General features: G+C 60.7%; 110 protein-coding genes (1 of these 110 running past the window's edge). 61 read left to right on the top strand and 49 right to left on the bottom strand.

Going from position 1 to position 113,735, the window contains the following annotated elements:
• The 7 genes from D8U71_RS23905 to D8U71_RS23875 form a co-directional block, all read left to right on the top strand.
• On the top strand, positions 1–76 hold the end of the coding sequence (locus D8U71_RS23905) for an NAD(P)(+) transhydrogenase (Re/Si-specific) subunit beta (protein WP_110644713.1). The gene continues 1,358 nt to the left of window position 1, outside the view; the window shows 76 of its 1,434 coding nt (coding positions 1,359–1,434); its start codon lies beyond the left edge, outside the window; the stop codon is at positions 74–76.
• 214 nt (positions 77–290) lie between these two features.
• Positions 291–1,784 carry an acetyl-CoA hydrolase/transferase family protein gene (locus D8U71_RS23900; RefSeq protein ID WP_130888823.1) on the top strand — a complete coding sequence of 498 codons (1,494 nt, stop codon included), beginning with the start codon at positions 291–293 and terminating at the stop codon, positions 1,782–1,784.
• Between the two features lie 322 nt (positions 1,785–2,106).
• Entirely contained in the window at positions 2,107–2,322 is a 216-nt protein-coding gene (locus tag D8U71_RS23895; protein ID WP_007911656.1) for a DUF1127 domain-containing protein, read from the top strand.
• Between the two features lie 331 nt (positions 2,323–2,653).
• Positions 2,654–2,971: a DUF2388 domain-containing protein gene (locus tag D8U71_RS23890; RefSeq protein ID WP_016772298.1), complete on the top strand. Its 318-nt coding sequence runs from the start codon at positions 2,654–2,656 to the stop codon at positions 2,969–2,971.
• Between the two features lie 108 nt (positions 2,972–3,079).
• A complete protein-coding gene (locus D8U71_RS23885; protein ID WP_122612906.1) occupies positions 3,080–3,397 on the top strand; it encodes a DUF2388 domain-containing protein in 318 nt (105 codons plus the stop codon).
• Positions 3,398–3,424: 27 nt separating this feature from the next.
• On the top strand, positions 3,425–3,745 hold the full coding sequence (locus tag D8U71_RS23880; RefSeq protein ID WP_071173984.1) for a DUF2388 domain-containing protein: 321 nt from the start codon (positions 3,425–3,427) through the stop codon (positions 3,743–3,745).
• On the top strand, positions 3,742–5,703 hold the full coding sequence (locus tag D8U71_RS23875; protein WP_130888822.1) for a DUF4105 domain-containing protein: 1,962 nt from the start codon (positions 3,742–3,744) through the stop codon (positions 5,701–5,703). Before D8U71_RS23880 ends, D8U71_RS23875 begins: the two co-directional genes overlap by 4 nt.
• A 58-nt stretch (positions 5,704–5,761) precedes the next feature.
• Here the strand turns inward: D8U71_RS23875 and trpA are convergent, their stop codons facing one another.
• Together trpA and trpB are read right to left on the bottom strand one after the other, a co-directional pair.
• The gene (gene trpA, locus D8U71_RS23870) at positions 5,762–6,571 is read right to left on the bottom strand and encodes a tryptophan synthase subunit alpha (protein WP_130888821.1); all 810 of its coding nucleotides are present in this window, start codon (positions 6,569–6,571) and stop codon (positions 5,762–5,764) included.
• A complete protein-coding gene (trpB, locus tag D8U71_RS23865) occupies positions 6,571–7,803 on the bottom strand; it encodes a tryptophan synthase subunit beta (protein ID WP_016772302.1) in 1,233 nt (410 codons plus the stop codon). The genes trpA and trpB overlap by 1 nt, the downstream gene beginning before the upstream one ends.
• Positions 7,804–7,916: 113 nt before the next feature.
• On the opposite strand from trpB, the gene D8U71_RS23860 reads away from it, so the two are divergent.
• Positions 7,917–8,834, top strand: a complete 918-nt coding sequence (locus tag D8U71_RS23860; RefSeq protein ID WP_123441955.1) for a LysR family transcriptional regulator — start codon at positions 7,917–7,919, stop codon at positions 8,832–8,834.
• On the opposite strand, the gene D8U71_RS23855 is transcribed toward D8U71_RS23860, so the two are convergent.
• Entirely contained in the window at positions 8,807–9,133 is a 327-nt protein-coding gene (locus tag D8U71_RS23855) for a DUF883 family protein (RefSeq protein WP_039757078.1), read from the bottom strand. The genes D8U71_RS23860 and D8U71_RS23855 overlap by 28 nt on opposite strands.
• Positions 9,134–9,299: 166 nt before the next feature.
• Between D8U71_RS23855 and D8U71_RS23850 the strand changes: the two genes are divergently transcribed.
• Complete coding sequence (locus D8U71_RS23850; RefSeq protein WP_016772305.1) at positions 9,300–9,515, top strand: dodecin; 216 nt, start codon at positions 9,300–9,302, stop codon at positions 9,513–9,515.
• A gap of 129 nt (positions 9,516–9,644) precedes the next feature.
• A complete protein-coding gene (locus D8U71_RS23845; RefSeq protein ID WP_024015026.1) occupies positions 9,645–9,869 on the top strand; it encodes a DUF1161 domain-containing protein in 225 nt (74 codons plus the stop codon).
• Positions 9,870–10,041: 172 nt separating this feature from the next.
• Here D8U71_RS23845 and D8U71_RS23835 read toward each other — a convergent pair whose 3' ends face one another.
• Positions 10,042–11,043, bottom strand: coding sequence for an LLM class flavin-dependent oxidoreductase (locus tag D8U71_RS23835; RefSeq protein ID WP_016772307.1), 1,002 nt, complete (start codon positions 11,041–11,043; stop codon positions 10,042–10,044).
• Positions 11,044–11,283: 240 nt separating this feature from the next.
• On the opposite strand from D8U71_RS23835, the gene D8U71_RS23830 reads away from it, so the two are divergent.
• Positions 11,284–11,715 (top strand): OsmC family protein, encoded by a 432-nt coding sequence (locus tag D8U71_RS23830; RefSeq protein ID WP_016772308.1) that lies wholly within the window; start codon positions 11,284–11,286, stop codon positions 11,713–11,715.
• A 241-nt stretch (positions 11,716–11,956) separates the two neighbouring features.
• Positions 11,957–12,196 (top strand): DUF1161 domain-containing protein, encoded by a 240-nt coding sequence (locus D8U71_RS23825; protein ID WP_071173978.1) that lies wholly within the window; start codon positions 11,957–11,959, stop codon positions 12,194–12,196.
• A gap of 7 nt (positions 12,197–12,203) precedes the next feature.
• On the opposite strand, the gene D8U71_RS23820 is transcribed toward D8U71_RS23825, so the two are convergent.
• Both D8U71_RS23820 and D8U71_RS23815 read right to left on the bottom strand, forming a co-directional pair.
• A complete protein-coding gene (locus tag D8U71_RS23820; RefSeq protein WP_016772310.1) occupies positions 12,204–12,623 on the bottom strand; it encodes a hypothetical protein in 420 nt (139 codons plus the stop codon).
• A 39-nt stretch (positions 12,624–12,662) separates the two neighbouring features.
• Positions 12,663–13,085, bottom strand: coding sequence for a hypothetical protein (locus D8U71_RS23815; protein ID WP_110599609.1), 423 nt, complete (start codon positions 13,083–13,085; stop codon positions 12,663–12,665).
• A gap of 58 nt (positions 13,086–13,143) precedes the next feature.
• Between D8U71_RS23815 and D8U71_RS23810 the strand changes: the two genes are divergently transcribed.
• Positions 13,144–14,235, top strand: a complete 1,092-nt coding sequence (locus D8U71_RS23810) for an aminopeptidase (protein WP_130888820.1) — start codon at positions 13,144–13,146, stop codon at positions 14,233–14,235.
• A gap of 99 nt (positions 14,236–14,334) precedes the next feature.
• Here the strand turns inward: D8U71_RS23810 and D8U71_RS23805 are convergent, their stop codons facing one another.
• Together D8U71_RS23805 and D8U71_RS23800 are read right to left on the bottom strand one after the other, a co-directional pair.
• On the bottom strand, positions 14,335–14,985 hold the full coding sequence (locus D8U71_RS23805; RefSeq protein WP_016772313.1) for an HAD family hydrolase: 651 nt from the start codon (positions 14,983–14,985) through the stop codon (positions 14,335–14,337).
• Positions 14,986–15,013: 28 nt separating this feature from the next.
• Positions 15,014–15,559 carry a gamma carbonic anhydrase family protein gene (locus tag D8U71_RS23800; RefSeq protein ID WP_016772314.1) on the bottom strand — a complete coding sequence of 182 codons (546 nt, stop codon included), beginning with the start codon at positions 15,557–15,559 and terminating at the stop codon, positions 15,014–15,016.
• Between the two features lie 89 nt (positions 15,560–15,648).
• On the opposite strand from D8U71_RS23800, the gene prlC reads away from it, so the two are divergent.
• The 3 genes from prlC to D8U71_RS23785 all read left to right on the top strand — a co-directional run bounded on the left by prlC (position 15,649) and on the right by D8U71_RS23785 (position 20,125).
• A complete protein-coding gene (gene prlC / locus D8U71_RS23795) occupies positions 15,649–17,700 on the top strand; it encodes an oligopeptidase A (protein ID WP_130888819.1) in 2,052 nt (683 codons plus the stop codon).
• Positions 17,697–17,987, top strand: a complete 291-nt coding sequence (locus D8U71_RS23790; RefSeq protein ID WP_016772316.1) for a YheV family putative zinc ribbon protein — start codon at positions 17,697–17,699, stop codon at positions 17,985–17,987. The genes prlC and D8U71_RS23790 overlap by 4 nt, the downstream gene beginning before the upstream one ends.
• 113 nt (positions 17,988–18,100) lie before the next feature.
• On the top strand, positions 18,101–20,125 hold the full coding sequence (locus D8U71_RS23785; RefSeq protein ID WP_130888818.1) for a M3 family metallopeptidase: 2,025 nt from the start codon (positions 18,101–18,103) through the stop codon (positions 20,123–20,125).
• 5 nt (positions 20,126–20,130) lie between these two features.
• On the opposite strand, the gene D8U71_RS23780 is transcribed toward D8U71_RS23785, so the two are convergent.
• The gene (locus D8U71_RS23780; RefSeq protein ID WP_073470771.1) at positions 20,131–20,778 is read right to left on the bottom strand and encodes a tyrosine-protein phosphatase; all 648 of its coding nucleotides are present in this window, start codon (positions 20,776–20,778) and stop codon (positions 20,131–20,133) included.
• Positions 20,779–21,058: 280 nt separating this feature from the next.
• Here D8U71_RS23780 and D8U71_RS23775 point away from each other — a divergent pair, with 280 nt between their 5' ends.
• From D8U71_RS23775 to D8U71_RS23750, 6 genes are all read left to right on the top strand, one after another.
• Complete coding sequence (locus D8U71_RS23775; RefSeq protein ID WP_130888817.1) at positions 21,059–21,805, top strand: gluconate 2-dehydrogenase subunit 3 family protein; 747 nt, start codon at positions 21,059–21,061, stop codon at positions 21,803–21,805.
• A gap of 2 nt (positions 21,806–21,807) precedes the next feature.
• Positions 21,808–23,592: a GMC family oxidoreductase gene (locus D8U71_RS23770; RefSeq protein ID WP_130888816.1), complete on the top strand. Its 1,785-nt coding sequence runs from the start codon at positions 21,808–21,810 to the stop codon at positions 23,590–23,592.
• Between the two features lie 12 nt (positions 23,593–23,604).
• Positions 23,605–24,906, top strand: a complete 1,302-nt coding sequence (locus tag D8U71_RS23765) for a cytochrome c (protein ID WP_130888815.1) — start codon at positions 23,605–23,607, stop codon at positions 24,904–24,906.
• 74 nt (positions 24,907–24,980) lie between these two features.
• On the top strand, positions 24,981–26,039 hold the full coding sequence (locus tag D8U71_RS23760) for a PA0069 family radical SAM protein (RefSeq protein ID WP_130888814.1): 1,059 nt from the start codon (positions 24,981–24,983) through the stop codon (positions 26,037–26,039).
• Between the two features lie 237 nt (positions 26,040–26,276).
• Positions 26,277–27,005, top strand: a complete 729-nt coding sequence (locus D8U71_RS23755) for a carbonic anhydrase (RefSeq protein WP_016772323.1) — start codon at positions 26,277–26,279, stop codon at positions 27,003–27,005.
• A gap of 90 nt (positions 27,006–27,095) precedes the next feature.
• The gene (locus D8U71_RS23750) at positions 27,096–28,622 is read left to right on the top strand and encodes a SulP family inorganic anion transporter (RefSeq protein WP_016772324.1); all 1,527 of its coding nucleotides are present in this window, start codon (positions 27,096–27,098) and stop codon (positions 28,620–28,622) included.
• 136 nt (positions 28,623–28,758) lie between these two features.
• On the opposite strand, the gene D8U71_RS23745 is transcribed toward D8U71_RS23750, so the two are convergent.
• Positions 28,759–29,409: a hypothetical protein gene (locus D8U71_RS23745; RefSeq protein WP_016772325.1), complete on the bottom strand. Its 651-nt coding sequence runs from the start codon at positions 29,407–29,409 to the stop codon at positions 28,759–28,761.
• A 370-nt stretch (positions 29,410–29,779) separates the two neighbouring features.
• Here D8U71_RS23745 and coxB point away from each other — a divergent pair, with 370 nt between their 5' ends.
• From coxB to D8U71_RS23725, 4 genes are all read left to right on the top strand, one after another.
• Positions 29,780–30,907 (top strand): cytochrome c oxidase subunit II, encoded by a 1,128-nt coding sequence (coxB, locus tag D8U71_RS23740; protein WP_016772326.1) that lies wholly within the window; start codon positions 29,780–29,782, stop codon positions 30,905–30,907.
• A gap of 82 nt (positions 30,908–30,989) precedes the next feature.
• A complete protein-coding gene (gene ctaD, locus D8U71_RS23735; RefSeq protein ID WP_016772327.1) occupies positions 30,990–32,576 on the top strand; it encodes a cytochrome c oxidase subunit I in 1,587 nt (528 codons plus the stop codon).
• Positions 32,577–32,837: 261 nt separating this feature from the next.
• Positions 32,838–33,389, top strand: coding sequence for a cytochrome c oxidase assembly protein (locus D8U71_RS23730; protein WP_071173968.1), 552 nt, complete (start codon positions 32,838–32,840; stop codon positions 33,387–33,389).
• A 25-nt stretch (positions 33,390–33,414) separates the two neighbouring features.
• A complete protein-coding gene (locus tag D8U71_RS23725; RefSeq protein ID WP_016772329.1) occupies positions 33,415–34,302 on the top strand; it encodes a cytochrome c oxidase subunit 3 in 888 nt (295 codons plus the stop codon).
• Between the two features lie 9 nt (positions 34,303–34,311).
• On the opposite strand, the gene D8U71_RS23720 is transcribed toward D8U71_RS23725, so the two are convergent.
• On the bottom strand, positions 34,312–34,515 hold the full coding sequence (locus tag D8U71_RS23720) for a twin transmembrane helix small protein (RefSeq protein WP_016772330.1): 204 nt from the start codon (positions 34,513–34,515) through the stop codon (positions 34,312–34,314).
• Positions 34,516–34,585: 70 nt separating this feature from the next.
• Between D8U71_RS23720 and D8U71_RS23715 the strand changes: the two genes are divergently transcribed.
• Genes D8U71_RS23715 through D8U71_RS23695 form a run of 5 tightly spaced genes read left to right on the top strand, consistent with a single transcriptional unit; the run spans position 34,586 to position 38,494 of the window.
• On the top strand, positions 34,586–35,326 hold the full coding sequence (locus D8U71_RS23715; protein WP_130888813.1) for an SURF1 family protein: 741 nt from the start codon (positions 34,586–34,588) through the stop codon (positions 35,324–35,326).
• Complete coding sequence (locus D8U71_RS23710; protein ID WP_056791251.1) at positions 35,292–35,885, top strand: hypothetical protein; 594 nt, start codon at positions 35,292–35,294, stop codon at positions 35,883–35,885. The genes D8U71_RS23715 and D8U71_RS23710 overlap by 35 nt, the downstream gene beginning before the upstream one ends.
• A 10-nt stretch (positions 35,886–35,895) precedes the next feature.
• A complete protein-coding gene (locus D8U71_RS23705) occupies positions 35,896–36,975 on the top strand; it encodes a COX15/CtaA family protein (protein WP_125927302.1) in 1,080 nt (359 codons plus the stop codon).
• A complete protein-coding gene (gene cyoE / locus D8U71_RS23700; protein ID WP_125927303.1) occupies positions 36,963–37,862 on the top strand; it encodes a heme o synthase in 900 nt (299 codons plus the stop codon). Before D8U71_RS23705 ends, cyoE begins: the two co-directional genes overlap by 13 nt.
• A complete protein-coding gene (locus D8U71_RS23695; protein ID WP_076564836.1) occupies positions 37,859–38,494 on the top strand; it encodes an SCO family protein in 636 nt (211 codons plus the stop codon). The genes cyoE and D8U71_RS23695 overlap by 4 nt, the downstream gene beginning before the upstream one ends.
• A gap of 253 nt (positions 38,495–38,747) precedes the next feature.
• On the opposite strand, the gene D8U71_RS23690 is transcribed toward D8U71_RS23695, so the two are convergent.
• From D8U71_RS23690 to D8U71_RS23680, 3 genes are all read right to left on the bottom strand, one after another.
• The gene (locus D8U71_RS23690) at positions 38,748–39,518 is read right to left on the bottom strand and encodes a MetQ/NlpA family ABC transporter substrate-binding protein (RefSeq protein WP_130888812.1); all 771 of its coding nucleotides are present in this window, start codon (positions 39,516–39,518) and stop codon (positions 38,748–38,750) included.
• A 64-nt stretch (positions 39,519–39,582) separates the two neighbouring features.
• Positions 39,583–40,293 carry a methionine ABC transporter permease gene (locus D8U71_RS23685; RefSeq protein WP_172834041.1) on the bottom strand — a complete coding sequence of 237 codons (711 nt, stop codon included), beginning with the start codon at positions 40,291–40,293 and terminating at the stop codon, positions 39,583–39,585.
• A 5-nt stretch (positions 40,294–40,298) separates the two neighbouring features.
• Positions 40,299–41,306: a methionine ABC transporter ATP-binding protein gene (locus tag D8U71_RS23680; protein WP_073470783.1), complete on the bottom strand. Its 1,008-nt coding sequence runs from the start codon at positions 41,304–41,306 to the stop codon at positions 40,299–40,301.
• Positions 41,307–41,568: 262 nt separating this feature from the next.
• Here D8U71_RS23680 and katE point away from each other — a divergent pair, with 262 nt between their 5' ends.
• Positions 41,569–43,710 (top strand): catalase HPII, encoded by a 2,142-nt coding sequence (katE, locus tag D8U71_RS23675; protein WP_130888811.1) that lies wholly within the window; start codon positions 41,569–41,571, stop codon positions 43,708–43,710.
• Positions 43,711–43,804: 94 nt separating this feature from the next.
• On the opposite strand, the gene D8U71_RS23670 is transcribed toward katE, so the two are convergent.
• The 4 genes from D8U71_RS23670 to D8U71_RS23655 are packed head-to-tail and all read right to left on the bottom strand — an operon-like array spanning position 43,805 to position 46,604.
• Positions 43,805–44,518 (bottom strand): PA5502 family lipoprotein, encoded by a 714-nt coding sequence (locus tag D8U71_RS23670; protein ID WP_024014992.1) that lies wholly within the window; start codon positions 44,516–44,518, stop codon positions 43,805–43,807.
• 37 nt (positions 44,519–44,555) lie between these two features.
• Positions 44,556–45,344, bottom strand: a complete 789-nt coding sequence (gene znuB / locus D8U71_RS23665; RefSeq protein WP_016772340.1) for a zinc ABC transporter permease subunit ZnuB — start codon at positions 45,342–45,344, stop codon at positions 44,556–44,558.
• The gene (znuC, locus tag D8U71_RS23660) at positions 45,337–46,122 is read right to left on the bottom strand and encodes a zinc ABC transporter ATP-binding protein ZnuC (RefSeq protein WP_016772341.1); all 786 of its coding nucleotides are present in this window, start codon (positions 46,120–46,122) and stop codon (positions 45,337–45,339) included. Before znuC ends, znuB begins: the two co-directional genes overlap by 8 nt.
• Entirely contained in the window at positions 46,122–46,604 is a 483-nt protein-coding gene (locus tag D8U71_RS23655) for a Fur family transcriptional regulator (protein ID WP_016772342.1), read from the bottom strand. The genes znuC and D8U71_RS23655 overlap by 1 nt, the downstream gene beginning before the upstream one ends.
• A gap of 66 nt (positions 46,605–46,670) precedes the next feature.
• Here D8U71_RS23655 and D8U71_RS23650 point away from each other — a divergent pair, with 66 nt between their 5' ends.
• Complete coding sequence (locus D8U71_RS23650; RefSeq protein WP_130888810.1) at positions 46,671–47,591, top strand: zinc ABC transporter substrate-binding protein; 921 nt, start codon at positions 46,671–46,673, stop codon at positions 47,589–47,591.
• 128 nt (positions 47,592–47,719) lie between these two features.
• On the opposite strand, the gene D8U71_RS23640 is transcribed toward D8U71_RS23650, so the two are convergent.
• Positions 47,720–48,673, bottom strand: coding sequence for a homoserine kinase (locus tag D8U71_RS23640; protein ID WP_130888809.1), 954 nt, complete (start codon positions 48,671–48,673; stop codon positions 47,720–47,722).
• 53 nt (positions 48,674–48,726) lie between these two features.
• Complete coding sequence (locus D8U71_RS23635) at positions 48,727–49,017, bottom strand: DUF2782 domain-containing protein (RefSeq protein ID WP_071173956.1); 291 nt, start codon at positions 49,015–49,017, stop codon at positions 48,727–48,729.
• 74 nt (positions 49,018–49,091) lie between these two features.
• Between D8U71_RS23635 and polA the strand changes: the two genes are divergently transcribed.
• Positions 49,092–51,896 carry a DNA polymerase I gene (gene polA / locus D8U71_RS23630; protein WP_130888808.1) on the top strand — a complete coding sequence of 935 codons (2,805 nt, stop codon included), beginning with the start codon at positions 49,092–49,094 and terminating at the stop codon, positions 51,894–51,896.
• Between the two features lie 403 nt (positions 51,897–52,299).
• Here polA and yihA read toward each other — a convergent pair whose 3' ends face one another.
• Positions 52,300–52,944 (bottom strand): ribosome biogenesis GTP-binding protein YihA/YsxC, encoded by a 645-nt coding sequence (yihA, locus tag D8U71_RS23625; RefSeq protein ID WP_110599637.1) that lies wholly within the window; start codon positions 52,942–52,944, stop codon positions 52,300–52,302.
• 191 nt (positions 52,945–53,135) lie between these two features.
• On the opposite strand from yihA, the gene D8U71_RS23620 reads away from it, so the two are divergent.
• The 7 genes from D8U71_RS23620 (at position 53,136) to D8U71_RS23585 (ending at position 60,402) form a co-directional block, all read left to right on the top strand.
• Complete coding sequence (locus tag D8U71_RS23620) at positions 53,136–53,441, top strand: c-type cytochrome (protein WP_016772347.1); 306 nt, start codon at positions 53,136–53,138, stop codon at positions 53,439–53,441.
• Between the two features lie 30 nt (positions 53,442–53,471).
• Positions 53,472–54,083 carry a c-type cytochrome gene (locus D8U71_RS23615; RefSeq protein WP_122506337.1) on the top strand — a complete coding sequence of 204 codons (612 nt, stop codon included), beginning with the start codon at positions 53,472–53,474 and terminating at the stop codon, positions 54,081–54,083.
• A gap of 199 nt (positions 54,084–54,282) precedes the next feature.
• Positions 54,283–54,924: a thiol:disulfide interchange protein DsbA/DsbL gene (locus tag D8U71_RS23605; protein WP_016772349.1), complete on the top strand. Its 642-nt coding sequence runs from the start codon at positions 54,283–54,285 to the stop codon at positions 54,922–54,924.
• A 14-nt stretch (positions 54,925–54,938) separates the two neighbouring features.
• The gene (locus tag D8U71_RS23600; protein WP_130888807.1) at positions 54,939–55,817 is read left to right on the top strand and encodes an endonuclease/exonuclease/phosphatase family protein; all 879 of its coding nucleotides are present in this window, start codon (positions 54,939–54,941) and stop codon (positions 55,815–55,817) included.
• Complete coding sequence (locus D8U71_RS23595; RefSeq protein WP_076564820.1) at positions 55,814–57,829, top strand: GGDEF domain-containing protein; 2,016 nt, start codon at positions 55,814–55,816, stop codon at positions 57,827–57,829. The genes D8U71_RS23600 and D8U71_RS23595 overlap by 4 nt, the downstream gene beginning before the upstream one ends.
• Positions 57,830–57,930: 101 nt before the next feature.
• Complete coding sequence (locus D8U71_RS23590) at positions 57,931–58,713, top strand: N-acetylmuramoyl-L-alanine amidase (RefSeq protein WP_130888806.1); 783 nt, start codon at positions 57,931–57,933, stop codon at positions 58,711–58,713.
• A gap of 75 nt (positions 58,714–58,788) precedes the next feature.
• Positions 58,789–60,402 (top strand): EAL domain-containing protein, encoded by a 1,614-nt coding sequence (locus D8U71_RS23585; RefSeq protein WP_130903177.1) that lies wholly within the window; start codon positions 58,789–58,791, stop codon positions 60,400–60,402.
• Here D8U71_RS23585 and D8U71_RS23580 read toward each other — a convergent pair.
• Together D8U71_RS23580 and algB are read right to left on the bottom strand one after the other, a co-directional pair.
• Positions 60,399–62,189, bottom strand: a complete 1,791-nt coding sequence (locus tag D8U71_RS23580; protein ID WP_130888804.1) for an ATP-binding protein — start codon at positions 62,187–62,189, stop codon at positions 60,399–60,401. The two genes, D8U71_RS23585 and D8U71_RS23580, sit on opposite strands and share 4 nt — an antisense overlap.
• A 10-nt stretch (positions 62,190–62,199) precedes the next feature.
• Positions 62,200–63,546: a sigma-54-dependent response regulator transcription factor AlgB gene (algB, locus tag D8U71_RS23575; RefSeq protein WP_024014980.1), complete on the bottom strand. Its 1,347-nt coding sequence runs from the start codon at positions 63,544–63,546 to the stop codon at positions 62,200–62,202.
• A 428-nt stretch (positions 63,547–63,974) separates the two neighbouring features.
• Between algB and D8U71_RS23570 the strand changes: the two genes are divergently transcribed.
• The 5 genes from D8U71_RS23570 to D8U71_RS23545 all read left to right on the top strand — a co-directional run bounded on the left by D8U71_RS23570 (position 63,975) and on the right by D8U71_RS23545 (position 68,443).
• Entirely contained in the window at positions 63,975–64,259 is a 285-nt protein-coding gene (locus tag D8U71_RS23570) for a hypothetical protein (RefSeq protein WP_024014979.1), read from the top strand.
• Positions 64,260–64,333: 74 nt separating this feature from the next.
• Positions 64,334–64,498: a DUF1328 domain-containing protein gene (locus D8U71_RS23565; protein ID WP_003177151.1), complete on the top strand. Its 165-nt coding sequence runs from the start codon at positions 64,334–64,336 to the stop codon at positions 64,496–64,498.
• A gap of 2 nt (positions 64,499–64,500) precedes the next feature.
• Entirely contained in the window at positions 64,501–64,965 is a 465-nt protein-coding gene (locus tag D8U71_RS23560) for an inhibitor of vertebrate lysozyme family protein (RefSeq protein ID WP_016772356.1), read from the top strand.
• Between the two features lie 714 nt (positions 64,966–65,679).
• Positions 65,680–67,011, top strand: coding sequence for a glutamate/aspartate:proton symporter GltP (gene gltP, locus D8U71_RS23555; protein WP_130888803.1), 1,332 nt, complete (start codon positions 65,680–65,682; stop codon positions 67,009–67,011).
• A gap of 202 nt (positions 67,012–67,213) precedes the next feature.
• Positions 67,214–68,443 carry a spore maturation protein gene (locus D8U71_RS23545; protein ID WP_122880234.1) on the top strand — a complete coding sequence of 410 codons (1,230 nt, stop codon included), beginning with the start codon at positions 67,214–67,216 and terminating at the stop codon, positions 68,441–68,443.
• 115 nt (positions 68,444–68,558) lie between these two features.
• On the opposite strand, the gene D8U71_RS23540 is transcribed toward D8U71_RS23545, so the two are convergent.
• The 13 genes from D8U71_RS23540 to D8U71_RS23480 form a co-directional block, all read right to left on the bottom strand.
• Complete coding sequence (locus D8U71_RS23540) at positions 68,559–69,185, bottom strand: ABC-type transport auxiliary lipoprotein family protein (RefSeq protein ID WP_130888802.1); 627 nt, start codon at positions 69,183–69,185, stop codon at positions 68,559–68,561.
• Positions 69,182–70,120 (bottom strand): MlaD family protein, encoded by a 939-nt coding sequence (locus tag D8U71_RS23535; protein ID WP_016772359.1) that lies wholly within the window; start codon positions 70,118–70,120, stop codon positions 69,182–69,184. Before D8U71_RS23535 ends, D8U71_RS23540 begins: the two co-directional genes overlap by 4 nt.
• A 1-nt stretch (position 70,121) precedes the next feature.
• Positions 70,122–70,925 (bottom strand): ABC transporter ATP-binding protein, encoded by an 804-nt coding sequence (locus tag D8U71_RS23530; RefSeq protein ID WP_130888801.1) that lies wholly within the window; start codon positions 70,923–70,925, stop codon positions 70,122–70,124.
• Positions 70,922–72,070 carry an ABC transporter permease gene (locus tag D8U71_RS23525; RefSeq protein ID WP_125927316.1) on the bottom strand — a complete coding sequence of 383 codons (1,149 nt, stop codon included), beginning with the start codon at positions 72,068–72,070 and terminating at the stop codon, positions 70,922–70,924. The genes D8U71_RS23530 and D8U71_RS23525 overlap by 4 nt, the downstream gene beginning before the upstream one ends.
• A 54-nt stretch (positions 72,071–72,124) precedes the next feature.
• Positions 72,125–73,153: a DUF5924 family protein gene (locus D8U71_RS23520; protein WP_122692263.1), complete on the bottom strand. Its 1,029-nt coding sequence runs from the start codon at positions 73,151–73,153 to the stop codon at positions 72,125–72,127.
• 71 nt (positions 73,154–73,224) lie between these two features.
• The gene (locus D8U71_RS23515; protein ID WP_130888800.1) at positions 73,225–74,619 is read right to left on the bottom strand and encodes an insulinase family protein; all 1,395 of its coding nucleotides are present in this window, start codon (positions 74,617–74,619) and stop codon (positions 73,225–73,227) included.
• Positions 74,620–74,794: 175 nt separating this feature from the next.
• On the bottom strand, positions 74,795–76,453 hold the full coding sequence (locus D8U71_RS23510) for a Na/Pi cotransporter family protein (RefSeq protein ID WP_110599651.1): 1,659 nt from the start codon (positions 76,451–76,453) through the stop codon (positions 74,795–74,797).
• 297 nt (positions 76,454–76,750) lie between these two features.
• Positions 76,751–77,389 (bottom strand): hypothetical protein, encoded by a 639-nt coding sequence (locus D8U71_RS23505; RefSeq protein ID WP_241664252.1) that lies wholly within the window; start codon positions 77,387–77,389, stop codon positions 76,751–76,753.
• Positions 77,386–78,543, bottom strand: coding sequence for a hypothetical protein (locus D8U71_RS23500; protein ID WP_130888799.1), 1,158 nt, complete (start codon positions 78,541–78,543; stop codon positions 77,386–77,388). Before D8U71_RS23500 ends, D8U71_RS23505 begins: the two co-directional genes overlap by 4 nt.
• 17 nt (positions 78,544–78,560) lie before the next feature.
• Entirely contained in the window at positions 78,561–79,058 is a 498-nt protein-coding gene (locus D8U71_RS23495) for a PAAR domain-containing protein (protein ID WP_130888798.1), read from the bottom strand.
• Between the two features lie 750 nt (positions 79,059–79,808).
• Positions 79,809–80,576: a TerC family protein gene (locus D8U71_RS23490; RefSeq protein WP_024014971.1), complete on the bottom strand. Its 768-nt coding sequence runs from the start codon at positions 80,574–80,576 to the stop codon at positions 79,809–79,811.
• Positions 80,577–80,661: 85 nt separating this feature from the next.
• Complete coding sequence (locus D8U71_RS23485; RefSeq protein WP_073470799.1) at positions 80,662–81,969, bottom strand: CitMHS family transporter; 1,308 nt, start codon at positions 81,967–81,969, stop codon at positions 80,662–80,664.
• A gap of 403 nt (positions 81,970–82,372) precedes the next feature.
• Positions 82,373–82,699: a DOPA 4,5-dioxygenase family protein gene (locus tag D8U71_RS23480; protein ID WP_130888797.1), complete on the bottom strand. Its 327-nt coding sequence runs from the start codon at positions 82,697–82,699 to the stop codon at positions 82,373–82,375.
• 81 nt (positions 82,700–82,780) lie between these two features.
• Between D8U71_RS23480 and D8U71_RS23475 the strand changes: the two genes are divergently transcribed.
• A complete protein-coding gene (locus D8U71_RS23475) occupies positions 82,781–83,446 on the top strand; it encodes an NAD(P)H-binding protein (protein ID WP_041476500.1) in 666 nt (221 codons plus the stop codon).
• 23 nt (positions 83,447–83,469) lie between these two features.
• On the opposite strand, the gene D8U71_RS23470 is transcribed toward D8U71_RS23475, so the two are convergent.
• A complete protein-coding gene (locus D8U71_RS23470) occupies positions 83,470–84,420 on the bottom strand; it encodes a LysR family transcriptional regulator (RefSeq protein ID WP_122880238.1) in 951 nt (316 codons plus the stop codon).
• A 114-nt stretch (positions 84,421–84,534) separates the two neighbouring features.
• On the opposite strand from D8U71_RS23470, the gene betC reads away from it, so the two are divergent.
• From betC to D8U71_RS23455, 3 genes are all read left to right on the top strand, one after another.
• Positions 84,535–86,049 carry a choline-sulfatase gene (gene betC, locus D8U71_RS23465; protein WP_130888796.1) on the top strand — a complete coding sequence of 505 codons (1,515 nt, stop codon included), beginning with the start codon at positions 84,535–84,537 and terminating at the stop codon, positions 86,047–86,049.
• Between the two features lie 16 nt (positions 86,050–86,065).
• Positions 86,066–86,986, top strand: a complete 921-nt coding sequence (choX, locus tag D8U71_RS23460) for a choline ABC transporter substrate-binding protein (RefSeq protein ID WP_130888795.1) — start codon at positions 86,066–86,068, stop codon at positions 86,984–86,986.
• Between the two features lie 255 nt (positions 86,987–87,241).
• Complete coding sequence (locus D8U71_RS23455) at positions 87,242–88,810, top strand: SulP family inorganic anion transporter (RefSeq protein ID WP_130888794.1); 1,569 nt, start codon at positions 87,242–87,244, stop codon at positions 88,808–88,810.
• Positions 88,811–88,885: 75 nt separating this feature from the next.
• On the opposite strand, the gene aroE is transcribed toward D8U71_RS23455, so the two are convergent.
• Together aroE and hemF are read right to left on the bottom strand one after the other, a co-directional pair.
• Entirely contained in the window at positions 88,886–89,707 is an 822-nt protein-coding gene (gene aroE / locus D8U71_RS23450; protein ID WP_130888793.1) for a shikimate dehydrogenase, read from the bottom strand.
• A 9-nt stretch (positions 89,708–89,716) separates the two neighbouring features.
• Entirely contained in the window at positions 89,717–90,631 is a 915-nt protein-coding gene (hemF, locus tag D8U71_RS23445) for an oxygen-dependent coproporphyrinogen oxidase (protein WP_125927326.1), read from the bottom strand.
• A gap of 150 nt (positions 90,632–90,781) precedes the next feature.
• Between hemF and D8U71_RS23440 the strand changes: the two genes are divergently transcribed.
• A complete protein-coding gene (locus tag D8U71_RS23440) occupies positions 90,782–91,759 on the top strand; it encodes a quinone oxidoreductase (protein ID WP_125927327.1) in 978 nt (325 codons plus the stop codon).
• A 179-nt stretch (positions 91,760–91,938) separates the two neighbouring features.
• Here D8U71_RS23440 and D8U71_RS23435 read toward each other — a convergent pair whose 3' ends face one another.
• The 4 genes from D8U71_RS23435 to D8U71_RS23420 form a co-directional block, all read right to left on the bottom strand.
• Positions 91,939–92,607, bottom strand: a complete 669-nt coding sequence (locus tag D8U71_RS23435; RefSeq protein ID WP_125927328.1) for a hypothetical protein — start codon at positions 92,605–92,607, stop codon at positions 91,939–91,941.
• Between the two features lie 259 nt (positions 92,608–92,866).
• A complete protein-coding gene (locus D8U71_RS23430; protein ID WP_039757175.1) occupies positions 92,867–93,424 on the bottom strand; it encodes an L-threonylcarbamoyladenylate synthase in 558 nt (185 codons plus the stop codon).
• Positions 93,425–93,480: 56 nt separating this feature from the next.
• Positions 93,481–94,578 carry a DNA-processing protein DprA gene (gene dprA / locus D8U71_RS23425; RefSeq protein ID WP_130888792.1) on the bottom strand — a complete coding sequence of 366 codons (1,098 nt, stop codon included), beginning with the start codon at positions 94,576–94,578 and terminating at the stop codon, positions 93,481–93,483.
• Positions 94,579–94,662: 84 nt separating this feature from the next.
• Positions 94,663–95,688 carry a LysM domain-containing protein gene (locus D8U71_RS23420; protein ID WP_130888791.1) on the bottom strand — a complete coding sequence of 342 codons (1,026 nt, stop codon included), beginning with the start codon at positions 95,686–95,688 and terminating at the stop codon, positions 94,663–94,665.
• A gap of 159 nt (positions 95,689–95,847) precedes the next feature.
• On the opposite strand from D8U71_RS23420, the gene def reads away from it, so the two are divergent.
• From def to D8U71_RS23390, 5 genes are all read left to right on the top strand, one after another.
• Complete coding sequence (gene def, locus D8U71_RS23415) at positions 95,848–96,354, top strand: peptide deformylase (RefSeq protein WP_016772378.1); 507 nt, start codon at positions 95,848–95,850, stop codon at positions 96,352–96,354.
• A 57-nt stretch (positions 96,355–96,411) separates the two neighbouring features.
• Positions 96,412–97,371, top strand: a complete 960-nt coding sequence (gene fmt / locus D8U71_RS23410; protein WP_125927330.1) for a methionyl-tRNA formyltransferase — start codon at positions 96,412–96,414, stop codon at positions 97,369–97,371.
• Positions 97,368–98,678: a 16S rRNA (cytosine(967)-C(5))-methyltransferase RsmB gene (rsmB, locus tag D8U71_RS23405; protein WP_125927331.1), complete on the top strand. Its 1,311-nt coding sequence runs from the start codon at positions 97,368–97,370 to the stop codon at positions 98,676–98,678. The genes fmt and rsmB overlap by 4 nt, the downstream gene beginning before the upstream one ends.
• Positions 98,679–98,699: 21 nt before the next feature.
• The gene (gene trkA, locus D8U71_RS23400; protein WP_016772381.1) at positions 98,700–100,076 is read left to right on the top strand and encodes a Trk system potassium transporter TrkA; all 1,377 of its coding nucleotides are present in this window, start codon (positions 98,700–98,702) and stop codon (positions 100,074–100,076) included.
• A 132-nt stretch (positions 100,077–100,208) separates the two neighbouring features.
• The gene (locus D8U71_RS23390) at positions 100,209–100,523 is read left to right on the top strand and encodes a tetratricopeptide repeat protein (RefSeq protein WP_130888790.1); all 315 of its coding nucleotides are present in this window, start codon (positions 100,209–100,211) and stop codon (positions 100,521–100,523) included.
• A gap of 57 nt (positions 100,524–100,580) precedes the next feature.
• On the opposite strand, the gene D8U71_RS23385 is transcribed toward D8U71_RS23390, so the two are convergent.
• Together D8U71_RS23385 and D8U71_RS23380 are read right to left on the bottom strand one after the other, a co-directional pair.
• Positions 100,581–101,468: a lysophospholipid acyltransferase gene (locus tag D8U71_RS23385; RefSeq protein ID WP_024014955.1), complete on the bottom strand. Its 888-nt coding sequence runs from the start codon at positions 101,466–101,468 to the stop codon at positions 100,581–100,583.
• Positions 101,469–101,509: 41 nt separating this feature from the next.
• Positions 101,510–102,067 (bottom strand): DNA-3-methyladenine glycosylase I, encoded by a 558-nt coding sequence (locus D8U71_RS23380; RefSeq protein ID WP_056791133.1) that lies wholly within the window; start codon positions 102,065–102,067, stop codon positions 101,510–101,512.
• A gap of 81 nt (positions 102,068–102,148) precedes the next feature.
• Here D8U71_RS23380 and glyQ point away from each other — a divergent pair, with 81 nt between their 5' ends.
• The 4 genes from glyQ (at position 102,149) to D8U71_RS23360 (ending at position 106,560) form a co-directional block, all read left to right on the top strand.
• On the top strand, positions 102,149–103,102 hold the full coding sequence (gene glyQ, locus D8U71_RS23375) for a glycine--tRNA ligase subunit alpha (protein WP_003187265.1): 954 nt from the start codon (positions 102,149–102,151) through the stop codon (positions 103,100–103,102).
• Positions 103,099–105,153, top strand: coding sequence for a glycine--tRNA ligase subunit beta (glyS, locus tag D8U71_RS23370; RefSeq protein ID WP_024014953.1), 2,055 nt, complete (start codon positions 103,099–103,101; stop codon positions 105,151–105,153). Before glyQ ends, glyS begins: the two co-directional genes overlap by 4 nt.
• Before the next feature lie 4 nt (positions 105,154–105,157).
• A complete protein-coding gene (gene gmhB, locus D8U71_RS23365) occupies positions 105,158–105,697 on the top strand; it encodes a D-glycero-beta-D-manno-heptose 1,7-bisphosphate 7-phosphatase (protein WP_162999871.1) in 540 nt (179 codons plus the stop codon).
• A gap of 83 nt (positions 105,698–105,780) precedes the next feature.
• Positions 105,781–106,560: a lysophospholipid acyltransferase family protein gene (locus tag D8U71_RS23360; protein ID WP_071173920.1), complete on the top strand. Its 780-nt coding sequence runs from the start codon at positions 105,781–105,783 to the stop codon at positions 106,558–106,560.
• A gap of 170 nt (positions 106,561–106,730) precedes the next feature.
• Here the strand turns inward: D8U71_RS23360 and D8U71_RS23355 are convergent, their stop codons facing one another.
• Positions 106,731–108,266, bottom strand: coding sequence for a HAMP domain-containing sensor histidine kinase (locus D8U71_RS23355; RefSeq protein WP_130888789.1), 1,536 nt, complete (start codon positions 108,264–108,266; stop codon positions 106,731–106,733).
• A 164-nt stretch (positions 108,267–108,430) separates the two neighbouring features.
• On the opposite strand from D8U71_RS23355, the gene D8U71_RS23350 reads away from it, so the two are divergent.
• Positions 108,431–109,150 carry a response regulator transcription factor gene (locus D8U71_RS23350; RefSeq protein ID WP_073470814.1) on the top strand — a complete coding sequence of 240 codons (720 nt, stop codon included), beginning with the start codon at positions 108,431–108,433 and terminating at the stop codon, positions 109,148–109,150.
• A 56-nt stretch (positions 109,151–109,206) separates the two neighbouring features.
• On the opposite strand, the gene gyrB is transcribed toward D8U71_RS23350, so the two are convergent.
• The 3 genes from gyrB to dnaN all read right to left on the bottom strand — a co-directional run.
• Positions 109,207–111,624 (bottom strand): DNA topoisomerase (ATP-hydrolyzing) subunit B, encoded by a 2,418-nt coding sequence (gene gyrB / locus D8U71_RS23345; RefSeq protein ID WP_024014948.1) that lies wholly within the window; start codon positions 111,622–111,624, stop codon positions 109,207–109,209.
• A gap of 5 nt (positions 111,625–111,629) precedes the next feature.
• Positions 111,630–112,733, bottom strand: coding sequence for a DNA replication/repair protein RecF (recF, locus tag D8U71_RS23340; protein WP_016772389.1), 1,104 nt, complete (start codon positions 112,731–112,733; stop codon positions 111,630–111,632).
• Between the two features lie 14 nt (positions 112,734–112,747).
• On the bottom strand, positions 112,748–113,735 hold a 988-nt coding region (dnaN, locus tag D8U71_RS23335; protein WP_130888788.1), incomplete at its 5' end, for a DNA polymerase III subunit beta.

The following is a 113,735-nucleotide window of genomic DNA, read 5'->3' as shown; positions in this document are numbered from 1 at the left end:
CTATCTGGACAAGACCATGATGGTCTTCGGCGATGCGAAGAAAGTCATCGAAGACATGGTCAAAGCGGTCGAGTAATTCACCGCTGCAATAGCGAACGCCCCGACTTGTCGGGGCGTTTTTGTTTGCGCCAGACGCTGGACAATTTGCCGCGTTGTTGCAGATCCGGTAACGGTGTTTTACTGCAAACCCGCGAAATAGAGGCCTCGTTTGCGACCTTGGTAGCGGGACAGGCGCCGGCCAAATTAACTAGACTGCGCATCCTGCTACTCGTTGCCCGAGATAATAATCCATGTACCGTGACCGTATTCGCCTGCCTTCGTTGTTGGACAAAGTGATGAGCGCTGCCGACGCCGCTGCTCTGATTGAGGATGGCATGACCGTCGGCATGAGCGGTTTCACCCGCGCCGGCGAAGCCAAGGCCGTTCCCCATGCACTGGCCGAGCGCGCCAAGGTCACGCCGCTGAAGATCAGCCTGATGACCGGCGCCAGTCTGGGTAACGACCTCGACAAGCAACTGACCGAGGCCGGCGTGCTGTCGCGGCGCATGCCGTTTCAGGTCGACAGCACGTTGCGCAAAGCAATCAACGCCGGCGAAGTAATGTTCATTGACCAGCATCTCTCGGAAACCGTAGAGCAACTGCGCAACCAACAGTTGAAGCTGCCGGACATTGCCGTCATCGAGGCAGTCGCCATCACCGAACAAGGCCATATCGTGCCGACCACTTCGGTGGGCAACTCGGCCAGCTTCGCGATTTTCGCCAAACAAGTGATCGTCGAGATCAACCTGGCCCACAACGCCAACCTCGAAGGCCTGCACGACATCTATATCCCGACGTACCGCCCGACGCGGACGCCAATCCCGCTGGTGAAAGTCGACGATCGCATCGGCAGCACGGCAATTCCGATTCCGCCGGAGAAGATCGTTGCGATTGTCGTCACTCAACAATCGGACTCGCCGTCCACGGTGTCGGTACCGGACATCGACACCAACGCTATCGCCGAACACCTGATCACGTTCTTCAAGCAGGAAGTCGCGGCCGGCCGCATGACCAACAAGCTCGGCCCGCTGCAGGCTGGCATTGGCAACATCGCCAACGCGGTGATGTGCGGCTTGATCGACTCGCCGTTCGAAGACCTGACCATGTATTCGGAAGTGCTGCAGGACTCGACTTTCGACCTGATCGATGCCGGCAAGCTGAGCTTCGCCTCGGGCAGCTCGATCACCCTGTCCGAGCGGCGCAACAGCGACGTGTTCGGCAACTTGGAGAAGTACAAGGACAAACTGGTTCTGCGGCCGCAGGAGATCTCCAATCACCCCGAGGTGGTGCGCCGTCTGGGCATCATCGGCATCAACACCGCGCTGGAGTTCGATATCTACGGCAACGTCAACTCCACCCATGTCTGCGGCACGCGGATGATGAACGGCATCGGCGGCTCCGGCGACTTCGCGCGCAATGCGCATCTGGCGGTATTCGTGACCAAGTCGATCGCCAAGGGTGGCGCGATTTCCAGCGTGGTGCCGATGGTCAGCCACGTCGACCATACCGAGCATGACGTCGACATCCTGGTGACCGAAGTCGGCCTCGCCGACCTGCGTGGCCTGGCGCCACGGGAGCGTGCACGAGTGATCATCGACAACTGCGTGCATCCGGACTTTCGCCAGGCACTGAATGACTACTTCAGCGCTGCCTGTGCAATCGGCGGTCATACCCCGCACATTTTGCGCGAAGCCCTGAGCTGGCATATGAACCTGGAAGAAACCGGGCGCATGCTGGCGGTGTGATTCACACAGATAACCACCGAGGCAAACACAGTTTTGCCTCGGTAGATGCGCGCGAGAAGCAGGATTTCAAAAAAACTGTACTGCTGTACCGGTCTTTTCCTACAGCAAAGCCCTACTCAATCCCCTGATACGAGCGGAAATGCACCAATCAAGTGCGGACAGGTACAGTTTGCCCAATTTCGACCCGTACACCATCCATAAACAGTTAACTGCTCACTCACAATACAAATGAACTGTATCTACAGAGACTATCCAAACGAGAGGATCATGGGCACCAGTCAAACCACTACCTGATCCCGCCACAAGCGGAAGGATGTCAACCATGGAACGTACACTCAGTTCCGAACTGTTCTTCGAAGACAAAGCTGTAAACACCCAGGCTTCCCTGCCTCTGCGCGTTATTGCCAACCTGATGTTGTGGCAGCGCCGCATCTCCAGCCGCCACCAACTGGCCCGTCTGGATTCGCGTCTGCTGGCTGACGCCGGTATCAGCGAAGCACAACGCTACGAAGAGCTGAGCAAGCCGTTCTGGCGCTAAGCAGCGTCGCTGGCTCTGGTCGTCAGACCCACCGCCAGCAACCCGAATTGCACAAGCAGAACCCGTCGTGGGAAACCACGACGGGTTTTGTTGTTTCAGGGCCTTGAATGCTCTAAACGCATATATGAACGAGTACAGGTACAATTTACGAAATACTCGAACATACTGGTACAGTTATCCAGAACCTTTGAAGTATCACTGGCCACCACTGGGCGAACCGCATCTGGCAGCCTAATATCCATGCAGAACGTGGCGAACGTTGCGCAACAGGCGTCTGACTCCTCAGATACCGAGCCACCTCTCACTACGGTTTATCCAAAGGAGTTCCATCATGACCCGTCTTCGCCTGCTCAGTGCCGCCGCCCTGCTGGCCGTGGCTGCCAACGCCAGTGCTACCAGTTTCATCGTGACCACCGACTCGATCGTCGGCGCGCTGAAAGCCACTTCCGACGCCACTTCCGATGTGACCTCCTCGTTCCGTGACGACAAGATCGTCCTCGCCGCCCGCGACGATGCCGCCAGCTTCGTGGCCAGCGAAGGCGATATCCGCGGGGTGAAACTGGAAAGTGCGCTCGATCACATCCGCCATCAGGCGCCACAACTCAATGCCACCGATGCCCAATTGGCTCAGGCCATTCTGACCCTCTGATCGTTTGCGGTATTGCGGGACACGCCAGCCGTGTCCCGATGTTTCAACGCTGGCTCTGGCCCGGGCATTTGCGCTAGCCTTCAGGCTCGTTAACAGTTGTCGAGTCCCATGCGCTTTCTTCCAAACCTGCTCATCTCTTCTACTTTATTCACGGCCTGCTGGGCGATGTCCGCCAACGCCTTCGATGCTTTCAATGCGTCGACCCAAGGCACGGTGGTCAGCGGTTACGCGACCAGCATGGTGTCTTCTGCGCCGTTCGACCGTAAACTGCTGCTCGCCGCCCATGATGATGCGGCCGCCTTTGTTGCCAGTAACGGTGAATGGCGAGGCGCACGGCTGGAATCCGCGCTGCATTACCTGCGCAAAACCCGGCCGAAACTTCATGCCAGCGACCTTGAACTGGCAGAGGCAATTCTCGTCCAATAGTTATCCTTTTCCTTCCGGAGTCGTTCCATGCGTAGCCCGCTGATTGCTGCCGCCCTTGGCCTGTTTGTGTTGGCCGATATGGCCCAGGCGCACACCCTGGTAGCCACCAGTAACATCATCGTTCGTGCCTCCCAGCGCAGCATCGATTTCACTTCCGATACCACCACGTCGATTCGCGATTCGAAAATCATCCGCGAAGCCCACGACGACGCCGCCAGTTTCGTCGCCAGCAACGGCGACATCCGTGGCGCGCACCTCGAAGCCGCCCTCAACACCTTGCGCAATCGCGTGCCGGAAGCGCGCGACGCCAGTGATCAGGTACTCGCCGAAGCCATCCTCGCACTGTGAGGTCCATTGGCGCCTGGCTGCTGGCCGGGGTGTTGTTGCTGCTTGGCAACAGCGCCCACGCCGGCCTGCAATTGCGGCTCAAGACCGAGGGTCTGAGCCCGGCTCAACAACAGGCCAGTCAGGCGCTGATCGATGAGGCGATGGCGAAACTGCCGCCGAGCTTCATCGAGCGGCTGGATCGGCGCATCGACGTCGGCTGGACCGACGACATGCCAGCCAACGCTTACGGGCAGGCGACGCTGGTTTCCGAGCTCGATCTGAACCGCAAGCTGCTCGCCAGCCTCACCGATGGCAGCGCGGCGAAAGAGAAAACCAATCGCCCCCACGGCACTGTGCGGCAGGAACTGCTGGCCACGGTGCTGCACGAAATCACGCATATCTACGACCGCGCGCGTTTATGGCCGAGCGCCGAACGCACGTTGATCCAACGCTGCACCCGACGCTTCAACAGCGCCGGGCTGATCGGCATTCCCGATGAGTGTCGCGGGCAGAACGGTCGCCGCTTCACCATCAGCGACGACCCGCGCCTGCTCGATCTGGCCGGGTGGCAACAGTACGTCGGCCGCCGTGGCGAGCGTGAACAACACAACCGCCAGATCGCCCGCAGTCCGGACCTCTACGAGATTTCCAGCCCCAAGGAATTCGTCGCGGTCAACATGGAGTACTTCCTCCTCGACCCGAGCTACGCCTGCCGCCGCCCGGCGCTGTATCGCTACTACAAGGAACATTTCGGCTGGGCGCCGCCAGCGCAGGACACCTGCAGCAAGAGCTTCGCCTTTCTCAATGCGGGCAATGACTTCGCTAAGCAGCCTCTGGGGCAAGTCGATCCGGAACGGGTCTACGCGGTCGATTACCTGCTGGCCGAGGCCAATCAGAACTGGGTCAGCCGCTGGGGCCACAGCATGTTGCGCCTGGTGATCTGCGCCCCCGGTCGCCCGCGTGGCCCGGATTGCCGCCTCGACCTCGATCAACACCTGGTGCTGTCCTATCGCGCCTTCGTTGGCGATGTACAGCTGTCGAGCTGGGACGGACTGGTCGGCAAATACCCGTCGCGGCTGTTCGTGTTGCCGCTGGCGCAAGTGATCGACGAATACACCAAGACCGAGCTGCGCAGTCTCGCTTCGGTGCCGCTGAACCTGTCTCGCGAGGAAATCGAAGGCGTCGTCGAACATGCTGCCGAGATGCACTGGAGCTACGACGGCAACTATTTCTTCCTGTCCAACAACTGCGCGGTAGAGGGTTTGAAACTGTTGCGCAGCGGCAGCAATAACAGCCAACTGGTCGGGCTAGACAGCATCATGCCCAACGGCTTGCTGGAAGTGCTCAAGGGCCGTGGTCTGGCCGATACCAGTGTGCTCGACGATCCGAAAGAAGCGCTGCGTCTGGGTTACCGCTTCGACTCGTTCCGCGATCGCTATCAAGCGATGTTCGATGTATTGAAGAAGCAGCTGCCGATCAAGCAGACCACTGTCGAAGACTGGCTGTCACTCAGCGCTGAACAACGCCGCGAATGGTTCGACCGCGCCGACCTGCGCACCAGCGCGGCGCTGTTGCTGCTCGAGCAAGCCAGTTTCCGCCGGCAGTTGTTGCTGGCTCAGGATGAGGTCAAGCAACGCTACCTTGGCGCCCGCGAGCTGGAAAGCGGCGGCATGGACAAGGCTAACGCGACCTTGCAGCAGATCCTCGCCAACAGTGGTTTCCTCAGCCGCCCGGCGGAACTGCTCGACTCCAAGGGTTACGGACTGCCCCAGCCGAGCGAGTTCGGCCGACTGGAAGCGGAAAGCAGCCAGCGGCAGAAGAAGCTGCTGGCGCTGTCCGGCGATCTCGATACTGAAGTGCGCAAGCTGCTCGAACCCAAGCGCGCCGCCGAGATTGCCGCCAGCGAGGCCAACGTGAAGCAGATTGGCGAGCATTTGCGCAAACTGCACAAGGCTTCGGGCGGACTGCAATTACCCTGAGCACAAAAAAAGGCTTCAGAACGCCTGTTCTGAAGCCTTTTTGTTTTCCCCTGCGGCTTTAGACGCGAGCAGTGCGCACGCCTTGGGACAGCGCCGAACACAGACTCAACACGCCATCGATGGCCTGCTCAGGCGTATCGGCACTGGCGATGTGATCAATCAGCGCCGAGCCCACCACCACACCGTCAGCCAGACGCGCGATGGCTGCAGCCTGCTCCGGTGTACGGATACCGAAGCCAATGCTGATCGGCAGGTCGGTATGCCGACGCAGACGTGCAACCGCCTCTTCCACATGTTCCAGAGTCGCTGCACCTGCGCCGGTGACACCCGCGACCGACACGTAGTAGACAAAACCGGAACTGCCGTTGAGCACACGCGGCAGACGTGCGTCGTCGGTGGTCGGCGTGGTCAGGCGGATGAAGTCCAGGCCAGCAGCCTGCGCCGGGTCGCACAGCTCTTCGTTGTGCTCTGGTGGCATGTCGACCACGATCAGGCCGTCAACGCCAGCCTCTTTGGCTTCGGCGATGAAACGCTCGACGCCGAATTTGTGAATCGGGTTGAAGTAGCCCATCAACACCAGCGGCGTGTCGCTGTTGCCTTCACGGAACTCGCGAACCATTTGCAGGGTTTTCGCCAGATTCTGTTTGGCGCCCAGTGCGCGGATATTGGCCAGCTGGATCGCCGGGCCATCGGCCATCGGATCGGTGAACGGCATGCCCAGCTCGATCACATCGGCACCTGCGGCAGGCAGGCCTTTGAGGATTGCCAGCGAAGTGTCGTAGTCAGGATCACCGGCAGTGACAAAGGTCACCAGCGCGGCGCGGTTCTCTTGCTTGAGGTCGGCAAAGCGGGTTTGCAGGCGGCTCATCAGTGTTTCTCCTGCTGCGACTGTTGCATATGGTGCATCACGGTTTGCATGTCCTTGTCGCCACGGCCCGAGAGGTTGACCACCATCAGGTGATCCTTCGGCAGCTTCGGTGCGCGCTTGAACACTTCGGCCAGGGCGTGGGCGCTTTCCAGGGCAGGGATGATCCCTTCCAGACGGCAGCATTTGTGGAACGCTTCAAGGGCTTCGTCGTCGGTTACCGAGGTGTACTGGACGCGGCCGATGTCGTGCAACCAGGCGTGTTCAGGGCCGATGCCCGGGTAATCGAGGCCGGCGGAAATCGAGTGGGCGTCGATGATCTGGCCATCGTCGTCCTGCAGCAGGAACGTGCGGTTACCGTGCAGCACGCCCGGCACCCCGCCGTTCAGGCTGGCCGCGTGCTTGCCGGTTTCGATGCCGTAACCGGCGGCTTCGACGCCGATGATCTCGACGCTCTTGTCATCGAGGAACGGGTGGAACAGGCCCATGGCGTTGGAACCGCCACCGATGCACGCCACCAGACTGTCCGGCAGACGACCTTCCTGAGCTTGCAGTTGATCGCGGGTTTCCTTGCCGATGACGGCCTGGAAGTCGCGAACCATTGCTGGATAAGGGTGTGGGCCGGCCACGGTGCCGATCAGGTAAAAGGTGTTGTCGACGTTGGTCACCCAGTCACGCAGGGCTTCGTTCATCGCGTCTTTGAGGGTGCCGGTGCCGGCCACGACCGGAATGACTTCAGCGCCGAGCAGCTTCATGCGGAAGACGTTGGCCTGCTGACGTTCGATGTCGGTGGTGCCCATGTAGATCACGCAGTCCAGACCGAACCGCGCAGCGACGGTGGCCGTGGCCACGCCGTGCATGCCGGCGCCGGTTTCGGCAATGATGCGCTTCTTGCCCATGCGCCGCGCCAGCAGAATCTGGCCGATGCAGTTGTTGATCTTGTGCGCGCCGGTGTGGTTCAGCTCTTCGCGCTTGAGGTAGATCTTCGCGCCGCCGCAGAATTCGGTCAGGCGTTCGGCGAAATACAGCGGGCTCGGACGTCCGACATAATCACGCTGGAAGTAGGCCAATTCTTCCTTGAATGCCGGATCTTCCTTGGCCGCTTCGTATTCGCGGGCCAGGTCGAGGATCAATGGCATCAGGGTTTCCGCTACATAACGGCCACCGAACGCACCGAACAGGCCGTTGGCGTCAGGGCCGTTACGCAGATCAGAGGTGTTCGAAGTCTGGGTCATGGGTCGCTCCAGGTGAATTCGGTCAGAAGACAATGACGATCACTCTACCCCTGACTTTCCAGGCTGAAAACCGATAAGATCGCCACAACCTGTCAGGAAAACTCACAGATACCATGAGCCATGACCTTCCCCCGCTGAATGCCTTGCGCGCCTTCGAGGCCACCGCTCGTCTGAACAGTGTGAGTCAGGCTGCCGAACAGCTGCACGTCACCCACGGCGCGGTCAGCCGCCAGCTCAAGGTGCTTGAAGAACATCTAGGGGTGAGCCTGTTCGTCAAGGACGGACGCGGCTTGAAACTCACAGATGCCGGAGCGCGTCTGCGCGATGCCAGCGCTGAGGCGTTCGATCGGTTGCGCAGTGTTTGCGCCGAACTGACGCAAAGCACAGCGGATGCGCCGTTCGTGCTGGGTTGTTCGGGGAGCCTGCTGGCGCGCTGGTTTATTCCGCGCCTGGGGCGGCTGAATGCCGATTTGCCGGATCTGCGTCTGCACCTGTCGGCCGGTGAAGGCGATCTCGATCCCCGGCGCCCGGGCCTCGATGCGCTGTTGCTGTTCGCCGAACCACCGTGGCCCGCCGATATGCAGGTCTATGAACTGGCGGCGGAACGCATCGGCCCCGTAATGAGCCCGTTGTATAGCGGTTATCAGAAGCTGCACACCGCTGTGGCCGCAGATCTTTTTGATGAGCCCTTGCTGCACACCACCTCTCGCCCACAAGCCTGGCCCAGTTGGGCGCAGCAAAACCACCTCAACCCCAAGGCGTTGAAGCTCGGGCAAGGTTTTGAGCATTTGTATTATTTGCTGGAGGCGGCTGTTGCAGGTCTCGGCGTCGCAATCGCGCCGGAGCCGCTGGTAACCGAAGATCTGAAGGCGGGTCGCCTGGTTGCGCCGTGGGGCTTTTGCGAAACCCCGGCGCAACTGGCGTTGTGGCTACCCAAGCGCGCCGCAGACGGACGCGCCCGGCAACTGGCGCAATGGCTCAAGAACGAGCTGCGCCAGACTGATCACTCACCGCGCTTGAACAAAAAGTAGGCGGCGAGCAGACCGATTGCACCGACAGCCACGCCGGCCGTGGTCCATGGGTGTTCCTGCGCGTAGTCACGAGTGGCAATGCCGGTCTCGCGGGTTTTCACTTTGACTTCTTCGTACGCGTCGCTGAGCAGATGACGGGAATGTTTCAGCGCACTTTCGGCGTTGCTTTTCAGCGCCTTGAGGGTCTTGCGCGACTCGTCCGAAGCATCGTCTTTCAAGCTTTCCAACGATTTGAGCAGACTCTCGATCTCGGCTTCCATGCTTTGCAACGAGGCTTTACGTAAAGAGGTGTTGGCCATGGTGGCTCTCCTGCATTGGTGATGAGTGGCGTGTGTTGGTTGGGACTTCAGCATGTCGAGAAAGTGCAGAAATTCTGAACTTCGGCAGCGCAGCGGCGCCGAAATCATCAGTGCAATTGCCTGCTAGGCTCAATTTCACACGCCATTCCAACCCAAGGAGAACGCCATGAGTGACCATCACACCTACAAGAAAGTCGAGCTGGTCGGCTCGTCCACTACCAGCATCGAAGACGCCATCAACAATGCACTGGCCGAGGCCAACAAGACCCTGCGCAATCTGGAATGGTTTGAAGTGACCGAAACCCGTGGCCACATCGAAAATGGCCAGGTAGCGCACTTTCAGGTCACGCTGAAAGTCGGCTTCAAGATTGCCGCCAGCTGAGTTTGAGCTAGTCTTCTGAACTTGCGCGCTGGCCGAGTGCCATAGGGAATGGCAAAGCGCTACAAGGTGAGCGCATCGGGTGGATGACTCGATGCCCGCCTCTTTCAATCCGACCAGGGAGTGCGACCGATGAAGAAGTTCATGTTGGCAGTAGGTTTGTTGAGCCTTGCGGGTGGTGCGTTTGCAGCCGGCAAGCCATGTGACGAGCTGAAAAGCGAAATCGCCGCGAAGCTCGACGCCAAAGGCGTTTCCGGATATTCGCTGGAAGTTGTCGACAAGGGTGCGGCGGCTGATGGTGACGTCGTCGGCAGTTGCGAAGGCGGCAGCAAGGAAATCGTCTACAAGCGCGGTTGATTGCGCCTGAAATACAAAAGCCGACGTGGATGCGTCGGCTTTTTTGTGGGCTCCATGTGCCCGATGTGGGAGCGAGCTTGCTCGCGAAACCGGTGGGTCAGTCGACATATCGAGTGCCTGACACTCCGTCTTCGCGAGCAAGCTCGCTCCCACAAGGTATGTGTGGTGAATCTTAGCCCTTCATCACCTGCGCCAGCAGCTCGTACGAGCGCACGCGATCAGCATGCTCATACAAATCGCTGGTGAAAATCAGCTCGTCCGCCTGGGTCTGCTCGATCAGCACCTCAAGCTTGGCGCGGATCTTCTGCGGGCCGCCGACCATGGCGAGGCCGAGGAAATCGCCCACCGCTTCACGTTCATGGGGCAGCCACAGACCGTCCATGGTTTTCACCGGCGGACGCTGCACCAGGCTCTGGCCACGCATCAACGCAAGAATGCGCTGGTACACCGACGTCGCCAGGTAATCGGCTTGCTCATCGGTATCCGCTGCCACCAGCGGCACGCCGAGCATCACGTACGGCTTGTCGAGCACCGCCGACGGTTTGAAGTGATTGCGGTAGATGCGGATCGCCTCGTGCATGAAGCGCGGCGCGAAGTGCGAGGCGAAGGCGTAAGGCAAGCCGCGCTCACCCGCCAATTGCGCACTGAACAGGCTTGAGCCGAGCAGCCAGATCGGCACGTTGGTGCCGGTGCCGGGCATGGCGATCACCCGTTGCTCCGGGGTGCGCGGGCCGAGGTAGCGCATCAATTCGGCAACGTCTTCAGGGAAGTCGTCAGCGCTGCCCGAGCGCTCACGGCGCAAGGCGCGGGCGGTCATCTGATCAGAGCCGGGCGCGCGGCCCAGACCCAGGTCGATGCGTCCCGGGTACAGGCTCTCGAGGGTGCCGAACTGCTCGGCAATCACCAGCGGCGCATGGTTGGGGAGCATCACCCCGCCAGAACCGACGCGGATCGTCGACGTGCCTCCGGCCAGATAGCCGAGCAACACCGAAGTGGCCGAACTGGCGATGCCGTCCATGTTGTGGTGTTCGGCGACCCAGAAGCGCGTGTAGCCGAATTTCTCGGCATGCTGCGCTAGGTCCAGCGAGTTGCGCAGCGATTGCCCCGCGCTGCCGTTTTCGCGCACCGGCACCAGGTCGAGGGTGGAAAATTTAACGTCGGACAGTTTTTTCATGAACCTGCATCTCCGGGTGGGGAGGCAGGTTTTTCTTGCGAACGAAAACCTGCCAAATCCATAAGCGTGTTTTATGGAATGAGGGCATATACCCGAGATTCAATAGCAGCGACGAAATTTCCTACTAAAAAAGTCAACGATTCAGCCAGGCTGAACTTTGTTCCGCCGTCTATCCTCAGAAGCCTTGCTAGTAAAAACCGCGACGGCGCGGCGTTCCGCGCCATATTTGAGGAGGCAGACATGGCTATCGTGAAAAAGGCATCGGCGCATTGGGAAGGCGATCTGAAAACCGGTCTCGGCTCGATCTCCACCGAAACCGGCGTACTGCGCGAAGCGCCGTACGGCTTCAAGGCGCGCTTTGAAGGCGGCAAAGGCACCAACCCGGAAGAACTGATCGGCGCGGCCCACGCCGGCTGCTTCTCCATGGCGTTTTCGATGATTCTCGGTGATGCCGGCCTGAAGGCGGACAGCATCGACACCAACGCCGAAGTCACCCTCGATCAGGTTGACGGCGGCTTCGCGATCACTGCGGTGAAGCTGATTCTCAAGGCGAAGATCCCGGGCGCGACTCAGCAACAGTTTGAGGAGTTGAGCAACAAGGCCAAGGAAGGGTGCCCGGTTTCCAAGGTGCTGAATGCGAAGATCACGCTTGAGGCTTCGCTGGTCAGCTGATTCGGCGTTTGCCGGGCTGACGCCTTCGCGAGCAGGGCTCGCTCCCACGGGGGATTTGTGCACGTCGCAGATCCAGTGTGTGAGCGAGCTTGCTCGCGAAGGCAGTCTCGAAACCTGCTCAGCGGCCGGCAATTAATACAAGGTGTGAGCAAAGTCAGAACCCGCTCTGCAGAATTGTGGTCGAATAATCGACAGCAGCTTCAGCGCACACCCGTGCGCGCTGCCTCAAGGAGCTTCATCGATGAAACGTATTGGCTTGGCGATCCTTTGCAGTGCACTGGCCACGTCCGCTATCGCAGCCCCCAAAAAATGCGAGGAGCTTAGAAAGGAGATCGAGATCAAGATCCAGGCGAAGGCGATCCCAACGTACACCCTTGAAATCATCACGGCGGAAGAGGCGAAGCAGCACGACTCGGCCATGATCGTCGGTTCTTGCGAGAACGGCACCAAGCGGATCATCTATCAGAGAAACGATAGCTGATTGCCTATCACGGCACGCAATTGATCTGCCGCTCGTTGGCAACGATCTGCCCCTGACGATTGATCAAGCGTGCACTTGGCGTAAAGGCCAGCGATCGGGCTTCAAGGCGGTAACGCTGCCCGGCCTCGAAGTGTTCATAGGGCACGGTCATGTAACACAGCCGCTCTTGCGGATCGGTATCCATGCCCTGACCACCCCCGAAGACTTCGAAGTCAAAGCGCACGGTGAGCTCATGACTACCGGGCGTCACCTGAAAAAAGCGTCCGTCGCGCAAGCGCTGTTTATCCAGGCGCTCGGCCATCAGCACTTTGCCGCCGGGGGTAGGCATGGCGAAGTCGACCCAGGCTTTGTCTGGATCGGCCGCCGGCAACGGGCTCTGACAACCGGCGAGCACACTGGCGGCCAGCAATGTCGTCAACTTGCGCATGATCGATATCCTTTGACGGGATTTGCAGCATAGCGCCGATCAACTGCTCTGACAGCCCGCCGGTGTGCCCTGGCCGACAACCTTGCGCTGTTCGTCATAAAGCTTGGCCCAAGGCCGGAAGCCGATGCTGCCCGCCTGCAGCTGATAGCGCTGGCCGGCGTTGAAATCCTTGAATTTCACGCTCAACTGGCAATCGCGCCACAGCGGTTCGGCAGTCGGGCCGATGTTGGTGGCCTCGACCGGGAATTGATAGCGCACCTTCAGCTCATGGCTGCCGGGCTGCACTTCGAAATAACGTTTGTCGACAGCCTGTGTGGCATCGACTTGTACGGCTTGCAGCGCCGTGTCGTGTTGGCGAGCGTCAAGATCGATCCAGGCTTGCAAAGGGTCGGGGTCGGGCATTCCGAATCCGGCACAACCGGCCAGCGTCAGCAGGCCTCCTGTCAGCATCAACATGCGCATAGCGGTGCTCCTTGAGGCGGGATAGTCTTGGGGCAGACTTTCCGGGGAATTTCTTATTTTGATCAGGCCGTTTTCCAGCCTTGGGTTACTTGATCGCGTTTTTCCGATTTTGTTTCCGGGTGTGTTGTTTTTGTTGCTCAACGGTTGCACCAGCGTCAGCTATTACAGCCAGTTGGCCAGCGGCCAACTGCAATTGCTGCGCGCACGGGAGCCGGTCGAAAAAGTCATTGCCGACCCCAGCCGCGATGCCAAATTGCGCGCGCATCTGGCTCAATCACAAAAGGCCCGCATGTTCGCCAGCGAGCACCTGCATCTGCCGGACAACCAAAGCTATCGTCTCTACGCCGACATCGGCCGGCCGTTCGTGGTGTGGAACGTGTTCGCCACCGCAGAGTTTTCCCTGACGCCGCAGAATCACTGCTTCCCGATTGCCGGCTGCGTGGCCTATCGCGGCTACTACAGCCAGAGCGCCGCCCGTGGCGAAGCGGCGCTTCAGCGCTTGCAGGGCATGGACGTGTCGATCGGCGGGGTCGAGGCGTACTCGACGCTCGGCTGGTTCAATGACCCGATTCTCAATTCGATGATGGGCTGGGGCGACGAACGGCTGGCCACGTTGATCTTTCATGAACTGGCGCACCAGAAGTTCTATGTGAAGGACGACACTGAATTCAACGAGTCTTTCGCCACCTTCGTCGAGCAGGAAGGCACGCGGCAATGGCGCGCGTTCCGCGGGCTGCCGGCGGAGTCGGATGCCAGGCTCAAGCAGCGTGACCAGTTCATCGGTCTGGTACTCGACACGCGCTCACGGCTGGAGACGCTGTATGCGCAGCCGCTCTCGGTTGAGCAGATGCGTGAGCGTAAAGCAGCTGAATTCGAGCGCTTGCGCCGGGAGTATCGGGTCATGCGCGACAGTCAGTGGGCCGGGGACAAACGCTATGACGCCTGGGTCAATGCGCCGCTGAACAACGCGCGGTTGTTGCCGTTCGGGCTGTATGACCAGTGGGTGCCGGCATTTGCGGCGCTGTTCAGGCAAGTAGATGGGGATTGGCTGAGGTTTTATGCCGAGGTTGAGCGGTTGGGACGGTTGCCGGTTGATGAGCGTAAGGCGGCTTTGAGGGCCTTGGCAGTTCCTGAGTCCTCCAGCGGCTGAACGGGCCTCATCGCTGGCAAGCCAGCTCCCACAGGGACAGCGGTGAGCCTGAAGAATCGCTAACCTGTGGGAGCTGGCTTGCCAGCGATAGCCATCTGCTCAGCGCTGCAAAAACGCCTGATGCAACTCGTCCAAAGTTTCAAAGTGATAAGCCGGCGCCTCGGCATTCAGTTCTTCAAAACTGCCGAACCCATAGCCCACCGCCGCTGCATCCAGGCCATTGCTGCGCGCACCGATCAGGTCGTGCTTGCGATCGCCGATCATCAGGGTCTGCGCCGGGTCCAGGCGTTCTTCCTCAAGCAGGTGCGCAATCAGCTCAACCTTGTTGGTCCGCGTGCCGTCCAGTTCGCTGCCGTAGATCACTTTGAAGTGGCGGGCGAAGTCGAAGTGCCGGGCGATCTCGCGGGCGAACACCCACGGTTTGGAGGTGGCGATGTACAACTGCCGCCCCTGCCCGCTCAAGGTTTCCAGCAACGGCGTGACCCCGTCGAACACTCGATTTTCGTAGAGGCCGGTGACCTTGAAGCGCTCGCGATAGAAATTCACCGCTTCCCAGGCCCTGGCCTCGTCGAAGTCGTAGAACTGCATGAACGCTTGCAGCAGCGGCGGGCCGATGAAGTGTTCCAGTTTGCTCAGGTCCGGTTCGTCGATGCCGAGATTGGCCAAGGCAAATTGAATTGAGCGGGTGATGCCCTCACGCGGGTCGGTCAGGGTGCCATCGAGGTCGAACAGTACGGTCTGGTAATGCATGAGAGTTCCTGAGCTGGTGTAGGGCAATTCAGAGCTGGTCGTAGCCTTCGGCCAGATGCAGGTCCTTGAGCTTGACGTAGTTCGCCGCGCTGTACGTAAAGAAGGCGTTTTCCTTATCGGTCAGCGGGCGCACTTGCTTGACCGGGCTGCCGACATACAGGAAGCCGCTCTGCAGGCGCTTGCCCGGCGGCACCAGGCTGCCGGCGCCGATGATCACGTCGTCCTCGACCACGGCGCCGTCCATGACGATGCTGCCCATGCCGATCAATACGCGGCTGCCCACGGTGCAGCCGTGCAGCATGACCTTGTGGGCGATGGTCACGTCATCGCCGATCAGCAAGGGAAAACCGTCCGGGTTGAACGGGCCGGCGTGGGTGATGTGCAGCACGCAGCCATCCTGCACGCTGGTGCGCGCACCGATGCGGATGCGGTGCATGTCGCCACGGATCACCGTCAGCGGCCAGACCGAGCTGTCTGCGCCAATTTCGACGTCGCCGATCACCACCGCCGAACCGTCGACGAATGCGCCGTTGCTCAGGCGGGGGGTGTGATTCTGGTATTTGCGAAGGGACACGATTAGTTCTCTCTCTGTCGCCGATAGCTGCGGTGAGTGTCGATTGTAATTAAGATGGGCGCATGTTTCTTCCAGCCAAGGTGCCAACCGTGAGCGTGAACAACCCTCTTTTGCAGTCCTACGACCTGCCGCCGTTCTCCACGATCCGTGCCGAACACGTCCTGCCCGCCATCGAAACCATCCTCGCGGACAACCGCGCCGCCATCGCCGAAATTCTCAAGACCCAGGGCAAGAATCCGACCTGGGCCGGTCTGGTGCTGGCGATGGACGAACTCAATGATCGTCTCGGTGCGGCCTGGAGCCCGGTCAGCCATCTTAACGCCGTGTGCAACAGCGCCGAATTGCGTGAAGCCTACGAGTCGTGCCTGCCGGCCCTGAGCGCCTACTCCACCGAGATGGGCCAGAACCGCGAACTGTTCCAGGCGTATGAAGCGTTGGCCAACAGTCCGGAAGCTGCCAGTTTCGACGTCGCGCAAAAAACCATTCTGGAACACGCCCTGCGCGATTTCCGTCTGTCGGGTATCGATCTGCCGGAAGCCGAGCAGAAACGTTACGCCGAAGTGCAGAGCAAACTGTCCGAGCTCGGCAGCCGCTTCTCCAACCAGTTGCTCGACGCCACCCAGGCGTGGACCAAGCACATCACCGACGAAGCCGCCCTCGCCGGTCTGACCGATTCGGCCAAGGCGCAGATGGCTGCCGCAGCCCAGGCCAAAGGCCTCGACGGCTGGCTGATCACCCTGGAATTCCCCAGCTACTACGCGGTGATGACCTACGCGCAAGACCGTGCGCTGCGCGAAGAAGTCTACGCCGCCTACTGCACCCGCGCCTCGGACCAAGGCCCGAATGCCGGGCAGAACGACAACGGCCCGGTGATGGAAGAGATCCTCGCCCTGCGTCAGGAACTGGCCCGACTGCTGGGTTTCGCCAGTTTCGCCGAACTGAGTCTGGCGACGAAAATGGCCGAATCCAGCGATCAGGTGCTGAGCTTCCTGCGCGATCTGGCCCAACGCAGCAAGCCGTTCGCCGCGCAGGATCTGCAACAGCTGCGCGCTTACGCTGCCGAACAGGGCTGCGCCGATCTGCAAAGCTGGGACAGCGGTTTCTACGGTGAAAAACTTCGCGAGCAACGCTACAGCGTCGCTCAGGAAACCCTGCGAGCCTACTTCCCGATCGACAAAGTCCTCAGCGGCCTGTTCGCCATCGTCCAGCGTCTGTACGGCATCGAGATCGCCGAGCAGAAAGGCTTCGACACTTGGCACCCGGACGTCCGCCTGTTCGAGATCAAGGAAAACGGCCAGCACGTCGGCCGCTTCTTCTTCGACTTGTATGCCCGCGCCAACAAGCGTGGCGGCGCATGGATGGACGGCGCCCGCGACCGTCGTCGCACCATCGACGGTGTGCTGCAAAGCCCAGTCGCCAATCTGGTGTGCAACTTCACCCCGGCCGACAGCGGCAAGCCTGCGCTGCTGACCCACGATGAAGTGACCACCCTGTTCCACGAGTTCGGCCACGGCCTGCATCACCTGCTGACCCGCGTCGAACACGCTGGCGTATCCGGCATCAATGGCGTGGCCTGGGACGCGGTCGAGCTGCCGAGCCAGTTCATGGAAAACTGGTGCTGGGAGCCGGAAGGCCTGGCGCTGATTTCCGGCCACTACGAGACCGGCGAGCCACTGCCGCAGGACCTGCTGGAAAAAATGCTCGCGGCGAAGAACTTCCAGTCCGGCCTGATGATGGTGCGTCAGTTGGAGTTTTCGCTGTTCGACTTCGAACTGCATGCCACCCATGGCGATGGTCGTAGCGTGGCGCAAGTGCTCGAGGGCGTGCGTGACGAAGTGTCGGTGATGCGTCCACCGGCTTACAACCGCTTCCCCAACAGCTTTGCGCACATTTTCGCCGGCGGTTACGCAGCGGGTTACTACAGCTACAAGTGGGCTGAAGTGCTGTCCGCCGACGCCTTCTCGAAATTCGAGGAAGACGGCGTGCTCAACGCTGAAACCGGTCGGGCGTTCCGCGAAGCGATTCTGGCGCGCGGCGGCTCGCAGGCACCGATGGTGCTGTTCGTCGACTTCCGTGGCCGTGAGCCGTCGATCGATGCGCTGCTTCGCCACAGCGGTCTGAGTGAGGACGCGGCAGCATGAGCGACGGCCCTGTGATCACCAAGAAGCGCTTTATCGCCGGGGCGGTCTGCCCGGCGTGCAGCGAGCCGGACAAGTTGATGATGTGGAACGAAGACGGCGTGCCACACCGCGAATGCGTGGCTTGCGGCTACTCCGACACCCTCAACGAGCAGGGCCTGTCGGTGCCCAAAGAACTGGGCACGCGGGTCAATACCAGTGCGCTGAAGCCTGCCGCCGACAAAAAGGTCCAGGCCGTGCAGTTCTTCCCCAACCCCAAGTTGAAGAAAAAGCCCGACGAGCAACAGTGACAACTACCGCCACCTGCCGATGATCGTCGTCAGGTGGCGGTAACTATCTATCACCTCGCCCCCGCGCTTCGTGATTAGGCTGGTCAATCCAGCCCTCTCTCACGGAAGACGCCATGCCTGACACCAACCCCCTCCTGCAACAATGGCAGTTGCCGCCCTGGTCGGCGATACGCGCCCAACATCTGCTGCCGGCAGTCGAGCGCATCGTTGCCGACAACCTGCTGATCATCGAAAACGTCATCGCCACTCAGGTTGATCATCCCAACTGGGACGACGTGGTCATTGCCATTGATGAAGCCGATGCACGCCTGAATGAAACCATGGCGATTATCGAATTCCTCTCGGTCAGGCATGCCGATGATCCCGAGTGGTTGGCGCAGGAAGCGCTCAGCACCCACGCTGCGCAGCATTACAAAGCTGCGAAGGCCGGCAATCGACAGTTGCTCCAGGTTTATCAACGATTGGCACAGAGCTCCATAGCCGCCAGCTTCAGTGATGCACGCAAAGCCTCGCTGGCGAAAATCCTGCGCAGGTTTCACTTGGCCGGCAGCGAATTGTCGAGTGCGCAGCGCAAGGATCTGACGCGATTGAACGGCGAAATCGATCTGCTGGAAAAGCGCTTCATGAGCAATCTCAGATCGGTCAACGCTGCATGGAGCAAGGACATCGACGATGCAGCGCTGTTGGCAGGACTGCCGGCCGAAACGCAGGCGCATCTGGCCGCCAATGCCAACAAGGCCGGCCTGACCGGGTGGCGGCTGACACTCGATCAGAACACTTACGATCAGGTCATGAAGCGGGCGCGGCACCGCGGTTTACGTGAAGAGTGTTTCAAAGCCTGGTGCACCCGCGCTTCGGATCAGGGGCCATACGCCGGCCGCTTCGACAACGGACCGGTGCTGCACAAGCTGCTGGCGGCGCGTCATGCCAAAGCCCGGCTGTTGGGTTTCGACAACTTCGCTCAGCTGCGACTGCTCGATCGCATGGCCGTGGATACTGACCAGGTCCGCCGTTTTCTGCAGCAGCAGATCGCCCTCAATGCAGCGGCGCTTGCGCGCGAAACCGATGACCTGCAAGCCTCTGCACGCCAGTACGGTATTGATCAGATAGAAGCGTGGGATCACGACTTCCTCGCCGAGCAATTGCGCCTGAAGCAGTTGGGCGGCGAGGTGCAGGACCTGCGCCTGTTTTTTCCGCTGGACGCCATACTGCAGAGCCTGTGCCGCTTCAGTGAGCACATGTTCGGCATCAGGATCAGCGAAAATATTCGCCTGGAGACTTTCAACGAAAACGTGCGCCTGTTCGAAGTCAGCGAGCATGAGCAAGCGGTCGGCTTCATCTACATCGACCCGTTCCACCGCGCCGCTGGCGCCGACTACGCCTGGACAGGTGTACTGCGCAACCGACGGATCAATGCGGAAGGCCGGCCATCACTGCCGATAGCCTCGCTTCAATGCAATTACACGGCCGCCGCCGACGGGCTGAATCTGCTGGCACATCAGGATCTGCGCGTGCTGCTGCACGAATTCGGCCATTGCCTGCATCACGTGCTGACACATTCGCCGCACTACAATCTTTCCGGCATTTCGCAACTGAGCCGCGACGCTGCGGAGTTTGTCGGGCAGCTGTTCGAGAAATGGGCGCTATCCGGGCAATTCCTGCGCTGGCTGGGTACGCATCATCAGAGCGGTGAGCGCCTGTCGCAAACGCAGGCCGACGCCGCGTTTTCCACCACCGACATCCAGCGCAGCCGAGAGACGGCGATGCTGCTGCTGAGCGCGCTGTTCGACTTCGAACTGCATCGCAGTCACGGCGACGGTCGCACTGTTCAACAAGTGATGGCGGATGTGCAAAGCGCATTCCCGGGCCTGCATATTCCAGCCTACTGCCGCTTCGCCAACAGCTGCGATTATCTGGTCACCGGTTACGAGGCTTCGCTTTACGCCTACAAATGGTCGGGTGTGCTGGCGAGCGAGGCATTCAAACGCTTCGAACGTGAAGGTCTGTTCAATGAACAGACGGGCCGGGACCTGCGCAAACACCTGCTGTCGGGAGACAGACAGTCACTCCCCGCCGCGCTGCAAGCGTTCTTGGGTAAACCGATCGACAGCGCGCTGTTTCCTGCGCCAGCCGATTGAGCTGATCAACGCTGGACGTGCGCCGAGTCGAACCAGCTCTTCATCGAACACATGGCGAATGCACTGGTGCTGCATTCGCCATTGATCAGGGCTTCGTGCAACCGATCGACATCAGCCTGCATCACGTAGCGCACGCTGTCGTGGAAATGCTGACTGTCACCAAAACCGCCCTCGGTCATTTCCTTGAGCGCCTGCTCTTTGCTCCAGCCCTGCACCACCACGCGGTACATCGCCGCCATCAGACCGGTGCGGTCAGAACCGTGCTTGCAGTGCATGAGCACCGGGCCGTCGGCTTCGGCGGACTGAATCGCGCGCAGAGCCTTGAGCACATCGCTGTCGTCGACGTGATTGGTGCGATACGGCAGTTGCACTTGCTTGATGCCCGGCGCGGAGAGCCAATCGCTATCAGCATCAGGCAGGAAGTTGATTACGGTGACGACATGCAGATCGTTCAACAGCGGCACCGCGCTGCGGCTGGGCAAGGCGCTGCGATACAGCGTCGGTGACATGCGGAACAGGTTGAACTGCGCCTCAACCGGCTGTGCCCACTCGGCCGGGCGAGATGCCGTGGCGTCGGCCGCCCGGGCTGCAATGCCATGCAACAGGGCAACAAGCGAAAAACATAACGCGGGGAAAAAGCGCACTCGAGACATGCTGGGCTGACCGTTTCGGCAATCTTCATTGAAGGAATTGCAGCTTCGCTTTTGAGCGGTCAACGCGCCGTGAGCCGGTCGTCAAAGAAACGTGAATCGTCGCTTCGCCGGGCTTTTTTCCAGGAAAACGGTTTTTCTTGATGCTTAGCCTGCTACCATTTGTCACATGATGTTGCAGACGTGGCGCCCTTTTTCGGGACAGCCCCTCGTCATCGCGACGCAAAATTCCTCGAGCTGCTCGCAGAAGCGGCTGACTTCTATGCCTGATGAGGTGCCCCCCATGTCTGATCAAGATCGAGACAACCCGCGGCGTGAGTTCTTGCGCAAATCCCTGACCCTGATTCCGGTGGTCACGCTTGCCGGTACCGGCCTGGGCAGCAGCGTGCTGCAAGCCGCACCTGAAAGCACACCGGCGCCGGCCGCAGCAAAACCGGCCGCGGCTGGCGCCGGTGAGTATCAGCCGAGCTTTTTCACCGCCGAAGAATGGGCGTTCATCAACGCCGCCGTCGCCCAGTTGATCCCCAACGATGCGCAAGGCCCGGGCGCGCTTGAAGCCGGCGTGCCGGAATACATCGACCGGCAGATGAACACGCCGTACGCCGCCGGTGCCCTGTGGTACATGCAAGGCCCGTTCAATGCCGACGCTGCGCCGGAGATGGGCTGGCAGAGCAAACTGGTGCCCAAAGACATCTATCGCCTCGGCATCGCCGCCACGGATCAGTGGGTAAAAGGTCTCAGCGGTAAAACATTTGCCGAGCAAGACAGCGCTACCCGAGACGATTTGCTCAAGCAACTCGAAGCCGGCAAGCCGCAGTTCGATGCGGTGCCGGCGAAGATTTTCTTAAATCTGCTGCTGCAAAACACCAAGGAAGGTTTCTTCTGCGACCCGATCCACGGTGGCAATAAAGGCATGGTCGGCTGGACCATGATCGGTTTCCCCGGCGCCCGCGCCGATTTCATGGATTGGGTGGAACGCAACGAGCAATACCCCTTCCCGGCAGTGTCGATTCGCGGCGAGAGGGCGTAAGCATGGCAACGGTATTGAAGAAGGTTGATGCAGTCATCGTCGGTTTCGGCTGGACGGGCGCGATCATGGCCAAGGAACTCACCGAGGCGGGTCTCAACGTGCTGGCGCTGGAGCGCGGGCCGATGCAGGACACCTACCCCGACGGCAACTATCCGCAGGTGATCGACGAACTCACCTACAGCGTGCGGAAAAAGCTCTTTCAGGACATCTCCAAAGAGACGGTGACCATTCGCCACAGCGTCAACGACATCGCCCTGCCCAACCGCCAGTTGGGCGCGTTCCTGCCGGGGAACGGCGTCGGCGGCGCCGGGCTGCATTGGTCGGGCGTGCACTTTCGTGTCGACCCGATCGAGTTGCGCATGCGCAGCCACTACGAAGAACGCTACGGCAAAAGCTTCATCCCCAAAGACATGACCATTCAGGATTTCGGCGTCAGCTATGAAGAGCTGGAACCGTTTTTTGACTTCGCGGAAAAAGTCTTCGGCACCTCCGGCCAGGCCTGGACGGTGAAAGGCCAACTGGTCGGTCAGGGCAAGGGCGGCAACCCATACGCGGCGGATCGCTCCAATCCATTTCCGTTGGAAGCGCAGAAGAACACCGTATCCGCACAGCTGTTCGGCAAAGCGGCTACAGAAGTCGGTTACAAACCCTACAACCTGCCTTCGGCAAATACCTCTGGGCCGTACACCAATCCCTACGGCGCACAGATGGGGCCGTGCAATTTCTGCGGATTCTGCAGCGGCTACGTCTGCTACATGTATTCCAAGGCCTCGCCGAACGTGAACATTCTGCCGGCGCTCAAGCCCCTGCCGAATTTCGAACTGCGGCCCAACTCCCATGTACTGCGGGTCAACCTCGACAGCAGCAAGTCCAAAGCCACCGGTGTCACCTACATCGACGGCCAGGGCCGCGAGATCGAGCAGCCGGCGGACCTGGTGATCCTCGGCGCGTTCCAGCTGCACAACGTGCGTCTGATGCTGCTCTCCGGGATCGGCAAACCCTACGACCCGATCAGCGGCGAAGGCGTGGTCGGGCGTAACTTCGCCTACCAGAACATGGCCACCATCAAGGCCTTCTTCGACAAGGACACCCACACCAACAACTTCATCGGCGCTGGCGGCAACGGCGTGGCGGTGGACGACTTCAACGCCGATAACTTCGATCACGGCCCGCACGGCTTTGTCGGTGGCTCGCCGATGTGGGTCAACCAAGCTGGCAGTCGACCGATTGCCGGCACCTCGAACCCGCCGGGCACGCCGGCCTGGGGCAGTGCGTGGAAACGCGCAACCGCCGATTACTACACCCACCAGGTGTCGATGGACGCCCACGGCGCGCATCAATCCTACCGTGGCAACTACCTCGATCTCGATCCGGTGTACCGCGATGCCTACGGCCTGCCGCTGCTGCGCATGACCTTCGACTGGCAGGAAAACGACATCAAGATGAACCGCTTCATGGTCGAGAAAATGGGCAAGATCGCCCAAGCCATGGGCCCGAAAGCCATTGCGGTGATCGGCAAGCAGGTCGGCGACCACTTCAACACCGCCTCGTACCAGACCACCCACCTCAACGGTGGCGCAATCATGGGTACCGATCCGAAGACCAGCGCGCTGAACCGCTATTTGCAGAGCTGGGACGTGCACAACGTGTTCGTCCCGGGCGCCTCGGCGTTCCCGCAGGGCCTGGGCTACAACCCGACCGGACTGGTGGCGGCGCTGACCTACTGGTCGGCGAAAGCGATCCGCGAGCAATACCTGAAAAACCCCGGCCCGCTGGTGCAGGCTTAAGGAGCGATGACCATGAAAACTTTCGTTATCGCCACCCTCGCCCTGCTCGGCAGCACTGCAATTTATGCGGCCGATGTTGATCAAAATCTGATCAAACAAGGTGAATACCTCGCCCGCGCCGGTGACTGCGTGGCCTGTCACACCGCCAAGGGCGGCAAGCCGTTCGCCGGCGGGCTGCCGATGGAAACACCGATCGGCACGATCTACTCGACCAACATCACCCCGGATAAAACCGGCTTGCGCGATTACAGCTTCGAGGACTTCGACCAGGCCGTGCGCCACGGTGTGGCCAAAAACGGCAGCACGTTGTACCCGGCGATGCCTTACCCGTCCTACGCGCGGGTCAACCAGGCCGACATGCAAGCGCTGTACGCCTACTTCATGCACGGCGTCGAACCGGTGGCGCAGGAGAACAAGGCCAGCGACATTCCGTGGCCGTTGAGCATGCGCTGGCCGCTGATGGGCTGGCGCTGGCTGTTCGCACCGAAGGTCGAGGATTACCAGGCCACATCGGCCGATCCGGTGATCGATCGTGGCGCATACCTGGTCGAAGGCCTCGGCCACTGCGGCGCCTGTCACACCCCGCGCGCCCTGACCATGCAGGAAAAATCCCTGAGCGCGGCGGACGGCAGCGAATTCCTCGCCGGCAGTGCGCCGCTGGAAGGCTGGATCGCCAAGAGCCTGCGCGGCGATCACCAGGATGGCCTCGGCAGCTGGAGCGAAGAACAACTGGTGCAGTTTCTCAAGACCGGGCGCAGTGATCGCAGCGCAGTATTCGGCGGCATGAGTGATGTGGTCACCCACAGCATGCAATACATGAGCGACGCCGACCTCACCGCGATTGCCCGCTATCTCAAATCACTGCCGGCCAATGACCCGGCGGATCAGCCGCATCAGTACGACCAGAAAGTGGCCAAAGCGCTGTGGAACGGTGACGACAGCCAACGCGGCGCGTCGGTGTACATCGACAACTGCGCGGCCTGCCACCGTACCGATGGCCATGGCTACACCCGGGTGTTCCCGGCGCTGGCGGGCAATCCGGTGCTGCAGACGGATGACCCGACATCGCTGATCCACATCGTGCTCAAGGGCGGGACTTTGCCGGCAACGCACACCGCGCCATCGAGCTTCACCATGCCCGGTTTCGCCTGGCGCCTGTCGGATCAGGAAGTCGCGGATGTGGTGAGCTTCATTCGTGGCAGCTGGGGCAACAAGGGTGCGCCGGTGAAAGCTGCCGATGTTGCCGAGTTACGTACGGAGGATATGAAGCAGACCTCCGGTGACGATCTGGGCCAAGTGACGCAACACAACTGACCACTCGCCCGACGGCACTAGCCAGATGAGGATCGCCCCGATACTGTGCGCATATACAGTATCGGGGCGTTTTCATGTCTACTCCATTGCCACCTCGCGGTCGCGGCACCGCAACCAACCCGCACAACCGCTTTGCCCCCAGTCGTTCGGTGGCCGAGGACGATGGCTGGTATCAGGAAGTGCCAGAGACGCAAAACACCGAAGTGATCATCGAGAAGGCCAAATCGATCATCAGCCGCAACACCTCGCCGGATCTGCCCTTCGACCGTTCGCTCAATCCCTATCGCGGCTGCGAACACGGCTGCATCTATTGCTATGCACGGCCCAGCCACGCCTACTGGGACATGTCGCCGGGCCTGGATTTCGAAACCCGGCTGATAGCCAAGACCAATGCCGCCCAGGTTCTCGAGGAACAACTGAGCAAACCCGGCTATCAATGTGCGCCGATCAATCTCGGCTCCAATACCGACCCGTATCAGCCCATCGAGCGCGAATACAAAATCACCCGTCAGACCCTGGAAGTGCTGCTGCGCTATCGCCACCCGGTGACCATCGTCACCAAAGGTTCGCTGATTCTGCGCGATCTCGATTTGCTCACGGAGCTGGCGCAGCAACGGCTGGTAACGGTGATGATCAGCCTGACCACGCTGGATGATGAACTCAAACGCATCCTCGAACCGCGCGCAGCTGCGCCCAAGGCACGCCTGCGCGCGATCCGGGTCATGCGTGAAGCAGGCATTCCAGTGGGCGTGCTGTGTTCGCCGATGATTCCGATGATCAATGACAGCGAAATCGAAAGCCTGCTCACCGAGGCCTACGCCGCCGGTGCACAAAGCGCTGCCTACATGATGCTGCGCCTGCCGCTGGAAGTGGCGCCGCTGTTCGAGGAGTGGTTGCAGGCGCACTATCCGCAACGTGCCGCCCATGTGCTGAGCCTGATCCGCCAGAGTCGCGGCGGTGAACTCTACGACAGTCGATTCGGCGCGCGGATGCGTGGTGAAGGGCCGTTTGCCGACCTGCTCGCACAAAGATTTGCCAAGGCCATCAAAAAGCTTGGCCTGAACAAACGCGAGGGCTATAACCTCGACTGCTCGGCCTTCTGTCCGCCGGGTCGCCAGATGTCGTTGATTTAGCGACAATTGGCTTTGGGTTGACGGGTTGGAATCCTTCCGCCGAAACACGCCAGTCACGTTTTTTGTGACCTGGAACACACGTTCTAGAGCGTTTGATTCAGTTTCAGTTAAGTTTCGGCGGCTACCTTGTTCATCGAGTGACTGACGGGTCGGGATGACCCGGATGGTTTAAACAGCCACTGGCTTCATACCGGAATACCGGGGAAGACTCCCTGAATCCGCACAAGAGGATGAATCATGAGTGACAAGGATAAACAGTCGTTGGCTGCCTCGGCGCAAAGCCCTGAAGCACAATCCGCCGATGCAGCACTGCGACAGATCGTTGATGGCTTTTTACGCTTTCACCATGACGTTTTTCCGCAGCAGGAAGAACTGTTCAAGAAGCTCGCCACCGCTCAGGCGCCCAAGGCGATGTTCATCACCTGCGCCGACTCGCGCATCGTTCCCGAGCTGATCACCCAGAGCTCGCCGGGCGATCTGTTCGTCACCCGTAACGTCGGCAACGTGGTGCCGCCCTACGGTCAGATGAACGGCGGCGTCTCCACCGCGATCGAATACGCGGTACTGGCGCTGGGCGTGCAGCACATCATCATTTGCGGCCACTCCGATTGCGGCGCCATGCGCGCGGTACTCAACCCCGACAGTCTGGAAAAAATGCCGACGGTCAAAGCCTGGCTGCGCCATGCTGAAGTCGCGAAAACCATGGTGCACGACAACTGCAACTGCACCGACGAAAAAGACAGCATGCCGATCCTCACCGAGGAAAACGTCATCGCCCAACTGCAGCACTTGCGTACCCATCCTTCGGTAGCCTCGCGCATGGCGAACGGTCATCTGTTCATCCATGGCTGGGTCTACAACATCGAAACCAGCGAAATCAAAGCTTACGACGCGGACCAGGGTCGTTTCCTGCCTCTCGACGGCAGCCATCCGATTCCTGTGGCGACGCCCAAAGCGCGCTTCTAAATCTTCCCAACAATCTGTGTGGTATGACGCCGGCCGCTGATTCAGCGGCCCGGCCTCGCCACGCCTGAAGAAAACTTCGGGAGAATCGCCATGCGTGCGGCTCAATTGAAAGCTGTGTTGCCACGGGAGCTGCTCGCCTCCGTGGTTGTGTTTCTGGTCGCCCTGCCGCTGTGCATGGGCATCGCGATTGCCTCAGGGCTGCCGCCGGCCAAGGGTCTGATCACCGGCATCATCGGCGGTCTGGTAGTCGGTTGGCTGGCGGGCTCGCCGTTGCAGGTCAGCGGTCCGGCGGCGGGTCTGGCGGTGCTGGTTTTCGAGCTGGTGCGCCAGCATGGCGTCGAGATGCTCGGGCCGATCCTGCTGCTCGCCGGTTTTCTGCAACTGGTCGCCGGGCGGCTGAAGCTCGGCTGCTGGTTTCGCGTCACGGCGCCAGCGGTGGTCTACGGCATGCTCGCGGGCATTGGCGTGTTGATTGTGCTTTCGCAGATCCATGTGATGCTCGATGCCAAGCCGCAGCCTTCCGGGCTCGACAACCTCACGGCGTTTCCGGCGGCCGTAGCGCAAGCCTTGCCGTCGTTCGGCTGGCAGGCGGGTCTGCTCGGCTTGTCGACGATTGCGGTGATGTGGCTGTGGGAAAAATTCCGCCCGCATTCGCTGCGCTTCATTCCCGGCGCATTGCTCGGTGTGGGTCTGGCGACGGTGGCGAGCCTGATGCTGGCGTTGCAGGTCAAGCGCGTCGAGGTACCGGCGAACCTGGCCGAGGCGATCGATTGGCTCAAGCCAGCCGACCTGATGAATCTGGCCGACCCGACGCTGCTGATAGCCGCGTTCGCCGTGGCGTTTATCGCCAGTGCCGAAACCCTGTTGTCGGCGGCAGCGGTGGATCGCATGCACAGCGGCGTGCGTTCGGACTTCGATCGTGAACTGTCGGCGCAAGGTGTCGGCAACATGCTCTGCGGTCTGGTCGGCGCGCTGCCGATGACCGGGGTGATCGTGCGCAGTTCGGCCAACGTTCAGGCTGGTGCGACCACACGCTACTCGACGATTTTCCATGGCCTGTGGCTGCTGGCATTCGTGCTGTTGCTGTCGAGCGTGCTGCAAAGCATTCCGGTGGCGAGTCTGGCGGGGGTGCTGGTGTATACCGGCTTCAAACTGGTCGACCTGAAAGCTTTCCGTGGTCTGGGTCGGTACGGGCGGATGCCAATGTTCACCTACGCCGCTACAGCGTTGGCGATCATCTTTACTGACCTGCTCACCGGTGTGCTGATCGGCTTCGGTCTGACGATGTTGAAGCTGGCATTCAAGGCTTCGCGCCTGAAGATCAGCCTGATCGACTTGCCGCAGGACGGCGAGATGGAACTGCGTCTGGTTGGTGCAGCGACGTTCCTCAAAGTGCCGGCGCTGACTCAAGTGCTGGGCAGCATTCCCCACGGCACGACGGTGCATGTGCCGCTGAACAACCTCAGCTACATCGACCATTCGTGTCTGGAGTTGCTTGAGGAATGGGGCCGGGCGAATGCGGCGAAGGGGTCGAAGCTGTTGATCGAGTCGCGTGGGTTGAAGCGCAGGCTGGAAGGCCGCGTGCGGACCAATACCGGGATTGGTGCGGCGGGTTAGAACTCGACCTCAAAACGCAAACCCTGTGGGAGCGAGCCTGCTCGCGAAAGCGGTGTATCAGCCAACAGAGATGTTGAATGATCGACCGCATTCGCGAGCAGGCTCGCTCCCACATTGCATCTAGGGTGTATGAGGGTTATGCAGCAGGCTGGTCGAGTTCCAGACCCACACCCAACCGGCGGCCCATGCACGGCCAGCGTTTCCACGCCGCGCCAGTGTCCGGACTGCTGAGTTTTTCGCGGTAGGCTTCTACCGACTCCAAAGCAAAACTCTCTTCGTTGAGCATCTCGTCGATCGCGTGATGCACCGCTTCGTCCAGTTGGTTGGCGAATTCCTCACCGATCAATTGGTGAGCAATCAGGTTGGCGACCGTCATGTCCAAGGGGATCAATGGCTGGCCGAAATGCTTGATGTACAGGTCGTTGACCTCTTCGACAAAGCGGTGCGCCAGATAGGCCTCGTCGAGCAGACTGTCCAGGCCGACATGCCCGGCCATTATCGCCGGCGGCTGGAGGAAATACTGCTCGGCGATTTTCAGCACCGGTTTGATCTGCGATTCGATTCCCGCTTCCCTGGCGACTTCATTGGCTGCATCCAGCAGGTCCGGTACTTCATCGATGTAGGCGGCGACAAAACGCGTCAGCACGCCCTGGGCGTCGGCTTCCGGCAACTGGATCGCCGGGTGCAGGTGAGGCAGCTTGCTTTCCAGCTGACGGGTCAGCAGGCCGGTGTCTTTTTCGTGCTGTTGGGCTTTTTGGATCTGCTCGCGCAATGCGGCGGTGTTCATGAAAACTCCAGGAAACAAGGCAATGAAATAGGGAAGACATAACTTAGCTGGCTTACGAAAAACGCTAAGACGCATTTGTCATAATTATTTCATCCTTGATGCAGCTGCGTTATATCCATTCGCCACCACTCGTCTGCATCCTTCTCCATTCGGGCACTTGAACGCAAGCGCCGGGTGTTTCAGCTCATTTACGTGCCCGGGTTGCAATTCCCGGGCGCTGTCTATACTCGCCAATGAATGGAGTTAGCTGATGACGCCCGACTGCACCCGCAGCAAGGCCCGGCGATTCAAGTTCGTAGTCTGATGCAGCCGCTCCCTTGCCGCAGGCGATACGCCGGCGGGATAACAAGAACGATAAGGGGAACCCGCAATGATGCGACATCCACATGTCTGGATGGGCCTCCTGTTGTGGTCGATTTTCAGCCCGGCCAACGCGGCATGGACTGTGAATATGGCGCCTGGAGCGACTGAAATCAGTCACGCAGTATTCGACCTGCACATGACCATTTTCTGGATCTGTGTGGTGATCGGGATCATCGTCTTCGGCGCCATGTTCTGGTCGATGATGGTGCACCGCCGCTCTACCGGCCAGGTCGCGGCCAAATTCCACGAAAGCACCGGCGTCGAGATCATGTGGACCATCGTGCCGCTGCTGATCCTGGTGGCCATGGCCGTCCCCGCCACCGCGACGCTGATCAAGATGTACGACACCAGCGAGCCGGACATCGATATCCAGATCACCGGTTATCAGTGGAAGTGGCACTACAAATACCTGGGCCAAGACGTCGAGTTCTTCAGCAATCTGGCCACCCCCGCCGAACAGATTCACAACAAGGAAGCCAAGGGCGAGCATTACTTGCTCGAAGTCGACAAGCCGCTGGTGCTGCCGATCGGCGCCAAGGTGCGCTTTCTGGTGACCTCGGCTGACGTCATTCACTCCTGGTGGGTGCCGGCGTTTGCGGTCAAGCGCGATGCGATTCCCGGGTTCGTCAACGAAGCCTGGACGCGCATCGACAAACCCGGCCTCTACCGTGGCCAGTGCGCCGAATTGTGCGGCAAGGACCACGGCTTCATGCCGATCGTGGTCGAGGTCAAGGAGCAGGCCGACTACGAAAAATGGCTCGCCGAGCGCAAGGCCGAGGCCGCGCAACTTAAAGAACTGACCAGCAAAGAATGGACCCTCGACGAACTCAAGGAGCGCGGCGACAAGGTTTATCACACCACTTGCGTGGCCTGTCACCAGGCTGAAGGCCAGGGCCTGCCGCCGATGTTCCCGGCGCTCAAGGGCTCGAAAATCGCCACCGGGCCGATCAAGGATCACCTGAGCATCGTCTACCACGGCAAACCCGGCACCGCCATGGCGGCGTTCGGCAAACAGCTGTCAGAAGTCGATATCGCAGCGGTCGTGACTTACGAACGTAACGCCTGGGGCAACAACAAGGGCGACATGGTCACGCCAAAAGAAGTGCTGGAGCTGAAACAGGCGGAAAGCAAATGAGCCGGTCAATTGCGTATTCAGTGAACCGGTCGGGGCAGCGCGCTCCGGCCCGCCCCGTCCACTTTCGTGAAGGAGACCGGCCATGAGCGCTGTCATCGATGACCACGGTCACGCCGACCACGCCCACGGCCCCGCCAAAGGCCTGATGCGCTGGGTGCTGACCACCAACCACAAGGACATCGGCACGCTGTACCTGTGGTTTGCCTTCTGCATGTTCCTGCTCGGCGGCTCGTTCGCCATGGTCATTCGCGCCGAGCTGTTCCAGCCCGGCCTGCAGATCGTGCAGCCGGAATTCTTCAACCAGATGACCACCATGCACGGTCTGGTCATGGTGTTCGGCGCGGTGATGCCGGCATTCGTCGGCCTCGCCAACTGGATGATTCCGCTGATGGTCGGCGCGCCGGACATGGCCCTGCCACGGATGAACAACTTCAGCTTCTGGCTGTTGCCGGCGGCGTTTCTGCTGCTGGTCTCGACGCTGTTCACCCCGGGTGGCGGGCCAAATTTCGGCTGGACCTTTTATGCGCCGCTGTCGACGACCTACGCGCCGGAAAGCGTGACGTTCTTCATCTTCGCCATCCACTTGATGGGCATCAGTTCGATCATGGGCGCGATCAACGTAGTCGCGACCATCCTCAACCTGCGCGCGCCCGGCATGACCCTGATGAAAATGCCACTGTTCGTCTGGACCTGGCTGATCACCGCGTTTCTGCTGATCGCAGTGATGCCGGTGCTGGCCGGCTGCGTGACGATGATGCTCATGGATATTCACTTCGGCACCAGTTTCTTCAGTGCTGCCGGCGGCGGTGACCCGGTGCTGTTCCAGCATGTGTTCTGGTTCTTCGGCCACCCCGAGGTGTACATCATGATCCTGCCGGCGTTCGGCGCGGTCAGCCAGATCATCCCGACCTTCGCGCGCAAGCCGCTGTTCGGCTACACCTCGATGGTCTACGCCACGGCGAGCATCGCGTTCCTGTCGTTCATTGTCTGGGCGCACCACATGTTCGTGGTCGGCATTCCGCTGGTGGGCGAATTGTTCTTCATGTACGCGACCATGCTGATCGCCGTGCCGACGGGTGTGAAAGTGTTCAACTGGGCGAGCACCATGTGGCAAGGCTCGATGACCTTCGAGACGCCGATGCTGTTTGCCGTGGCGTTCGTCATTCTGTTCTCGATCGGTGGTTTTTCCGGGCTGATGCTGGCGATCGCCCCGGCGGACTTCCAGTATCAGGACACCTACTTTGTCGTCGCGCACTTCCACTATGTGCTGGTGCCGGGGGCGATCTTCGGCATCTTCGCCTCGGCCTATTACTGGCTGCCGAAGTGGACCGGGCACATGTACGACGAAACCCTCGGCAAGCTGCACTTCTGGCTGTCGTTCGTCGGCATGAACCTGACCTTCTTCCCGATGCACTTCGTCGGTCTTGCGGGAATGCCGCGACGGATTCCGGACTACAACCTGCAGTTCGCCGATTTCAACATGGTCTCATCGATCGGCGCATTCATGTTCGGCGCCACGCAGATTTTCTTCCTGTTCATCGTCATCAAGACCATCCGTGGCGGCGCACCGGCCCCGGCGAAACCGTGGGACGGTGCCGAAGGGCTGGAGTGGAGCGTGCCGTCGCCGGCGCCGTATCACACCTTCACCACGCCGCCGGAAGTGAAATGAACACCTGCTGTTTTTTGCAATGTGTGCAGAGGCACAGATCCCCAGTGGATGCTCACAGATCTCCTGTGGATGTACACAGATCCCTTGTGGGGAGGGGATTTATCCCCGTTGGGCTGCGCAGCAGCCCCAAAACCTGCAATCGAAATTCAACAGGTAGACCGTGTGCGCTGGATTCAGGGCCGCTTCGCAGCCCAACGGGGATAAATCCCCTCACCACAAAGGTGTTGCCGGGCAAAGGTGATCACCGGGGAGGCATGAATCATGGCTGACTCGATCTCGCTGAAGAAACTCGTCACCCGCCTGCTGCTGGTGGTGGTGGCGATGTTCGTCTTCGGTTTCGCCTTGGTGCCGATCTACGACGTGATGTGCAAAGCCTTCGGCATCAACGGCAAGACCGGCAGCCAGTACTCAGGCGAGCAAGTGGTCGACACCTCCCGCCAGGTGCGCGTGCAGTTTCTCTCGACCAACACCGCCGACATGCCGTGGGACTTTTACCCGAAACACGACGAGCTGACCGCCAACCCCGGCGCGGTCAACGAAATGGTGTTCATCGCGCGCAATCCCACCGACAAACCGATGAGCGCGCAAGCGGTGCCGAGCATCGCGCCGAGCAACGCGGCGGCGTTTTTCCACAAGACCGAATGCTTTTGTTTTACCCAGCAGGTGCTGCAGCCCGGTGAACAGATCGAAATGCCGGTGCGTTTCATCGTTGACCGCGACATGCCCAAGGAAGTGAAGCACCTGACGCTGTCCTACACGCTGTTCGATATCACCGCCCGACATCCGCCGGTGGCTGTTAACACTGGCGGTTGAGCGTGGCCGATAAGGAGAACAATAAATGGCAACTCATGAGCATTATTACGTCCCGGCCCAGAGCAAATGGCCGATCATCGCCACGCTCGGGATGTTCGTCACCGTGTACGGCCTCGCCACCTGGTTCAACGATCTCAAGGCCGCACGCCCGGATTCCCACGGCCCACTGATCTTTTTCGTCGGTGGCCTGCTGCTGGCGTACATGCTGTTCGGCTGGTTCGGTGCGGTGATCAAGGAAAGTCGCGCGGGGCTGTACAGCCCACAGCTGGACCGCTCGTTCCGCTGGGGCATGAGCTGGTTCATCTTTTCCGAGGTGATGTTCTTCGTCGCCTTCTTCGGCGCACTGTTCTATATCCGCGTCGTGTCGGCACCGGGGCTGGCCGGCGAAGGCAGCAAGGGCCTGTCGGAAATGCTCTGGCCGAACTTCGAATACGTCTGGCCGTTGCTGAACAACCCAGACCCGAAACTGTTCCCACCGCCCAAGGATGTCATCAGCCCTTGGGGCCTGCCGCTGCTCAATACGATCCTGCTGGTCAGCTCCAGTGTGACCATCACCATCGCCCACCATGCGCTGAAGAAAGGCCATCGCGGCGCACTGAAACTGTGGCTGGCGATTACCGTACTGCTGGGCATCGCGTTCCTCGGCTTCCAGGCCGAGGAATACATTCACGCCTACCAAGAGCTGGGGCTGACCCTCGGCTCGGGCATCTACGGCGCGACGTTCTTCATGCTTACCGGCTTCCACGGCGCCCACGTGACCATCGGCACGATCATCCTGTTCGTGATGCTGATGCGCATCATGAAAGGCCATTTCGACAACGAGCACCAGTTCGGTTTCGAAGCGGCGAGCTGGTATTGGCACTTCGTCGACGTGGTCTGGATCGGCTTGTTCTTCTTCGTTTACGTCCTCTGACTGCTGGCGCTACCAGGGCGCATGGGACACCAACTGGCCGCTGTAGAAACCCCAGGCCATCAGGCCGACGGTGACCACGGCCAGTGCCACCCGAACACTCAAGGCGATGACCAGCCGATTGGAGCTGCTGTCGTCCTTGACCAGGAAAAACAGGCCGCTGAACAGGCTGACGACCGTGGCAATCAGCATCAGGACGATCGCTGCTTTGAACATGGCAAGACTCCGGGGGACAGGCGATGCACTTGAGTATAGCGATCGCGATGACTGACTTTATGGCGCGCCCATGAAGCGCTTTCGCCCGGGCGTGATTCCTACTGTCGTGGTGGCGCTGTTGCTGCCGCTGATGGTTGCACTGGGCTTCTGGCAACTGGGCCGGGGGGCGGAGAAAACCGCGCTGCTGGCCAGTTATGCCGAACGTCGCGTGGCCGAACCGCTGGCCAGCAGTGAACTGCTCGCCAGCGCCGACCCGGCTTACCGCCGCGTGCGCCTGCACGGCCAGTTCGACCCCGCCCACACCCTGTTGCTGGACAACCGCCAGCGTGGCGGCAAGGTCGGCGTCGAATTGCTGCAACCGTTTCAGGACCAACGCAGCGGCCTCTGGCTGCTGGTCAATCGCGGCTGGCTGCCATGGCCCGATCGGCGCGTGCCGCCGCAATTCACGACACCGGCCGAGGCGCTGACGCTCGACGCCTGGGTCTATGTCGCCCCCGGCGCAACGTTCCAGTTGCACGCCGATCCGGTCAGCCATGTCTGGCCGCAAACCATTACCGCCGTCGAGCCGGGCAAATTGTGGCAAACCCTGGAGCGCGACGGCTTCGCCTACGAATTACGCGCCGAACCCGGCCCGGCCAGCTACCAGACCGATTGGCCGATAGTCGCGATGGGCCCGGAAAAACACCTCGGCTACGCCGTGCAATGGTTCGCCATGGCCACGGCGTTGCTCGGGCTCTACCTCTATTTGGGCTGGCACAACGCAAAGGAGAAACGCCATGGGAAGCGCCATGAATCCACCCAGCATGTCTGAGGCCAAACCCGTTCCGAGCCGCCGGCGCGGGCGCATTCAATTGTTGCTGATCGTGCTTGGCGTGGTCGGGCCGATGCTGCTCGCCACCGGCATGTACAAATTGCAGTTCTGGGTGCCGGAAGGACGCAGCTACCACGGCGAGCTGATCGGCAACGGCCAGACCCGCGCCGACCTCGGCGTGCAGGCCGATGAGCAGCGCTGGCAGATTCTGGTCACGGCGCCGAAGGATTGTGCCGTCGATTGCCAGCAACTGGTTTATCTGGCGCGGCAGATCCAGATCAGCCTCGGCCGCGAAGCCGGGCGCGCCAGCCACGCCCTCGCCGCCGCGCAACCACTGAGCGCTGATTACGCCGCAAAACTCGACCGTGAATATCCGCAGTTGCAGCGCTATCCGCTGGATGCCGGGGTGTTCGCCAGGACCACCGGCGATAAAGCTGTGCCGCAGCTGTGGATCGTCGACCCGCACGGCAATCTGGTGCTGCGTTACGAGCCGAATGTGAAGGGCAAGGATCTGCTTAACGACCTGCGGCATCTGCTGAAACTGTCGAACATCGGATGAGGGCATCGTCATGGCCAAACCTGGATTTCGCCTCGCGCTGTTTGCCACCCTGCTGGCGCTGATTGTCGTGCTGCTCGGCGCCTACACCCGCCTGACCCACGCCGGCCTCGGCTGCCCGGACTGGCCAGGCTGCTACGGCTTTATCAGCGTGCCGAAAAGCGAGGCGCAACTGGCCCATGCCGAACTGCATTTCCCTGACGCGCCAGTGGAGGCGCACAAGGGCTGGAACGAGATGATTCACCGCTACTTCGCCGGCACCCTCGGCTTGCTGATTTCAGTTTTGGCCGGGCGCGCCTGGGTCAACCGGCGCCATCCGGGCCAGCCGGTGAAACTGCCGCTGTTTCTGCTGGCGGTGGTCATCGCCCAAGCGGCGTTCGGTATGTGGACGGTGACGCTCAAGCTTTGGCCGCAAGTGGTCACCGGGCATTTGCTCGGCGGCTTTGCCACGTTGAGTCTGCTGTTCCTGCTGACGCTGAGGTTGTCCGGCGTGCTGCCGGCGCTGACCGTACCCAAGCGCCTGCAATACTGGGCGACGGCGGGGCTGCTGCTGGTGATCGGCCAGATCGCCTTGGGCGGCTGGGTCAGTTCCAACTACGCAGCGGTGGCCTGCATCGACTTCCCCACCTGCCACGGCCAATGGCTGCCGCCGGCGGACTTCGCCAACGGTTTCCACCTGACCCAGCACATCGGCCCGAATTATCTCGGCGGACAACTCGATAGCGATGCGCGCACGGCGATTCATCTGACCCACCGCATCGGCGCTCTGCTGGTGACGGTCGTGCTGCTCGGTCTGGCGTGGCAGTTGAAAGCGGTAGGCATGACCCGATTGGCCGGATTGCTGCTGATCGCCCTTGCCGCGCAGATCACCCTCGGCATCAGCAACGTACTGTTTCATCTACCGCTGCCAGTGGCCGTCGCCCATAACGCTGGCGGTGCGGCGCTGTTGCTGACTCTGGTGCTGGTCAACTATCACGCGCGCACCAGCCTGTTGCGGGTGAACCAACCGGTGCTGGCGCGCTGGCGCTTGAGTGCGCACAAACCTGTCGTCGCGCCCATCGCATTGAAAGGAGAAACGCCATGGCGAGTCTGATCGGCGAGCGTGCAGCGCAAGCGCTGTGGCGCGATTATCTGGAGCTGACCAAACCGAAAGTCGTGGTGCTGATGCTGATCACCTCGCTGGTCGGCATGTTCCTCGCTACCCGCGCCGGCGTGCCGTGGACAGTGCTGGTGTTTGGCAATCTGGGCATTGCCTTGTGCGCCGGCGGTGCGGCGGCGGTCAATCATGTGGTCGATCGGCGCATTGATGCGGTAATGGCGCGCACGCACAAACGGCCGCTGGCCGAAGGCCGGGTTTCACCTGTGGCGGCGCTGACCTTCGCCCTGGTGCTGGCATTGCTCGGCCAGGCGCTGCTGCTGACCTTCACCAATCAGCTGACCGCTTGGCTGACTCTCGCCTCGCTGCTCGGTTACGCGGTGGTCTACACCGGTTTCCTCAAACGCGCGACGCCGCAGAACATCGTCATCGGCGGCCTCGCCGGTGCCGCGCCACCGCTGCTGGGCTGGACTGCCGCCACCGGCCATGTCAGCGCCGAACCGCTGTTGCTGGTGCTGATCATCTTCGCTTGGACCCCGCCGCACTTCTGGGCACTGGCGATTCATCGCAAGGAGGAATACGCCAAGGCCGACATTCCGATGCTGCCGGTGACCCATGGCGAGCACTACACCAAAGTGCACATTCTGCTGTACACCTTTGCGTTGCTGGCAGTGAGCCTCTTGCCCTACGTGATTCACATGAGCGGCGTGCTGTATCTGGTCTGTGCGCTGGCGTTGGGCGCGAGGTTTCTGCAATGGGCCGTGGTGCTGTACCGTGGCACTCGGCCGCACGCGGCGATCAACACCTTCAAGTACTCTATTTATTACTTGTTCCTGTTGTTCATCGCCCTGCTCGTAGACCACTACTTACTGTTGAACCTATGACCCGAACCCAGAAAACCGTCTTCATCCTCGTCGCCGTGATCGCGCTGATCCTCGGGCTTACCGTGAATAAAGTGCTGAACGGCAAAGGCCAGGGCGACCCGACTGCGCTGATCGACGCCGGGATCATCCTGCTGCCGCAGAGCCGCAACCTGCCGGACGTGACCATGACCGATCAGGACGGCAAACCGGTTGCCATCGATGAGCTGAAAGGCAAGTGGAGTCTGTTGTTCTTCGGCTACACCTTCTGCCCGGACATCTGCCCGACCACCCTGGCGCAACTGCGGCAGATCAAGAGTGAATTGCCGAAAGAGGCTGTGGATAAATTGCAGATCGTGCTGGTCAGCGTTGACCCCAACCGCGACACGCCGAAGCAGTTGAAGCAGTACCTGGGCTATTTCGATCCGCAGTTCATAGGCCTGACGCCTTCATCTATCGAGGAACTGCAGAAGGTGGCGAACGCGGTGAGCATTCCGTTCATTCCCGCCGATACCAGCAAGCCGAATTACACCGTGGATCACAGCGGCAATCTCGCCGTGATCGGCCCGGACGGCACGCAGCGCGGGTTTATTCGCGCGCCGTTGAACAATGCCAAGCTGGTGGCGCAGTTGCCGGCGATGCTTGAGCGCAAGTGACAGTTCTAAAGCTAAAAAGCCCCTCACCCTAACCCTCTCCCAGAGGGAGAGGGGACTGACCGAGGTGTTTATTCGAATTGCGCCGACCTGCAATTGTGAGTCGATCTCAGGCTCGAAAAGCTTGAAGGTCGGCCCCCTCTCCCTCGGGAGAGGGCTGGGGTGAGGGGAAGCTTCAAGGCAGGTCGCAAGCCAGGCACCAGACACAAAAAAGGGGACGCCATTGGCGTCCCCTTTTTCATTGCAGCAACCTGAATCAGAACGCCGGCAACACCGCGCCTTTGTACTTCTCGGTAATGAACTGCTTCACTTCCGGGCTGTGCAGCGCAGCAGCCAGTTTCTTCATCGCGTCGCTGTCCTTGTTGTCCGCGCGGGACACGAGGATGTTCACGTACGGCGAGTCGTTGCCTTCGATCACCAGCGCATCCTTGGACGGATCAAGCTTGGCTTCCAGCGCGTAGTTGGTGTTGATCAGCGCCAGATCAACCTGAGTCAGCACGCGCGGGATGGTCGCGGCTTCCAGCTCACGGATCTTCAGGTCTTTCGGATTCTCGGCGATGTCTTTGACGGTCGACAGGATGTTTTTTGAATCCTTGAGCTTGATCACGCCAGCCTTGTCCAGCAGCAACAGCGCACGGCCGCCGTTGGTGGCGTCGTTCGGGATCACCACGTTGGCACCACCCGGCAGGCCTTTCAGATCCTTGAGCTTGCTCGAATAAGCGCCCAGTGGCTCCAGATGCACACCGGTCACGGCTACAAGATCAGTGCCCTTGGCCTTGTTGAATTCATCAAGATACGGCTGGTGCTGGAAGAAATTCGCGTCCAGACGCTTTTCCGCGACCTGTACGTTCGGCTGAATGTAGTCGGTGAAGACCTTGACCTTCAGATCCACGCCTTCCTTGGCCAGGGCCGGTTTGACGAATTCGAGGATTTCCGCGTGCGGCACCGGGGTGGCGGCAACGGTCAGGGTCTCGGCGTGGGCCGAAAACGCCGCAACAGCGGCGAAAGCAGCGATCAGTTTTTTCATTCAGCTAACTCCTTGTGAGGGCGCCCGCCAGCGAATGGCCCGCGCCTCTTGATTAAAAAACCGCTTATTTGCGCGAGAAATGCACGACCAGACGGTCGCCAACCATTTGCAGCACTTGCACCAGAATCAACAGCAGCACCACGGTGACGATCATCACGTCAGTCTGGAAACGCTGGTAGCCGAAACGGATCGCCAGGTCGCCCAGACCACCGGCGCCGACCACACCGGCCATCGCCGTGTAGGACACCAGTGTAATCGCTGTCACCGTAATCGCTGCGAAGATGCCCGGACGGGCTTCCGGCAGCAAGGCGTTCATGATGATCTGCCGCGTGGTCGCGCCCATCGACTGGGTCGCTTCGATGATGCCGCGATCAACTTCGCGCAGCGCGGTTTCCACCAGACGCGCGAAGAACGGCGTGGCGCCCACCACCAGGGGCGGGATCGCCCCGGCCACACCCAGCGAGGTGCCGGTGATCAGCACGGTGAACGGGATCATCACGATCAGCAGAATGATGAACGGCAGCGAACGCAAGATGTTCACCATAACCGACAGGACTGCATAGAGACCCCGGTTCTCCAGCAACTGACGCGGGCTGCAGAGAAACAGCAGCACGCCCAGCGGCAGGCCGAGCAGCACGGTGAACAGCAGCGAACCGCCGAGCATCAGCATGGTGTCGTTGGTGGCGAGGCCGATTTCAAGCCAGTCGATGTTCTGAAAGAACAGTTTGATGGCTTCTATCGCGGCGTCGTATTGCTTGATTGCAGCGTCAAACATTTCCATTAGCGCAACACCTCCATGTGAACGTCAGCGGCGGTGAAGCGGGCAAACGCCGCTTCCATGTCGCCACCGGTGACAGCGAGGGTCAGTTGCCCGTACGGAATGTCTTTGATGCGGTCGATGCGACCGGCGAGGATGCTGTAGTCGACGCCGGTTTCCCGGGCGACGGTGCCGAGCAACGGCGCGTAGGTCGCTTCGCCCTGGAAGGTCAGACGCACGATACGCCCCGGCACGTGGGCGAAATCGTCACGCTGCTCGCTCTCGTCGATCTGCTCGCTTTCCTGGACGAAACGCTTGGTGGTCGGGTGCTGCGGATGCAGGAACACATCGGCCACCGGACCCTGCTCGACGATCACGCCAGCGTCCATCACCGCGACCTGATCGCAGACGCGACGGATCACGTCCATCTCGTGGGTGATCAGGACGATGGTCAGTTTCAGTTCGCGGTTGATTTCGGCCAGCAGTTGCAGGACCGATGCCGTGGTCTGCGGGTCGAGGGCGCTGGTGGCCTCGTCGCACAGCAGAATTTTCGGCTTGGTCGCCAGCGCACGGGCGATGCCGACGCGTTGCTTCTGACCGCCGGACAATTGCGCTGGGTACTTTTTCGCGTGGTCGGACAGACCGACCCGCGCCAGCAACTCGGCCACGCGATGGTTGATTTCGCTGCTCGACAACTCACCGGCCAGGGTCAGCGGCAAGGCGACGTTATCGGCGACAGTCTTGGAGGCGAGCAGGTTGAAGTGCTGGAAGATCATCCCGACCTGCTGGCGGAAACGGCGCAGGCCGTTGGCGTCCAGTGCAGTGACTTCTTCGCCGTCGACGATGATCTTGCCGCCACTGGAATCTTCCAGGCGATTGATCAGCCGCAGCAGGGTACTTTTGCCCGCACCGGAATGGCCAATCAGGCCGAACACCTGGCCGTTCTCGATGGCGAGACTGGTCGGGTGCAGCGCGGGAATATCCTTACCGGCGACGCGGTAAGTCTTGTGGACGTTTTGAAACTCGATCACGTAGCGAACCTTGTGGGGCGCGTTGGAAAAGGATCAGCGGTTAGCCGGGCGCGCATTTTAGCCTGTCCGTATAGAGGTTCTTAGCATTTATTTCGCAATTAACCTTCAATTTGGCAATAACGCGATCAAAGGTCAGATAAACGGAACGGCTGAAACGCTCATCAGTCACTAAGTAAGCGACTTGAAACCCTGGGTGCCGTGCCCGGGAATCACTCAAGGGTCTGCGGAAGGCATCCGGGGCCAAACGAGGAGTTTACGTCTGATGAGCATCAAAAAGCCTGCACCCGATAAAAGCGAGATGGCCGGAACCGACACCCCGGATCGCGCCAACACCAACGCCAAACTCGACAGCCTGGAAGAATTCCGTTCCGACGCCACCGGTCAGGCACTGCGCACCAATCAGGGCGTGAAGATCGCCGACAACCAGAACACCCTCAAAGCCGGGCCGCGCGGGCCTTCGCTGCTGGAAGATTTCATCATGCGTGAAAAGATCACGCACTTTGACCATGAGCGCATTCCGGAGCGCATCGTCCATGCGCGTGGTACCGGCGCCCACGGTTTCTTTCAGACCTACGAGAACCATGCAGCGCTGACCAAGGCCGGCTTCCTGCAGGATCCGGGCAAGAAAACCCCAGTGTTCGTGCGCTTTTCCACGGTGCAGGGGCCACGGGGTTCCGGCGATACCGTGCGTGACGTCCGCGGCTTTGCGGTGAAATTCTTTACCGATGAAGGCAACTTCGACCTGGTCGGCAACAACATGCCGGTGTTCTTCATTCAGGACGCGATCAAGTTCCCGGACTTCGTCCACGCGGTGAAACCCGAGCCGCACAACGAAATTCCCACCGGCGGCTCGGCTCACGATACGTTCTGGGACTTCGTCTCGCTGGTGCCGGAATCGGCGCACATGGTCATCTGGGCGATGTCCGACCGGGCCATCCCGAAAAGCCTGCGCAGCATGCAGGGCTTCGGTGTGCACACCTTCCGCCTGATCAACGCCGAGGGCAAATCACGCTTCGTCAAATTCCACTGGCGCCCTACCGCCGGCACCTGCTCGCTGGTGTGGGACGAGGCGCAGAAGCTCGCCGGTAAAGACACCGACTACCATCGTCGCGACCTGTGGGAAGCGATCGAAATGGGCGACTACCCGGAATGGGAGCTGGGCGTGCAGATCGTCGAAGAAGAGAACGAACACGACTTCGACTTCGACATCCTCGACCCGACCAAGATCATCCCCGAGGAAATCGTTCCGATTACGCCGCTGGGCAAAATGACCCTGAACCGCAACCCGGACAACTTCTTCGCCGAAACCGAGCAGGTCGCCTTCTGCCCTGGCCACATCGTGCCGGGAATCGATTTCTCCAACGACCCGCTGCTGCAAGGTCGACTGTTCTCCTACACCGACACGCAGATCAGCCGACTCGGCGGGCCGAACTTCCATGAGCTGCCGATCAACCGTCCGGTGGCGCCGTTCCACAACGGCCAGCGTGACGCGCAGCACCGCACCACCATCGATAAGGGTCGTGCCTCGTACGAGCCGAACTCGATCGACGGCGGCTGGCCAAAAGAAACCCCGCCAGCGGCACAGGACGGTGGTTTCGAGAGCTACCCGGAGCGCATCGACGCAGCGAAGATCCGTCAACGCAGCGAGTCGTTCAGCGATCACTTCTCTCAGGCCCGCTTGTTCTTCAACAGCATGAGCGACCACGAGAAAGAGCACATCATCGCTGCCTACAGCTTCGAGCTGGGCAAGGTCGAACGTGAGTTCATCCGTGCCCGTGAAGTGAACGAGATCCTTGCCAATATCGACCTGACCCTGGCCAAACGCGTGGCGGAAAACCTCGGCTTGCCGGCGCCAGCCAAAGGCACGGTCGAAGTGCGCAAGACCTCGCTGGAGCAGTCGCCAGCGCTGAGCCAAGCCAACCTGCTACCCGGCAATATCAAGGCGCGCAAGGTGGCAATCCTTGCTGCCAATGGTGTTGACGCTGCGGCCATCGATGCGATGAAGAAAGCGCTGGAAGCCGAAGGCGCCCACGCGAAACTGCTCGGCCCGACCTCGGCGCCAGTGAAGACCGCTGACGGCAAGGCATTGCCGGTGGATGCGTCGATGGAAGGCATGCCTTCAATTGCGTTCGATGCGGTGTTCGTACCGGGTGGCGCGGCGTCGATTACCGCGTTGAGCGGCGACGGCGTGGCGCTGCATTATCTGCTGGAGGCCTACAAGCACCTGAAGGCGATCGCGCTGCACGGCGAGGCCAAGCAATTGCAGGACTTGCTGAAGCTCGACGCGGATGCGGGGCTGTTGCAGGGCGCGGATGTGGGTGCGTTGACCAAACCGTTCTTCGCCGCGATTGGCGAGCATCGGGTCTGGGCGCGGGAGCCTAAGGCCAAGGCGATTCCGGCTTAAGATCTTTATTGGCTGAGCGGACGCTTTCGCGAGCAGGCTCGCTCCCACAGGTACGCTGTTGCACCTGTGGGAGCGAGCCTGCTCGCGAAGCTTTTTATGGCTTGCGCGGGCTTAAAACCATCTGCGCCGGCACTGTGCGCAGGATCTGCTTGTCGATCTGCAAATCAAAATCTGGATCGAGCTTCTTGACTCGCTTGCTCAGCAAGGTCGCCAGCCAGGGATAATCCGCGGTGCGCGGCGCCTGAATGCTGACAGCGCATTCGTAATTCACTACATCGGCGGCGATCGCATCGAGCTGTCGTTGCAGCTTGTGAATATCACCGATGTTCAACGCAACTGTGGTGCTCTCGGCGGTCGGGTCGATGACCTTGGCTTTCGGCCTGGCTTCGGCAGCCAGCAGTGCGGCCTCAGCCTTTTCCAGCTCGGCCTTGCGCGCTTCGGTGATCGCGCCGTTGACGCCGCCGGTCAGCGCCGGCGCCTTGGGCATCAGAGCACGGGCGCGGCTGAGCGCGGTGGCGGCAGCGTTGACATCGCCTTTCTGCAGAACGATCTGGCTGCGGCGCAGGTACGCTTCGGCCAGCTGCCGCTGGTACTGCTCAAGGGACTGATCGTTGGGGGTCGCGGCCTGCAACGCGGCCAACTGGTCTTCGGCGGTGGCCAGTTCGCTGCTGGCCAGGCTTTGCTCCAGCTGTGCGATGGCCGTAGCCCGCGCATCCGGGACTTCAGCCACCGGCGGCGTGCTTTGGCAGGCGCCCAGCAGCACGGAAAATGCGACAAGGAGCAGATAACGGGAGGCGAACGGCTTCATTCCTGCGACTCTCTAATTGCGCAAAAAGCGGCCAAGTCTACACCCCACGACGGGGCAGAACAAAACTCAACAGAAACAGCGCGGCTGCCGTCACCACGATCGACGGCCCCGCCGGGGTGTCCTTGAACCACGACAATGCCAGCCCGCCGCACACCGCGAGCATGCCCAGCAGGCTCGCGCCCAGCGCCATCTGCTCCGGCGAACGGGCGTGACGCTGTGCCGCAGCCGCCGGGATGATCAGCAGCGAAGTGATCAGCAGCACCCCGACGATTTTCATCGCCACCGCTATCACCACCGCGATCAACAGCATCAGCGCCAAGCGCAAACCCGCCACCGGCAGGCCTTCGACCCGCGCCAATTCTTCGTGCACGGTGACCGCCAGCAGCGGCCGCCACAGCGTCACCAGCAACACCAGCACCGCCGCGGTGCCGCCGAGAATCCACGCCAGGTCGCTCGGACTGATTGCCAGCAAGTCGCCAAACAGATAGGCCATCAGGTCGATCCGCACTTCATGCATGAAGCTTAGTACCACCAGGCCGAGAGAGAGCGTGCTTGGCGCAAGAATTCCCAACAGCGTGTCGGACGCCAGTGGCTGGCGCTGTTGCAACGTCACCAAGAGAACCGCCAGCAGCAGGCAGCCGACCGTCACCGCCACCGTCGGGCTGACGTCCAGCAAAAAGCCCAGCGCCACGCCGAGCAGTGCGGCGTGGGACAGCGTATCGCCGAAATAGGCCATGCGCCGCCACACCACAAACGAGCCGAGCGGTCCGGCCACCAGCGCCAGGGCCAGACCTGCAAGCAGGGCATACAAAAGAAAATCAGCCATGCTTGCAGCCGTCTCCATGAACATGAGGTTGCCCGCCGAGCGGGCCTTTGACCACCGAACCGTGCAGGTCGTGGGCGTGGTCGTGATGGTGGTGATAGATCGCCAGACTCGGCGCGTTCTTGCCGAACAGCTCGACGAATGCCGGATCGCCGCTGACCTGCTCGGGGTGCCCGGAGCAGCAGACGTGGCGGTTGAGGCAGACCACCTGATCGGTGGTGCTCATCACCAGATGCAAATCGTGCGACACCATCAGCACGCCGCAACCGTGGCGGTCGCGCAGCCGGGTGATCAGGCTGTACAGCTCGGCCTGCCCGGCCACGTCGACGCCCTGCACCGGCTCATCGAGCACCAGCAGCTCAGGCTCACGCAGCAGTGCCCGAGCCAGCAGCACGCGCTGCATTTCGCCGCCGGAAACGCTCTGCACCGGGCTGTCGATCACGTGTTCGGCGCCGACCTCCTTCAATGCGGCCAGGGCACGCGAACGATCGACGCCAGGCACCAGGCGCAGGAAGCGCAGCACTGACAGCGGCAGGGTCGGGTCGACATGCAGCTTCTGCGGCATGTAGCCGACGCGCAGCTTCGCTTTGCGCCAGACGCTGCCACTGTTCGGCTTCAACAGCCCGAGCACGGCGCGTACCAGCGTGGTCTTGCCGGCACCGTTGGGGCCGATCAGGGTGACGATCTGCCCCGGCTCGACGCTCAGCTCGATGTTGTCCAGCACGGTCTGCCCGGCAAACGTGACGGCGACCTGCTCCAGACGGATCAGCGCGTTGCTCATCAGGCCCCCTGGCAACCGGCGCACAGACCAACCACTTCGACGGTCTGCGCTTCGACGATGAAACCCACGTCTCTGGCGCTGCTGATGATCGCGTCGCTGATTACTTTTTGTTCAAGTTCGATCGCGGCGTGGCACTCGCGGCAGATCAGGAACTGGCCCTGATGCGCGTGTTCAGGATGCACGCAGCCAACGAAGGCGTTGAGCGACGAGATGCGATGGACCAGGCCGTTTTCCAGCAGGAAATCCAGTGCGCGGTACACCGTAGGCGGCGCGGCGCGGCGGCCGTCCTGCTCGCTGAGCACCGCAAGGATGTCGTAGGCACCCAGTGGCTTGTGACTCTGCCAGACCAGTTCCAGCACACGGCGGCGCAGGGCGGTCAGACGCAAACCTTTCTGCGCGCACAAGGTATCGGCCTCGGACAAAGCGCTGTGCACGCAATGGGAGTGGTCGTGGGGACGGCTGGCAATCGGGGTAATAGGCATGAGCGGCGACGAGATTTGCTGGAGACGTTATTATGTTACCCGTTCTCGCTTCCTTGAGTGGTCATCGTGTCCCGACTTTTTTCTGTTTTTGTGGCTTTTGTTGCCAGTTTTCTGCTGATCGGTACGGCTCAGGCCGAGGTCAAAGTGCTCACCAGCATCAAACCGTTGCAGTTGATTGCCGCTGCCGTGCAGGACGGCGTGGCGATTCCCGAGGTGCTGCTGCCACCGGGTGCCTCGCCGCACAATTACGCCCTGCGCCCGTCCGACGTACGGAAGGTGCAGTCGGTCGATCTGCTCTACTGGATCGGCCCGGACATGGAAGGTTTCCTGCCGCGCGTGCTCGGCGGTCGCAGCCTGCCGAGCGTCGCGGTGCAGGATCTGCCAGGCCTCAACCTGAGGCATTTCGGCGCGGACAACCATTCCCATGCCGAAGAAGCCGACGAGCATGATCACGATCATCGCCCCGGCTCGCTGGATGCACATTTGTGGCTGTCACCGGTCAATGCGCGGGTGATCGCCGACAAAATGGCTGCCGACCTCAGCGCCGCCGACCCGGCCAATGCCCAGCGTTATCAGAGCAATGCCAAAGCCTTCGATGCACGTCTGGATGCGCTGGATCAGCGTTTGAAGAAGCGCCTGGCCAATGTCGAAGGCAAGCCGTACTTCGTCTTCCACGAAGCCTTCGATTATTTCGAAGACGCTTATGGGCTGAAGCACGCCGGGGTGTTCGCGGTGGCCGCCGAAGTACAACCCGGCGCCCAGCACGTCGCGGCGATGCGCAAGCGTTTGCAGGAAGTGGGCAAGACCTGTGTGTTCAGCGAACCGCCATTGCGTCCGCGCCTGGCGGAAACACTGGTGGCTGGCCTGCCGGTGAAGCTGGCGGAACTGGATGCGTTGGGCGGGTACACCCCGGCGACGGCTCAGGGCTATGAGCAGGTGTTGGAAAAGTTGGGCAATGATTTGGCGGGATGCCTGGAATCGTTGTAACAACACAAACCCTGTGGGAGCGAGCCTGCTCGCGAAAGCGGTGGGTCAGTCAGCAAGAATGCTGAACGGGCCGCCGCCTTCGCGAGCAGGCTCGCTTCCACAGGTTCATGTTTGCTTGGCGAATCTACTCAGAGGGCGAAAGGCAACGGTGTGCTGACCTTCTGCCGCTGCGCCAGGCGCTGCTCGAATTCCTGCGGATCGTGAATCAACACATCCTGCCCGGCGAACTGCTCGGCGGCGATCAAGCGTGACAGCCAGAACCGCACACAGGCCACACGCAACATCGTTGGCCAGAGCTCAGCCTCCGCCGCCGTGAACGGCCGCAGCGCCGCATAGGCACCGAGAAACGCACGCGCACGCGGGCCATCGATCACGCCCTCGTCGTCCGAACACCAGTCATTCAAGGCAATTGCCACGTCGTACAGCATCGGCCCCGAGCAGGCGTTGTAGAAGTCGATCAGCCCGGTCAGATGGGTGCCTTCGAACATGGCGTTGTCGCGGAACAAATCGGCGTGGATGTTGGCGCGAGGTAGCGCGAGGATCTTGTCTTTGCGCTCGGTGATCTCATCCAGCGCCTTTTGCAGCAAGGCACGCGGCTCATCGCTCAGGTGCGAGAGAAATTCAGTGCCCTCCTCCAGCATCCAGTCCAGACCGCGATCGGTCTTGCGCTTGATCATTCGTTCGCCCTGAGTCGCCAGGTGCAGATGCGCCTGCAACTCGCCGACCTGGGCGCAATGCTGGGCGTTGGCGACTTTGATGTGCTTGCCGGACAGGCGCGGTTGCAGCAGCGCCGGTTTGCCTTTGAGCTCACGCAGGGCCAAGCCGTCGGTGGTGCGCAGGGCGTAAGGCACCGGCAGTTCGGCTTCGTGCAGCACGTCGAGCAGGTCGATGAAGAACGGCATCTCCTGCACCGGGCCGCGCTCGACCAGGGTCAGGACAAACTCGCCCTGCTCCAGACTGATGAAGAAATTGGTGTTTTCGCTGCCGGCGGCGATCCCCTGGAAATCAAGCAGACGGCCGAGCCCGTAAGGGGCGAGAAAGGTTTCCAGCTCGGGCCGAGCCAGGGGAGTGAACACAGACATGTCTTAACTGCCAGTACGGGCGCCGCAACGGCGGCGCCGAGTGAATTAAAAACCTACTTCCATTCGAAGATCTTCCATGACGGGATCAGCATATCCGGCTGATCCGAACGGATGAAATTGGCATCCGTCCCGTCGGCGCGCACCAGAAAGTAAGGCGGCGCGCCCTTTGGCGTGACTTTGATCGCATAGAGGAAACCGTTCTGGCGGTACTCCTCAATGGTCTTGTCGCCCTCCGTGCGTATGGTGACCTCGGGGTCGCCGCCCGGCGCATCATCCGCCGCGATCGCGGCCAGTGGTGAGACAGCGATCAACCCGACCAGCAGCAAGCGATTTAACGTACGCATGATAACCTTGTCCCTTTGTCGTCAACGGTCCCGCTATTCTAGCCCCGGACCCGCCGAAAAGGTTGATCCTGCTCATGAGCCAAGCCCCCCTCGTCCTGGTGGACGGTTCGTCTTACCTGTACCGCGCCTTTCATGCACTGCCACCACTGACCACGTCCAAAGGCCTGCCGACCGGTGCGGTCAAAGGCGTGCTGAACATGCTCAAGAGTCTGCGCAAGCAGTACCCGGACAGCCCCTTCGCCGTAGTGTTCGACGCCAAGGGCGGGACATTTCGCGATGAGATGTACGCCGAATACAAGGCCAACCGGCCAAGCATGCCCGATGACATGCGCGTGCAGATCGAGCCGCTGCACCAGAGCGTGATCGCCCTCGGCTTCCCGCTCCTGTGCGTCGACGGCGTCGAGGCCGACGACGTAATCGGCACCCTCGCCCGCAGTAGCGCAGCGGCGGATCGCCCGGTGATCATTTCCACCGGTGACAAGGACATGGCGCAACTGGTCGATGGCCACATTACCTTGGTCAACACCATGTCCGGTAGCTCGATGGATGTGGAGGGCGTTAAGGAGAAATTTGGCGTCGCACCGGAGCAGATCATCGATTATCTGGCGCTGATGGGCGATTCGTCCGACAACATTCCGGGCGTGCCGGGCATCGGCCCGAAGACGGCGTCCGGCCTGCTGGTCGGCGTCAACGGCGGCCTGACCGAGCTGTACGCCAACCTCGATATCGTGCCGACCCTGCCGATCCGTGGCGCAAAAAACTTGCCGGCCAAGCTCGAAGAGCACCGGGAGATGGCTTTCCTGTCCTATCAACTGGCGACCATCAAGGTCGATGTGCCGCTGGATATCGGCCTCGATGATCTGCAGATGGGCCAGGAGGATCCGGCCAAACTCTACGAGCTGTACACCCTGCTGGAATTCAAGAGCTGGCTCAATGATCTGGATCGCGATGCCAAACGCCTGGAACTGAGCGCGGCGGCCGAACCTGCGCCCGCACATGATCTGTTCAGCGCCCCGCAAGCCGAGGCACCTGCTGCCCCTGCCGAAGCCGCCTACGAAACCATCCTCGATCAGGCTCGCTTCGACGTCTGGCTGGAAAAACTGCGCAACGCCAAGCTGATCGCCTTCGACACTGAGACCACCGGCATCGACGCGCAGCGAGCGCAACTGGTCGGCCTGTCGTTCGCCGTACAGGCCAACGAAGCTGCGTACATCCCGCTGACCCACTCCTACATCGGCGTGCCGGAGCAGCTGGATCGCGACACCGTGCTGCGCGCACTCAAGCCGATTCTGGAAGACCCGAACAAACTCAAGGTCGGCCAGCACGCCAAGTTCGACATGAACATTCTGGCCAACTGCGCCATTGGCGGCGATCAGAGTGAAGGCATCAGCGTGCGCGGCATCGCCTTCGACACGATGCTCGAGTCCTACGTGCTCAACTCCACCGCGACCCGCCACGACATGGACAGCCTCGCGCAAAAGTATCTCGACCACACGACGGTGAGCTTCCAGGACATCGCCGGCAAAGGTGCCAAGCAACTGACCTTCGACCAGATCGCCCTGGAACAGGCCGGGCCGTACGCCGCTGAAGACGCCGACATCACCCTGCGCCTGCATCAGACCCTGTTCGACAAGCTCAGCGCGATTCCGAGTCTGGCCAGCGTGCTGACCGACATCGAAATCCCGCTGGTACCGGTGCTGGCGCGCATCGAACGCCAGGGCGCGTTCGTCGATGCCGAGTTGCTGGGCATTCAGAGCATTGAGCTTGGCAACAAAATGGTCGCGCTGGAGCGTGAAGCCTTCGAAATCGCCGGGGAAGAATTCAACCTCGGCTCGCCGAAGCAGCTGGGCGTGATTCTTTATGAAAAGCTCGGCCTGCCGGTGCTGAAGAAAACCGCCAAAGGCCAGCCGTCCACCGCTGAAGAAGTGTTGGCGAAACTCGCCGAAGACGATCACCGCTTGCCGAAGGTGCTGATGGAGCACCGCTCGATGAGCAAGCTGAAAAGCACCTACACCGATCGCCTGCCGGAGCAGATCAACCCGCGCACCGGTCGCATCCACACCTCGTATCACCAGGCTGTGGCTTCGACCGGGCGCCTGTCCTCCAGTGACCCGAACCTGCAGAACATTCCGGTGCGCACCGCCGAAGGCCGACGCATTCGTCAGGCGTTCGTCGCACCCAAATGCTACAAACTGCTGGCGGCGGACTATTCGCAGATCGAACTGCGGATCATGGCGCACCTGTCCCGTGACGAAGGCCTGATGAACGCCTTCCGCAACAATCTCGACGTGCACACTGCAACCGCTGCCGAAGTATTCAAGGTCGAGCTTGATCAAGTGACCTCGGACCAGCGCCGCAGCGCCAAGGCGATCAACTTCGGTCTGATCTACGGCATGGGCGCGCAGAAGCTCGGCAAGGACATCGGCGTCGACACCAAGACCGCCAAGGCTTACATCGACACCTACTTCGCCCGTTATCCAGGTGTTCGCGAATACATGGAGCGCACCCGCGCGCAGGCGGCCGATCAGGGTTACGTCGAAACTTTCTTCGGGCGTCGCCTCTACCTGCCGGAGATCAACTCGAACAAGCCGCAAGAACGCGCCGCTGCAGAACGCACAGCGATCAACGCGCCGATGCAGGGCACGGCAGCGGACATCATCAAGAAAGCCATGGTGGCTGTGGATAACTGGCTGACCGCGTCGGGTCTGGACGCGCGGGTCATCCTGCAAGTGCACGACGAACTGGTGCTGGAGGTTCGCGAGGATCTGGTCGAGCAGGTCAGCGCCGAGATTCGTACGCACATGAGCGAAGCGGCGAAACTGGATGTGCCGCTGCTGGTGGAAGTTGGCGTGGGCAACAACTGGGATGAGGCGCACTGAATATTGGCAGAGTTGCCGCGACGCGCCGTCGCGGCAAGCCCGGGAACCGGGCTTAGACCGATAAATGCTTGAGGCTATTCCAAAGCTTTTTGAAAAAAATCTGAACTAATCTGTCGATCGAACACTCAGAGGTACTGAATGGCTGGTGAAGCCCTTCGATGCTCCTATGTTGTGTTAAGTGTTGGCAGATATCTGAACCCCGCCCTAGCGGTTCGGAACTTGAACCCCGGAATTTCTCCCTCCCCAATGAAATCCGGGGCTTTTTTTGCCCAAAAATCGGCTGAAGCGCGGCCATGCTGCGTTAAAAGCATCGCTAAAAAAGCTCATTCAGGTCCCCTAAACTCCGCTTTTTAGCGTTACTCTCGCCTTGCCTGACAGCACCACAGTCAGTTTTGAAATTGTCTTACTCGGCTGCCGCCTCGGCGCCTTTGTCTGCCAGTTCCATCCAGTTGGCCAATACAGTGTAGGCCTCTTCCAGGCCCATGCGTTTTGGGGCGGAGAACAACTGGATGGTGATCGAGTCGCCCCAGCCTTTGCGGATTTCCGACTGTACTTTCAACAAGGTGTTCTTGGCTGCGCCGTAGGTGAGCTTGTCGGCCTTGGTCAGCAGGATGTGCATCGGCATGCCGGCGGCGACGGCCCAGTCGAGCATCAGCAGGTCGAAGTCGGTCATCGGATGGCGGATGTCCATCATCAGAATCAGACCTTTCAAACTCTCCCGACCACCGAGGTAAGCCTCGAGGTGGCGCTGCCAGTGTTGCTTGAGCGGGATCGGTACTTTTGCATAACCGTACCCCGGCAGGTCGACCAGACGGCGATCATCGTCTAGCTTGAAGAAGTTCAACAGCTGTGTGCGACCCGGAGTTTTCGAGGTGCGCGCCAGGCTGGCGTGGGTCAGGGTGTTCAGCGCGCTGGATTTGCCAGCGTTGGAACGACCGGCAAACGCCACTTCGAAGCCTTCGTCGTCTGGGCATTGATCGACTTTGGCGGCACTGAGCATGAACGTGGACTGTTGGCACAGGCCGAGGATGGGATTCTTGAGTTGCATGGGATTTCCGATGTGGGCGGCGCCGGGATTGGGCGCGGAACGCGGTGTCGCTTCCGTTTCAGTGACGCCAGTATATAATGCCGCAGATTTTGTGTGTGCTTTGTCCCAGCGAAGGATGAAGTTCACGAGAGCGACAGACTTTGATTGCGCATTAGAACGCAGAACGCTCTCAACCCTGAAAAGGTCGTTTTATGACGAAATGGCTGCTGGCTGCCGGAGTCTTGATGCCGCTTTACAGCGCACAGGCTACACAGGATCCGGAAGCTGTGTACAACCGTGTTTGTGGTGCCTGTCATTCCGGCCAACTACCCATGGCGCCCGCAAGAGGCGATCAGGAAGCTTGGACGCCGAGGTTGGCGAAAGGTATGGGGACGCTGGTGCAACACGTGACCCAGGGTTTCAAGGCGATGCCGCCGCGTGGTTTGTGCATGGACTGCAGTGCCGAGGATTACCAGGCCATCATCCTGTGGATGAGCGAGAGTAAGCCCGGTCCATAACTTAACCCTTAGCCGTAGTTGGATTAGCTGATGAACAAATTGATCGTGAGTCTGCTGTTGACCGTGGGAATTTCAGGTGTCGCCCATGCTGCCGGCGATGCCGCAGCAGGCCAGGCCAAAGCTGCCGTGTGCGGAGCCTGCCATGGCCCGGACGGCAACAGCATGGCGCCAAACTTTCCGAAACTGGCCGGTCAAGGTGAACGCTACCTCGACAAGCAATTGCACGACATCAAGTCGGGCAAGCGCGTGGTGCTGGAAATGACCGGGCTGCTGACCAACCTGAACGATCAGGATCTGGCCGACATCGCCGCGTACTTCGCCAGCCAGAAAGGCAGCGTCGGCGCCGCCGATCCGAAGATCGTCGCTCGCGGTGAAGCGCTGTTCCGTGGCGGCAACCTGGAAAAAGGTCTGCCAGCCTGCACCGGCTGCCACTCGCCGAACGGCGCCGGCAATGCTGCAGCAGGCTTCCCCCATCTGGGTGGCCAGCATGCGCAATACATCGCCAAGCAACTGACCGATTTCCGCAAGGAAGAAGGCGGTCGCGCCAACGACGGCGACGCGATGACCATGCGCACCATCGCGCGCAAGCTGAGCGACGAAGACATCGCTGCGGTTTCCAGCTACATCCAGGGCCTGCACTGAGGCCCTGAATCGAGGGCTGAACGAGGCGCGCAGCGCCGGCCACGTTAACGCTCGATTAATCCTTCGCAGCAAGTATAAAAAGGGTGGCTTTGGCCGCCCTTTTTTGTGGCCGCTGCCGTTACACTACAGCACTCATGCCCGCCAGGATCTGTGTCGAAACAGGTCGAGCGAGGCGACCCAAATTGTTCAGGAGTAAAGCATGCGTAATCTGATCATCAGCGCCGCCCTCGTCGCTGCCAGCCTGTTCGGCGTCACCGCCCAGGCCGCTGAAGCCCCTGCCGCCCCTTACGTCGAACTGGCCAACCCGGTGCCGGTGGCAAAGCCTGGCAAGATCGAAGTGGTCGAGCTGTTCTGGTACGGCTGCCCGCATTGCTACGCTTTTGAGCCAGTGATCAATCCATGGGTTGAAAAACTGCCGTCCGATGTCAACTTCGTGCGCATTCCCGCCATGTTCGGCGGCCCATGGGACGCTCACGGTCAGATGTTCCTGACTCTGGAAGCCATGGGTGTCGAGCATCAGGTGCACAACGCCGTGTTCAACGCGATCCAGAAAGAACACAAGAAGCTCACCGACAAGAACGACATGGCTGACTTCCTCGCCACTCAAGGCGTGGACAAGGACAAGTTCCTCGCCACTTTCGACTCGTTCGCTATCAAAGGCCAGATCGTCAAAGCCCGTGAGCTGGCGAAGAAGTACGAAATCACTGGCGTGCCAACCATGATCGTCAATGGTAAATACCGCTTCGACATCGGCTCTGCCGGTGGTGCCGAGCAAGCATTGAAGCTGGCTGACGATCTGGTCGCCAAAGAGCGAGCGGCGAACAAGGCTGCTGCCAACTAAGCGCGGCATTCGCCATGCGCCGCTGGAAGTCCGAACGCATCGTTGGCCTGCATGATCCGCAGGTCAACGAGCATCATCTGGCGTCTACGGGCCTGCCCGAAGACCAGCGTCTGCGCTTGCTGAGCTTCAACATTCAGGTCGGCATCAGCACCGAACGCTATCGGCATTACCTGACCCGCAGCTGGCAGCATCTGCTGCCGCACACCGGGCGTTCCGGCAATCTGCAAAAGATCGGTGACCTGCTCGGCGACTTCGATCTGGTCGCCCTGCAGGAAGCCGATGGCGGCAGCCTGCGTTCAGGCTACGTCAATCAGGTCGAACATCTGGCCCACCTCGGCGCCTTTCCCTACTGGTATCAACAACTCAATCGCAACCTCGGTCGACTGGCCCAGCACAGCAATGGCGTGCTCAGTCGCCTGAAACCGTGGGCGATCGAGGATCACCCGCTGCCCGGCCCGAAAGGTCGCGGCGCGATCCTGCTGCGCTTCGGCGAAGGTCCGGAGGCACTGGTGGTGGTGATGATGCATTTGGCCCTCGGCGCGCGGACGCGCAGCCTGCAACTGGCCTACATTCGTGATTTGATCAGCGGGTACAAGCATCAGGTGCTGATGGGCGACATGAATACCCATGCCAGCGACCTGCTCGAACACTCGCCGTTACGCGATCTCGGCCTGCTGGCCCCGCAGGTGGAAGCGACCTTCCCCAGCTGGCGCCCACAGCGTTGCCTTGATCATATTCTGCTCAGCCCGACCCTGACCCTGGAAAAGGTCGAGGTGCTGGCCCAGCCCATTTCCGATCACCTGCCGGTCGCGGTGGAAATTCGTCTGCCGGGTTCGCTCACGGCCGACGCATTGCCCGCGTTGAGCCCTGCCCCTCGCGGAACCTGTGAATGAGCGACGACGCCCAGCGCTGGAAAGAGAAGTACCTCAAGAGCATCGAACAGCAGGACAAGCTCGAACGCCGCTGGGCCGCGCGGCTCGACCTGCTGCGGCGCGGTCTGGTGCGCAGCACGCTGGCGGCCGAGGGCACCGACAAGGTCGTCGATCAGTGCATGAAGGAAATGCGCGAAGTCGTGCGTACCGATGACATGGACGCCGGCCTCGCCGCCCTGCTGCCGCGTCTGGAAAAAGCCGTGCTCGACTCCGAGCAGCGCCGTGAAACGCGCATTGATCAGGTCAGCACCGCGCTCACCGCGCTGGTCACCCAGTTGCAGGCCCTGCCACTGCCGCGCGAAGTCGCGCAACCGCTGAAGAAATTTGCCAAACAACTGGACAGCCGCGTCGGTCAGGCACGGGAAATGCCGCTGCTGCTGAGCGAACTCAGTGGTTTGCAGGGCAAGGCCTTGAGTCAGTTGGAGACTCCTGCCGAGCCAGGCCGGCCGGGGCTGTTGCAGCGTTTGTTTGGCAGCCGTGACGGTGAGGAAGCCGCTGCACCGGCGGCCGACATACCAGCAACACCAGTGCCGCAGCCGGTCGAAGCCCGGCAACCTGAACCGGAGCCTGCGCAATCGGCACCGGTGGCCAACGCGGAGCCAGCAATCGCAGCGCCCGAGACCGTCATCGAGGCGCCCGCCCAGACGCCGCCTGATGAGCCGCAAGTCGTTGCGTTCGCTGCGCCTGTGGTCGTCGTTGAAGCCGAGCCAGTGCAGGTTGAACCAGCCCCTGACACCGAGATGACCGTCGCTGCGCCAGCAACCGAGGCGTTCAACCCCGATGAACTGATCCACCCCGGCGATCCGTCGCCGCTGATTCTCGATAGCCTGCCCTTGCCCGAGCCGATCGCTCAGGCCTTGGCCGCCATCGACCCGGAGCAGTCGGAGCACGACATCCTCTTCGCTCTGCCGGATTCCCCGGAGCCGTCCTACAGCTCCGTGGCCAGACATATCGAAGACACGCTGATCGGCCTGCTCGACGACCTGACCCTGCCCGAGCGCCACCGGCCGCAAGCCGAAGCCATGCGCGAGCGGCTCAAACACGGGCTGAACTGGTACGAACTGCTGCCGATCCTCGACGATCTCGCAACCTTGATGCTGGCGATTACCGACAGCGGTCAGCACGAATTCGAAGCCTATCTGCAACAACTCAACGAACGCCTCGAAGCGTTTCAGAGCAACCTGCAAGCGGCCAGCGAAGGGCATGCCGACAACAGCTCGGCGGCGCGGGCCATGGACACGCAGATTCGCGAGCAGGTCGACGGCTTGCAGAGCAGCGTCCAGCAAGCGGCGGACCTCGATGACCTCAAGCATGTGCTGGAGAATCACCTGGAAGGCCTGCTGGGAACGATGGACCAGCACCAGAAACAGCGCGACGCCCGCGAACAGGAAGTCGCTGCCAGATTGAAGAGCCTGTCGGAGCGAGTGGCGCATATGGAGCAGGAAGCCATGGGCTTCCGTGAACACCTTGAAGAGCAGCGGCAGAAAGCCCTGATCGATCCGTTGACCGGCCTGCCCAACCGCGCGGCGTGGAGCGAACGCCTTGAGCATGAAATCCAGCAATGGCAGCAGCACGGCAACACCCTCAGCCTGGCCATGCTCGACCTCGATCACTTCAAGCGGATCAACGACAGCTATGGCCATCTGGCCGGCGACAAAGTGCTGAAGATCATCGCCACGGTATTGCGCAAACGCCTGCGCGGCTCGGATTTCATCGCCCGTTTCGGCGGTGAGGAGTTCGTGCTATTGCTGCCGGCGACGCCACCAGCGGTGGGCGCGAAACTGCTGGAAACCCTGCGCGCGGCGATCGAAGCCTGCCCGTTTCATTTCAAGGGCGAGCGAGTGACTATCACCATTTCCATGGGACTCGCGTCATTTCGGGTCGGAGAACACAGCGATCTGGTGCTGAAAAGAGCCGATCAGGCGCTGTACCGAGCAAAAAACGCCGGGCGCAACCGAGTCGAGCTCGGCTAAGGCAATTGTTCCATTTTGTTTAAATCCGCCCGCTGGCGGACTCTGAGCAAATCCGTACGTTACACTGTTGCATTATCGTTTTCAGCGTATCGTCCTTTGCCATGAAATTCCTCGCCCTTGTTGCCTCGCTGTTCGTCCTCGCCGGTTGCGCCAGCGGCCCGCGCTACGACACCAGCCACCCTTCGGCCAATTACGACAGCCGCATCCAGTTCGTTGTGGTGCATTACACCTCGGCGTCGCTTGAGCGTTCGCTGCAATTGCTGACCCATGGCGACGTCAGTAGCCATTACCTGATCGGCGATGACAAGAACGCCACCGTGTACAAGCTGATGGACGAAAACCAGCGCGCCTGGCACGCCGGCGAAAGTCAGTGGCAGGGCCGTACCTGGCTGAACTCCAGTTCCATCGGCATCGAAATCGTCAATCCCGGCTACAAGGACACCTCGACAGGGCGCCTGTGGTATCCGTACAGCGAAGCGCAGATCGAATCGTTGATCACCCTGCTCAAGGACATCAGCAAACGCAACGGCATCAGCCCGCGGCACATCATCGGTCACAGCGACATCGCGCCGTTGCGCAAGCTTGATCCGGGGCCACTGTTCCCCTGGAAACGTCTCGCCGCCGAAGGCCTTGGCCTGTGGCCGAACGAGCAAGCGGTGGCGCGTCAGCAGGCTATTTTTAACAGCAACCCGTTGCCGGAGATCGGCTGGTTCCAGGCGCAACTCGCGCGTCTGGGTTACGACACACCGCAGACCGGCGAGCTGGACGTCGCCACGCGGCATGTCCTCGCCGCGTTCCAGATGCATTACCGCCCTGCCCGCTTCGACGGCACCCCGGATGCACAAACCGCGGCACTTCTTTTGGTCCTCAATCAGACAAAATAATGACGCCCGCCCGACGGTCAGGGCGAAATCGCAATCAGCAGCTATAACTCATGGTAATTCTTCGGAAAATCCCTGATGGCTGCGACCCGAGAGACGCTGCGTAGCTGGTTTTATCGCCCTGTTTTTTTGGCGATGATCGCGGCTGTCCTCAGCGCCAGCCTGCTGATCGCCGGCGGTATGTTCGCGGCGATGCGCCAGTTGGAAATGCGCGAGAGCCAGGAAATGAACGCCCAAGGCGAGCGTTTCCTCGCGCGCCTCGAACAATTGTTCGGCCAGTTGCGCGAAAGTCTCGACGACCTTGAAGCCCAGCCCTTGCGCGGCTGCGACGAAGAAATGATCGCGACTCTGCAGCAAGTCACCTTCAACTACCGCTTCGTCTACGAAGCCGCGTACATGGACGCCTCGCGGTTCTGCTCCAACCGTCCGCGCCAGGAAGGTCTGTCGTTGGTGCGCGCGCCGGACATTCAGGGCCCGACCTACAGCTATTGGCTGAACACCACCACCGAGCCCGATGAAAACCGCGCGGCGCTGATGCTCGGTCGCGGCAACTTTCGTGTCGCTACCTCGCGCGGGCATTTGACCGACATGGTCGATCTTTCGCCCGGCAGCAGCCTGCTGGTGGTACTCGATCACGGCACTCGCGCGATTCCGGTGCTCGGCACCGCACAGACCTGGCCACCGACCGAACCCTGGCCACCGAAGAGCCCTAATGCGCTGCAAGTCACGCAAACGCGGCTGATCTATCGCATGCCCACCGACAACCCGGAATATCAATTGGTGCTGATTACGCCGCGCACGGGCATGCACGTCCCGGCGGTGTGGTGGTGGCTGTTGCCGGTGTGCCTGATCGCCGGGGCCGTTGTCGGCTTTCTGACCTTACTATTGGTGCGTCAGCGCCAGTCGCTGGATGCCGAGCTGCACGGGGCGATCCGCCGGGGTGAGTTGCAGGTGCTGTATCAGCCGATCTTCGATCTCGACAGCCGCAACTGCGTCGGCGCCGAAGCGCTGCTGCGCTGGCGGCGCCCGGACGGCACGCTGACCAGCCCCGACCTGTTCATTCCCATGGCGGAGAACACCGGGCAGATCCGGCAGATGACCGACTTCGTCTTGCAGCGTCTGCTCGAACAGCTGGGGCAGCTGCTGCGCGCCAATCCGCAGCTGTATATCTCGGTGAACCTCGCGGCCTGCGATGTCATGGTGCCGCGCATCGGCCAGGTCATGGCGCGGCTGCTCGCGCTGCACCGTGTCGCCGCGCGGCAGATAGCCTTCGAAGTCACCGAGCGGGGCCTGATTGATGTGGTGGTGGCGCGGGAAAACCTGCAAGCCTTGCGCGACGTCGGCCATCAGGTGCTGATCGATGATTTCGGCACCGGCTATTGCAGCCTCGCCTATCTGCAGACCTTGCCGGTGGACTGCCTGAAGATCGACAAGGCGTTCATCGATGCGCTCGGCCATGACGCGGCGAGCAGCGGCGTCGCTCCGCACATCATTCACATGGCGCAGGCGCTGGATCTGAAAGTGATTGCCGAAGGCATCGAGCTGGAATCCCAGGCAGCACTGCTCAGCAGTGAGGGGGTCAAGTTCGGTCAGGGCTGGCTGTTCGCTCACGCACTGAGCGCCGTGCAGTTCATTGAACTGATCACCCGTGGACGACGCCTGGCCGGACGGCGTATGGACGATGAAGCCTAAACGGCCAGCGCCATGTAGAACTGGGTGCCCTGCCCCGGCCGCGAATAAACGCCCATGCGCCCGCCGTGCAACTGGACGATTTCCTTGCACAGCGCCAGACCGAGGCCGGCGCCGCCCTTCTTGCGCCCGACCTGCACGAACGGTTCGAAGATCCGCCCCTGCTGGCCGTAGGCAATGCCTTCGCCATTGTCTTCGACGCTGATGATGACCCGCTCGCCATGCCGGCGCGCTTGCAGCCGGATCTGCCCGTCGCGGGCAGTGTGCCGCAGGGCGTTGTCGATCAGGTTGTCGAGGACGCGATCAAGTTGCGCCTGATCAGCCTGCAACCTCGGCAGCGGGCCTTGAATCTCGATGTTCAGCGCAACACCTTTGGCAGCAGCCACGTCGGCAAAGCGCAGCTGCGCCTGCTCCAGCAGGTCCTCAATGGAACATGGCGCCAGAGTGAGTTTCTGTAGGCCGTTCTGGTAGCGCGAGAAATTCAGCAGGTCGTTGATCAACTGCATCAGGCGCTGCATTTCTTCGTTGACCGTATCCAGCAGGTCGGCTTCGCGCGATTCCGCCGGGAACTTGGCCCGCTCGCGAAACAGCCCGAAGGCCATGTGCATGCCTGTGACCGGCGTGCGCAGTTCATGGGAAGCGCGCAAGACGAACTCACTGCGCACGCGCTCGAACGCGCGTTGCTCGGTAACGTCGTGCAGCACCATCACCGCGCCGAGAATATGCCCCTGGGTATGACTGACCGGCGTCAGACTGTAGGTCAGCAGGCGCGATTCGCCATCGACTTCGATGCTCAGATCTTCCGGCGCGCGCTCCAGCGTGCCGCCGCGCAGGACCAATTGCAATTGCGCATCCAGCTCCGGACGGCCGAGTGCAGTACCCAGGCCTTGGCCGAGCCGGTCGTCTTCCCAGCCCAACTGGCGCTGAGCCACGGGGTTGAGGTGTTCGAGCTGGCCCTGGCGGTCGATCATCAGCAAGCCATCGTCGATGCTGTCGAGCACCGCTTGCAAACGCTGCTGACCGGCCAACAGTTCGTCGACATTCATCGCTTGGTGTTCGCGCAACGCTTCGGCCATCAGGCCGAAGCGTCGCGACAACAGGTTGACTTCCATGGCCGTGGAAATCGGCAGGGTCACGTCATAGTTGCCCTGGCCGATATTGTCGGCAGCCTTGGCCAGCGCTTCGATCGGTGCGCCGAAACGTCGGGCGATGCCCTGGGCGGTGACGAAACCGATGATCAGCACCGCCAGTCCGACCAGGCCAAGCAGCCCGGCAATCAGCAACGCGCGTTCACGGGCAGCGTGTTGGACCGCGTTGATGGTTTCCAGCGCATGTTTGTGCTCAGCAATCAGGCCATTACGCAGAATGTTGAAGCGCTCGCGGAAATCCGCAGTGGTACTGGCGTTCTTCGCCGCTTCGGCAGTCACGTCGAATGAGGCGAGGAAGTTCAGGTAGTCGGCCTTGGCCTGGCGGAAACCGTAAGGCTGGTCATCGCCCTCCGGCTGCTGGGCGATGCCTTGGTCGAGCAACTCGAAGTAGTGCTGCTTGGACGCTTCGAACGCAACGGGATCGGGTTTTTCGGCGAGCATGATGATCAATTGATCACCGAGGGTCTGGCGCAGCTTGAGGCCCAGATCCAGGGTGACGAAGTTGCTGCGCACCAGCGCTTCCTGTGACCCGGCCATCTGCATCACGCTGACCAGCCCGAGCAAGAGCCCGAGCAAGGCCACGGTGATCAACGCAGAAATGCTCAGGAACAGGCGCGTGCGCAGCTTGATCGCCAGTTTCATCGCGCAGTGCTCACAGGTTGTACTGCTTGCGTTTGCGATACAGGGTCGAGGCGTCGATGCCGAGGGTTTTCGCCGCTTGGTCCAGGGTACCGGCGGTGGCCAGCACCGCGCCGATGTGCGCTTTCTCCAGCTCGTCCAGGCTCAGCGCCGCGCCGACCCGTGGCGCGTTGTTGGCCGGTTGTTCGGCCATGCCCAGGTGGCTGATTTCCACGCGTTCCTGCGGGCAGATGATGCTGGCCCGCTCGACCACGTTGCGCAGTTCGCGAATATTGCCCGGCCAGCGATAACCGAGCAGCGCTTCGCGCGCCTCATCGCTGAAGCCGCGCGCTGGGCGTGCGTACTCTTTGACGAAGCGTGCGAGGAAGCGATCGGCGAGGGTCAGGATGTCTTCGGCGCGCTCGCGCAATGGCGGCAGATGCAGGGTGATGACGTTGAGACGATAGAGCAGGTCTTCGCGGAAACGTCCGTCGCGGACCATGTCTTCGAGGTTGAGGTTGGTGGCGGCGAGGATGCGCACATCGGCGCGGCGAGTGACCGGGTCGCCGACCCGCTCGTACTCCTTGTCCTGAATGAAGCGCAGCAACTTGGGTTGCAAAGTCAGAGGAAAGTCGCCGATCTCGTCGAGAAACAGCGTGCCGCCATCAGCCTGATTAACACGCCCCAAGGTGCTTTCACTGGCACCGGTAAACGCGCCACGACTATGGCCGAACAGCTCGCTTTCCATCAACTCGGCAGTCAGCGACGGGCAGTTGATGGTGACGCAGGATTTCTTCTCGCGCTTGCTCCAGCCGTGGATCGCACGGGCCAGTTCACCTTTACCCGTACCGGACTCGCCAAGGATAAGAATGTTGGCGTCGGTGCTTGCGACCTGCCGGGCCGTTTCCAGCACGACTTTCATCGCCGGGCTGTGGGAATCCAGACCGTCTTTCGGTTTGCGGATCTCGCCTTCCAGCGCTTCGAGCCGCGCGGAGAGCTGGCGCACTTCCAGCTGCTTGGCAGTGGCCAGGCGCAGTTGATCAGGGCTGCACGGCTTGACCAGATAATCGGCGGCGCCAGCCTGAATGGCATCAACCGCGGTGTCGACCGCCGAGTGGGCGGTGACGATCACTACGCGCATCCACGGCGCCTGAATGCGCATCTGCGCGAGGACGTCGAGACCGTTGTCCTCGCCCAGGCGCAAATCAAGGAAGCACAGATCGAAGACCTGACGTTGCAGCAAAGCATCGGCCTGGGCTGCGCTATTGGCGGTGGCTACCGTATAGCCTTCGTCTTCGAGGCAATAACGAAACGTACGCAGGATGGCGGATTCATCGTCCACCAGCAGAATGCGGCCTTGTTGCTCAGTGGCAGATTCCATTTTTCCTACGCTCCATAGTGATTAGTCTTGGGTTAGTCCCGGAAAAATCGGGCAAGTTGCATGGTTGATTCTGAACGATACCAGCCATAGGAGGGTAGCTCTCTACTGCCATAACGGCCAATTCATTGATTTCGTTGAGTTTTAAAACATTCTGCGTTTTGCAGGGCAGATCCTGCGTCCTCTTCTGACATCTGCGTACCGGTAGCAATTCCATATCATCGAAATTTCCCACGAAATAATCGTGCATTGCGCACGACCGCAGAAGAGCCATCGTGCAGGATGCGTCTCAGGAAATTTCTCAATCACGTATAACTTATTGTTTTTATTGGTTTTTTCACAGATGAAAAAACTGGCATGCAGGCTGCAATACCTCACTCAGCCCGGGCAGAACAGCACTGCCCCAACCGAACAAGCGTGAGGAACACAGGATGACTCGCCCAATCGCCGCCCAAGTACGTATTTCGCCACTGCAGATCCAGCAAGGTCTGTTCGGTGTACTGGCGTTGCTGATCACCCTGATCGTCTGCCAGCAGTACATGAGCTGGGAAAACAGCCGTAAACCCGAGCCACTGATTTCGATGCAGCACAGCACTCAAACGCACTTCAGTGCCGTGAGCAGCAGCCAGGCCGAGAACGCTTCGATGCACATGATCGATGTCGACCAGGCGCAACCGCTGGATCAATTGCCACGGGAAGAGCGCTGGGTTTTCTAAGCCTTTGAACACATTCAGGCGCGTAGCGCCGGAAACCGGAAACACCCCTAAATAGAGAAGTAAGGAGAATCACCATGTTGAGCTGGGCAATTACATTCTTGATCATTGCCATCATCGCCGCCGTCCTGGGCTTCGGTGGTATCGCGGGCACCGCCACGGGTATCGCCAAGATTCTCTTTGTCGTGTTCCTGGTGATGTTCATCGCTTCCTTCTTCTTTGGCCGTCGCGGCCGAGGTTAACGATGATCGGTCTCAAGACATTGGCCGCCGCCCTGCTTCTGGGCGGCAGTGCCATGGCCATGGCGGCCAATGACGGCCAGACCCGGGTCAACGAACTGCTCGCCTCCGACGCGCAGTACCGTGAAACCTGGGAAGGCGTGATCAAAAAGGAAGAGCGCGTACCGGAATGGGTGATCAACCTGTCCGGCACCTCCGAACAACAGATGCATGCCGTTACGGAAGATGGCGATCAGTATCTGGTCGGTCCGCTCTGCGAGAGTCAGGACAAGTGTCTGAATCACCGCTTGATCGTGGCCTTCAGCTTCGACAAGGATGACGCCTACGCCATGCTGGTCGATGTGCCGGAAGGTCTGCCGCAGGACAAGTCGCCGACGCGACACGCGACTTATCGCTTCTTCGGCAAACCTGATCAGGGCATGCAGGATCTGCTGATGGAAACCCTGAAGAAAGATCCGAAGTGGTACTGACGCAGGACGCGCAAAGGTTTCGAACACGAAAGCAGCGCCCCGCTGCTTTCCATTGCACCGCCCGATGAGGGTCGGTGCATGACCAGGGGGCCGGGATGTTCTGACTGATACAGGGTCGGAGTGACCTACGGGTACAGGGAGTACCTGCGCAAGGGCCGGGTCAGGGTAAAAGCTGCGCCGCAGGTTCGTCGACCCGGTGGTCTGACGAATCTGCGCTGGGCTTTGAATTCGCTAAAACATTGATCCAGCACGCCAAATTCCTTTTTCAATCGTCAACACTGCGAGGAAAACATTTCGCGGTGTTTCCTGGCGACCGTATATCGACAAAGATCGCGCTCGTTCCGTGTGACTTCTAGTCTTGCGATTCAGACTTTTTCCGGAAATTTCCGCCGGTTTTCCCTGTGCAAAATTTAACCAGCCTACGCTGTAATGGCCGGTTCACGGCACTTATGCCGGCACAAATGTCACAATCGAACCGCTTGGGACGCCAGTTTCAAATGAAAAAGCTCATGCCGATTAGGCATAGGGTAGGCGTTTACGGCATTAGACGGCGCCACCTTGCATCGGAATAGTTGCGCCTTTTTTCGCCTGCCGAAGAGCCGTAAACACGCACTTCGGGGCACCTTATACGGAGGCAGATGCACAGACTTTTCCGCTGATGAGCGTTCCAGTTCCTGCATGTGCCTGAGTCAAACGCAAGTAAGGGTAAAGATAATGAAGAAGGCAAAAATCAGCCTCGCCTGGCAGATCCTCATCGGTCTGGTTCTAGGGATTGCAATTGGTTCGTTGCTCAACCACTTCAGTGCTGAAAAGGCCTGGTGGATCAGCAACGTCCTGCAACCGGCAGGCGATATCTTTATCCGTCTGATCAAGATGATCGTGATCCCGATCGTCATTTCCTCGCTGATCGTCGGCATCGCTGGCGTCGGCGACGCCAAGAAACTCGGGCGTATCGGCCTGAAGACCATCATCTATTTCGAGATCGTCACCACCATCGCCATCGTTGTCGGTCTGGTGCTGGCCAACGTGTTCCATCCGGGCACCGGCATCGACATGAGCACTCTGGGCACGGTCGACATCTCGAAGTACCAGGCGACCGCCGCCGAAGTGCAGCATGAACATGCATTCATCGAAACCATCCTCAACCTGATCCCGTCGAACATCTTCGCGGCCATGGCCCGCGGCGAAATGCTGCCGATCATCTTCTTCTCCGTACTGTTCGGGCTCGGCCTGTCGAGCCTGCAGTCGGACCTGCGCGAGCCGCTGGTGAAGATGTTCCAGGGCGTTTCGGAAAGCATGTTCAAGGTCACCCACATGATCATGAACTACGCCCCGATCGGCGTGTTCGCACTGATCGCGGTGACCGTGGCCAACTTCGGCTTCGCCTCGCTGCTGCCGCTGGCGAAACTGGTGATCCTGGTTTACGTCGCCATCGCCTTCTTCGCCTTCGTCGTGCTGGGCCTGATCGCCAAGCTGTTCGGCTTCTCGGTGCTCAAGCTGATGCGCATCTTCAAGGATGAGCTGGTACTGGCCTACTCCACCGCCTCCTCGGAAACCGTGCTGCCACGCGTGATCGAGAAGATGGAAGCCTACGGCGCGCCGAAAGCCATCTGCAGCTTCGTGGTACCGACCGGTTACTCGTTCAACCTCGATGGCTCGACCCTGTACCAGTCGATCGCGGCGATCTTCATTGCCCAGCTGTATGGCATCGACTTGTCGATCAGCCAGCAACTGCTGCTGGTGTTGACGCTGATGGTCACCTCCAAAGGTATCGCCGGCGTACCGGGCGTGTCCTTTGTAGTGCTGCTGGCGACTCTGGGCAGCGTCGGCATCCCGCTTGAAGGCCTGGCGTTCATCGCCGGTGTCGACCGCATCATGGACATGGCCCGTACCGCACTGAACGTGATCGGTAACGCCCTGGCGGTGCTGGTGATCGCGCGCTGGGAAGGCATGTACGACGACGCCAAGGGCGAGCGCTACTGGAACTCCCTGCCGCACTGGCGCAGCAAGGAAAAACTGCCGGCTGGCGAAATTTCCAAGAACTGATGCAAAACCCTGTGGGAGCGAGCCTGCTCGCGAAGACGGTGTATCAATCTACAGAGATGTTGAATGTGCCGGCCTCTTCGCGAGCAGGCTCGCTCCCACAGTGATTGATGCACGCCCCACCAACGAACCCCGGAGCAATCCGGGGTTTGTCGTTTCTGGCGACCCCGCTATCATTCGCCGCATTCTTCGGGGGATTTGACTGATGCTTAACGGCCTGTGGCTTGGCTTCTTCATCGTTGCAGCCGTGTCGGCGCTGGCGCAGTGGCTGATCGGCGGCAACGCTGGGATCTTCGCGGCGATGGTGGAAAGCATTTTCGCCATGGCCAAGCTCTCGGTCGAAGTCATGGTGCTGCTATTCGGCACCCTCACCCTGTGGCTGGGCTTTCTGCGCATCGCCGAGAAAGCCGGAATCGTCGAGTGGCTGGCCAAGGTCCTCGGCCCGCTGTTTCTGCGGCTGATGCCGGAAGTCCCGCCCGGCCACCCTGCCCTTGGCCTGATCACGCTGAATTTCGCCGCCAACGGCCTCGGCCTGGACAACGCCGCCACGCCGATTGGCCTGAAAGCCATGAAAGCGTTGCAGGAGCTCAATCCCAGCGCCACCATCGCCAGCAACGCGCAGATCCTCTTTCTGGTGCTCAACGCCTCGTCGCTGACCCTGCTGCCCGTGACCATCTTCATGTACCGCGCCCAGCAAGGCGCGCCGGATCCGACGCTGGTGTTCCTGCCGATTCTGCTGGCGACCAGTTGCTCGACTATCGTCGGTTTTCTCTCCGTAGCTTTCATGCAACGCCTGCGCATCTGGGACCCGGTGGTGCTCGCCTATCTGCTGCCCGGCGCGCTGATCCTTGGCGGCTTCATGGCGCTGCTCGGCACGCTTTCCGCGACAGCGCTGGCGGGATTGTCGTCGATCCTCGGCAATCTCACGCTGTTCGGCCTGATCATGCTGTTTCTGCTGATCGGCGCGCTGCGCAAGGTCAAGGTGTACGAAGCGTTCGTCGAAGGCGCGAAAGAAGGCTTCGATGTGGCGAAGAACCTCTTGCCGTATCTGGTCGCGATGCTCTGTGCGGTTGGCGTGCTGCGCGCCTCTGGTGCGCTGGATTTCGGCCTGGACGGCATTCGCCATCTGGTCGAGTGGGCGGGTTGGGATACGCGCTTCGTCGATGCGCTGCCGACGGCGATGGTCAAACCGTTTTCCGGCAGCGCCGCGCGGGCGATGCTCATCGAGACCATGCAGACTTCCGGCGTCGACAGCTTCCCGGCGCTGGTCGCGGCGACGGTGCAGGGCAGTACCGAAACCACGTTCTATGTGCTGGCGGTGTACTTCGGCGCGGTGGGGATTCAACGCGCACGGCACGCGGTGGGGTGTGCGTTGCTGGCGGAGTTTGCCGGAGTGGTGGGCGCTATCGGGGTCTGCTACTGGTTCTTCGGCTGAGCAAAATCCCCATGTGGGAGCGAGCCTGCTCGCGAAGACGGAGTGTCAGTCAACGCTTAGGTGACTGATACACCGCTTTCGCGAGCAGGCTCGCTCCCACAGGGATTGTGGTGTGTCAGCGCGGTTGCGGGGCCAGTTTCTGCCCTTGCTCTACGGCCCATGCCACAACCTTGGCCGTGAGGCGATCACTGGCCTTACCAAACCCGGCGACCACCGCTGGCACCTGCACATCATTCAGCGACTGGCGCTCTTCAAAACGGCGGCTGGCGAGGATGCGCTGGTCATAGCCGCGCACCAGCAATGCATCGACCCGCACCACGACGCCGGCCTGGGTGCCCTGATATTCCGTCTGAAACGCCTGCAAACTGCCGCCCAGTTCCAGATCCGCCTGGAAGTTGCTGTCGTCGGTGCTCAGCAACGTCACTCTGCCGTCACGCTGGAATCCATCGAGCAGGCGATTGCGCAGCAGCACCGGCGCCGGATCACTCCAGCGCGAGCCCTTGTAGCTGCTGATCACATCGCCCTGCGGGATCACGGCAATGCTCGGCCGGTTCAGTGCTTCGCTGGCCTGCAATTTATTCAAGCGCAGCGACCACGACTGCGTCGCCGCCGGGCTGGCCGAGGCGGGCGCTTGCGCGGCGGGCAGGCGGTAGACGTCCGAAGGTTCCGACTTGGGCAAGATCGAGCACGCGCCGATCAGGGTCAGGCCAGCGCCGAGCAGGGCGATTCGAGTCAGTTTCATGGGGTGAATTCCTTGTTCTTGTCGCTGCCCAACAGATAGCCGCTGGGATTGGCCTCGAGGCGTTGGGAAATGGCGCGCAGCGAGGTCAGCGTCTCGCGCAGTTCGCGAATCGCCGGGGCCAGGCCGTTGAGGCCCTGCATGCCGTTATCCAGCGAATTCTGGTTTTTGCTGAGCAAGCCATTGATGGTCACGCTGCTTTGCTCCAGCGACTTCATCGCCTGTTCGGCACTGCCCAAGGCCTGCTTGCCCTGATCGTTAAGCAGGCCGTTGGCGTTGCGCATCAGCAGTGAGGTCTGCTCGAGCATGCTGCCGGCCTGTTTGCCGACGGTCGCCAGTTGCTGCATGGCTTGTTTGATGTCGCCGCGCTGGTCGTTGATGGTGCCGGTGGTCTGTTCCAGATGGGCGAGGGTCTTGCTCACGCGCTCGACGTTTTCCGCGGAGAACATGTGGTTGGCGTTTTGCAGCAGGGCGCTGATGCCGGTCATCAAGTCGCTGCTGTCGTTGAGCAGGCGGGAAATAGGCGAGGGCGAGGCGACCAGAGTTGGCAGCTTGCCGTCATGCCCGCGCAATTTCGGGCTCTCGGGTGTGCCGCCGCTGAGCTGGATGATCGACGTGCCGGTGATGCCGGTCAGTGCCAGTTTGGCCTGGGTGTCTTCCTTGACCGGCGTGTCGCCCGCCAGACGAATCCGCGCCAGCACCCGGCGCGGATCCTGCGGGTCGAGGCGCAGGCTGACCACGTCACCGACCTTGATCCCGCTGTACTGCACCGAACTGCCCTTGGACAGACCGCTGACCGCCTCGTTGAACACCACTTCGTAATCCTTGAACTCGGTGTCGACGCTGGATTTGGCCAGAAACAGGCCGAAGAGCAGGGCGCCGGCCACGACGATCACCGTGAACAGGCCGATCAACACATGATGGGCTCGGGTTTCCATATCAGACCTCGTTGAGCAGTTTGGCGGCGTCCAGCGCCGAGCGGCCGCGCGGGCCGTGGAAGTATTCGTGAATCCACGCGTCGTCGGTTTCCGAGACGTCGTCGATAGGGCCGGCGACCAGCACTTTCTTCTGCGCCAGCACCGCCACGCGATCGGTGATGGTGTACAGCGTGTCGAGGTCGTGGGTCACCAGAAACACGCTCAGACCCAACGCATCACGCAGGGTCAGGATCAATTGATCGAACTGCGCCGCGCCAATCGGATCAAGGCCGGCGGTGGGTTCGTCGAGAAACAGAATGTCCGGATCCAGCGCCAGGGCGCGCGCCAGCGCCGCGCGCTTGATCATGCCGCCGGACAGCGACGCCGGGTATTTGTCCGCCGCCGACAGCGGCAGCCCGGCCAGCGCCAGTTTCACCGCCGCCAGGTGCTCGGCGTCGTGACGGCTGAGGCCGGCGTGTTCGATAAGGGGCAGGGCGACGTTCTCGGTCACGGTCAACGACGAGAACAGCGCGCCCTTCTGGAACAACACACCAAAGCGCCTTTCGATCAGCGAGCGCTCATGCTCGGGCAGATTCGGCAGGTTCTGGCCGAAGACCTTGACCATGCCTTCGCTGGGCCGATTCAGCCCGACGATGCTGCGCAGCAGCACCGATTTACCGGTACCGGAGCCGCCGACCACGGCGAGGATCTCGCCCTTGTACACGTCCAGATCAAGGTTTTCGTGCACGCTCTGCGGGCCGAAGCGATTGCACAGGCCACGGACTTCGATCACCGCCTCCGAGGGCGCGCGGGGTAGACGACTCACCAGCCCATCTCCATGAAAAACAGCGCGGCCACCGCATCGAGCACGATCACCACGAAAATCGACTGGACCACGCTGGAGGTGGTGTGCGCGCCGACCGATTCGGCGCTGCCGCTGACCTTGAAACCTTCCAGGCAACCGATCGCCGCGATCAGGAAGGCGAAGATCGGCGCCTTCACCAGCCCGACCAGAAAATGCTGAATGCCGATGTCCGATTGCAGCAGCGAGAGGAACATCGCCGGCGAGATGTCCAGCGACACCGCACACACCACACCGCCGCCGACGATCCCCGAGAGCATCGCCAGAAACGTCAGCATCGGCAGCGCCACCAGCAGCGCCAGCACGCGCGGCACCACCAGCAATTCGATCGGGTCGAGGCCGAGAGTACGGATCGCGTCGATTTCTTCGTTGGCCTTCATCGAGCCGATCTGTGCGGTAAAAGCACTGGCGGTGCGCCCGGCCATCAGGATCGCCGTGAGCAGCACGCCGAATTCGCGCAGGAACGAGAAGCCGACCAGGTCCACGGTAAAAATCGTCGCGCCGAAACTGGCCAGCACTGTGGCGCCAAGAAACGCCACCACCGCGCCCACCAGAAACGTCAGCAGGGCCACGATCGGCGCGGCGTCGAGGCCGGTTTGCTCGATGTGCGCGATCATCGGCGTGATGCGCCAGCGCTTGGGCCGCAACAGCCCACGGGCGATGACTTCAAGGATCAGGCCGACGAAGCCGAGCAGTTGCATCGTGTCGGTCCAGACCTTGTCCACCGCGCGGCCAATGCGCGTCAGCAGTTGCACGCTGACGCTGATTTCCGGCTCCTTGATCGGCACGCAGAAATCGCTCAGCGAGCAGTACACGGTTTGCAGCAAGGCGCGGTCGGCAGTTGAAAGGGTGCAATCGGGGTGTTCGGCGGTTTTACCCAAGCGCTCGGAACCGAGCAGCTCGACCAGCAACGAGGCGCCGGCGGTGTCGAGGGCACCGAGGCCGTTCAGATCGATGGAAGTGTTGGCATCGTACTGGCCGCGGAGCTTTTCGCTCAGGTGCTTGAGCGCGGTGTAGTGGGCGAGCGTCCAGTCGCCGCTGACGCGCAGGCGGGCAGGGCTGAACGCGGTGTCCAGGTGGGCACTGCCGGGGGTTGGGCTGCTGGTCATAAGCTCCGTGCTTGTACGGCCGTTACGAGATCCTACGTAATAGCACGAACCGGATTACTTTTCTTTGGCCGGTGTGCTGTCGGTGATTGCGAAACGCAGCACGCCGATCAACTGCCCGTCCTCGGTCAACACCCGCACCTGCCATTTGCCCGCCGGGTTGCCGGGGAAGTTCTGCTTGTGCGTCCACGCCCGGTAGCCTTCCTTGCGCCCGCCATGGATGTCGAGGGCGATGCGGTCGACCTCTTTGCCGTTGAAGGTCCAGACATGATAAATCCGCTCATCGAGGCCGCGCGGCGCGTTGATCGCAGTGTAGGCGTAGAGCCCGCCGCTGCGGATCTGCTCGGCGCTGACGGTATCGAGGCTGGCGCCGGGGGTGCGATCCTGCAGCTGCGTGCTGATCGCCACGTCGGTCATCCACAGCGTTGCCGGCGGCACCCACGAACGCAGCGCCCAACCGACGCCGCCGATGCCGACTGTGATGAACAGAATCGCCAGGGCGTTGCGCAGGGTGCGGATCGGGAAGATCGACGCCAGGCTCGGGAACGACAGCAGCACGGCAATCCCCAGCGCCCATTTGAAACTCTGCGCGGTGGTCAGGTGCATGATCACCGGCAGCGCGGTGAGCAGGGCGGCGAACAGGGTCAGGGTGTGCAGCGCGAGAAACGCCCAGCGCCGTGGCGCCAGCCATTTGTAGTACAGCGGATCGACGATAGAGATCAGTGCAGCAACGCTGAGCAACCCCGTGAAGACAAACTGGCCGCTGTTCCACGTGGTGGTGATAAAGAAGAATGGCAGAACGAAAAACAGGCTTTCCTGATGGATCATCTGCGTCGCATAACGCAGCAGCGGCTGGGGAATCTCGCGCTTGAAGATCCGTGTGAACAGCCCGGTCAGGGTGTTTTCCAGCATCAGCCAGATCCAGCTGAGCAGCATGATCACCGTGATCCAGCTCGCCAGCCCCTGTTGGCGATCGACGAGGATGAAACTGCCGACCCCGGAAATGAAACCACCCGCCGCGATCAACCCGGGGTAGCGCTTCATCAGCTCGAGAAGGCGCTGGATAAGGAGGGTCAGTTTTGGCATTTTGGCGGTTCACGACGATATGGGGAAAATCCCGGAAAGGTTAACGCCACAAGTGCTCACTCACCAGAGGATTAATGGCTTCCAGCAATTTTGTGGCGGCGATACACACGCCAGCCGATCAACATCAGCAGCACCAGACCCACCCCACCTGCAGCCAGCCACAACACCTGATCATCACTGATCAAAGGCTTCTCGATCCGGATATACCCCGGCTGCAACAGCAGCTCGCGCATGGCCTTGTTCGCCGCTTCCAGCGTCACCCCTTGCAACTCCCGCGCGGGATTGGCAAAGCGGCCATCCTGATAGTCGGCCAGCGCGCTCCAGTAATAGTCCGCCAGCGCGCTGTTGCCCTGCACGGCCCAGGCCTGGTGGGCGATGGCGGCTTGTTTGATGCGGGCGAAGGTGCTCGGGTCGAGGCCGTTTTTCAGCAGGTCGGCCTTGAGGTCATCGAGTACCTGGATGGCTTCGTCGACGTCATCGCGATCCAGGTCCGCGTTGAGGCTCATGAAGCCGACACCGCCGAATACTTCACGCTCGGCCCACGGCCCGTACGACAAGCCGTGGTTGAGGCGAATCTGCCGGTACAGCGCCCAGTCGAGATAATCCTTGAGAATGTCGAACGTCTGGTCGTACTGATCGTCGAGCACCGGTTCCGGCACCAGCCAGTGCAGCTTGGCGCTGTCGCCAATGAAGCCACGGGTGAGGGTGCGCTCATGGGCGGCGCTGGTGCGGATGTCCGGCAGCGCCCGGTGTTCGCTCGGCTCGACCGGCTCCAGCTCACCCCAGGTACGCTCGAGATAGGCTGGCAGCAGTTTGTCGAGTTCGCCGACAACGATCAGGGTCATGTTGTTCGGCGCGTACCAAGCCTTGCGCACCGTCTCCAATTGTTCCTGGGTCAGATGGCCGACTTCGGCACGCTGCGGGCATTTCAGTCCCAGCTCGACAGCCAGTTGATTGCTCGCGGTATGACCGAGGTCCTGACGGTCGAGGAAACGTTGCAGCCTGGTGTAATGCCCGCCGTCCTCACGCTCGACCACCCGTTTCGCCGCGTTGATTGCGTTGTCGTCAATGCGTGTCTGGGTCAGCAGCGCGAGCAGCAGGTCAAGCACCTTGCGCTGGTTTTTCGCCGGGGCTTCGATGACGAACGTGGTGTCGGCGTTGCTGGTGAACGCATTCCAGTCCCCGCCCAGCGCCTGCATGCGTTCTTCCAGACCGCCTTCGCCGGTGGCGTCGATACCGCTGAACAGCAGGTGTTCGAGCAAATGCGGCAGCTCTTTTTCGTCGCAATCGAAGTCATCGAGGCCAACGCCGACCACCAGCCGGATCGCCACATGCCCACGCTCGGTGCCGGGCTTGAGCATCAGTTGCAAACCGTTGGGCAGCGCATAGCCTTCGACCTGAAAGCGATCCAGGGCAAAGGCGGGCAGGGAACCGAGCAACAGACAGGCGAACAACAGGCAACGCATAACAGGCTTCCATACGGCTGATTTGGAGATCCGTGTCGTCAGTCAGGCCCCATCGCTGGCAAGCCAGCTCCCACAAGGATCTGCGGCGCTCACGAAACCCTGTGGGAGCTGGCTTGCCAGCGATGACGGTCTCAAGGCTGAACCACTGTAACTGACTGACCCCAGCCTCAGACGTTCAAGGCGAATGCGTAATGTCGGCCATGTCATCCACCGCCAGCGCGCCGGTGTCCGCCGTTTCCAGCACGACATAGGCGCTGCTGCAGAACAGCGAATTGAGCCGTTTCATGTCGGCAATCAACTCCAGATGCAGCGAGCTGGTCTCCAGACTCTGCACGATCTTGCGTTGCAAACGGCTGACGTGCGCATGGGCCAGACGCCGTTCCTGCGCACGAAAGCGGCGTTTCTCGCGCAACAACTGCCGCGCGCTTTCGCGGTCGCCGCTGAGAAACACCGACAGGCCCAGGCGCAGGTTGGCGATCAGTTGCTGTTGCAGCCCGGCAAGATCTTCCAGGCCCTCTTCGGAAAACGAACGGCGCTGCGACGTCTTCTGCTGCTGAATCTTGCGCAGCATGCGCTCGATCAGGTCGGCGGCGAGTTTGAGGTTGATCGCCAGTTCGATGATCTCGGCCCAGCGCCGACTATCGTGCTCGCCGAGATCCTCGCGGGGCATCTGCGCCAGATACAGCTTGATCGCGCTGTACAGGGCCTCGACGTCGTCGGTCAGGCGGCGCATTTCCTGAGTGACGGCGGTCTGCTTGCCGCGCAGCACATCGAGGGAGGCATCGAGCATGTTGTCGAGCAGATCGCCCATGCGCAGGGTTTCCCGCGCGGCGTTGGCCAGCGCCAGGCTCGGCGTGACCAGCGCGGTCGGGTCGAGATGGCGCGGTTTGGCGGCGCCGTTGACCTCCGGCCGCTCCGGCAACAGCCAAGCACAGAGCCGCGCCATCGGCCCGACGCTGGGCAGCAGGATCAGGCAGCGCGCGGTGTTGTAGAGCAGGTGGAAGCCGATGACCATTTCCTGCGGGCTGAAATCAAGGCTGTCGATCCAGTGCACCAGCGGGTCGAGCACCGGGATGATCAGCAGCAAACCGATCAATTTGTACAACAGACTGCCCAGCGCAACCTGGCGGCCGGCGGCGTTCTGCATGCTGGTGCTCATGAAGGCAAGGATGCCGCTGCCGATGTTGGCGCCGATCACCAGACCGATTGCCACCGGCAGGCTGATCACCGCAGCACCGGCCAATGTAGCGGTGAGCAGCACGGCGGCGAGGCTGGAGTAGGAAATCATCGCGAACAGCGCGCCGACCAGGGCGTCGAGAAGAATGTCGCCGGTCAGCGAGGCGAAAATCACTTTCACCCCTTGCGCGTGCGTAATCGGCGCGGCGGCCTCGACGATCAATTGCAGGGCGAGAATGATCAGCCCGAGACCAATCGACACCCGGCCCATCTGCCCGAGCCGCGTCTGTTTGCGCGACAGAAAGAAAATCACCCCGAGGAAAATCAGCAGCGGCGACAGCCACGACAGATCGAGGGTCAGCACCCGCGCCATCAACGCGGTGCCGACGTCTGCGCCAAGCATGGTCGCCAGCGCCGGGGTCAGCGCCATCAGGCCCTGACCGACAAACGAAGTGACCAGCATCGCCGTGGCGTTGCTGCTCTGCACCATGGCAGTGACGAGAATACCGGCGATGAACGCCAGCCATTTCTTCGACATGTTCTGGCCGATGACATGTCGCAGATTGGTGCCGTAAACCCGCAGGATGCCGGTTCGGACGATGTGCGTGCCCCAGATCAACAGGGCGACGGCGGACAACAGATTGAGCAGGGTGAGCATGCAGACCCCCTGTAGTAGCAGCGCCCCAGAGGGGCAAGTGGACGGCACCGCGCGGTTTCTACGTTCTTGATACTTAAGCTGTAGTTGGCGAACGGTCTCGGCGCCAGCATTGCACAGCTAAAGAGTGGATTGAAACAAAAGTGTCATGAAAACAGGTTCACTCACATCGCTGAAACCGACACACATACCTGTAGGAGTGAGCCTGCTCGCGATAGGGCATCAGCTTCAACATCATCGTTGACTGACAGACCGCTATCGCGAGCAGGCTCATTCTTACAGGTTTTTGGCTTTGCAGGATCAATCGCTGAAGTGGTCTCTGCTCAGGCCAACGTCAATTAAATACCTGGCTGTCTTCACATTCCGTTCATCGCATCGCGCATAGCACTTGATGTGCATCAGCAGGCTGTATTTGTGCGGAACCAGAAGAATTACCCCATCCGCCTGATCAAATAGCTTCGCTTGTAGCTGTCGCCTGTCATCATCGCTCTGCACTTTGATCCAATCATTTCCCTCAACGGGTTCAGGAGTCCATTTGGCGTTCCTGAACATAGTTTGCAGCTCGTCCAAGAGCGCAATTGTCTTATCGAAGGGAAGCGATTCAACCATTGGCGACGTCGTTATGCCGTCTACTTTTCCCTTGGTGTAGCCCACCGCCCCGTAGATTGTTTTGGGCAGGGTAAAGCCATGCTCGGGATCATCAAAAGTAATCACGACCGGGCTGCTTATCCAAGTCGAGTCGACCTTGGGAGGGTCACTTGGATATGTAGTTGTTTTTCGTTCAACAGGGAAACTGGAGTCTTTGACGACTTCGGCGTATGGCTTGCCAATATGAGCGTAGATCCTGTCGACATCGAACATCGAGTAGGCGACAACAACCGCCAGAACGAGCGCTATCCCAGTCGCGGCAAATGCCAGTCGACGCGAAATAATCGTCACTTTATTCCGCCCCCGTCAGCAATATCCGTAATTGACTGTTTCAGTTGAGCCCGGGTCGCTGAATTTTTGAGCAAGGCATCAAATTGGGCAGCAGCCCGTAACACGAATTCCATTCGCTGATCCCTGTCCGCGAGATTAGCGATAGGATTCTTGGAAAATGAAACTTGTTTGTTATCGGGAGCCTTGCACTGACTAGCAAGCGTTAGTTGAATTTCCTCTGCTGCACCAGAGAACATCCCAGTCACCACGGATACGTAGTTGCCCGCATGAGTACCGCGCATCAGTGTTGCAAATTGCGTGTCCTCATACATTGCGGGCTGCAAGATATTCAACTGTTCGTGTCGTGCCATCTGCTGAACGCTTTCGGCAATTTCACCGGCATCAATCGCTTCAAAGGTTCGGTAAATCTCACCCGCATCAATCCCAAACTGCACCTTACTCGCTATCGGCCACATTACATCCTTCCCAATGCCACGCCGGCTTCTCAAACACTTTTCCATTTCCTTGTACCCCCGCACCATGAAAAACCGGTGCAACGGATAAACATCGAGAAACAGCGACGTATTACCCAGCGCCAACATCTCATACACATAGTCCAGTTGCTGCTGAACCACTGAGCGTGGGTTGTCGCCGAAGGTGATGTCCTCCGTCGGCATCGGATTGGCTGCCCGAGCCTTGGCCAACTCCTGCTCTGCCTCGGGATTGGTCTTGCTGAACTTGAATCCAAAGCCTTCGAACAGAGTTTCCGATGGTGCGGTTCGCAGCTTTTCCTGTGCCGCCTTCTGTGCAGCGATGGCGGTTTGCAGTTTGGTGGCGTGGATCAGCCCACACCCCACCTGCTTCGAAGCAAACGCCGCCAACCCCGCCCACTGAAAACGGTTATCCGCCAGCCACAATTGCGCGTACGCGGCGTTGATTTTGCGGTTGCGGGCCTGGGGGTCGGCGATGAGGACGCCGCCGGGGGCGACCCAGTCTTCGGCTTCTTTCTGGAAGCGGCGCCACAGGCAGTTGCAGGTCAGCAGCGGGACTTCTACGCGGGTTTTCGGGTTGGGGCCGGCGGTGCTGGTTTCCCGTTTACAAGCGGGCAGCTCACAGGTGCTGTCCCAAAGTTTTTTCATGTCCAGGTCGTCTGGAGCGATGCATTGTCCGGTCATTGTTTCTTCCTTGAAGCTCAGGCGGTCCAGCGAACGACGGCGAGATCGGGCTGCAGGGTCGTGACGCTCTGCGTCATTCCCTGCGCATTGGTCAGGCCTTTGACGATACGGCCTTCGGCGGTTTCGATTTCGTAGCCTTGTTCGGCGATGGGCTCACCGTTACCGGCGCTGACCGCTTTGAATTCGACCAAGGGCTGGCCGATGATTGGTAACGGTGGAACGAACGGAGCAGGGGTGTGCGAGCTGCCGATGATCACATTACCGGAACCGCCGACCACGACGCCGCCGTGGCTGGCCGTGCTGTCGAGGGTCATGGCGTTTTTGCCGTTGATGAACACCGTGGCGGAGAAGGCGCCATTCAGGGCTTGGCCGCAGGTGCAGGTGTCGCCGAGGCGAGCGGCGGCGAGGCCGTTGAAGAAGACATCGCCCGAACCGCTGGCAATCAGGTTGGTACCGTGGCCGGGAATCGGGCAAGTAGTCGGATCCGTGACGCGCGCGGCGGGTTTTCCAGACATGAACGTTCCTTGTTTGTCGGTGAGGCGAGGGGTGGACGCTAACGAGCGAAGGTCGGTGAGTCAACCTTTTCGGCCCGTTCCGAATGGATGCGATATGCCTCTGTGGGAGCGAGCCTGCTCGCGAAAGCGGTGCGTCAGACAGCCTCTTTTTTCGACCGATCTGACGCCTTCGCGAGCAGGCTCGCTCCCACAGGTTGTGTGTCTGATCCAAGAGAGGATAAACATGGATTTCGCAGCGTGTTTACGTACACGCCGCGCTTTGGGGCTGGTCTCTAACGTTTGCTGGCCACTGCTCATCAGTGGTCGGGATTAGTAGCCCGGGTTGCTAGTTATTGTGCGCAAGCATCGATGCGTCAGGTTATGCCTGATCCTGATGGTGGTTGTGCGCAGGGCACCTTCGGGTGCGCCGGAAAAGCTAGCTCCCCGGTCTACTAACCTGCGTTCAGCCGCCTCCCTTCTTTTAGTAGAGAACGGCAGTGGCTTCATTCTATGGAGCAGCTGAACATGAAAAAGATAACGCCAGATCCACTGGTCACCGATCTTCCTCACCCCGACCTCGAAGCGCAAAGACTCAAACAAGCCGCCGACCGCGCCCTCGACAACCTCGTTCCCCCTGCATAAACACAAAAACCTGTGGGAGCCTGGGTTGCCAGCGATGGCGTCAGGTCAGCAAACATTAAAGTCGCTGACCGTACGCTATCGCTGGCAAGCCAGCTCCCACAGGTTTTGTGTTGCCGCTGGACTACCGGATTATTGGCCCGGCACATCCTTGCGCAGTTTCACCGGATCCTGTTGCTGTCTCTTCTTGGCCATCGCGCCGCGCAGTTTGATGTTGATAGCCTCAACCGCCAGCGAGAACGCCATGGCGAAGTAGACGTAGCCTTTTGGCACGTGCACGTCGAACGATTCGGCGATCAGCACGGTACCGACCACCAGCAGGAAGGACAGGGCGAGCATTTTCAGCGACGGGTGCTTGTCGATGAATTCGCTGATCTTGCCCGAGGCCAGCATCATCACCAGCACCGCCACGACGATCGCCGCGACCATGACCGGAACGTGGGAGACCATGCCGACGGCAGTGATCACCGAGTCCAGCGAGAAGACGATATCGATGATCGCGATCTGGATGATGGTGTAGAGGAAGTTGCCGCCCTTGCCCGATGGCGCGTCGTCGCTTTCGTCTTCGCCTTCCAGCGCGTGGTACATCTCCTGCGAGCTTTTCCACAACAGGAACAGGCCACCGAAGAACAGGATCAGGTCGCGACCGGAGATGCCCTGGCCGAACACTTCGAAAAGATCGGCAGTGAGGCGCATGACCCAGGTGATCGAAAGCAGCAACAGGATCCGGGTGACCATGGCCAGGCCAAGACCGAAGATCCGCGTGCGCGCCTGCATGTGCTTGGGCATGCGGCTGACCAGGATCGAAATCATGATGATGTTATCGATACCGAGGACGATTTCCAGGGCGGTCAGGGTAAAGAAGGCAACCCAGATTTCGGGGTTGGTCAGCCAATCCATGTGTATTCCTTTGAGCAAATGTTGAACCGAAAAAGGTCCGGGCTTCAAACCGCGAAGCCAGGACCCGTAACGGTGAGTCTTGGGCTTATAGAGTGCTGAACATCGGGAAAGTCCCCAACAGCAGTGCAGCAATCAGAATGCAGATGCACACCAGGATCGCCCATTTCAGGGTGAAACGCTGGTGATCACCGAAATCGATACCGGCCAGCGCCACCAACAGATAGGTCGACGGCACCAACGGGCTCAGCAAGTGGACGGGCTGGCCGACGATCGAGGCACGGGCCATTTCCACCGCAGTGATCCCATAGTGGCTGGCCGCTTCGGTCAGCACCGGCAATACACCGTAATAGAACGCATCGTTGGACATGAAGAAGGTGAACGGCATGCTCACCAGTGCCGTGATCACCGCCAGGTACGGGCCGAGGAAATCCGGAATCACCGCCAACAGGCTCTTCGACATCGCATCGACCATGCCGGTGCCCGACAGGATACCGGTGAAGATACCCGCCGCAAAGATCAGCCCGACCACTGCCAGCACGCTGCCGGAATGCGCCGCGACACGATCTTTCTGCATTTGCAGGCATGGGTAGTTGACGATCATGGCGATACTGAACGCCACCATGAACAGCACCGGCAGCGGCAACAGACCGCCGATCAGCGTGCACATCAGGCCGAAAGTCAGTGCGGCGTTGAACCAGATCAGCTTCGGACGGCGTGCGTCAGGGAATTGCGAGACGCTGATTTCACTGTGATCGATCTCATCGCCGACCAGGTGCAGTTCACCGAGGCGGGCACGCTCACGCTTGCCGTAGAAGTAGGCAATCACGAGGATCGCCACGACACCAGCGGCCATGGCCGGGATCATCGGTACGAAAATGTCCGACGGGTCGACATGCAGGGCACTCGCCGCGCGGGCGGTCGGGCCGCCCCACGGGGTCATGTTCATCACGCCACCGGCGAGGATGATCAGACCGGCCATGATCCGCGGGCTCATGCCGATGCGGCTGTACAGCGGCAGCATGGCGGCCACACAGATCATGTAAGTGGTCGCGCCGTCACCATCGAGGGAAACGACGAGCGCCAGAACGGCGGTGCCGACCGAAACTTTCAACGGGTCGCCCTTGACCAGTTTGAGAATCTTGCGCACGGCCGGGTCGAACAGGCCGGAGTCGATCATCAAGGCGAAATACAGAATGGCGAACATCAACATCACGCCGGTCGGCGCCAGTTTGGTGATGCCTTCAAGCATCATCGGGCCGATCTTCGGCGCGAAACCACCGAACAGCGCGAACAGGATCGGGATGATGATCAGGGCGATCAGCGCGGACAGGCGCTTGGTCATGATCAGGAACATGAACGTGATGACCATGGCGAAGCCAAGGAAAGTCAGCATGGGAATACTCCAGGCGTAGCGCGGCTAATGGAATGAGCGGATCGGGCGGGATCAGCGCAGAACGGCAGGCGCGAGGCGTACGGGCGGAGTGACCAGCAGGAAGCGGGAGAAACGGCGGGTTGCAGAAGACATCAGAATCACCATTGTTGTTGTTAATTGGGCCGGGCCTGTGGAACAAACACAGGGCTTGGGCCAACCGGTCTGTTGCCGGGAGTGGGGCGATCCTAATCGGGGAAGCTTTCAGCTACCTTTCGCGAGCGAAAGCGATCAATGAATGATCAACCGGCGGTCGGATGCAACGACAGCCAATGAATACGGGGTTGGTAGCGATGCGGATAAACGGACAGTCAGCGCTGGCTGGCAGTCTGGACATATCCGTTATCAGTTCAGCGTCAGCATCTGGTTAAAAAATCGACAGATTCAGCGGCCGCACCGCGCCCATCCAGATCGCGTGTTCGGTGTGGTCGAGCAAGTCATCGCCCGTGTCCGGATGCAGGAACACCACCAGGCCTTTGCGGTTGAGCGCCAGCCATGGCAGCACCTCGCCAATCAGATCGGGACCGAAAGCCAATTGGCAGCTCCAGTCGGGATGGGGACCCACCGGGCGTTCGTGCACGCGGCCCATTTTCAGCGCAAACAACTGCGCGGCCTGTTCGCACAAGGCCCGCGCCTGGTCGATGGTTTGCGCGTCGAAATAGACATGGGCGTGATAGCCCTTGATCCCTTGCATCGTGTCGCCTCTCAATCGATTCGAACCCTTGGCTGTTTCCACCGTCACAGGTCATATAGGACAACTATAAGGAAAACAGCCATGAAAAATGCCGAGACCCCAGTGGTCAAAGTGGTGCTTTATGGTGCCATGGCCAGCTTGGGCGGTGCATTGATGGCTGAATTGCTGCGTCGCCAACACGAAGTCATCGCCATTCTCGACGATCTCACCGCACTCGCGCCGCGTCCGGGGTTGCGCACCAAAACCGGCGATCTGTTCGATGCCGAGCGGGTCAATCAGAGCGTCGCCGGCAGCTCGGCGGTGATCTGCCTGCTGGACGCTCCGGGGTTGCCGTTCAGCAGCGACCACGTTGAGCGCTCGGTGACGCTGGGGCCGGTGGAACAAGTGCTGGCAGTCGACGCGCTGGTCGAAGGTTTGCAACTGGCCAGCGTGCCGCGCCTGTTTCTGGTCGGCAACTTCGGTGTGCTCGACGAGCCTGACAATGACGAGCGTCTGCAACGTCACGCTGCCGAAGAAATCCTCGAGGCGGTACAAAGCAGCTCACTGCGCTGGACCTTGGTCAATGCGCCGCATGGCGTGGCCGGGTTGACCATCGAGCACTTCAGTCAGGTCGGCGGCAATCTCGAACCGGGACTGGCCGAACCGCTGGAGCGATTGAACCGTGTCGCGGTGGGCATCGCCGATGAGCTGCGGTTGAACCTGCATGTGGGGCAGCATGTGAATTTTGTGGCGGCTTCTGATTCGTAAAAGATCGGACGATCTTTTGCTCTTCACACCGCAATTGAGGGCAGGGCCAGACCGTTAAGCGATTCGGCACTGCTGGCCTGTTCCGCCATTAACCAATCAACAAATTCCTGAATCAAGGCACCCCGACGTTTGCGTTGCGGCAGCACAACGTAATAGCCAAGGCGCGACAGCGTGGTTTCCGCCAGCGGCCGGCACAGCAAACCCTGCACCAGCAAGTTATCCACAAGGTGCCGCCAGCCAATCGCCACGCCTTGTCCGCCAATCGCCGCCTGAATCAGCAAGGTGTAATTGTCGAAGCGCAATTGCCCCGGCGCTGGCGGCGTAGTCAGGCCCAATTGACGAAACAAGCCACTCCAGTCGAACCAGTTGCTGCTGTTTTCCCCACGCAGATGCAACAGCGGAAATTCCAGCAGTGCCTGCGCGGGCAGCGGCAATGAACGCCCCTTTAGCAGCAGCGGACTGCACACCGGGAACACCTCTTCGCTGAACAGCCAGTGGCTCTCGCCCTGCTTGAATCGACCATCGCCAAACAGGATCGCCACGTCGATGTCGGTGCGCAGCATGTTGTGGTTGCGCTCGCTGGTGACCAGGCTGACATCGATATGCGGATTGGCCTCATGGAAGCGATGCAGGCGCGGCATCAGCCAATAAGCGGCGAAAGCGAAATCCGTGGCCACTTGCAGCACTTCATGTTGCTGCTGAGTGCTGATTGCGCTCAATCCTGCGTCGATATTCTGCAAACCGAGGGTAACTTGCTCGAACAGCAGGGCGCCAACCTCTGTCAACTCGATACCCCGGTAAATCCGGTCGAACAGGCGCGTACCGAGCTGCTCTTCCAGACGTTTCATTTGCTGGCTGATCGCAGGCTGCGTGGTGCCAAGCTCCACCGCAGCAGCGGTAAAACTGCGATGGCGGGCCGCCGCTTCAAAAGCGCGCAGCAGATCGAGGGAGAGGTCACCGAGGGCGTCATACATAAGCTGTACTTATCCTAGTCATTGTCCAGCGCGGGCTTTACCGGAACAGGCATGGAATCCATGCTCGATCGCAGCACTCTCGCATAAATATTCAACATGGAATGCCGCGATCACATGAAGCGCAAGAACATTCTTTTCATCATGGCCGATCAAATGGCCGCGCCAATGTTGCCGTTCTACGGCCCATCGCCGATCAAACTGCCGAATCTGTCCCGCCTCGCCGCCCAAGGCGTGGTGTTCGATGCTGCCTATTGCAACAGCCCGCTGTGCGCGCCGTCGCGCTTCACCCTGGTCAGTGGCCAGTTGCCGAGCAAGATCGGCGCCTACGACAACGCCGCTGATTTCTCTGCCGACATTCCGACTTACGCGCATTACCTGCGGCGTCTCGGCTACCGCACCGCGCTGTCGGGCAAGATGCATTTCTGCGGGCCGGATCAGTTGCACGGTTATGAAGAACGCTTGACCAGCGACATCTACCCGGCCGATTACGGTTGGGCGGTGAACTGGGACGAGCCGGACGTAAGGCCGAGCTGGTATCACAACATGTCTTCGGTATTGCAGGCCGGGCCGTGCGTGCGCACCAATCAGCTGGATTTCGACGAAGAGGTGGTGTTCAAGGCGCAGCAATACCTGTTCGATCACATCCGCGAGGACGGCGATCAGCCGTTCTGCCTGACCGTGTCGATGACCCACCCGCACGATCCGTACACGATTCCCAAGGCTTTCTGGGATCTGTATGACGATGCTGATATTCCGTTGCCTACAGCCTTGAACCAGGACGAACTCGATCCGCACTCGCAACGTCTGCTCAAGGTTTACGACCTGTGGGACAAGCCGCTGCCTGTGGATAAGATCCGCGATGCCCGTCGCGCCTACTTCGGTGCTTGCAGCTATATCGATGCCAATGTCGGCAAACTGCTGCAAACCCTCGAGGAAACCGGGTTGCTCGATGACACCATCATCGTCTTCTCCGGTGACCACGGCGACATGCTCGGTGAGAAAGGCCTCTGGTACAAAATGCACTGGTTCGAGATGGCCGCGCGGGTGCCGCTGCTGATCAGCGCACCGGGACAATTCGAGGCCGGCCGGGTCAGTGCCGCCGTATCCACCGCCGACCTGCTGCCGACCTTCGTGGATCTGGCCGGTGGCACGCTGGAGCCCGGCTTGCCACTGGACGGTCGTTCGTTGCTGCCGCACCTGCAAGGGCAGGGCGGGCATGACGAGGTGTTCGGCGAATACATGGCCGAAGGCACTGTCAGCCCGCTGATGATGATCCGCCGCGGCGCCTACAAATTTATCTACAGCGAAAGCGACCCGTGCCTACTCTTCGATGTGGATAACGATCCGCGCGAAGAAGAGGAACTGAGCCAATCGCCGCAACATCGTCAGCTGTTCGAAGACTTTCTCGCGGAAGCGCGGGCCAAGTGGGACATTCCGTCGATCCATCGGGACGTACTGGCCAGCCAGCGCCGACGCCGTTTCGTCGCCGATGCGTTAACCATCGGCAAGCTGAAGAGCTGGGATCACCAGCCACTGGTCGATGCCAGTCAGCAGTACATGCGCAACCACATCGACCTTGATGATCTGGAGCGCAAGGCCCGTTATCCACAACCCTGCCAAAACCAATAACGTTAAGGGGAAGTCCATGCGCAAGTTATCCACAGCTGTCACCGTTGGCCTGATCGCATTGAGCAGCACCTCGGCCTTCGCCGAGCAAAGTTGCGAAACCGTGAAGATGGCCGATCCGGGCTGGAGCGACATCGCCGCGACCAATGCCATCACCGGATTTCTGCTCGACGGCATGGGCTACAAGGCCAAAGTCGACACCCTCGCGGTGCCGATCACCTTTGGCGGCTTGAAGGATGGCCAGGTGGACGTGTTCCTCGGCAACTGGATGCCGGCGCAGCAGGGCTTCTATGACAAGTTCGTCGCCACCGGTGATGTGACGCAATTGGCGAAAAACCTCGAAGGCACCGAATTCACCCTCGCCGTCCCCGACTATGTCTGGGAGGCGGGTGTGCATGATTTTGCCGACCTGAACAAATTCGCCGACAAGTTCGACAAGAAAATCTACGGCATCGGATCAGGCGCGCCGGCGAACATTTCGCTGCAGGAAATCATCAAGAAGAACGACTTCAACATGGGCCAGTGGAAGCTGATCGAGTCCAGCGAACAGGCGATGCTCGCCGAAGTGTCGCGGGCGGTGAAGAAACAGAAATTCGTCACCTTCCTCGGCTGGACCCCGCACCCGATGAACGTGCAGCTGAAAATGCGTTACCTCAAGGGCGGCGAAAAATACTTCGGCGACACTGGCAACGTTTTCACCCTGACCCGTAAGGGCTACGCCGAGGCCTGCCCGAATGTGGGCAAGTTGCTGACCAATCTGTCGTTCACTCAGGACATGGAGAACAGCATCATGGCCGAGGTGGTGAACAAGAAGGTCAGCAATGCCGAAGCGGCGAAGGCGTGGATCAAAGCCAATCCGGCGGTGCTGGACATGTGGCTCGACGGCGTGAAGACGCTGGATGGCAAGGATGCGCTGGCGGAGGTGAAGGCCAAGCTTTGATCTCAGGGTTGCTGGAATAGCGTTCGGCTGGAGATTTTTGCCCCCTCACCCCAGCCCTCTCCCCCAAGGGGGCGAGGGGGAAAGGGAGCCGATCGCTGTTGAATCAAGACTTGCGTTCAACGCCGAAATCGCAGGTCGGTGAATCTTCAACAAACAGCTCGGTCAGTCCCCTCTCCCTCAGGGAGAGGGCTAGGGTGAGGGCTTTTACACCTGACACCCTGATAACCTTGAACAAAACCCCAACCGCGAGGACCCATGGCCTTCCCCAGCCGCCATTCACTTTTTCCTTTCCTGAGCTGGTTGCCACGGCAAACCCGCGCCAGCGTCGGGCGGGACCTGATCGTCGGCCTCAGCGGTGCGATTCTCGCCTTACCCCAGTCGATTGCCTACGCGCTGATTGCCGGGCTGCCACCGGAATACGGGCTGTATGCGGCGATCATCCCGGTATTGATCGCGTGCCTGTGGGGTTCCTCATGGCATTTGATCTGCGGCCCGACGGCAGCGATTTCGATTGTGCTGTACGCCAGCGTCAGCCCGCTCGCCGTGCCTGCGTCCGAGGACTACATCACCCTGATCCTGCTGCTGACGTTCCTTGCGGGGATTTTCCAGTGGCTGCTCGGTTTGCTGCGCTTCGGCGCGCTGGTGAATTTCGTTTCGCATTCGGTAGTGCTCGGCTTCACCCTCGGTGCCGCCGTGGTGATCGCCATTGGGCAATTGCCCAATCTGCTCGGGCTGGATTTGCCGGCCAACACCACAGCGCTCGCCAGCCTGATGGATCTGCTGCGACATCTGGGGGCTGTGGATAAGCCTTCGCTGATACTCGGCGTCGCCACGGTAATCGTCGGCGTGGCCCTGAAAAAACTCCTGCCGCGCTGGCCGACGCTGTTGCTCACGCTGGTGCTGGCCAGTCTGCTGGTGTGGATCTGGCCAGGAATGTTCGGTCATGTGCATCTGGTCAGCGCTTTCGTCGGACGCCTGCCGCCGCTGAGCGCCTTGCCGCTGGATCTGGAGGTGATCCTGCGCCTGCTGCCAAGCGCCGTGGCGGTGGGCATGCTCGGGCTGGTCACCAGTCTGTCGATCGCCCGTTCGATATCGGCGCGCTCGCAACAGTTGCTCGACGCCAATCAGGAAGTCCGCGCACAGGGTCTGTCGAACATTGTCGGTGCGTTCTTTTCCGGGTCGCTGTCCGCCGGATCGTTTACCCGCTCAGGTCTGAGTTACGAGGCGGGTGCCTGCTCGCCACTGGCCGGAGTGTTTTCGGCGATATGGGTGGCGCTGTTCGCGGTGTTCGGCGCGGGGCTGATCGCGCATATTCCGATCCCCGCCATGGCCGGCAGCATCCTGTTGATTGCCTGGGGTCTGGTCGATCACCGGGGCATTCGCGCTTTGCTGCGAGTCAGCCGTGCCGAGTTCGTGGTGATGGCCCTGACCTGTCTCGCGACCTTGCTGCTGGAATTGCAGACGGCGATTTACGCCGGGGTGCTGGCGTCGTTGTTCTTTTACCTCAAGCGCACCTCGCAACCACGGGTGCAGCATTGGCGCGACGGTGACGACGATGTGCTGCGGGTGGGCGGTTCGATCTTTTTCGGCGCCAGCCATTACCTGCAGGTGCGCCTGCAACGCCTGCATGGCGCGCGGGTGGTAATCGAGGCACAGCAGATCAACTTCATCGATTATTCAGGGGTAGAGATGCTGCATCAGGAAGCGCGACGGCTGCTGGGCCAGGGTCGCAGCCTGACCTTGCGCCGGGCGCGGCCGCCAGTGGTGGAGGAACTGAGGAAGCTGGAGGGGGCGGAGAAGTGCCCGATCAGGTTTGAGGATTGAGCTGACATTGGTGGTGATGCGATTCGCGAGCAGGCTCGCTCCCACATTGATCGCATTTCAATGTGGGAGCAAAAGTTAAAGGGCCAGTTGGCGGCGCAGCTCGGCGAGTACCGGCGCGGTATCCGGGCGTACGCCGCGCCACAGCCAGAATGCCTCGGCCGCCTGTTCGGCAAGCATGCCCAGACCATCCATCGCCAGCGCCGCGCCGTGCTCAGTGGCCCAGCGACAGAACGCGGTCGGCTCCTTGCCGTACATCATGTCGTAGCACAGGGTCTGGCCCGGCTCGATCAGACTTGGCGCGATCGGCGGAACGTCGCCGGTCAGGCTCGCGGAAGTGGCGTTGATGATCACGTCCACCGGCTCGCGCAGCCAGTCGAAACCACTGGCCGACACCGGCCCCAGATCGCCGAACAATTCCGCCAGCAGCTCAGCCTTGTTCACCGTGCGATTGGCGATGATCACCGAGGCCGGTTTCTCTGCCAGCAACGGCTCCAGCGCACCGCGCACCGCGCCGCCGGCGCCGAGCAAAAGGATGCGCTTGCCGGTCAGGCTGAAGCCGGCATTGACCGTCAGATCACGGACCAGGCCGGCGCCATCGGTGTTGTCGCCGAGCAGCGAACCGTCGTCCAGTTTGCTCAAGGTGTTCACCGCACCGGCCCGCTGCGCGCGGGCGGTCAGGCTGTTGGCCAGACGGTAAGCGTCTTCCTTGAACGGCACCGTCACATTGGCGCCGCGGCCTTCGCGAAAGAACGCCGTGGCGCAGCCGGGAAAATCATCCAGCGGCGCCAGCAGCGTGCTGTAATCGAGGCGTTGGCCGGTCTGTTCGGCGAACAACTGGTGAATCATCGGCGACTTGCTGTGGCCGATCGGGTTACCAAAAACAACGTAACGATCCATCACCCGTCCTCAGGCCTCGGCCAGCCAGTCACGATCCTGCAGGAAATACTCGGTCAGACGCGCTTCTGCGCTGCCCGGCTCGGCCTTCCAGTCATAACCCCAGCGCACTTGCGGCGGCAGCGACATCAGAATCGATTCGGTACGGCCACCCGACTGCAAGCCGAACAGCGTGCCACGGTCGTAAACCAGATTGAATTCGACGTAGCGGCCACGACGGAATTCCTGGAATTCGCGCTGCTGAGCGGTGAACGCGTCATTCTTGCGCCGCTGCACGATCGGCAGGTAGGCCTCGATGTAGGCATCGCCGATGGTGCGCATGAAGGCGAAACTGGTGTCGAAATCCCACTCGTTCAGATCGTCGAAGAACAGACCGCCAATGCCACGTGGCTCATGACGATGCTTGATATGGAAATAGGTGTCGCACCAGGCTTTGTAACGCGGATAGACGTCCGCACCGAACGGCGCACAGGCTTGCTCGGCGACGCGGTGCCAATGAATGCAGTCTTCTTCAACGCCGTAGTACGGGGTCAGGTCGAAACCGCCGCCGAACCACCAGACCGGTTCTTCGCCTTCTTTTTCAGCAATGAAAAAACGCACGTTGGCGTGGGAGGTCGGCACATGCGGGTTGTGCGGGTGAATCACCAGCGACACGCCGAGCGCCTCGAAACCACGCCCGGCCAGTTCCGGCCGATGGGCACTGGCCGACGGCGGCAGACCGCTGCCGAACACGTGGGAAAAGTTGACCCCGCCCTTTTCAATCAACGTGCCGTTTTCCAGCACGCGGGTGCGCCCGCCACCGCCCGCCGGCCGGGTCCAGGCGTCTTCGACGAAGCATTTGCCGCCGTCTTCGGTTTCCAGTGCAGCGCAGATGCGGTCTTGCAGATCGAGCAGATAGGCCTTTACGGCGTCGGTGCGGGTCGTCATGGCTTCACCTTGAATCGGGCGGCGCCCCGGCAGGCGGGCGGCGCAAATGGGCGCGTAGCATACCATCGCAGACCGGCGCGCCGCAGTTGACGAAGATCAAGCAGGGGAGTTGGATAGAGGGCTTAGCAACGACCCAAGGAGAGCAGGCAGATGGCAAAGCGTATCCAGTTCCGCGCCCACGGCGGTCCCGAAGTGCTCGAATATGTTGACTACGAACCCGCTGCCCCCGGGCCGAATCAGGTGCGCGTGGCCAACCAGGCAATCGGCCTGAACTTCATCGACACCTATTACCGCAGCGGCCTCTATGCGCCGCCCGCGTTGCCGTCCGGCCTGGGATCGGAAGGCGCCGGCACGGTCGAAGCGGTGGGCAGCGACGTCACCCGGTTCAAGGTCGGCGATCGCGTGGCATACGGCAGCGGCCCGCTCGGCGCCTACAGCCAGCTGCATGTGCTGCCGCAGGACAATCTCGTTCACCTGCCCGATGAAATCAGTTTCGAAACTGCCGCCGGCGTCATGCTCAAGGGCCTGACCGTGCAATACCTGCTGCGCCAGACGTACCAAGTGCAGGGCGGCGAAACCATTCTGTTCCACGCCGCAGCTGGTGGCGTCGGCTCGCTGGCCTGCCAATGGGCCAAAGCGCTGGGCGTGAAGCTGATCGGCACCGTCAGCTCGAAGGAGAAAGCCGAGCTGGCCAAAGCCAACGGCGCCTGGGCGACCATCGACTACAGCCATGAAAACGTTGCCGAGCGCGTGCTGGCGCTGACTGACGGCAAGAAAGTCCCGGTGGTGTATGACGGCGTCGGCAAGGACACTTGGCTCACATCCCTGGACAGCGTCGCACCACGTGGCCTGGTCGTGAGTTTCGGCAATGCTTCGGGCGCAGTCGACGGCGTCAATCTGGGCATTCTTGCCGCGAAGGGCTCGTTGTACGTCACCCGGCCTACGCTGGCGACCTACGCCAACAACGCCGAGAACCTGCAGCGCATGGCCGACGAGCTGTTCGAGATGATCATCAGTGGCAAACTGAAGGTCGACATCAGCCAGCGCCATGCACTGGCGGATGCGGCGAAAGCACAAACCGAACTGTCGGCACGGCGCACGACCGGTTCCACGATTCTGCTGCCATAACGCTTCAAGTTGATACTCGGTGAACTCTTCCATGAGTTCGCCGAGTATCTTGCGGCTATATCAAGTACATCTTACGGTGAAGTTTCTTCGCCGCTGGTCTACGACCGGCGAACTTCCTGCGCAACTTCTTCGATTCATATACGAGCCATTTCTCAGCCCACTCTTCAATCACTGGCGGATCAATACTGACGGTTAAAAACATCACGATACTCCGGCTGATGCGCGTTCATGTTCACAGGCTGATCCAGGGCCATCAGGATTTGTCGCCACTCGGCAGACAACAGCCAATAATCGCCCCGGGCACGCTGCTCGATATGCATTGCCTGCGAAGCGATCGGTGTCAGGCCGAAGCGCTGATACATTTGCCGCTGTGGCGATCTGCACAAGGCCGTGACTCCCTGATATCCGCGATCAATCGCCCATTCCGCAGCGGTGGCAAGCAGACCATTGACCGACACCGGCCGGTGCTGCTGGGAATGGGTGATCAGACGGCTGAACTCGACGTGGCGCGCCAATGCCACAGTGGGAGACACATGATGCTGCGCCAGTGAAGCCCATTCGAAGGGCGCCGGAGTTGCCCGCAGCACCGCAATAAGCTGATCACGCTGATACAACAAGAAGTGCGTGCTGCGTGAGGTGATCGCCAGTCGAGTTTCCAGCGCCCGGGCTCTGGAGGTGAGCATGTAATGCTGCAATCGCAGGCGAAACTGTCGATTGATGAAGCGTTCAAATTCCCCGGCATCCGATCCTGCCTCGACAATGGCCACACGATAGTCGGCCTGTTGATTCTTGAGTGTCTCCTGAAAGCCCTGCAGATAATCCTTGAGGTGTAAATCGGTAATATCCATTACTTCTCCGCAGCCATTAATATTTCGAAGTTGCTTCAAGCACATTGAAAGAATGGATGCTTTTGGAAATCTCGCCACTGCACGCGTTCTGAGAATCACGTGGGAAAACTTACAGATATTTCAGACTCAAAGATTCGTCTGACGCATGAAAGAACAATGGCAACGGATAAGTTTTGAACGAATGCAGGAATAAAGTGCGGGCATGCGCAGAACTCCTCGTCGACGCCGAGGAGTCCGCAAAAAAATAAAAAGAATGGCGTCAGTCAGGACGAACGACGTTACCGGTGGCCAGGTCGCGGATCACGCTGGGATTCTTGCGCCCGCCAAGGCTGCCGCCCAGCACCAGATCGACCTGACCACGGAAATACTGCTCGATGCGCAAACGCGTGCGCGCCGGCGGTCGCCCCTGGGGGTTGGCCGATGTGGAAATCAATGGCCCGACCAGCGAGCACAGGTCGCGCACCTGGGGGTGATCGCTGACCCGCAGCGCCACGGTGTCATGCACGCCTGTGACCCATTCCGGCAACAGGTTCTGGTGCGGCACCAGCCAGGTGTTCGGCCCCGGCCAGGTACTGGCCATGCGGTCGATCCAGTCCTGGGGGAAGTCCTCGAAGAGGAAATCGAACTGGCGGATGTTGTCGGCGACCAGGATCAGCCCTTTGCTCACCGAGCGATTCTTGATCGCCAGCAAGCGGTCCACCGCGTCTTCATTCCACGGGTCGCAACCCAGCCCCCAGACGGCTTCGGTTGGATAGGCAATCACCGCGCCGGCGCGAACTTCACGCGCGGCTTGTTGCACACGCCAACTGTTGACCATGAAAAAACTCTCCCACAAACAGGTTTCGCGCAGTTTACCGATCTTCCTCGTAAAACCTAGCTCGACCGCGCCAGCCAGCGACCGTTTTCGCATACCGCACGGCCTTCGATTTCCAGCTCGGTCAACGTTGCCAGCACTTTCGGCAACGCCCAGCCACAACTCGCGGCCAAGGCCTCGCTGGTGTGCGGCGCCGCGTGCAGCAGCGCCAGCAACGGGTGATCGGCCTGCACCGCCGCTGTGGATAACAACGGCTGCTGCCAGCCGCGCAGGGCTTCGAGGATGTGTTCGATAGTCTCCACCAGCACCGCCCCGTCGCGAATCAATTGGTGACAACCGCGCGCGCCGGGGTGATGGATCGAGCCCGGAATGGCATAAACCTCGCGGCCCTGTTCGGCTGCCAGCCGCGCGGTGATCAACGAACCGCTGGCAACGCTGGCCTCGACCACCAGCACGCCAAGGGACAACCCGCTGATAATGCGGTTGCGCCGGGGGAAGTTGCTCGGGCTCGGCCCGGCGTCCAACGGAAACTCGGAAAGCACCGCGCTGCCCGAGCCAATCATCGCCTCGGCCAGGCGTTTATTGCGTTGTGGATAAAAATTTTCCAGGCCCGTCCCAAGCACACCCACGGTCAAGCCACCAACGTCGAGTGCTGCCTGATGGGCAGCGGCATCGATGCCCAGCGCCAGACCACTGTTGATGACAAAACCGGCCCCGGCCAGACTGCGGGAAAACGCCGCCGCTGTATCCATGCCCGGGCGCGAAGCGCGGCGGCTGCCGACCATCGCCAGTTGCGGTTTTTCCAGAATCGACGGATCGCCCGCGACGAATAACAGCGGCGGCGGATCGGCAATTTGCGCCAGCAACGCTGGGTAATCCGCTTGATCCCACATCAGCAAATGTTGATCGGGACGCTCTAGCCAGCGCATTGCGTGGCTGGCGCCGTCGCGCACCGCTGGACAACGCCGTGCTTCGGCGCAGGCCGCCGGCAACCCCAGTGAGCGCCAGGCACTGGCCGGCGCGCTGAGGGCTTTCGACGCCGAGCCGAAGGCTTCGAGCAATTTGGCAAAACGCTTGGGGCCGATATCCGGCATGCGGTGCAGGCGCAGACGCGCTTCCAGTTCCGCCGGGGAAATGGCCGTACTGACAGACAACATGAATGGATCATCCTTGATCGTTCTATGCTCCGAACCATTCGGAACAAGCTGTGGATAACTCTGTTGGTAACTTGTTAAGCACGCTTACGGATTTCGCACCTTGTCGAGCACCGCCAGCGAGCGTGAAGCATTGAGGACCAGGCCGTAACTGAGTTTGTCGTAGGTGCGGAACACCATCAGCAGGCCGGCGCGTTCATCGGGAATTTTCAGCGGCTGGCCGGTGATCCGGTCGCGCACGGTTTCGCCGGTTTTCATCACCGCCAGAACATTGCCTTCGGCCAGACCGTCACGTTTGCCTTTGTTCAGGGTAACCACGTCCATCACGCCGATCTGCGTAACGCCGCGTGGCACGTCAATGATCAGCCCGTCGATGGAACGCTTCGGCGCGCTGGGCATGAAAGTCGAATTGATCGAACGTTCTTCACCGCCGAACAAGCGGTCACCGAGGCGCACTTCCTGGGTGGTGCGTTGCAGGGCGAGGGTGGCGACGTCGCCTTCGGTGGCAACAACCTCGCCGCCGCCGATATCGTCGGCGTTGATGCCGAGGAATTCCTTGGTCTGCGGATCGGTGTAGACCTTGCCCTGGCGGAAGATGCCGTACACCGGCTGCTCCGGATCGAAATGGCCGCGCGCGAAGATGCGATCGCCTGTACCGCTGAGCACCCGTTCGGCATCGCCGGCGACGATGTACGGGGCCTTGTCGAAGTCTTCGGCCTTGTCGACGATACGGTTGCTCAGCAGAAAGCTGTTGATCGATTTCAGCGGAATGCTCGGAATCGCCTCAGCCACCGGGCTGGTGCGAATCCGTGGCGAGAGTTTGATGGTGCCGCGCGACTCGCCACGATGGACGGTCAGTTGCGGCTGGCCGTTGACGTAGCTGAGGGTCAGTGTGTCGCCGGGATAGATCAGGTTGGGGTTTTCGATCTGCGGATTGGCCCGCCACAGTTGTGGCCACTGCCAGGGCTCGCGCAGGTATTTGCCGGAAATGTCCCAGAGCGTGTCTCCGGAAACCACCGTGTATTGCTGTGGAAAACCATCCCTGAGTTGCACTTGCCCTTGCGACGCGCCAGCCGAAGCCAGAAGCAGCAGGGCGAGTAGTGTTTTCCTCATGCAGTGAATCCCTTTATCATGTGCATTCGCGTGAATCGTCAGAGCCCCCGTGGCTCGCTTCTGTTTTTCAGAAGCTACGCTTCACAACGGTAGCCTGCATCTTCGGACCCGCCAGGCCATCGACCCGACTTTACTCAACGTGTGCAGCAAGCGAAGCCTATGGCCATTTTAAACATCCTCGAATTTCCGGACCCGCGTCTGCGCACTATCGCCAAACCAGTGGCTGTAGTGGACGACGAAGTGCGTCAGTTGGTCGACGACATGTTTGAAACAATGTATGAAGCGCCGGGCATCGGCCTCGCCGCGACCCAGGTCAACGTGCACAAACGTATCGTCGTGATGGACCTGTCCGAAGACCGCACCGAGCCACGGGTGTTCATCAACCCCGAGTTCGAACCGCTGACCGACGAGATGGACCAGTATCAGGAAGGCTGCCTCTCGGTACCGGGCTTCTACGAAAACGTCGACCGCCCGCAAAAGGTCAAAATCAAGGCGCTGGACCGCGACGGCAAGCCCTATGAGCTGATCGCCGAAGGCCTGCTCGCGGTGTGCATCCAGCACGAATGCGACCACCTCAACGGCAAATTGTTCGTCGATTACCTGTCCACGCTCAAACGCGACCGGATCAAGAAGAAGCTGGAAAAGCTGCACCGCCAGAACGCTTGATGCCCCTCTTCAAAGGCTTGCTGCGGCAAGCCTTTTTCTTTTTATGAGACGCCTTTCATGACTGAGCCACTGCGCATTGTTTTTGCCGGTACCCCGGAATTCGCCGCCGAACACCTCAAGGCCCTGCTGAGCAGCCCGTACGAGATCGTCGCGGTCTACACCCAGCCGGATCGCCCGGCCGGCCGTGGGCAAAAACTGATGCCGAGCCCGGTCAAACAACTGGCCCTGGAAAATAATATCCAGGTATTGCAGCCGCCGACCTTGCGCAATGCCGACGCTCAGGCAGAGCTGGCCGCGCTGAAGCCGGATCTGATGGTGGTGGTCGCCTACGGTCTGATCCTGCCGCAAGCGGTGCTGGATATTCCGCGTCTGGGTTGCATCAACAGCCATGCGTCGTTGCTGCCGCGCTGGCGCGGTGCGGCGCCGATCCAGCGCGCGGTCGAACACGGCGATGCCGAAAGCGGTGTAACGGTGATGCGCATGGAGGCCGGGCTGGATACCGGGCCGATGCTGCTCAAGGTCGTCACTGCGATCAGCGCTAAAGATACCGGCGGCACCCTGCATGATCGCCTCGCCGAGATGGGGCCGCCCGCCGTGGTGCAGGCGATTGCCGGTCTGGCTGCCGGCACCCTGCAAGGTGAGGTGCAGAATGACGAACTCGCAACCTACGCACACAAACTCAACAAAGACGAAGCACGCATCGACTGGAACCGTCCGGCGGTGGAGCTGGAACGTCTGGTCCGCGCCTTCAACCCGTGGCCGATCACCCACAGCACGCTCAATGGCGAAGCGTTGAAAGTGCTGGCCGCCACCGTGGCCGACGGCACTGGCGCTCCGGGTGAAATCCTCAGCGCCAGCAAGGACGGCCTTATTGTCGCCTGCGGTGCACAAGCGCTCTGTCTGACCCGCCTGCAATTGCCCGGCGGCAAGGCGCTGAACTTCAGCGACCTGTTCAACAGCCGCCGCGAGAAATTCGCCGTCGGCAGCGTCCTCGGCGCAGCGGTGGACTCGCAATGAATCCGCGTCTGGCCGCCGCCAAGGCACTCGCTGCCGTACTCAGCGGCAAAGCCTCGCTGAACAGCTCCCTGCCGACGCAACTGGACAAGGTCGAGGATCGCGATCGCGGTTTCACTCAGGACCTGGCCTTCGGCACCGCGCGCTGGCAGCCACGCCTGTCGGCACTGGCGGAAAAACTCCTGCAGAAACCGTTCAAGGCCGCCGACGCTGATGTCGAGGCGTTGCTGCTGGTTGGTCTGTACCAATTGCTCTACACCCGCGTGCCGGCCCACGCCGCCATCGGCGAAACCGTCGGTTGTGCCGACAAGCTGAAAAAGCCTTGGGCCAAAGGTCTGCTCAACGCGGTGCTGCGCACTGCCCAGCGCGAAAGCGAGACGATCTTCGCTGAGCTGGAACGCGATCCGGTGGTGCGCACGGCCCACCCGCGCTGGCTGCAAAAATCCCTGAAGGCATTTTGGCCCGAGCAGTGGGAAGCGATCTGCGCAGCAAACAACGCGCATCCGCCGATGATCCTGCGGGTCAACCGTCGCCATCACAGCCGCGACGCTTATCTCCCACTGCTGGGCGCTGCCGGGATTGCCGCGACGCCGTGCGTTTACAGTCGCGACGGCATCGTCCTCGAAGCCGCTGCCGACGTGCGCAGCCTGCCGGGTTTCGCCGAAGGCTGGATCAGCGTGCAGGACGAAGCCGCGCAACTGGCTGCCGACCTGCTTGATCTGGCGCCGGGGCAGCGGGTGCTCGACGCCTGCTGCGCCCCTGGCGGCAAGACCTGCCACATCCTCGAAGCCGAACCGGCGCTCGCTGGCGTGGTAGCGGTGGATCTGGAAGCCAAGCGTCTGGTGCGGGTGAAGGAAAACCTCGAGCGCCTCGGCCTCGACGCTGAACTGATCGCCGCCGACGGTCGCGATATCGACAAATGGTGGGACGGCAAACCGTTCCAGCGCATCCTCCTCGATGCGCCATGCTCGGCCACCGGGGTGATCCGCCGCCATCCGGACATCAAGCTGACCCGCCAGCCCGACGACATCGTCGCGCTCGCACAACTGCAAGGCGAACTGCTCGACGCCATGTGGAAAACCCTCGAAGTCGGCGGCATCCTGCTCTACGCCACGTGCTCGACGCTGCCGACCGAGAACACCGAAGTCATCGCCGCGTTCCTCGAGCGCACCCCCGGCGCGCGGGAACTGGATCTGGCCACCGCGGCCGGCATCAAGCAGCCCCATGGTCGCCAGTTGCTGGCCCAGCAGGGCGGGCATGACGGCTTCTACTACGCCAAGCTGATCAAGATCGCCGCCGCGCGCGGCTAAACGGATTCATGGAGTGACTGGATGAAAATCATCATCCTCGGTGCGGGACAGGTCGGCGGTTCGCTGGCCGAACATCTGGCCAGCGAGGCCAACGACATCACTGTGGTCGATACCGATGGCGAGCGCCTGCGCGACCTCGGCGACCGCCTCGACATCCGCACCGTGCAGGGCCGGGGCTCACTGCCGTCGGTGCTGCGCCAGGCCGGTGCCGACGACGCCGACATGCTGGTCGCGGTGACCAACAGCGACGAGACCAACATGGTCGCCTGCCAAGTCGCGCACACGCTGTTCCACACGCCGACCAAAATCGCCCGGGTGCGCGAAGCGTCGTATCTCAATCGCGAGGAACAGCTGTTCCAGAACGAAGCGATTCCGGTCGACGTGCTGATCAGTCCCGAGCAGGTCGTGACCAATTACATCAAACGCCTGATCCAGCATCCCGGCGCCTTGCAGGTGATCGACTTCGCCGAAGGCGCGGCGCAACTGGTGGCGGTGCGCGCTTATTACGGCGGGCCGCTGGTCGGTCAGCAACTGCGCCAGTTGCGCGAGCACATGCCGAACGTCGAAACCCGCGTGGCGGCGATCTTCCGCCGTGACCGGCCGATCCTGCCTCAGGGCGACACGGTGATCGAAGCCGATGACGAAGTGTTCTTCATCGCCGCCCGCGAAGACATTCGCGCGGTGATGAGCGAAATGCGCCGCCTCGACGAAACCTACAAACGCATCGTCATCGCCGGTGGCGGACAGATCGGCGAGCGCCTGGCCGAGGCCATCGAAAGCCGTTATCAGGTGAAGATCATCGAGATGAGCCCGGCGCGCTGCCGCTACCTCTCCGACACCCTCGACAGCACCGTGGTCTTGCAAGGCAGTGCCTCGGACCGCGATCTGCTGCTGGAAGAGAACATCGCCGACGCCGATATCTTCCTCGCTCTGACCAACGATGACGAAGCCAACATCATGTCGTCGCTGCTGGCCAAACGGCTGGGGGCGAAGAAGGTCATGACGATCATCAACAACCCGGCGTACGTCGACCTGATCCAGGGCGGCGACATCGACATCGCCATCAGCCCGCAACTGGCGACCATCGGCACTTTGCTCGCCCATGTGCGTCGAGGCGATATCGTCAGCGTGCACTCACTGCGGCGCGGCGCGGCGGAAGCGATCGAGGCGATTGCCCACGGTGATGCCAAATCGAGCAAGGTCATCGGCAAGCCGATCGAGAAGATCGGCCTGCCGCCCGGCACCACCATCGGCGCGGTGATCCGCAACGAGAAAGTGATCATCGCCCACGACGACACGGTGATCGAAGCGGGCGACCATGTGATTCTGTTCCTTGTGGATAAAAAGCATATTCGCGATGTGGAGAAGCTGTTTCATGTGGGGTTGAGCTTTTTCTGAGGTTGATCGTTCCCACGCTCAGCGTGGGAATGCAGCCCGGGACGCTCTGCGTCCCATAAGCGGACGCAGAGCGTCCATTGAGGCATTCCCACGCGGAGCGTGGGAACAATCACTCAAACGAGGTTGCAAAAAATGCTCGAATCCCTGGAAAAAATGCTCGCCAAGGGTGTGGATAACGCTCTGCTGCGCTTCGGTCTGGGCAAGGGTTATCTGGACTCGGGCGAAAACGCCAAGGCTGCCGAGCATTTTCAGCGCTGTGTCGCGTTCGATCCGAAATACTCGGCAGCGTGGAAGCTGCTGGGCAAGGCGCAGCTGGCGCTAGGCGATCACGCCGCTGCGCGCCAGGCCTGGGAACAGGGCCTGGAAGCGGCCCGCGCCCATGGTGACAAACAGGCCGAGAAGGAGATGACGGTGTTCCTGAAGAAGCTCGAGCGGCAGGCGCCTTGAGCTACCGATAGCGCAAGGCGAGGCCTTCTGCACTGACCGTCATCCAAGCGAAGTTGCTCAGTACCAGCGCGCCTCGCCCGGCGGACGCTTCTTGAAGCGTTTCATGCTCCACATGTACTGGCTCGGATACGCCGCAACGTAACGCTCGACCACTTTGCTCATGGCTGCGCAGGACTCCGCGGTATCGGTGCTGTACATGGCTTCTGGCGCGGCTTCGAGAATGACTTTGTAGCCCGAGCCGTCAGGCAGGCGCAGGGCGTGCAGGAATACACCCACCGCTTTGCCGCCGGCCAGCATGTTCGGCACGAATTTGCTGGTCAGTGCCTGAGTGGCAAAGAACGGCACGAAAATCCCTGCGGATTCGGCCGGTTCCGGGTCGGCGGGGATGCCCACGGCACCGCCCTTACGCACTTCCTTGATGACGCTGAGAATGCCTTCCTTGGTCGACGCCGCGACCTTGTTGCCCAGTTGCACGCGCTGTTTGCGCAGCAATTCATCCACTGCCTTGAGCTTCGGCGGACGGTAGAAAATGATCGGTTTGCACTGGCTGCAATAGAAGTGGTTGAGCACTTCCCAGTTGCCGAGGTGGCTGGTGATGCCGACCACACCTTTGCCCGAGGCCAACGCGTCTTTCAACACATCGAGGCCTTCGACTTCGCGAACCAGATCGATCGAGCGCTGCGCCGGCCAGATCCACGCGCAGGCGCTTTCGGTCAGCGACTTGCCGATGTCTTTCAGACTCTGCCCGACCAGACGCTCACGTTCGGCCGCATCCATCTGTGGAAAACACTTGGCGAGGTTGATCCGCACCACGTCGCGGGAACGGTTGGGGGTTTTCCACATGATCCAGCCGATCGCCGAACCCACGGCCTGCACGGCCCGCCATGGCAGCAGGGCAAACAGCCGCAGAGCGCCTACCAGCAAGGCGCCTTTAAACTTTTCCACAGGTCACTCCTGATCTTTGTGCTGTGCGCGAGGCGGGCATTCTAACCGGCGTTGGCGAGCTGCGCGTAGCGGTCGCAATCCTGGGTGTGGTCCATGACCATGCCCGAGGCCTGCATCAGCGCGTAGCAAATGGTCGGACCGACGAAGGTGAAGCCGGCTTTTTTCAGCGCTTTGCTCATTGCCAGCGCTTCGGGGGTGATCGCCGGGACTTCGCTGCGATCCTTGAAATGATTGATGATCGGTTGGTCGCCCACGAATGACCAGAGCAACGCCACCGGATCCTCCAGCGCCAGCCACGCCTGGGCATTGCGCCGGGCGGCGTTGAGTTTCAGGCGATTGCGGATGATGCCCGGGTCGAGCATCAGCTCGTCGATCTCGGCGTCACTCATCTGCGCTACGCGCTGCACATCGAAGCCGAACAGCACCTGACGGTAACGCTCGCGTTTGCGCAGCACAGTGATCCACGACAACCCGGCCTGGAACCCTTCGAGCAAAAGCAACTCGAACAAACCCTGCGCATCGCGCAGCGGCGTGCCCCACTCCTGATCGTGATAAGCCATGTACAGCGGATCTTCGGTACACCAAAAGCAGCGTGGCATAAGGCTCCAGGGGGCGTGCGCAGCAACGAATCGGGTATACTCCCGCTCTTTAAATCGCAGCCCAAGAAACAGGTGAATTTCGTGAGCCAGCCTACGCCAGCCGTGCGTACCTTCCAAGACTTGATCCTCGCGCTCCAGCAATACTGGGCCGAGCAAGGTTGTGTGGTACTTCAGCCCTACGATATGGAAGTAGGCGCCGGCACTTTCCACACCGCGACCTTCCTGCGCGCCATCGGCCCGGAAACCTGGAACGCCGCGTACGTGCAGCCAAGCCGCCGTCCGACTGACGGCCGTTACGGCGAAAACCCGAACCGTCTGCAGCACTACTACCAGTTCCAGGTAGTCCTGAAGCCGAACCCGGACAACTTCCAGGAACTGTACCTGGGCTCGCTCAAGCATGTCGGCCTCGACCCGCTGGTGCACGACATCCGCTTCGTCGAAGACAACTGGGAATCGCCGACCCTCGGCGCCTGGGGTCTGGGCTGGGAAGTCTGGCTCAATGGCATGGAAGTCACCCAGTTCACCTACTTCCAGCAAGCGGGCGGCATCGAGTGCTACCCGGTGACCGGCGAGATCACCTACGGTCTCGAGCGTCTGGCGATGTACCTGCAAGGCGTCGATTCGGTCTACGACCTGGTCTGGGCTGACGGCCCGTTCGGCAAAGTCACCTATGGCGATGTGTTCCACCAGAACGAAGTGGAGCAGTCCACCTACAACTTCGAACACGCCAACGTCGACAAACTGTTCGAGTTGTTCGACTTCTATGAAAGCGAAGCCAAGCGCCTGATCGAACTCGACCAGCCGCTGCCGTTGCCGAGCTACGAAATGGTGCTGAAGGCGTCGCACACCTTCAACCTGCTGGATGCGCGCCGGGCGATCTCGGTGACCGCGCGTCAGCAATACATTCTGCGCGTACGCACCCTGGCGCGTTCCGTTGCGCAAGCCTACCTGCTGGCCCGCGCCAAGCTGGGCTTCCCGATGGCGACCCCGGACCTGCGTGACGAAGTACTGGCCAAGCTGGAGGCTGCACAATGAGTGCGCAAGATTTTCTGGTTGAACTGGGCACCGAAGAACTGCCACCCAAAGCCCTGAACACTTTGGCTGATGCGTTCCTCGCCGGTATCGACAAGGGCCTGCAAGCCGCCGGCCTGAGCTACGAAAGCAAAACCGTGTATGCCGCGCCACGTCGTCTGGCCGTGCTGATCACTGCGCTGGCTACTCAGCAGCCGGATCGCAGCATCAACCTCGACGGCCCGCCACGTCAGGCCGCGTTCGACGCTGATGGCAATCCGACTCAGGCCGCCCTGGGCTTCGCCAAGAAGTGCGGCGTCGAGCTGAGCGAAATCGACCAGAGCGGTCCGAAACTGCGCTACAGCCAGAACATCGCCGGCAAGCCGACCGCGAGCCTGCTGCCGACCATCGTCGAAGATTCGCTGAACGACCTGCCGATCCCGAAACGCATGCGTTGGGGTGCGCGCAAGGAAGAATTCGTGCGTCCGACCCAATGGCTGGTGATGCTGCTCGGTGATCAGGTCATCGACTGCACGATCCTCGCACAGAAGGCTGGCCGTGAATCCCGTGGTCACCGTTTCCACCATCCGCAAGCCGTACGCATCGGTTCGCCGTCGAGCTACCTCGCCGACCTGCGTGCCGCTTACGTATTGGCCGATGCCAACGAGCGTCGCGAGATCATCAGCAAGCGCACCGAAGAGCTGGCCACCCGTCAGGAAGGCACGGCGATCGTTCCGCCGGCATTGCTTGACGAAGTGACCGCGCTGGTCGAATGGCCGGTGCCGCTGGTGTGCTCGTTTGAAGAACGCTTCCTCGACGTGCCGCAGGAAGCGCTGATCACCACCATGCAGGACAACCAGAAGTACTTCTGCCTGCTGGATGCCGACGGCAAGTTGCTGCCACGTTTCATTACCGTGGCCAACATCGAAAGCAAAGACCCGCAGCAGATCATCGCCGGTAACGAGAAAGTGGTGCGCCCACGCCTGACCGACGCCGAGTTCTTCTTCAAGCAGGACAAGAAGCAGAAACTCGAAGACTTCAACCTGCGCCTGCAGAACGTGGTGTTCCAGGAAAAACTTGGCAGCGTCTACGACAAGGCCGAGCGCGTATCGAAACTGGCCGCGTACATCGCCGCGCGCATCGGCGGCAACGCCTCGTGGGCTGCCCGTGCGGGCCTGCTGTCGAAGTGTGACCTGGCCACCGAAATGGTCGGCGAGTTCCCGGAGATGCAAGGTGTCGCCGGTTACTACTACGCCCTCAATGACGGCGAGCCACAGGATGTCGCGCTGGCACTGAACGAGCAGTACATGCCACGCGGTGCCGGGGCTGAATTGCCGGCGACCCTGACCGGTGCAGCTGTCGCCATCGCCGACAAGCTCGACACTCTGGTCGGCATCTTCGGTATCGGCATGCTGCCAACCGGCAGCAAAGACCCGTATGCCCTGCGCCGTGCGGCACTGGGCGTGCTGCGGATCCTGATCGAGAAACAACTGGATCTGGACCTGAACGACGCCGTGGCTTTCGCGGTGAATGCGTTCGGCGGCAAGGTCAAGGCGGCCGGTCTCAACGAAGCCGTGCTGGAATTCATCTTCGACCGCCTGCGTGCGCGTTATGAAGACGAAGGCGTCGACGTCGCCACCTACCTGTCGGTACGTGCACTGAAGCCGGGTTCGGCGCTGGACTTCGACCAGCGTGTGCAGGCGGTGCAGGCCTTCCGCAAACTGCCGGAAGCGGCAGCGCTGGCGGCGGTGAACAAGCGTGTGTCGAACCTGTTGAGCAAAGTCGAAGGCTCGGTACCGACCGTGGTCGAAGCCAAGTATTTCGACAACGCCAACGAGTTCTCGCTGTATTCGGCAATCCAGCAAGCGGATCAAGCCGTGCAGCCAATGGCCGCGGCGCGTCAGTACAACGAATCGCTGGCACGCCTGGCGGCACTGCGCGAGCCGGTCGATGCGTTCTTCGACGCGGTGATGGTCAATGCCGACGATGCCAATGTGCGAGCCAACCGTTACGCGCTGCTGGCGCGTCTGCGTGGCCTGTTCCTCGGTGTTGCCGACATTTCGCTGCTGGGTTGAGGGATTGCTGTTGAAACTGCTGATTCTCGATCGTGACGGCGTGATCAATTACGACTCCGATGCCTACATCAAGTCGGTGGAGGAGTGGATTCCGCTGCCCGGCTCGATCGAAGCGATTGCGCAGTTGAGCAAGGCCGGCTGGACGGTGGCGGTGGCCACCAACCAGTCGGGCATTGCTCGCGGCTACTACGACCTCGCCACCCTCGAGGCCATGCACGCGCGCCTGCGCGAGCTGGTCGCGGAGCAGGGCGGCGAAGTCGGTCTGATCGTGTATTGCCCGCATGGCCCGGACGAAGGTTGCGATTGCCGCAAACCGAAACCGGGAATGCTGAAAGCCATTGCCGAGCATTACACGGTGCCGTTGACCAACGTCTGGTTCGTCGGCGACAGCCTTGGTGACCTGGAGGCCGCCAAAGCCGTCGATTCACAGCCAGTTTTGGTGAAGACCGGGAAAGGCGAAAAGACTCAGGGCAAAACCCTGCCGGTTGGCACTCTGATTTTTGACGATCTGGCGGCGATAGCCGCAGAACTTATCCACAACTAGAGTACTTCTGAATTTCCTGGCCAGGGATTGCTCGGGAGTGCGCTTGAACAGTCGGGCATTGCCCCGTAACGGTAACCGTCGCCATGTCGATACTGCGGGCCTTCAGAATCTTTCTTTTCTACCTGCTGCTGGGCACAACAGCGTTGCTGTGGTGCAGCCTGAGCTTTTTTATCGCGCCGTTTCTGTCCTTCAAGGCGCGCTATCGTTTCATCAACGTGTACTGGTGCCGTTGCGCCCTGTGGCTGACCAAGGTGTTCCTTGGCATCCGCTACGAAATCAAAGGCGCGGAAAACGTGCCGGACCGGCCCTGCGTGATTCAATCGAACCACCAGAGCACATGGGAGACGTTCTTTCTCTCCGCTTATTTCTCGCCATTGAGCCAAGTACTCAAGCGCGAATTGCTTTACGTGCCGTTCTTCGGCTGGGCCATGGCCATGCTGCGCCCGATCGCCATCGACCGCGACAACCCGAAGGCAGCGCTCAAACAAGTTGCGGCCAAAGGCGACGAGCTGCTCAAGGACAACGTCTGGGTGCTGATCTTTCCCGAAGGCACACGAGTCCCCTACGGCACCGTTGGGAAGTTCTCCCGCAGTGGCAGCGCGTTGGCGGTGAATGCGGCGCTTCCGGTGCTGCCGATTGCACACAATGCCGGCAAATTCTGGCCAAAAATCGGCTGGGGCAAACAGGCCGGAGTGATCACCGTGGTCATTGGCGAACCGATGTATGCCGAAGGCAGCGGGCCGCGCGCCATCGCTGATCTCAATGACCGTGTGCAGGCGTGGAACGAGAAGACCCAGCGCGATATGGGCTCGCTGCCACCGGCGCCACAGGCACCGGCCGCGAGTGATCAACTGGCTGTCTGAATTTTGTGGATAACCTGTGTACGCTTTTGCTTCAAAAGTCCGTGATCGTTTTGTAACTTATTGATTTTCATCGATATTTTTAAATCGATAAGTTAAACGAAATCCGTGCATAAGTTTTATTCGGATGTAAAAAAACCGGTCGTTATAGCCGGTTTTTTTGTGCCTCTTTTTCATTCAGAAATCAGCGGCAAATCGATGCGGAATGTGGTTCCCGCGTCGACCACGCTGCGACACTCGATTGTGCCGTCATGATGATCAATCACGGCTTTGACCATCGACAGACCCAGGCCCACACCGTCGATGCCCTGGGCGGAGGAGAAACGCCGATACTGGCTGAACAGGTCAGGCAATTCATCGGCGGCAATGCCCTTGCCCTGATCGGACAATTCGCAGCGCAGCCACTGCCCATCACAGCTGACCGTCAGTTGCACCGTGCTGTCTGCCGGGCTGTACTTGATCGCGTTTTCCAGCAGGTTGAACAGGGCGCGAGTCAGCAATCCCTGATCGGCCAGAATCAGCCGCTCCTGACATTCCTCATCAACTTTGTTGAGCAGCTCGATGCGTTTCTGCTGGGCGATGGGCAGGGCCTGATCGAGGACGTCCAATACCAGCATCGCGAACAATGTCGGGCAGAACTGATAGGTCTCGGACTCAGCCCGCGCCAACAAGACAAAACCATCGGTCAGATCCAGCGCGCGGCGCACCTGACGCTCAATCTGCTCGAATAACGGCGCATCAGCGCCGGCCTGATGACGATGCACATCCAGCAGGGCGAGGATCGCCGAATGGGGGGCGCGCAGGTCGTGGGAAAGAAAACGCAGCAGCACGCCGCGCTGCTCCTCGGCCGCACGCTCGGCACTCAAGTCCGTCAGGCTGAGCAGCCAACCGATTGGCGTATCGCCGTCGACCGGCAGCAGCGCCGCTCTTTCCAGGCGCAGACTGCGCTCTTTGTGATCGCGAAATTCCAGCAGCGGCAGGGTGGCCAGCGGCGGTCGCGGCGCTGTGGATAATTCCGGATAGCCGAGCCGCGCCAGTTGCTCGAGTACGTCATCGCCCACCAGCGAATCTTCGAACAGTTCGCGCGCCTTGCGATTGCCCAGCAGAATCTTGCCCAGCGGATCACTGATCAGCGTCGCCACCGGCAGGTATTCCAGGCCATCGGCAATGAACCGCCGGGTGTCGCGGGTGCGGCTCATGGCTTGTTCGAGCGCCATGATCTGGCCCTGCAAACGGTCGGCACCGGTGAAGCGGGTCCGGCGGCGTTCTGGGAAGACTTTCGGTTCGCTGTCCAGACGTGCCAGCTCCCAGCCGAAATAGGTCAGCACCACGCTCAGGCGTCGCCAGTTCCAGATCAGGTAACCGAACAACATCCCCAGCGCTGCTGGCGTTGGCGACCACCAGTAGCGGACTTCGGCCAGGAGGGCGCTGGCAATCAGCGCACAGGCCATGCCGATCAAGGTGACCCACAGCGCCCAACGCGGCCGCCACAGCAACAATCCCAGCACACCCGCGACCATCGCCACGGACAACAGCGCGCCGGGCGCTGGCGAGGGATTATGCAGATTGATCTGGGCGCGATGAGACAACAAGGCAGTCAGCGGCAACAGCACTAGACTTATCCACAACCACTCGCGCACCAGCCGGCGGAACAGACGCTGGACCTGGCTCGGCTCACGACTTTCACGTCGGCGTTGAGTGTTATGCATGAGGCATAGGGCAGGGCAGTGGGAATGGTTTCATAGGTCTCAGGTCTGAGGCGTAGACCCGAAGAATCATAGCGGACGTCGACCACCGACGGGCTGCTTCTTTCATCGCGGCCGGGGAGTCGTTATTGTCGACATCCCAGCCCCAGCGACAAGGAACACCGCCGATGCGCGTTGCCATTCTGGACGACGAACCCGCCGAACTGCGCCGGGTCGAGCAAACCCTGGAGCAAATGGCCGAAGCTGGCGAACAGCCGTGGTCGCTGCACAGCTTCGAGCGCGGCGAAGACTTGTTGCGCCAGTTGCGCCGGGAAACCTTCGACCTGTTGATTCTCGATTGGCAACTTCCTGATCTCACGGGCCTGGCACTGCTGCGCTGGACCCGCGAACACATGGACGCGCCACCCGCTGCAATCATGCTCACCAGCCGCGATGGCGAGAGCGATATCGTTCAAGCCTTGAATGCCGGGGCCGACGATTATGTCAGCAAGCCGTTTCGCCCCAATGAGTTGAAGGCGAGGGTGGCTGCGGTATTGCGTCGGCATAGCCAACCGCGCAGCGCGGCGGGCGAAATACAGACGTTTCACGATCTGACTTTCGACGACGCCGAACTGACCGTCACCCGTGAAGGCAAACCGATCCTCATGACCGAACGCGAATACCGCTTGGCGCGCTGCCTGTTCAGCAACCTGGGGCGGCCATTGTCGCGGGATTATCTGTACGAGCGCTTCTGGCCGAACGAAGAGACGACTTCCTCGCGGCCACTGGATACGCACATCTACCGATTGCGCAACAAGCTCGGGCTGACAGCGGATCGGGGTTGGCAGTTGCTGACGATTTATGGGTATGGGTATCGGTTGGAGAGTGTCGGCACTGGGAATGAGTGAGGCAAAAAAAACCCCGGCATTGGCCGGGGTTTTTCATGAGCGGGTAGCAATCAGGATCAGAAATCCAGGTTGGAAACCGCCAACGCGTTGCTTTCGATGAAGTCTCGGCGAGGTTCGACCGCATCACCCATCAGGGTGTTGAAGATCTGGTCTGCCCCGATGGCGTCTTCGATGGTGACTTTCAGCATGCGGCGCACGCTTGGGTCCATGGTGGTTTCCCACAGCTGATCAGGGTTCATTTCGCCCAGACCTTTGTAGCGCTGGATGGTGTGGCGCTTGGTGCTTTCGGCCATGAGCCAGTCGAGGGCTTCCTTGAACTCGGTAACGGCTTTCTTGCGCTCGCCACGCTGGATGTACGCGCCTTCGTCGAGCAGGGTGCTCAGTTGCGCGCCCAAGGTGACAACAGTTTTGTAGTCGTTGCTGCCGAAGAAGTCGCGGTTAAAGGTGACGTAGTTCGACAGGCCGTGGGAGATCAGTTCGACCTCTGGCAGCCAGACGCCACGTTCACGGTCTTCGCGCAGGCTGGCCTTGTAGACCAGGCCGGACTTCTCGTTGGTGCGCAGGCGGACTTCGTACTGGGCCAGCCACTCTTGCATTGCTGCGTGGTCGCCAAGGGTTTCGAGGCTGACGGCCGGCAGGTAGATGAAGTGCTCGGTCAGCTCCTGTGGGTACAGGCGCGACAGACGCTTGAGGGTCTTCATGACCATGCGGAAGTCGTTGACCAGACGTTCCAGCGCTTCACCGGAAATGCCCGGGGCTTCTTCGTTCAGGTGCAGGCTTGCATCTTCCAGGGCCGACTGCGTCATGTACTCTTCCATGGCGTCGTCGTCTTTGATGTATTGCTCTTGCTTGCCTTTCTTGACCTTGTACAGCGGTGGCTGGGCGATGTAGATGTAGCCACGCTCGATCAGCTCCGGCAGCTGACGGAAGAAGAAGGTCAGCAGCAGGGTGCGGATGTGCGAACCGTCGACGTCAGCATCGGTCATGATGATGATGTTGTGATAGCGCAGCTTGTCGATGTTGTACTCTTCGCGACCGATGCCGCAGCCCAGCGCGGTGATCAGCGTGCCCACTTCCTGGGAAGAGATCATCTTGTCGAAACGCGCTTTCTCGACGTTGAGGATCTTGCCCTTCAACGGCAGGATCGCCTGGGTCTTGCGGTTACGTCCCTGCTTGGCAGAACCGCCCGCGGAGTCACCTTCCACCAAGTACAGTTCGGACAGCGCCGGATCTTTTTCCTGGCAGTCGGCGAGCTTGCCCGGCAGGCCGGCGATGTCCAGCGCGCCTTTGCGGCGGGTCATCTCACGGGCCTTGCGCGCAGCTTCACGGGCACGGGCGGCGTCGATCATCTTGCCGACTACCAGCTTGGCTTCGTTCGGGTTCTCCAAGAGGAAGTCGGAGAAGTATTTGCCCATCTCCTGCTCGACCGCAGTCTTCACTTCGGAAGACACCAGCTTGTCTTTGGTCTGCGAGCTGAACTTCGGATCCGGCACCTTCACCGAAATGATCGCGGTGAGGCCTTCACGGGCATCGTCACCGGTGGTGGCGACTTTGTGCTTCTTCGCCAGACCTTCCTGCTCGATGTAGTTGTTCAGGTTACGCGTCAGTGCCGAACGGAAGCCCACCAGGTGGGTGCCGCCGTCGCGCTGCGGAATGTTGTTGGTGAAGCACAACAGGTTCTCGTTGAAGCTGTCGTTCCACTGCAGGGCGATTTCCACGCCGATGCCGTCTTCACGCTGGATGTTGAAGTGGAACACCTGATTGACCGCGGTCTTGTTGGTGTTCAGGTATTCAACGAACGCACGCAGGCCGCCTTCGTACTTGAACAGCTCTTCCTTGCCGCTGCGCTCGTCCTTGAGGACGATGCCGACACCGGAGTTGAGGAAGGACAGTTCACGAATGCGCTTGGCGAGGATGTCCCAGCTGAAGTGAATGTTCTTGAAGGTTTCGCTGGAAGCCTTGAAGTGGATCTGGGTACCGGTGGTTTCGCTGTCGCCAACGATGGCCATCGGTGCCTGAGGCACGCCGTGAACGTAAGTCTGTTCCCAGATCTTGCCACTGCGGCGAACGGTCAGTACCAGCTCTTCGGACAGTGCGTTCACTACCGAAACACCTACACCGTGCAGACCGCCGGAAACCTTGTAGGAGTTGTCGTCGAACTTACCGCCAGCGTGGAGGACGGTCATGATGACCTCGGCGGCGGAAACGCCTTCCTCTTTATGCACGTCTACCGGGATGCCACGACCGTTGTCTTTAACGGTGATGGACTCGTCCGGGTGGATGATGATGCTGATGTCGTCGCAATGGCCGGCGAGGGCTTCGTCGATCGAGTTGTCGACCACCTCGAACACCATGTGGTGCAGACCGCTGCCATCGTCGGTGTCACCAATGTACATACCGGGACGTTTGCGTACGGCATCCAGGCCTTTCAGCACTTTAATGCTCGTTGAGTCGTACGTATTTTCTTCGCTCAATGCCTTCACTCCCGATGGTCGTGGGTCTGGGTGATACGGCCCTGTTCCACGTGGAACAAAGCGACTGGCGTTTCCGTCTGCCAGCCTTCCCTCAGTAATTCGTGATCTACACAGGTGATGAACACCTGGCAGCGTAAGTCTTCCAGCAAGCGGCACAGCGCGCGACGGTGGCTCTCGTCCAGCTCGGACGGCAAGTCATCCACCAGATAAATACACTGTCCGCGGCGGGCCTGGCTGACCAGGTGCCCTTGGGCAATCCGTAGTGCACAGACCACAAGCTTCTGCTGACCCCGGGACAGGATGTCCGCGGCATTGTGTGCGCCCAATCTGAGACGCAAATCAGCTCGTTGCGGTCCGGCCTGGGTGTGCCCCATCTGCTGGTCCCGTTGCACGGAACCGGCGAGTACGGCGCTCAATTCGCGGTCCTTGTCCCAGCCTCGGTAATAGCTGAGCGTCAAACCCTCGAGCTCAACCAGTTCGCTCAAGGTCTGTTCGAAGACCGGTTTCAAGGCTGTGATGTAAGCGCGGCGGTATTCATCGATTTCAGCGCTGGCCTGGCACAGTTCCCTGTCCCAAACCGCTTGCGAAACGGCGTCAAGTGTACCATGCCGCAGCCAGGAGTTTCTCTGGCGCAGCGCCTTCTGCAAACGCTGCCAAGTGGCCATGAAACGCGGTTCAACGTGGAACACACCCCAGTCGAGAAACTGCCGGCGAATCTTTGGCGCTCCTTCCAGCAGACGGAAGCTGTCCGGGTTGATCAACTGCAACGGCAGGATCTCCGCCAGCTGCGCAGCGCTACGGGCGTTCTGGCCATCGATGCGAATCTGGAACTCGCCCTGACGGTCGCGAGAAATCCCCAGCGCACTGTGCCCGCCTTCAGCCAGCTCAACCTGACCAAATACAGTACAGGCGAGCTGTTCGTACTGAATGACGGGCAACAGCCGCGTGCTGCGAAACGAACGGGCAAGCCCCAGCAGATGAATGGCTTCCAGAACACTGGTTTTGCCGCTGCCGTTGGCGCCGTAAAGAATGTTGATGCGGGGGGAGGGGGAGAAGGTCACCGGGTGCAGATTGCGCACCGCGGTGACCGAAACACGACTTAACGACATTCAGGATCAGCTGATTACAGACGCATCGGCATGACAACGTAAGCCGAGTCGTCATTGTCGGACTCTTGCACCAGCGCACTGCTGTTGGAGTCGGACAGGATCAGGCGAACCTGCTCAGTGGTCATCACGCCCAGCACGTCGAGCAGGTAGCTGACGTTGAAGCCGATCTCCAGCGAGCCGCCGTTGTATTCAACACCCACTTCCTCTTCCGCCTCTTCCTGCTCCGGGTTGTTGGCCTGGATCTTCAACTGACCGCTGGCCAGCTGAAGACGGATACCGCGGTACTTCTCGTTGGACAGAATCGCCGTACGGCTGAAGGCTTCACGCAATGCCTGACGATCGCCGAGTACCAGTTTGTCGCCACCTTTCGGCAGGACGCGCTCGTAATCCGGGAATTTACCGTCGACCAGTTTCGAGGTGAAAGTGAACTCGCCCGTGGTGGCGCGGATGTGATGCTGACCGAGGACGATGCTGACATTGCCGTCCGGCTCGGTGAGCAGACGCGCCAGTTCGAGGATACCTTTGCGCGGTACGATCACCTGATGACGATCCGGCTGACCGATATCGGCCTGCATCGAGCACATCGCCAAACGGTGACCGTCGGTGGCCACGGCGCGGATCACACCAGCGGAAACTTCCAGCAACATGCCGTTGAGGTAATAACGCACGTCCTGCTGGGCCATGGCGAAGCTGGTGCGTTCGATCAGACGACGCAGTTTGCTCTGCTCCAGGCTGCACGTCAGTGAGCCCGGGCCTTCTTCAACAGTCGGGAAATCGTTGGCCGGCAGGGTCGACAGGGTGAAGCGGCTGCGGCCGGCCTTCACCACCAGTTTCTGCTCGTCGACCTTGATATCGATCAGCGCGTCGTTGGGCAGGCTTTTGCAGATGTCCATCAGCTTGCGCGCCGGCACGGTGATAGAGCCAGTTTCGGCCGGCTCTTCGAGTTCCACACGACCGACCAGCTCGACTTCCAGGTCGGTACCGGTCAGCGACAGTTGCTGG

The sequence above is a fragment of the Pseudomonas sp. Sample_21 genome, from assembly GCF_004307525.1.
GTDB lineage: Bacteria > Pseudomonadota > Gammaproteobacteria > Pseudomonadales > Pseudomonadaceae > Aquipseudomonas > Aquipseudomonas atacamensis.
The sequence above is the reverse complement of the archived record's forward strand: the minus strand, read 5'-3'. Positions and strand labels throughout refer to the sequence as shown.

Coding starts and splice junctions, on each gene's coding strand:
- D8U71_RS23900 (WP_130888823.1), top strand. CDS start 291: ATGTACCGTGACCGTATTCGCCTGCCTTCGTTGTTGGACAAAGTGATG.
- D8U71_RS23895 (WP_007911656.1), top strand. CDS start 2,107: ATGGAACGTACACTCAGTTCCGAACTGTTCTTCGAAGACAAAGCTGTA.
- D8U71_RS23890 (WP_016772298.1), top strand. CDS start 2,654: ATGACCCGTCTTCGCCTGCTCAGTGCCGCCGCCCTGCTGGCCGTGGCT.
- D8U71_RS23885 (WP_122612906.1), top strand. CDS start 3,080: ATGCGCTTTCTTCCAAACCTGCTCATCTCTTCTACTTTATTCACGGCC.
- D8U71_RS23880 (WP_071173984.1), top strand. CDS start 3,425: ATGCGTAGCCCGCTGATTGCTGCCGCCCTTGGCCTGTTTGTGTTGGCC.
- trpA (WP_130888821.1), bottom strand. CDS start 6,571: ATGAGCCGCCTGCAAACCCGCTTTGCCGACCTCAAGCAAGAGAACCGC.
- trpB (WP_016772302.1), bottom strand. CDS start 7,803: ATGACCCAGACTTCGAACACCTCTGATCTGCGTAACGGCCCTGACGCC.
- D8U71_RS23860 (WP_123441955.1), top strand. CDS start 7,917: ATGAGCCATGACCTTCCCCCGCTGAATGCCTTGCGCGCCTTCGAGGCC.
- D8U71_RS23855 (WP_039757078.1), bottom strand. CDS start 9,133: ATGGCCAACACCTCTTTACGTAAAGCCTCGTTGCAAAGCATGGAAGCC.
- D8U71_RS23850 (WP_016772305.1), top strand. CDS start 9,300: ATGAGTGACCATCACACCTACAAGAAAGTCGAGCTGGTCGGCTCGTCC.
- D8U71_RS23845 (WP_024015026.1), top strand. CDS start 9,645: ATGAAGAAGTTCATGTTGGCAGTAGGTTTGTTGAGCCTTGCGGGTGGT.
- D8U71_RS23835 (WP_016772307.1), bottom strand. CDS start 11,043: ATGAAAAAACTGTCCGACGTTAAATTTTCCACCCTCGACCTGGTGCCG.
- D8U71_RS23830 (WP_016772308.1), top strand. CDS start 11,284: ATGGCTATCGTGAAAAAGGCATCGGCGCATTGGGAAGGCGATCTGAAA.
- D8U71_RS23825 (WP_071173978.1), top strand. CDS start 11,957: ATGAAACGTATTGGCTTGGCGATCCTTTGCAGTGCACTGGCCACGTCC.
- D8U71_RS23820 (WP_016772310.1), bottom strand. CDS start 12,623: ATGCGCAAGTTGACGACATTGCTGGCCGCCAGTGTGCTCGCCGGTTGT.
- D8U71_RS23815 (WP_110599609.1), bottom strand. CDS start 13,085: ATGCGCATGTTGATGCTGACAGGAGGCCTGCTGACGCTGGCCGGTTGT.
- D8U71_RS23805 (WP_016772313.1), bottom strand. CDS start 14,985: ATGCATTACCAGACCGTACTGTTCGACCTCGATGGCACCCTGACCGAC.
- D8U71_RS23790 (WP_016772316.1), top strand. CDS start 17,697: ATGAGCGACGGCCCTGTGATCACCAAGAAGCGCTTTATCGCCGGGGCG.
- D8U71_RS23785 (WP_130888818.1), top strand. CDS start 18,101: ATGCCTGACACCAACCCCCTCCTGCAACAATGGCAGTTGCCGCCCTGG.
- D8U71_RS23780 (WP_073470771.1), bottom strand. CDS start 20,778: ATGTCTCGAGTGCGCTTTTTCCCCGCGTTATGTTTTTCGCTTGTTGCC.
- D8U71_RS23775 (WP_130888817.1), top strand. CDS start 21,059: ATGTCTGATCAAGATCGAGACAACCCGCGGCGTGAGTTCTTGCGCAAA.
- D8U71_RS23770 (WP_130888816.1), top strand. CDS start 21,808: ATGGCAACGGTATTGAAGAAGGTTGATGCAGTCATCGTCGGTTTCGGC.
- D8U71_RS23765 (WP_130888815.1), top strand. CDS start 23,605: ATGAAAACTTTCGTTATCGCCACCCTCGCCCTGCTCGGCAGCACTGCA.
- D8U71_RS23760 (WP_130888814.1), top strand. CDS start 24,981: ATGTCTACTCCATTGCCACCTCGCGGTCGCGGCACCGCAACCAACCCG.
- D8U71_RS23755 (WP_016772323.1), top strand. CDS start 26,277: ATGAGTGACAAGGATAAACAGTCGTTGGCTGCCTCGGCGCAAAGCCCT.
- D8U71_RS23750 (WP_016772324.1), top strand. CDS start 27,096: ATGCGTGCGGCTCAATTGAAAGCTGTGTTGCCACGGGAGCTGCTCGCC.
- D8U71_RS23745 (WP_016772325.1), bottom strand. CDS start 29,409: ATGAACACCGCCGCATTGCGCGAGCAGATCCAAAAAGCCCAACAGCAC.
- coxB (WP_016772326.1), top strand. CDS start 29,780: ATGATGCGACATCCACATGTCTGGATGGGCCTCCTGTTGTGGTCGATT.
- ctaD (WP_016772327.1), top strand. CDS start 30,990: ATGAGCGCTGTCATCGATGACCACGGTCACGCCGACCACGCCCACGGC.
- D8U71_RS23730 (WP_071173968.1), top strand. CDS start 32,838: ATGGCTGACTCGATCTCGCTGAAGAAACTCGTCACCCGCCTGCTGCTG.
- D8U71_RS23725 (WP_016772329.1), top strand. CDS start 33,415: ATGGCAACTCATGAGCATTATTACGTCCCGGCCCAGAGCAAATGGCCG.
- D8U71_RS23720 (WP_016772330.1), bottom strand. CDS start 34,515: ATGTTCAAAGCAGCGATCGTCCTGATGCTGATTGCCACGGTCGTCAGC.
- D8U71_RS23715 (WP_130888813.1), top strand. CDS start 34,586: ATGAAGCGCTTTCGCCCGGGCGTGATTCCTACTGTCGTGGTGGCGCTG.
- D8U71_RS23710 (WP_056791251.1), top strand. CDS start 35,292: ATGGGAAGCGCCATGAATCCACCCAGCATGTCTGAGGCCAAACCCGTT.
- D8U71_RS23705 (WP_125927302.1), top strand. CDS start 35,896: ATGGCCAAACCTGGATTTCGCCTCGCGCTGTTTGCCACCCTGCTGGCG.
- cyoE (WP_125927303.1), top strand. CDS start 36,963: ATGGCGAGTCTGATCGGCGAGCGTGCAGCGCAAGCGCTGTGGCGCGAT.
- D8U71_RS23695 (WP_076564836.1), top strand. CDS start 37,859: ATGACCCGAACCCAGAAAACCGTCTTCATCCTCGTCGCCGTGATCGCG.
- D8U71_RS23690 (WP_130888812.1), bottom strand. CDS start 39,518: ATGAAAAAACTGATCGCTGCTTTCGCCGCTGTTGCGGCGTTTTCGGCC.
- D8U71_RS23685 (WP_172834041.1), bottom strand. CDS start 40,293: ATGTTTGACGCTGCAATCAAGCAATACGACGCCGCGATAGAAGCCATC.
- katE (WP_130888811.1), top strand. CDS start 41,569: ATGAGCATCAAAAAGCCTGCACCCGATAAAAGCGAGATGGCCGGAACC.
- D8U71_RS23670 (WP_024014992.1), bottom strand. CDS start 44,518: ATGAAGCCGTTCGCCTCCCGTTATCTGCTCCTTGTCGCATTTTCCGTG.
- znuB (WP_016772340.1), bottom strand. CDS start 45,344: ATGGCTGATTTTCTTTTGTATGCCCTGCTTGCAGGTCTGGCCCTGGCG.
- znuC (WP_016772341.1), bottom strand. CDS start 46,122: ATGAGCAACGCGCTGATCCGTCTGGAGCAGGTCGCCGTCACGTTTGCC.
- D8U71_RS23655 (WP_016772342.1), bottom strand. CDS start 46,604: ATGCCTATTACCCCGATTGCCAGCCGTCCCCACGACCACTCCCATTGC.
- D8U71_RS23640 (WP_130888809.1), bottom strand. CDS start 48,673: ATGTCTGTGTTCACTCCCCTGGCTCGGCCCGAGCTGGAAACCTTTCTC.
- D8U71_RS23635 (WP_071173956.1), bottom strand. CDS start 49,017: ATGCGTACGTTAAATCGCTTGCTGCTGGTCGGGTTGATCGCTGTCTCA.
- polA (WP_130888808.1), top strand. CDS start 49,092: ATGAGCCAAGCCCCCCTCGTCCTGGTGGACGGTTCGTCTTACCTGTAC.
- yihA (WP_110599637.1), bottom strand. CDS start 52,944: ATGCAACTCAAGAATCCCATCCTCGGCCTGTGCCAACAGTCCACGTTC.
- D8U71_RS23620 (WP_016772347.1), top strand. CDS start 53,136: ATGACGAAATGGCTGCTGGCTGCCGGAGTCTTGATGCCGCTTTACAGC.
- D8U71_RS23615 (WP_122506337.1), top strand. CDS start 53,472: ATGAACAAATTGATCGTGAGTCTGCTGTTGACCGTGGGAATTTCAGGT.
- D8U71_RS23605 (WP_016772349.1), top strand. CDS start 54,283: ATGCGTAATCTGATCATCAGCGCCGCCCTCGTCGCTGCCAGCCTGTTC.
- D8U71_RS23600 (WP_130888807.1), top strand. CDS start 54,939: ATGCGCCGCTGGAAGTCCGAACGCATCGTTGGCCTGCATGATCCGCAG.
- D8U71_RS23595 (WP_076564820.1), top strand. CDS start 55,814: ATGAGCGACGACGCCCAGCGCTGGAAAGAGAAGTACCTCAAGAGCATC.
- D8U71_RS23590 (WP_130888806.1), top strand. CDS start 57,931: ATGAAATTCCTCGCCCTTGTTGCCTCGCTGTTCGTCCTCGCCGGTTGC.
- D8U71_RS23585 (WP_130903177.1), top strand. CDS start 58,789: ATGGCTGCGACCCGAGAGACGCTGCGTAGCTGGTTTTATCGCCCTGTT.
- D8U71_RS23580 (WP_130888804.1), bottom strand. CDS start 62,189: ATGAAACTGGCGATCAAGCTGCGCACGCGCCTGTTCCTGAGCATTTCT.
- algB (WP_024014980.1), bottom strand. CDS start 63,546: ATGGAATCTGCCACTGAGCAACAAGGCCGCATTCTGCTGGTGGACGAT.
- D8U71_RS23570 (WP_024014979.1), top strand. CDS start 63,975: ATGACTCGCCCAATCGCCGCCCAAGTACGTATTTCGCCACTGCAGATC.
- D8U71_RS23565 (WP_003177151.1), top strand. CDS start 64,334: ATGTTGAGCTGGGCAATTACATTCTTGATCATTGCCATCATCGCCGCC.
- D8U71_RS23560 (WP_016772356.1), top strand. CDS start 64,501: ATGATCGGTCTCAAGACATTGGCCGCCGCCCTGCTTCTGGGCGGCAGT.
- gltP (WP_130888803.1), top strand. CDS start 65,680: ATGAAGAAGGCAAAAATCAGCCTCGCCTGGCAGATCCTCATCGGTCTG.
- D8U71_RS23545 (WP_122880234.1), top strand. CDS start 67,214: ATGCTTAACGGCCTGTGGCTTGGCTTCTTCATCGTTGCAGCCGTGTCG.
- D8U71_RS23540 (WP_130888802.1), bottom strand. CDS start 69,185: ATGAAACTGACTCGAATCGCCCTGCTCGGCGCTGGCCTGACCCTGATC.
- D8U71_RS23535 (WP_016772359.1), bottom strand. CDS start 70,120: ATGGAAACCCGAGCCCATCATGTGTTGATCGGCCTGTTCACGGTGATC.
- D8U71_RS23525 (WP_125927316.1), bottom strand. CDS start 72,070: ATGACCAGCAGCCCAACCCCCGGCAGTGCCCACCTGGACACCGCGTTC.
- D8U71_RS23520 (WP_122692263.1), bottom strand. CDS start 73,153: ATGCCAAAACTGACCCTCCTTATCCAGCGCCTTCTCGAGCTGATGAAG.
- D8U71_RS23515 (WP_130888800.1), bottom strand. CDS start 74,619: ATGCGTTGCCTGTTGTTCGCCTGTCTGTTGCTCGGTTCCCTGCCCGCC.
- D8U71_RS23510 (WP_110599651.1), bottom strand. CDS start 76,453: ATGCTCACCCTGCTCAATCTGTTGTCCGCCGTCGCCCTGTTGATCTGG.
- D8U71_RS23500 (WP_130888799.1), bottom strand. CDS start 78,543: ATGACCGGACAATGCATCGCTCCAGACGACCTGGACATGAAAAAACTT.
- D8U71_RS23495 (WP_130888798.1), bottom strand. CDS start 79,058: ATGTCTGGAAAACCCGCCGCGCGCGTCACGGATCCGACTACTTGCCCG.
- D8U71_RS23490 (WP_024014971.1), bottom strand. CDS start 80,576: ATGGATTGGCTGACCAACCCCGAAATCTGGGTTGCCTTCTTTACCCTG.
- D8U71_RS23485 (WP_073470799.1), bottom strand. CDS start 81,969: ATGCTGACTTTCCTTGGCTTCGCCATGGTCATCACGTTCATGTTCCTG.
- D8U71_RS23480 (WP_130888797.1), bottom strand. CDS start 82,699: ATGCAAGGGATCAAGGGCTATCACGCCCATGTCTATTTCGACGCGCAA.
- D8U71_RS23475 (WP_041476500.1), top strand. CDS start 82,781: ATGAAAAATGCCGAGACCCCAGTGGTCAAAGTGGTGCTTTATGGTGCC.
- D8U71_RS23470 (WP_122880238.1), bottom strand. CDS start 84,420: ATGTATGACGCCCTCGGTGACCTCTCCCTCGATCTGCTGCGCGCTTTT.
- betC (WP_130888796.1), top strand. CDS start 84,535: ATGAAGCGCAAGAACATTCTTTTCATCATGGCCGATCAAATGGCCGCG.
- choX (WP_130888795.1), top strand. CDS start 86,066: ATGCGCAAGTTATCCACAGCTGTCACCGTTGGCCTGATCGCATTGAGC.
- D8U71_RS23455 (WP_130888794.1), top strand. CDS start 87,242: ATGGCCTTCCCCAGCCGCCATTCACTTTTTCCTTTCCTGAGCTGGTTG.
- aroE (WP_130888793.1), bottom strand. CDS start 89,707: ATGGATCGTTACGTTGTTTTTGGTAACCCGATCGGCCACAGCAAGTCG.
- hemF (WP_125927326.1), bottom strand. CDS start 90,631: ATGACGACCCGCACCGACGCCGTAAAGGCCTATCTGCTCGATCTGCAA.
- D8U71_RS23440 (WP_125927327.1), top strand. CDS start 90,782: ATGGCAAAGCGTATCCAGTTCCGCGCCCACGGCGGTCCCGAAGTGCTC.
- D8U71_RS23435 (WP_125927328.1), bottom strand. CDS start 92,607: ATGGATATTACCGATTTACACCTCAAGGATTATCTGCAGGGCTTTCAG.
- D8U71_RS23430 (WP_039757175.1), bottom strand. CDS start 93,424: ATGGTCAACAGTTGGCGTGTGCAACAAGCCGCGCGTGAAGTTCGCGCC.
- dprA (WP_130888792.1), bottom strand. CDS start 94,578: ATGTTGTCTGTCAGTACGGCCATTTCCCCGGCGGAACTGGAAGCGCGT.
- D8U71_RS23420 (WP_130888791.1), bottom strand. CDS start 95,688: ATGAGGAAAACACTACTCGCCCTGCTGCTTCTGGCTTCGGCTGGCGCG.
- def (WP_016772378.1), top strand. CDS start 95,848: ATGGCCATTTTAAACATCCTCGAATTTCCGGACCCGCGTCTGCGCACT.
- fmt (WP_125927330.1), top strand. CDS start 96,412: ATGACTGAGCCACTGCGCATTGTTTTTGCCGGTACCCCGGAATTCGCC.
- rsmB (WP_125927331.1), top strand. CDS start 97,368: ATGAATCCGCGTCTGGCCGCCGCCAAGGCACTCGCTGCCGTACTCAGC.
- trkA (WP_016772381.1), top strand. CDS start 98,700: ATGAAAATCATCATCCTCGGTGCGGGACAGGTCGGCGGTTCGCTGGCC.
- D8U71_RS23390 (WP_130888790.1), top strand. CDS start 100,209: ATGCTCGAATCCCTGGAAAAAATGCTCGCCAAGGGTGTGGATAACGCT.
- D8U71_RS23380 (WP_056791133.1), bottom strand. CDS start 102,067: ATGCCACGCTGCTTTTGGTGTACCGAAGATCCGCTGTACATGGCTTAT.
- glyS (WP_024014953.1), top strand. CDS start 103,099: ATGAGTGCGCAAGATTTTCTGGTTGAACTGGGCACCGAAGAACTGCCA.
- D8U71_RS23360 (WP_071173920.1), top strand. CDS start 105,781: ATGTCGATACTGCGGGCCTTCAGAATCTTTCTTTTCTACCTGCTGCTG.
- D8U71_RS23355 (WP_130888789.1), bottom strand. CDS start 108,266: ATGCATAACACTCAACGCCGACGTGAAAGTCGTGAGCCGAGCCAGGTC.
- D8U71_RS23350 (WP_073470814.1), top strand. CDS start 108,431: ATGCGCGTTGCCATTCTGGACGACGAACCCGCCGAACTGCGCCGGGTC.
- recF (WP_016772389.1), bottom strand. CDS start 112,733: ATGTCGTTAAGTCGTGTTTCGGTCACCGCGGTGCGCAATCTGCACCCG.